The 113,584-nt window shown below is 58.3% G+C and carries 108 protein-coding genes, 3 tRNA genes and 1 pseudogene (1 of these 112 cut by a window edge); 67 read left to right on the top strand and 45 right to left on the bottom strand.

Annotated elements, in window-relative coordinates; genetic code table 11:
* A protein-coding gene (locus BR48_RS0116935) for an outer membrane protein assembly factor BamE (RefSeq protein WP_027232396.1) crosses the window boundary here: on the bottom strand, positions 1-110 show its beginning. 418 nt of this gene lie to the left of the window's left edge; the window shows 110 of its 528 coding nt (coding positions 1-110); it begins with the start codon at positions 108-110; the stop codon falls past the left edge of the window.
* Positions 111-235: 125 nt separating this feature from the next.
* Here BR48_RS0116935 and BR48_RS0116940 point away from each other — a divergent pair, with 125 nt between their 5' ends.
* The 6 genes from BR48_RS0116940 (at position 236) to BR48_RS0116965 (ending at position 4,767) form a co-directional block, all read left to right on the top strand.
* Positions 236-793: a ubiquinol-cytochrome C chaperone family protein gene (locus BR48_RS0116940; RefSeq protein WP_027232397.1), complete on the top strand. Its 558-nt coding sequence runs from the start codon at positions 236-238 to the stop codon at positions 791-793.
* Between the two features lie 11 nt (positions 794-804).
* A complete protein-coding gene (locus BR48_RS0116945; RefSeq protein WP_027232398.1) occupies positions 805-1,374 on the top strand; it encodes a DUF177 domain-containing protein in 570 nt (189 codons plus the stop codon).
* Between the two features lie 200 nt (positions 1,375-1,574).
* Positions 1,575-2,660, top strand: coding sequence for a phosphate acyltransferase PlsX (gene plsX, locus BR48_RS0116950; RefSeq protein ID WP_027232399.1), 1,086 nt, complete (start codon positions 1,575-1,577; stop codon positions 2,658-2,660).
* Complete coding sequence (locus BR48_RS0116955; RefSeq protein WP_027232400.1) at positions 2,657-3,628, top strand: beta-ketoacyl-ACP synthase III; 972 nt, start codon at positions 2,657-2,659, stop codon at positions 3,626-3,628. The genes plsX and BR48_RS0116955 overlap by 4 nt, the downstream gene beginning before the upstream one ends.
* A gap of 123 nt (positions 3,629-3,751) precedes the next feature.
* The gene (locus tag BR48_RS0116960) at positions 3,752-4,072 is read left to right on the top strand and encodes an integration host factor subunit alpha (RefSeq protein WP_008128366.1); all 321 of its coding nucleotides are present in this window, start codon (positions 3,752-3,754) and stop codon (positions 4,070-4,072) included.
* A 137-nt stretch (positions 4,073-4,209) separates the two neighbouring features.
* Positions 4,210-4,767, top strand: a complete 558-nt coding sequence (locus tag BR48_RS0116965; RefSeq protein WP_027232401.1) for a MerR family transcriptional regulator — start codon at positions 4,210-4,212, stop codon at positions 4,765-4,767.
* A gap of 142 nt (positions 4,768-4,909) precedes the next feature.
* Here the strand turns inward: BR48_RS0116965 and BR48_RS0116970 are convergent, their stop codons facing one another.
* From BR48_RS0116970 to BR48_RS0116990, 5 genes are all read right to left on the bottom strand, one after another.
* The gene (locus tag BR48_RS0116970) at positions 4,910-5,224 is read right to left on the bottom strand and encodes a hypothetical protein (protein WP_027232402.1); all 315 of its coding nucleotides are present in this window, start codon (positions 5,222-5,224) and stop codon (positions 4,910-4,912) included.
* 15 nt (positions 5,225-5,239) lie between these two features.
* Positions 5,240-5,491 (bottom strand): hypothetical protein, encoded by a 252-nt coding sequence (locus BR48_RS0116975; protein ID WP_027232403.1) that lies wholly within the window; start codon positions 5,489-5,491, stop codon positions 5,240-5,242.
* Positions 5,492-5,630: 139 nt separating this feature from the next.
* Positions 5,631-7,703: an ATP-dependent helicase gene (locus tag BR48_RS0116980; RefSeq protein WP_027232404.1), complete on the bottom strand. Its 2,073-nt coding sequence runs from the start codon at positions 7,701-7,703 to the stop codon at positions 5,631-5,633.
* Positions 7,704-7,908: 205 nt separating this feature from the next.
* Positions 7,909-9,591: an arylsulfatase gene (locus BR48_RS0116985; RefSeq protein ID WP_027232405.1), complete on the bottom strand. Its 1,683-nt coding sequence runs from the start codon at positions 9,589-9,591 to the stop codon at positions 7,909-7,911.
* 495 nt (positions 9,592-10,086) lie between these two features.
* Positions 10,087-10,752 (bottom strand): nitroreductase, encoded by a 666-nt coding sequence (locus BR48_RS0116990; RefSeq protein WP_027232406.1) that lies wholly within the window; start codon positions 10,750-10,752, stop codon positions 10,087-10,089.
* Positions 10,753-11,409: 657 nt separating this feature from the next.
* On the opposite strand from BR48_RS0116990, the gene BR48_RS0116995 reads away from it, so the two are divergent.
* A tRNA-Pro gene (locus tag BR48_RS0116995) sits at positions 11,410-11,486 on the top strand.
* A gap of 83 nt (positions 11,487-11,569) precedes the next feature.
* On the opposite strand, the gene BR48_RS24855 is transcribed toward BR48_RS0116995, so the two are convergent.
* Both BR48_RS24855 and BR48_RS0117010 read right to left on the bottom strand, forming a co-directional pair.
* A complete protein-coding gene (locus BR48_RS24855; RefSeq protein ID WP_036814835.1) occupies positions 11,570-12,247 on the bottom strand; it encodes a DUF1194 domain-containing protein in 678 nt (225 codons plus the stop codon).
* 351 nt (positions 12,248-12,598) lie between these two features.
* Positions 12,599-12,880: a hypothetical protein gene (locus tag BR48_RS0117010; RefSeq protein WP_027232407.1), complete on the bottom strand. Its 282-nt coding sequence runs from the start codon at positions 12,878-12,880 to the stop codon at positions 12,599-12,601.
* Between the two features lie 348 nt (positions 12,881-13,228).
* Between BR48_RS0117010 and BR48_RS0117015 the strand changes: the two genes are divergently transcribed.
* A complete protein-coding gene (locus tag BR48_RS0117015) occupies positions 13,229-15,385 on the top strand; it encodes a mechanosensitive ion channel family protein (RefSeq protein WP_027232408.1) in 2,157 nt (718 codons plus the stop codon).
* A 13-nt stretch (positions 15,386-15,398) separates the two neighbouring features.
* Here the strand turns inward: BR48_RS0117015 and BR48_RS0117020 are convergent, their stop codons facing one another.
* From BR48_RS0117020 to BR48_RS0117040, 5 genes are all read right to left on the bottom strand, one after another.
* Positions 15,399-15,650, bottom strand: a complete 252-nt coding sequence (locus BR48_RS0117020; protein ID WP_027232409.1) for a hypothetical protein — start codon at positions 15,648-15,650, stop codon at positions 15,399-15,401.
* 87 nt (positions 15,651-15,737) lie between these two features.
* Positions 15,738-16,991, bottom strand: a complete 1,254-nt coding sequence (locus BR48_RS0117025) for an O-antigen ligase family protein (RefSeq protein ID WP_027232410.1) — start codon at positions 16,989-16,991, stop codon at positions 15,738-15,740.
* Entirely contained in the window at positions 16,988-18,529 is a 1,542-nt protein-coding gene (locus BR48_RS0117030) for an undecaprenyl-phosphate glucose phosphotransferase (protein WP_027232411.1), read from the bottom strand. The genes BR48_RS0117025 and BR48_RS0117030 overlap by 4 nt, the downstream gene beginning before the upstream one ends.
* Before the next feature lie 69 nt (positions 18,530-18,598).
* Positions 18,599-19,738: a glycosyltransferase family 4 protein gene (locus BR48_RS0117035; RefSeq protein WP_027232412.1), complete on the bottom strand. Its 1,140-nt coding sequence runs from the start codon at positions 19,736-19,738 to the stop codon at positions 18,599-18,601.
* Between the two features lie 7 nt (positions 19,739-19,745).
* Positions 19,746-20,291 (bottom strand): polysaccharide biosynthesis/export family protein, encoded by a 546-nt coding sequence (locus BR48_RS0117040; RefSeq protein ID WP_051615126.1) that lies wholly within the window; start codon positions 20,289-20,291, stop codon positions 19,746-19,748.
* Positions 20,292-20,531: 240 nt separating this feature from the next.
* On the opposite strand from BR48_RS0117040, the gene BR48_RS0117045 reads away from it, so the two are divergent.
* Positions 20,532-22,679, top strand: a complete 2,148-nt coding sequence (locus BR48_RS0117045) for a Wzz/FepE/Etk N-terminal domain-containing protein (protein ID WP_027232414.1) — start codon at positions 20,532-20,534, stop codon at positions 22,677-22,679.
* A gap of 12 nt (positions 22,680-22,691) precedes the next feature.
* Here BR48_RS0117045 and BR48_RS24860 read toward each other — a convergent pair whose 3' ends face one another.
* A complete protein-coding gene (locus tag BR48_RS24860) occupies positions 22,692-23,822 on the bottom strand; it encodes a GNAT family N-acetyltransferase (RefSeq protein WP_036814791.1) in 1,131 nt (376 codons plus the stop codon).
* Between the two features lie 161 nt (positions 23,823-23,983).
* On the opposite strand from BR48_RS24860, the gene BR48_RS0117055 reads away from it, so the two are divergent.
* On the top strand, positions 23,984-25,003 hold the full coding sequence (locus BR48_RS0117055; RefSeq protein ID WP_051615128.1) for a polysaccharide deacetylase family protein: 1,020 nt from the start codon (positions 23,984-23,986) through the stop codon (positions 25,001-25,003).
* A gap of 13 nt (positions 25,004-25,016) precedes the next feature.
* Here the strand turns inward: BR48_RS0117055 and BR48_RS0117060 are convergent, their stop codons facing one another.
* Complete coding sequence (locus BR48_RS0117060; protein WP_027232416.1) at positions 25,017-25,232, bottom strand: DUF2842 domain-containing protein; 216 nt, start codon at positions 25,230-25,232, stop codon at positions 25,017-25,019.
* A 158-nt stretch (positions 25,233-25,390) separates the two neighbouring features.
* Here BR48_RS0117060 and BR48_RS0117065 point away from each other — a divergent pair, with 158 nt between their 5' ends.
* A complete protein-coding gene (locus BR48_RS0117065) occupies positions 25,391-26,488 on the top strand; it encodes a COX15/CtaA family protein (protein WP_051615130.1) in 1,098 nt (365 codons plus the stop codon).
* Between the two features lie 4 nt (positions 26,489-26,492).
* Here the strand turns inward: BR48_RS0117065 and BR48_RS0117070 are convergent, their stop codons facing one another.
* A complete protein-coding gene (locus tag BR48_RS0117070) occupies positions 26,493-26,876 on the bottom strand; it encodes a type II toxin-antitoxin system VapC family toxin (protein WP_027232418.1) in 384 nt (127 codons plus the stop codon).
* On the bottom strand, positions 26,873-27,112 hold the full coding sequence (locus tag BR48_RS0117075; protein WP_027232419.1) for a type II toxin-antitoxin system Phd/YefM family antitoxin: 240 nt from the start codon (positions 27,110-27,112) through the stop codon (positions 26,873-26,875). Before BR48_RS0117075 ends, BR48_RS0117070 begins: the two co-directional genes overlap by 4 nt.
* 165 nt (positions 27,113-27,277) lie before the next feature.
* On the opposite strand from BR48_RS0117075, the gene arsK reads away from it, so the two are divergent.
* Positions 27,278-28,492, top strand: a complete 1,215-nt coding sequence (arsK, locus tag BR48_RS0117080) for an arsenite efflux MFS transporter ArsK (protein ID WP_027232420.1) — start codon at positions 27,278-27,280, stop codon at positions 28,490-28,492.
* Here arsK and BR48_RS0117085 read toward each other — a convergent pair.
* The 8 genes from BR48_RS0117085 to BR48_RS24865 all read right to left on the bottom strand — a co-directional run bounded on the left by BR48_RS0117085 (position 28,481) and on the right by BR48_RS24865 (position 37,112).
* Complete coding sequence (locus tag BR48_RS0117085; protein ID WP_027232421.1) at positions 28,481-29,335, bottom strand: aminoglycoside phosphotransferase family protein; 855 nt, start codon at positions 29,333-29,335, stop codon at positions 28,481-28,483. The genes arsK and BR48_RS0117085 overlap by 12 nt on opposite strands.
* Entirely contained in the window at positions 29,328-30,263 is a 936-nt protein-coding gene (gene argC, locus BR48_RS0117090) for an N-acetyl-gamma-glutamyl-phosphate reductase (RefSeq protein ID WP_027232422.1), read from the bottom strand. Before argC ends, BR48_RS0117085 begins: the two co-directional genes overlap by 8 nt.
* 73 nt (positions 30,264-30,336) lie before the next feature.
* Positions 30,337-31,290: an agmatinase gene (speB, locus tag BR48_RS0117095; RefSeq protein WP_027232423.1), complete on the bottom strand. Its 954-nt coding sequence runs from the start codon at positions 31,288-31,290 to the stop codon at positions 30,337-30,339.
* 129 nt (positions 31,291-31,419) lie between these two features.
* Positions 31,420-31,896: a 30S ribosomal protein S9 gene (gene rpsI / locus BR48_RS0117100; RefSeq protein ID WP_027232424.1), complete on the bottom strand. Its 477-nt coding sequence runs from the start codon at positions 31,894-31,896 to the stop codon at positions 31,420-31,422.
* Positions 31,897-31,898: 2 nt separating this feature from the next.
* A complete protein-coding gene (gene rplM / locus BR48_RS0117105) occupies positions 31,899-32,363 on the bottom strand; it encodes a 50S ribosomal protein L13 (protein WP_027232425.1) in 465 nt (154 codons plus the stop codon).
* A 320-nt stretch (positions 32,364-32,683) separates the two neighbouring features.
* Positions 32,684-34,645, bottom strand: coding sequence for an elongation factor G (locus tag BR48_RS0117110; protein ID WP_027232426.1), 1,962 nt, complete (start codon positions 34,643-34,645; stop codon positions 32,684-32,686).
* A gap of 182 nt (positions 34,646-34,827) precedes the next feature.
* Entirely contained in the window at positions 34,828-35,748 is a 921-nt protein-coding gene (gene ppk2 / locus BR48_RS0117115; RefSeq protein ID WP_027232427.1) for a polyphosphate kinase 2, read from the bottom strand.
* 125 nt (positions 35,749-35,873) lie between these two features.
* Positions 35,874-37,112 (bottom strand): adenylate/guanylate cyclase domain-containing protein, encoded by a 1,239-nt coding sequence (locus tag BR48_RS24865; protein ID WP_051615132.1) that lies wholly within the window; start codon positions 37,110-37,112, stop codon positions 35,874-35,876.
* A 209-nt stretch (positions 37,113-37,321) separates the two neighbouring features.
* Here BR48_RS24865 and BR48_RS0117125 point away from each other — a divergent pair, with 209 nt between their 5' ends.
* Positions 37,322-39,538 (top strand): adenylate/guanylate cyclase domain-containing protein, encoded by a 2,217-nt coding sequence (locus tag BR48_RS0117125; protein WP_027232428.1) that lies wholly within the window; start codon positions 37,322-37,324, stop codon positions 39,536-39,538.
* Positions 39,539-39,545: 7 nt separating this feature from the next.
* Here BR48_RS0117125 and BR48_RS0117130 read toward each other — a convergent pair whose 3' ends face one another.
* Complete coding sequence (locus BR48_RS0117130) at positions 39,546-40,055, bottom strand: YHS domain-containing (seleno)protein (RefSeq protein ID WP_027232429.1); 510 nt, start codon at positions 40,053-40,055, stop codon at positions 39,546-39,548.
* 44 nt (positions 40,056-40,099) lie between these two features.
* A complete protein-coding gene (locus tag BR48_RS0117135) occupies positions 40,100-40,690 on the bottom strand; it encodes an ankyrin repeat domain-containing protein (protein ID WP_027232430.1) in 591 nt (196 codons plus the stop codon).
* 255 nt (positions 40,691-40,945) lie between these two features.
* On the opposite strand from BR48_RS0117135, the gene BR48_RS0117140 reads away from it, so the two are divergent.
* Positions 40,946-41,917 carry an HAD family hydrolase gene (locus tag BR48_RS0117140; RefSeq protein ID WP_027232431.1) on the top strand — a complete coding sequence of 324 codons (972 nt, stop codon included), beginning with the start codon at positions 40,946-40,948 and terminating at the stop codon, positions 41,915-41,917.
* On the opposite strand, the gene BR48_RS0117145 is transcribed toward BR48_RS0117140, so the two are convergent.
* Positions 41,909-42,334 carry a hypothetical protein gene (locus tag BR48_RS0117145; RefSeq protein ID WP_027232432.1) on the bottom strand — a complete coding sequence of 142 codons (426 nt, stop codon included), beginning with the start codon at positions 42,332-42,334 and terminating at the stop codon, positions 41,909-41,911. The genes BR48_RS0117140 and BR48_RS0117145 overlap by 9 nt on opposite strands.
* Positions 42,335-42,552: 218 nt before the next feature.
* On the opposite strand from BR48_RS0117145, the gene BR48_RS0117150 reads away from it, so the two are divergent.
* Both BR48_RS0117150 and BR48_RS0117155 read left to right on the top strand, forming a co-directional pair.
* Complete coding sequence (locus BR48_RS0117150) at positions 42,553-42,963, top strand: cupin domain-containing protein (RefSeq protein WP_027232433.1); 411 nt, start codon at positions 42,553-42,555, stop codon at positions 42,961-42,963.
* 185 nt (positions 42,964-43,148) lie between these two features.
* Positions 43,149-43,826, top strand: coding sequence for a pentapeptide repeat-containing protein (locus BR48_RS0117155; RefSeq protein WP_036814840.1), 678 nt, complete (start codon positions 43,149-43,151; stop codon positions 43,824-43,826).
* A gap of 9 nt (positions 43,827-43,835) precedes the next feature.
* Here BR48_RS0117155 and BR48_RS0117160 read toward each other — a convergent pair whose 3' ends face one another.
* Entirely contained in the window at positions 43,836-44,408 is a 573-nt protein-coding gene (locus BR48_RS0117160) for an HdeD family acid-resistance protein (protein WP_036814795.1), read from the bottom strand.
* A 113-nt stretch (positions 44,409-44,521) separates the two neighbouring features.
* Positions 44,522-45,457, bottom strand: coding sequence for a DUF930 domain-containing protein (locus BR48_RS0117165; RefSeq protein ID WP_036814797.1), 936 nt, complete (start codon positions 45,455-45,457; stop codon positions 44,522-44,524).
* 266 nt (positions 45,458-45,723) lie between these two features.
* Here BR48_RS0117165 and BR48_RS0117170 point away from each other — a divergent pair, with 266 nt between their 5' ends.
* The 3 genes from BR48_RS0117170 to BR48_RS0117180 are packed head-to-tail and all read left to right on the top strand — an operon-like array spanning position 45,724 to position 48,989.
* Positions 45,724-46,182 carry a (2Fe-2S)-binding protein gene (locus BR48_RS0117170; RefSeq protein WP_027232437.1) on the top strand — a complete coding sequence of 153 codons (459 nt, stop codon included), beginning with the start codon at positions 45,724-45,726 and terminating at the stop codon, positions 46,180-46,182.
* A 3-nt stretch (positions 46,183-46,185) separates the two neighbouring features.
* The gene (locus BR48_RS0117175) at positions 46,186-48,342 is read left to right on the top strand and encodes a xanthine dehydrogenase family protein molybdopterin-binding subunit (protein WP_027232438.1); all 2,157 of its coding nucleotides are present in this window, start codon (positions 46,186-46,188) and stop codon (positions 48,340-48,342) included.
* An 11-nt stretch (positions 48,343-48,353) separates the two neighbouring features.
* Entirely contained in the window at positions 48,354-48,989 is a 636-nt protein-coding gene (locus BR48_RS0117180; RefSeq protein ID WP_027232439.1) for a hypothetical protein, read from the top strand.
* A 15-nt stretch (positions 48,990-49,004) separates the two neighbouring features.
* Here BR48_RS0117180 and BR48_RS0117185 read toward each other — a convergent pair whose 3' ends face one another.
* Positions 49,005-49,460, bottom strand: a complete 456-nt coding sequence (locus BR48_RS0117185; protein ID WP_027232440.1) for a PaaI family thioesterase — start codon at positions 49,458-49,460, stop codon at positions 49,005-49,007.
* Between the two features lie 53 nt (positions 49,461-49,513).
* Here BR48_RS0117185 and BR48_RS0117190 point away from each other — a divergent pair, with 53 nt between their 5' ends.
* The 5 genes from BR48_RS0117190 (at position 49,514) to BR48_RS0117210 (ending at position 53,125) form a co-directional block, all read left to right on the top strand.
* Positions 49,514-50,062, top strand: coding sequence for a hypothetical protein (locus BR48_RS0117190; RefSeq protein WP_036814799.1), 549 nt, complete (start codon positions 49,514-49,516; stop codon positions 50,060-50,062).
* 15 nt (positions 50,063-50,077) lie between these two features.
* A complete protein-coding gene (locus BR48_RS0117195) occupies positions 50,078-50,893 on the top strand; it encodes an enoyl-CoA hydratase (RefSeq protein WP_027232442.1) in 816 nt (271 codons plus the stop codon).
* Between the two features lie 6 nt (positions 50,894-50,899).
* The gene (locus BR48_RS0117200) at positions 50,900-51,337 is read left to right on the top strand and encodes a CoA-binding protein (RefSeq protein ID WP_027232443.1); all 438 of its coding nucleotides are present in this window, start codon (positions 50,900-50,902) and stop codon (positions 51,335-51,337) included.
* Between the two features lie 152 nt (positions 51,338-51,489).
* Positions 51,490-52,776, top strand: coding sequence for an O-acetylhomoserine aminocarboxypropyltransferase (locus BR48_RS0117205; RefSeq protein WP_027232444.1), 1,287 nt, complete (start codon positions 51,490-51,492; stop codon positions 52,774-52,776).
* 4 nt (positions 52,777-52,780) lie between these two features.
* On the top strand, positions 52,781-53,125 hold the full coding sequence (locus tag BR48_RS0117210) for a cupin domain-containing protein (RefSeq protein WP_027232445.1): 345 nt from the start codon (positions 52,781-52,783) through the stop codon (positions 53,123-53,125).
* Here BR48_RS0117210 and BR48_RS0117215 read toward each other — a convergent pair whose 3' ends face one another.
* Complete coding sequence (locus BR48_RS0117215; RefSeq protein WP_245273552.1) at positions 53,126-54,370, bottom strand: cytochrome P450; 1,245 nt, start codon at positions 54,368-54,370, stop codon at positions 53,126-53,128.
* A gap of 88 nt (positions 54,371-54,458) precedes the next feature.
* On the opposite strand from BR48_RS0117215, the gene BR48_RS0117220 reads away from it, so the two are divergent.
* The 4 genes from BR48_RS0117220 to lon all read left to right on the top strand — a co-directional run bounded on the left by BR48_RS0117220 (position 54,459) and on the right by lon (position 60,665).
* Entirely contained in the window at positions 54,459-55,562 is a 1,104-nt protein-coding gene (locus BR48_RS0117220; RefSeq protein WP_027232447.1) for an FAD-dependent oxidoreductase, read from the top strand.
* A gap of 130 nt (positions 55,563-55,692) precedes the next feature.
* Positions 55,693-56,322 carry an ATP-dependent Clp endopeptidase proteolytic subunit ClpP gene (clpP, locus tag BR48_RS0117225; protein WP_027232448.1) on the top strand — a complete coding sequence of 210 codons (630 nt, stop codon included), beginning with the start codon at positions 55,693-55,695 and terminating at the stop codon, positions 56,320-56,322.
* A 208-nt stretch (positions 56,323-56,530) separates the two neighbouring features.
* Complete coding sequence (gene clpX, locus BR48_RS0117230; RefSeq protein ID WP_027232449.1) at positions 56,531-57,805, top strand: ATP-dependent Clp protease ATP-binding subunit ClpX; 1,275 nt, start codon at positions 56,531-56,533, stop codon at positions 57,803-57,805.
* 439 nt (positions 57,806-58,244) lie between these two features.
* Positions 58,245-60,665 (top strand): endopeptidase La, encoded by a 2,421-nt coding sequence (gene lon, locus BR48_RS0117235; protein WP_027232450.1) that lies wholly within the window; start codon positions 58,245-58,247, stop codon positions 60,663-60,665.
* Positions 60,666-60,728: 63 nt separating this feature from the next.
* Here the strand turns inward: lon and BR48_RS0117240 are convergent, their stop codons facing one another.
* Entirely contained in the window at positions 60,729-61,331 is a 603-nt protein-coding gene (locus BR48_RS0117240) for a HupE/UreJ family protein (RefSeq protein WP_027232451.1), read from the bottom strand.
* Between the two features lie 157 nt (positions 61,332-61,488).
* Positions 61,489-61,564, bottom strand: a tRNA-Val gene (locus tag BR48_RS0117245).
* Between the two features lie 188 nt (positions 61,565-61,752).
* Between BR48_RS0117245 and BR48_RS0117250 the strand changes: the two genes are divergently transcribed.
* Positions 61,753-61,829: transfer RNA gene (locus tag BR48_RS0117250), tRNA-Asp, on the top strand.
* A gap of 69 nt (positions 61,830-61,898) precedes the next feature.
* On the opposite strand, the gene BR48_RS26320 is transcribed toward BR48_RS0117250, so the two are convergent.
* Positions 61,899-62,270: a hypothetical protein gene (locus tag BR48_RS26320; protein WP_155810912.1), complete on the bottom strand. Its 372-nt coding sequence runs from the start codon at positions 62,268-62,270 to the stop codon at positions 61,899-61,901.
* Positions 62,271-62,417: 147 nt separating this feature from the next.
* On the opposite strand from BR48_RS26320, the gene BR48_RS0117260 reads away from it, so the two are divergent.
* Entirely contained in the window at positions 62,418-64,376 is a 1,959-nt protein-coding gene (locus BR48_RS0117260) for a hypothetical protein (protein WP_155810913.1), read from the top strand.
* A gap of 306 nt (positions 64,377-64,682) precedes the next feature.
* Here BR48_RS0117260 and BR48_RS0117265 read toward each other — a convergent pair whose 3' ends face one another.
* Together BR48_RS0117265 and BR48_RS0117270 are read right to left on the bottom strand one after the other, a co-directional pair.
* Positions 64,683-65,354, bottom strand: a complete 672-nt coding sequence (locus BR48_RS0117265; RefSeq protein ID WP_027232453.1) for a class I SAM-dependent methyltransferase — start codon at positions 65,352-65,354, stop codon at positions 64,683-64,685.
* Between the two features lie 246 nt (positions 65,355-65,600).
* Positions 65,601-65,873: a hypothetical protein gene (locus BR48_RS0117270; RefSeq protein ID WP_155810914.1), complete on the bottom strand. Its 273-nt coding sequence runs from the start codon at positions 65,871-65,873 to the stop codon at positions 65,601-65,603.
* A gap of 492 nt (positions 65,874-66,365) precedes the next feature.
* Between BR48_RS0117270 and BR48_RS0117275 the strand changes: the two genes are divergently transcribed.
* The 5 genes and pseudogenes from BR48_RS0117275 to BR48_RS0117295 form a co-directional block, all read left to right on the top strand.
* A complete protein-coding gene (locus BR48_RS0117275; protein ID WP_245273564.1) occupies positions 66,366-67,400 on the top strand; it encodes a hypothetical protein in 1,035 nt (344 codons plus the stop codon).
* Between the two features lie 290 nt (positions 67,401-67,690).
* A complete protein-coding gene (locus tag BR48_RS0117280) occupies positions 67,691-68,272 on the top strand; it encodes a hypothetical protein (RefSeq protein WP_027232456.1) in 582 nt (193 codons plus the stop codon).
* A gap of 103 nt (positions 68,273-68,375) precedes the next feature.
* Positions 68,376-70,097 (top strand): type I secretion system permease/ATPase, encoded by a 1,722-nt coding sequence (locus tag BR48_RS0117285; protein WP_027232457.1) that lies wholly within the window; start codon positions 68,376-68,378, stop codon positions 70,095-70,097.
* A gap of 4 nt (positions 70,098-70,101) precedes the next feature.
* Positions 70,102-71,541: an HlyD family type I secretion periplasmic adaptor subunit gene (locus BR48_RS0117290; RefSeq protein WP_027232458.1), complete on the top strand. Its 1,440-nt coding sequence runs from the start codon at positions 70,102-70,104 to the stop codon at positions 71,539-71,541.
* 95 nt (positions 71,542-71,636) lie between these two features.
* Positions 71,637-71,894: pseudogene (locus BR48_RS0117295) on the top strand (transposase); the annotation flags it as partial.
* A 41-nt stretch (positions 71,895-71,935) separates the two neighbouring features.
* Here BR48_RS0117295 and BR48_RS0117300 read toward each other — a convergent pair.
* Complete coding sequence (locus BR48_RS0117300; RefSeq protein WP_027232460.1) at positions 71,936-72,682, bottom strand: response regulator transcription factor; 747 nt, start codon at positions 72,680-72,682, stop codon at positions 71,936-71,938.
* Between the two features lie 173 nt (positions 72,683-72,855).
* Positions 72,856-73,059, bottom strand: coding sequence for a hypothetical protein (locus tag BR48_RS26325; protein WP_091922528.1), 204 nt, complete (start codon positions 73,057-73,059; stop codon positions 72,856-72,858).
* Between the two features lie 380 nt (positions 73,060-73,439).
* Here BR48_RS26325 and BR48_RS0117305 point away from each other — a divergent pair, with 380 nt between their 5' ends.
* From BR48_RS0117305 to BR48_RS0117325, 5 genes are read left to right on the top strand one after another with little or no spacing between them, the layout of a single operon-like run.
* On the top strand, positions 73,440-74,372 hold the full coding sequence (locus BR48_RS0117305; RefSeq protein ID WP_027232461.1) for an SMP-30/gluconolactonase/LRE family protein: 933 nt from the start codon (positions 73,440-73,442) through the stop codon (positions 74,370-74,372).
* Between the two features lie 41 nt (positions 74,373-74,413).
* Positions 74,414-75,544 carry a sugar ABC transporter substrate-binding protein gene (locus BR48_RS0117310; protein ID WP_091922531.1) on the top strand — a complete coding sequence of 377 codons (1,131 nt, stop codon included), beginning with the start codon at positions 74,414-74,416 and terminating at the stop codon, positions 75,542-75,544.
* A gap of 59 nt (positions 75,545-75,603) precedes the next feature.
* Positions 75,604-77,130 (top strand): sugar ABC transporter ATP-binding protein, encoded by a 1,527-nt coding sequence (locus BR48_RS0117315; RefSeq protein WP_197030367.1) that lies wholly within the window; start codon positions 75,604-75,606, stop codon positions 77,128-77,130.
* On the top strand, positions 77,127-78,107 hold the full coding sequence (locus BR48_RS0117320) for an ABC transporter permease (RefSeq protein WP_027232464.1): 981 nt from the start codon (positions 77,127-77,129) through the stop codon (positions 78,105-78,107). Before BR48_RS0117315 ends, BR48_RS0117320 begins: the two co-directional genes overlap by 4 nt.
* A complete protein-coding gene (locus BR48_RS0117325) occupies positions 78,104-79,090 on the top strand; it encodes an ABC transporter permease (protein ID WP_027232465.1) in 987 nt (328 codons plus the stop codon). Before BR48_RS0117320 ends, BR48_RS0117325 begins: the two co-directional genes overlap by 4 nt.
* Before the next feature lie 17 nt (positions 79,091-79,107).
* Here BR48_RS0117325 and BR48_RS0117330 read toward each other — a convergent pair whose 3' ends face one another.
* Positions 79,108-79,437: a hypothetical protein gene (locus tag BR48_RS0117330; protein WP_027232466.1), complete on the bottom strand. Its 330-nt coding sequence runs from the start codon at positions 79,435-79,437 to the stop codon at positions 79,108-79,110.
* 778 nt (positions 79,438-80,215) lie between these two features.
* Between BR48_RS0117330 and BR48_RS25565 the strand changes: the two genes are divergently transcribed.
* The 21 genes from BR48_RS25565 (at position 80,216) to BR48_RS0117435 (ending at position 101,324) form a co-directional block, all read left to right on the top strand.
* Entirely contained in the window at positions 80,216-80,545 is a 330-nt protein-coding gene (locus BR48_RS25565) for a DUF982 domain-containing protein (RefSeq protein WP_051615137.1), read from the top strand.
* Positions 80,546-80,702: 157 nt separating this feature from the next.
* A complete protein-coding gene (locus BR48_RS0117340) occupies positions 80,703-81,914 on the top strand; it encodes an MFS transporter (protein WP_027232467.1) in 1,212 nt (403 codons plus the stop codon).
* Positions 81,915-82,355: 441 nt separating this feature from the next.
* On the top strand, positions 82,356-82,721 hold the full coding sequence (locus tag BR48_RS0117345) for an NADH-quinone oxidoreductase subunit A (RefSeq protein ID WP_027232468.1): 366 nt from the start codon (positions 82,356-82,358) through the stop codon (positions 82,719-82,721).
* Positions 82,712-83,293, top strand: a complete 582-nt coding sequence (locus BR48_RS0117350; protein WP_027232469.1) for an NADH-quinone oxidoreductase subunit B — start codon at positions 82,712-82,714, stop codon at positions 83,291-83,293. The genes BR48_RS0117345 and BR48_RS0117350 overlap by 10 nt, the downstream gene beginning before the upstream one ends.
* Positions 83,294-83,302: 9 nt before the next feature.
* The gene (locus tag BR48_RS0117355; RefSeq protein ID WP_027232470.1) at positions 83,303-83,911 is read left to right on the top strand and encodes an NADH-quinone oxidoreductase subunit C; all 609 of its coding nucleotides are present in this window, start codon (positions 83,303-83,305) and stop codon (positions 83,909-83,911) included.
* Positions 83,912-83,953: 42 nt separating this feature from the next.
* Positions 83,954-85,144 carry an NADH-quinone oxidoreductase subunit D gene (locus BR48_RS0117360; protein ID WP_027232471.1) on the top strand — a complete coding sequence of 397 codons (1,191 nt, stop codon included), beginning with the start codon at positions 83,954-83,956 and terminating at the stop codon, positions 85,142-85,144.
* Positions 85,144-86,319 carry an NADH-quinone oxidoreductase subunit E gene (locus tag BR48_RS0117365; protein ID WP_027232472.1) on the top strand — a complete coding sequence of 392 codons (1,176 nt, stop codon included), beginning with the start codon at positions 85,144-85,146 and terminating at the stop codon, positions 86,317-86,319. The genes BR48_RS0117360 and BR48_RS0117365 overlap by 1 nt, the downstream gene beginning before the upstream one ends.
* Before the next feature lie 63 nt (positions 86,320-86,382).
* Complete coding sequence (nuoF, locus tag BR48_RS0117370; protein ID WP_027232473.1) at positions 86,383-87,684, top strand: NADH-quinone oxidoreductase subunit NuoF; 1,302 nt, start codon at positions 86,383-86,385, stop codon at positions 87,682-87,684.
* Positions 87,685-87,696: 12 nt separating this feature from the next.
* Positions 87,697-88,266: a hypothetical protein gene (locus BR48_RS24875; protein ID WP_051615139.1), complete on the top strand. Its 570-nt coding sequence runs from the start codon at positions 87,697-87,699 to the stop codon at positions 88,264-88,266.
* Between the two features lie 108 nt (positions 88,267-88,374).
* Positions 88,375-90,456: an NADH-quinone oxidoreductase subunit NuoG gene (gene nuoG, locus BR48_RS0117380; protein ID WP_027232474.1), complete on the top strand. Its 2,082-nt coding sequence runs from the start codon at positions 88,375-88,377 to the stop codon at positions 90,454-90,456.
* 17 nt (positions 90,457-90,473) lie between these two features.
* Positions 90,474-91,520 (top strand): NADH-quinone oxidoreductase subunit NuoH, encoded by a 1,047-nt coding sequence (nuoH, locus tag BR48_RS0117385; RefSeq protein ID WP_027232475.1) that lies wholly within the window; start codon positions 90,474-90,476, stop codon positions 91,518-91,520.
* Between the two features lie 11 nt (positions 91,521-91,531).
* Positions 91,532-92,023, top strand: coding sequence for an NADH-quinone oxidoreductase subunit NuoI (gene nuoI / locus BR48_RS0117390; protein WP_027232476.1), 492 nt, complete (start codon positions 91,532-91,534; stop codon positions 92,021-92,023).
* Positions 92,024-92,204: 181 nt separating this feature from the next.
* Complete coding sequence (locus tag BR48_RS0117395; RefSeq protein ID WP_027232477.1) at positions 92,205-92,825, top strand: NADH-quinone oxidoreductase subunit J; 621 nt, start codon at positions 92,205-92,207, stop codon at positions 92,823-92,825.
* A 13-nt stretch (positions 92,826-92,838) separates the two neighbouring features.
* Positions 92,839-93,147, top strand: a complete 309-nt coding sequence (nuoK, locus tag BR48_RS0117400; RefSeq protein ID WP_027232478.1) for an NADH-quinone oxidoreductase subunit NuoK — start codon at positions 92,839-92,841, stop codon at positions 93,145-93,147.
* A gap of 7 nt (positions 93,148-93,154) precedes the next feature.
* Entirely contained in the window at positions 93,155-95,149 is a 1,995-nt protein-coding gene (gene nuoL / locus BR48_RS0117405; protein ID WP_027232479.1) for an NADH-quinone oxidoreductase subunit L, read from the top strand.
* Positions 95,149-96,654, top strand: coding sequence for an NADH-quinone oxidoreductase subunit M (locus tag BR48_RS0117410; protein WP_027232480.1), 1,506 nt, complete (start codon positions 95,149-95,151; stop codon positions 96,652-96,654). Before nuoL ends, BR48_RS0117410 begins: the two co-directional genes overlap by 1 nt.
* A gap of 20 nt (positions 96,655-96,674) precedes the next feature.
* The gene (nuoN, locus tag BR48_RS0117415; protein ID WP_036814804.1) at positions 96,675-98,099 is read left to right on the top strand and encodes an NADH-quinone oxidoreductase subunit NuoN; all 1,425 of its coding nucleotides are present in this window, start codon (positions 96,675-96,677) and stop codon (positions 98,097-98,099) included.
* Positions 98,100-98,104: 5 nt separating this feature from the next.
* Positions 98,105-98,944, top strand: a complete 840-nt coding sequence (locus BR48_RS0117420; protein WP_027232482.1) for a biotin--[acetyl-CoA-carboxylase] ligase — start codon at positions 98,105-98,107, stop codon at positions 98,942-98,944.
* A gap of 22 nt (positions 98,945-98,966) precedes the next feature.
* On the top strand, positions 98,967-100,640 hold the full coding sequence (locus tag BR48_RS0117425; protein ID WP_027232483.1) for a ribonuclease J: 1,674 nt from the start codon (positions 98,967-98,969) through the stop codon (positions 100,638-100,640).
* 10 nt (positions 100,641-100,650) lie between these two features.
* The gene (mce, locus tag BR48_RS0117430; RefSeq protein ID WP_027232484.1) at positions 100,651-101,055 is read left to right on the top strand and encodes a methylmalonyl-CoA epimerase; all 405 of its coding nucleotides are present in this window, start codon (positions 100,651-100,653) and stop codon (positions 101,053-101,055) included.
* Positions 101,055-101,324 (top strand): DUF1467 family protein, encoded by a 270-nt coding sequence (locus tag BR48_RS0117435; RefSeq protein ID WP_027232485.1) that lies wholly within the window; start codon positions 101,055-101,057, stop codon positions 101,322-101,324. The genes mce and BR48_RS0117435 overlap by 1 nt, the downstream gene beginning before the upstream one ends.
* Before the next feature lie 18 nt (positions 101,325-101,342).
* Here BR48_RS0117435 and BR48_RS26490 read toward each other — a convergent pair whose 3' ends face one another.
* From BR48_RS26490 to BR48_RS26330, 3 genes are read right to left on the bottom strand one after another with little or no spacing between them, the layout of a single operon-like run.
* Positions 101,343-101,489: a hypothetical protein gene (locus tag BR48_RS26490; RefSeq protein WP_027232486.1), complete on the bottom strand. Its 147-nt coding sequence runs from the start codon at positions 101,487-101,489 to the stop codon at positions 101,343-101,345.
* Between the two features lie 60 nt (positions 101,490-101,549).
* Positions 101,550-101,687, bottom strand: coding sequence for a hypothetical protein (locus tag BR48_RS26495; RefSeq protein WP_197030368.1), 138 nt, complete (start codon positions 101,685-101,687; stop codon positions 101,550-101,552).
* A 21-nt stretch (positions 101,688-101,708) separates the two neighbouring features.
* Positions 101,709-102,017: a hypothetical protein gene (locus BR48_RS26330; protein WP_155810915.1), complete on the bottom strand. Its 309-nt coding sequence runs from the start codon at positions 102,015-102,017 to the stop codon at positions 101,709-101,711.
* Positions 102,018-102,522: 505 nt separating this feature from the next.
* On the opposite strand from BR48_RS26330, the gene proS reads away from it, so the two are divergent.
* The 4 genes from proS (at position 102,523) to dnaE (ending at position 109,763) form a co-directional block, all read left to right on the top strand.
* Complete coding sequence (gene proS, locus BR48_RS0117460) at positions 102,523-103,854, top strand: proline--tRNA ligase (RefSeq protein WP_027232488.1); 1,332 nt, start codon at positions 102,523-102,525, stop codon at positions 103,852-103,854.
* Positions 103,847-105,127: a lipoprotein-releasing ABC transporter permease subunit gene (locus BR48_RS0117465; protein ID WP_027232489.1), complete on the top strand. Its 1,281-nt coding sequence runs from the start codon at positions 103,847-103,849 to the stop codon at positions 105,125-105,127. Before proS ends, BR48_RS0117465 begins: the two co-directional genes overlap by 8 nt.
* Complete coding sequence (locus BR48_RS0117470) at positions 105,128-105,811, top strand: ABC transporter ATP-binding protein (protein WP_027232490.1); 684 nt, start codon at positions 105,128-105,130, stop codon at positions 105,809-105,811. It abuts the gene before it with no gap.
* 457 nt (positions 105,812-106,268) lie between these two features.
* A complete protein-coding gene (gene dnaE / locus BR48_RS0117480; RefSeq protein WP_027232491.1) occupies positions 106,269-109,763 on the top strand; it encodes a DNA polymerase III subunit alpha in 3,495 nt (1,164 codons plus the stop codon).
* A gap of 6 nt (positions 109,764-109,769) precedes the next feature.
* Here dnaE and BR48_RS0117485 read toward each other — a convergent pair whose 3' ends face one another.
* On the bottom strand, positions 109,770-111,086 hold the full coding sequence (locus tag BR48_RS0117485) for a DNA polymerase IV (protein WP_027232492.1): 1,317 nt from the start codon (positions 111,084-111,086) through the stop codon (positions 109,770-109,772).
* Positions 111,087-111,169: 83 nt separating this feature from the next.
* Entirely contained in the window at positions 111,170-111,457 is a 288-nt protein-coding gene (locus tag BR48_RS0117490) for a DUF3572 domain-containing protein (RefSeq protein WP_027232493.1), read from the bottom strand.
* A gap of 270 nt (positions 111,458-111,727) precedes the next feature.
* Here BR48_RS0117490 and BR48_RS0117500 point away from each other — a divergent pair, with 270 nt between their 5' ends.
* Positions 111,728-112,099: a response regulator gene (locus BR48_RS0117500; RefSeq protein ID WP_008122893.1), complete on the top strand. Its 372-nt coding sequence runs from the start codon at positions 111,728-111,730 to the stop codon at positions 112,097-112,099.
* A 23-nt stretch (positions 112,100-112,122) separates the two neighbouring features.
* A complete protein-coding gene (locus BR48_RS0117505) occupies positions 112,123-113,499 on the top strand; it encodes a PleD family two-component system response regulator (protein WP_027232494.1) in 1,377 nt (458 codons plus the stop codon).
* The last annotated feature ends 85 nt before the right edge of the window (positions 113,500-113,584 follow it).

Here is a 113,584-nt window from a genome sequence, read left to right on the forward strand (position 1 = left end):
GCGAGCTTGAGGGCGGCAGTGTTGCAGCCGGACACCCCGGCAGCCAAAATAAGTGTTCCAACGAGAACGCACTCACGCGTACGCTCGGTCTTGAAAATCCGCTGCAGCAACGACATCTCCATTTGAATCTGGGCGCAAGTCTTTCGCTGCCCGCAGAAACTCGGTAAACCACCTTGAACTCCGATGCAACACGGCAAAAGTGCTGCGAGGAAGACTCAAGTCAAGGCACAACTCTATGATTCTCAGTCTATTTAGCCGCAAGGCCAAAGCAAATGAGGCGATTACAATTGCCCTCTACGATGCGATCGTGGCAGCGGCGCGGCAGCCCTATTTTTATTCTGACCTTGAAGTGCCGGATACTCCGCTCGGACGCTATGAGATGTTGTCGCTGCATGTTTTCCTGTTCATGCGCCGCATCAAGGACAGGGTCCCCGCGCTGAAGCCCGTTGGCCAGGAGGTTACCGACGAATTCTTCCGCGATGTCGACCATTCGCTGCGCGAACTGGGCATCGGTGATTCCGGTGTGCCCAAGCGCATGAAGAAACTTGCGCGCATGTTCTATGGGCGCATCGAGTCGTATGATCGCGCATTGGAAACGAATGACCATCCGGCGCTCATCGCGGCGCTCGCCCGCAATGTGCGTCCGGACAGTGAGGGTTGGACAGGCGCGCCCGCGCTAGCCGCTTATGTCGAACGCACGGTACGCCACCTCGATGGGCAATCGGATGATGATATCGTGGCCGGCAGGGTTACGTTTCCTGATGCCAGCACCGACGATACGCCGCTTCGATAGGAGGAAATGCGATGTCGAGAAACTTGGATGGAACCCTCAGTTATCAAGTCTCAGTGCAGCGGCTTCCGCAGAAAGGCCTCAACGTCAAAATCGAGGCGGATAAGAAAGAGCGTGACGCCATGCGCGATTTTCACGAGTTGGAAGATGTTAAATCCTTCAAGGCGGACCTGCAGGTCGTACCGTGGAAGAAGGATGGGATCCGCGTTCGCGGGAAGGTACAGGCGGAAATCGTCCAGGCTTGCGTCGTGACGCTTGAGCCGATCGAAACCAGGATCGATACCGACATCGACACGCTCTTCGTACCGGAGAATTCGCGACTCGCACGTCTTCCGCTCGATGAGAATGGCGAACTGATCATCAGTGCGGATGGCCCTGACATACCTGAGACATTTTCCGGCGATAAGCTCGACGTTGGGGCAATCGCAGAAGAATTCTTCGAATTGGCTGTCGATCCTTATCCGCGCAAGGAGGGCGTGGAGGCTGCGCCGCCCCTCGTTGTTGACGTCGGATCGGACGATGAGGAAGACGTAAAGCCAGCCAACCCGTTTGCGGCTCTCAAGGATTGGAAACAGAAGACTTGATCGCTATCTCATCCTGCGGGTAGATGGTGTCGGGGAGTTGAGACAAGACCAAGGATTGGGACGAGTATTCAAGCTTATTGGGTCGAGCGCGCCTGTGATTGGGCAGAAATCAGTTGTGCGCCTACGCAAAATGTCTATTTTCCCCGAGTCTTTTCAAAGAACGCCATGCACAGGCACTGAACCAGACAGGACAATCGAGAGTGATCAGAATTTCCATTGACGCCATGGGCGGTGATTTCGGTCCAGAGGTCGTCATCCCCGGCATGGCAACGGCGCTGGAGCGCCATCCTGACATCAGGTTCGTGGTCTTTGGGCGTGAGGCAGAGGTGGCTCCGATCCTTGCCCGCCACCAGGCATTGTCCAATGCATCGACCCTGCATCATTGCGACGTTGCTGTACGCATGGATGAAAAGCCGAGCCAGGCCTTGCGCAACGGGCGTTGGAAATCGTCTATGTGGCGGTCGATCGAGGCGGTGAAGACCGGCGAGGCGGATGTCTGCGTTTCGGCCGGCAATACCGGCGCCCTGATGGCCATGTCGAAATTCTGCCTGCGTACAATGGCGAATGTCGAGCGGCCGGCGATTGCCGGTATCTGGCCGACCCTGAAAGGTGAGAGCATTGTTCTCGACATTGGTGCAACGATTGGTGCCGACGCCCAGCAGCTTGTCGATTATGCGGTCATGGGCGCGGCGATGGCCCGGTCGCTTTTTGAAATCAAGCGTCCGACGATCGGCCTGCTCAACGTAGGCGTTGAGGAGATCAAGGGACAGGACGACGTCAAGGATGCTGCGCGCATCTTGCGCGAGATACCTTTGCCCACGCTCGAATATTACGGTTTTGTCGAAGGCAACGACATCGGCAAGGGTACGGTCGATGTCGTCGTGACCGAAGGGTTCGCCGGTAACATAGCCCTGAAAGCGGCTGAAGGCACGGCCAAGCAGTACACCCAGTATTTGCGTGATGCGATGAACCGCACGCTGATGGCGAAAATCGGCTACCTCTTTGCCAAAAGCGCTTTTGATCGCATGCGGGAGAAGATGGACCCGCGCAAGACCAATGGCGGCGTCTTTCTCGGTCTCAACGGGGTCGTCATCAAGAGCCATGGCGGTACCGACGCTCTTGGCTTTGCTTCGGCGATCGACGTCGGCTATGACATGGCCCACAACAGGCTTCTGGACAAGATCGCGGCGGATCTTACCCATTTCCATAAGAGCCCGGTCGGTGTTGCTTTCAAGGATGAAACCGAAAGCGACGCCGAGGTTGAAATAGAACAGGGAAGTAAATGATCCGTTCCGTTGTTAAAGGTATAGGGGCGGCCACACCGGCGCGCCTGGTAAAGAATTCTGATCTCGAAGGCATTGTCGAAACTTCGGACGAATGGATCGTCCAGCGCACCGGCATCAGGCAGCGCTACATTGCGGGTGAGGGTGAAACCACCGCATCGCTGGGCGAGGCAGCAGCGCGCGCCGCTCTCGATAATGCGGGCATGACGCCGGCAGATATCGATCTCATCATTCTCGCAACATCGACTCCCGACAACACGTTTCCGGCTACGGCGGTCAATATCCAGGCCCGGCTGGGCATGACGCACGGTTTTGCATTCGACATGCAGGCGGTCTGCTCCGGATTCGTCTACGCGGTTGCAACAGCCGACCTCTATATTCGCGGCGGCATGGCAAAGCGCGTTTTGGTGATCGGCTCCGAGACATTCTCGCGCATCCTCGACTGGAATGACCGCACGACCTGTGTGCTGTTCGGTGACGGCGCCGGTGCCATCATCCTTGAGGCCAATGAAGGCCGTGGGCTTACCTCCGATCGCGGCGTGCTGACGGCCAATTTGCGCTCCGACGGCTCGCACAAGGATAAGCTTTACGTCGATGGCGGACCGTCGACGACCCAGACTGTCGGCCACCTGCGGATGGAGGGCAGGGAGGTCTTCAAGCATGCGGTCGGCATGATCACGGACGTGATCGAAGCCTCGTTTTCCGAGGCAGGAATTACTGCCGAGGACATCGACTGGTTCGTGCCGCACCAGGCCAACAAGCGCATCATCGACGCCTCCGCAAAGAAGCTGCATCTGGCCGAAGAAAAGGTTGTCATCACCGTTGACCGGCACGGAAATACATCAGCCGCTTCAGTACCCTTAGCACTCGCGACGGCTGTTGCGGACGGGCGTATCAAGCAAGGCGATCTCGTGCTGCTCGAGGCCATGGGCGGGGGCTTTACGTGGGGTGCAGTTCTGCTACGCTGGTAGCAGGACGACCGGGTCCGTGGATTGGCCGACGAACTCTTCCAAGCTGCTTGCCCGATCGGTTTTCATCCTATAACTTCCGCTATCACCTGGTAGATTTGCAACAAACGAGAGCTTTGAGATCGTATGGGGGGTAAGACCATTACGCGTGCTGATCTGGCCGAGGCGGTCTACCGCAAGGTAGGACTTTCGCGAACGGAGTCAGCTTCACTCGTCGAAACAATCCTCGATGAGGTATGTGACGCAATTGTTCGTGGCGAGACAGTTAAATTGTCGTCGTTCGCCACGTTCCAGGTAAGGGACAAGAATGAACGCATCGGGCGCAATCCGAAGACCGGGGAAGAAGTCCCGATCCTGCCGCGCAGGGTAATGACGTTCAAGGCATCCAACGTGCTCAAGCAGCGGATTCTCCGCTCCCACCAGACACGCAAAAAGAAATCAGCCTGAATTCGGGCGATTCCGCAACTTTAAGCGTCCTTTTACGCGAGATTGCTGTGAGGTAGTCTCGCGTTCCGCTTGAATTATGCATTGCAAATCGCTGAAAATGGAGGTCGAATCAGATTTTCTCCTGAAAGGGTGAAAACATGGACAAAAGCCCCGACGCATTCAGAACCATCAGCGAAGTCGCGGAAGACCTCGATCTGCCCCAGCATGTCCTGCGCTTCTGGGAAACGCGGTTCACGCACATAAAGCCGATGAAGCGCGGTGGGGGCAGGCGCTATTACCGTCCGCTCGATGTCGACCTTCTCAAGGGTATCCGCCATCTCCTTTACGATCAGGGCTATACGATCAAGGGCGTTCAGCGTCTTCTGCGTGAAAACGGAACTCAGTTCATCATTGCGCTTGGCAGCGGCGATACGGCGGCAGCGGAAGCAATAAGCCAGCAAAAGCAGGCCAATGCCCGCCAGGAGGAAGCGCTAGCAGCCGAACAGGATCGGGTCGATGCTGCGGAGGAAGCCGCGGTCATGGGAACGCCGAAACCTGCGGCCCACGGGCGCCGGCTCTTCGGCCTGATCAAGGGCGAGGAGGAAGGGCCTGTTGCGGCCGATGGCAAGCGCCTCTCCAAGGACAACCGCACGCTTCTGCAGGAGACCTTGTTCGACCTCTTGGAGTGCAAACGTCTGCTCGATCAGGTTCGATAAGCCCACAAAAAAAGCCCAGCTTTCATCGGAATGAAAGCTGGGACTTGGGGGTTGGGCCGTGGGGTGCGGCCTTGCTGGTTGGGAACCAGCACCTATTAAATGCCTATCTGGCGGATTGGTTCCGAAGAACCCTCATAATTTTTTAACGCGCCAGCATGCCGATGATGACGCCAAGTCCGGCGATGATCATCAGCGTTGAAACCGAGTTCTGAGTTGGCGTATCGGCGATCTGCCGCGCCTTATGCCCGAGGCCGATAGCAGCACGACGACCGCGCTCCCGCAGATCGTCGAGCGTCGATGTCTCGTCATCATCGTCGTCGTCACTGAAATCGTCGAGCAGCTGCACGCCCTTGTCAGCCAAAGTTTGGGTTATGGCGGCAAGATCGCGCTTCAACTCGGCAATTTCGGCCTTGAGGCGAACCTTGTCCGCCTCATTCTCAATAGTTGTGTCATCCATGGCGCTTCGGTCCTTCTATCGCCGAGCGAGCAGGCCGACCAACACCGCTGCGCCAGCCAGGATTGCGATGGTAGCCACGGGATTTTCGCGCGCTGTGGCGGCTGCATGTTTCGCCTGCTTCGTCGCAATGCGCTTTACTTCATCAAATCGTTCGCTGGTCAAATCAGGAAGGCTTGCGGAGATCTTGGAAATTTCTTTGCGCAGGGCAGCGATCTGCGCCTCGACATCACCTTGAATATCGTCCGCATTCTTTGAAAACATTGCCATTTTTGGGAGCTCCTATTACTGACAGAGCTATAACGACCGCGCCTCGCGAATGTTCCGCGCTAATTGCCTGCGCGCCCGTCGTTTTGCTCTTTCATCCCTGGGTTTTACCGCGCTTCAACCCAGGGTCGAGAACGAAAACCTACCGCCACATTGCCCGCATTTTTGCGGCGACATCGACGCGTTGGCTGCGAACATCCTTGGCGCGCGCCTCCTGATCCCGGTTGTGCACCGGCCACGGCCGGTTCTCAAAATATTGCAGCAACGTTGCCGGGATGAAGCGCGTGCGTGATGCGTAGACATGACGATCGCCGCGTGAATTCTGGCCGTGCGTGAAGAAACGCTGCGGCAGGATGAGGTGGAGGCTATCCTTGGCGCGCGTCATCGCCACATAGAGCAGGCGGCGCTCTTCCTCGAGTTCGGCCGTCGTTCCAGCGCCAAGGTCGGACGGAATGCAGCCATCGACAGCATTGAGGATAAATACGGATTTCCATTCCTGTCCCTTCGCGGAATGGATCGTCGACAGGATAAGGTAGTCCTCGTCAAGCAGCGGAACGCCCGATTGGTCACTCGTCGCATCCGGCGGATCGAGGGTGAGTTCGGTGAGGAAACGCTCGCGAGACGCATAGCCCGCGGCGATCTGTTCGAGTTGCAGCAGATCCGTCTTGCGTATTTCGGCATCCTCGTGAATGCGGTCGAGATGCGGTTCGTACCAGGCGCGCGCACGCTCGAGTTCGGCAGGCCAGCCGGTCGTTCCGCGCTTCAAGTCGTTCAGCGCATTGACGAAAGCTGACCAGTCATTGCCCGCACGGGGAGGAGGGGCGATCTGCGCGAGCGCGCCGAGCGGATCGGGCTGCTCGGCCATTTCATCAAGAACGCGGCGCGCCGAGGTCGGACCGACGCCTGGGATGATCTGCATAAGCCGGAAGCCCGCAACGCGGTCGCGTGGGTTTTGCGCAAAACGCAGCAAGGCAAGCATATCCTTGACATGGGCGCTGTCGAGGAACTTGAGGCCGCCGAACTTGACGAAAGGAATGTTGCGGCGCGTCAGTTCGACTTCCAATGGGCCGCTGTGGTGCGACGTCCTGAAAAGCACGGCCTGCTGTTTCAGCAAGGTTCCCGTTTCGCGATTTTCGAGTACCTGTTCGACGATGTAGCGGGCCTGGTCCGCCTCGTCCTTGACGGTCACCATGCGCGGCCGTTCCGCCGACTCGCGCTCGCTCCAGAGGTTCTTGGTAAAGCGTTCTCGCGCCAGATCGATCACGCCGTTGGCTGCGGCAAGGATCGGCTGGGTCGAGCGATAGTTACGGTCAAGGGTGACGATACTCGCCTGCGGGGTGAAGGTGGCAGGGAAATCCAGGATGTTGCGTACGGTCGCTGCGCGAAATGAATAGATCGATTGCGCGTCATCGCCAACGACGGTCAAGCCGACGCCCGCCGGCCGCAAAGCCAAAAGAATCGAGGCCTGCAGCCGGTTGGTGTCCTGGTATTCATCGACGAGAACGTGATCCCAACGGCAGCCCATATCTTCCGCGAGCATCGGATCGCCGACGGTTTGCGCCCAGTAGAGCAGCAGGTCGTCATAATCGAGTACGTTCTGCAGCTGCTTGGCTTCGACATAGGCGGCAAAGAGCTCGCGCAGCTGTTTCTCCCACCCGGCCACCCAGGGAAAGAATGCCTGCAGCACCTCAGCGAGCGGTACCTCCGAGTTGACGACGCGCGAATAGATGGCAAGGCATGTTCCCTTGGTCGGAAAACGGCTTTCCGTCTTAGAGAAACCGAGTTCGTGGCGAACAAGGTTCATGAGATCGGCGCTGTCTTCACGGTCGTGGATCGTGAAATCGGGATTGAGGCCGATCTGTTCGGCATAATCGCGTAGCAGGCGCGCGCCAATGCCATGAAACGTGCCCGCCCAGGCCAGCGCGTCGGTCAAGACTCCGGCATTTGCGCCCAGCACCTGCGTACAGATACGCTCTACCCGTCGCGCCATTTCCGAGGCAGCCCGGCGTGAGAAGGTCATCAGAAGAATGCGCCGTGGATCGGTACCTTTGACGATGAGATGCGCCACGCGGTGGGCAAGCGTGTTGGTTTTACCGGATCCGGCGCCGGCAATGACAAGCAACGGCCCGCCAATGGTCGATGGAAGCAAGTCTGTTCCATATTCGACGGCAAGCCGCTGTTCGGGGTTAAGTTTCTCCAGATAGGCAGCGCCCATAATCCCTCATTGCGGCAGGCCGGTCGGCTGCGTTGCGGCAGCGGTGAGTCGTTGCGCAAGACTACTCCAGCTTGGCCTGCGAACAAATGAAGAACTTTCGCGTTTGGCGTGCAGTCGCGAGAATATCGACGGCAAAGGTGAATTGAGCCGAAGTGGCTAATCGTCGAATGCGGACGGCCCCTAGGGGACGTCCGCATTATTCGTGTCATTCACTTGGATGATGCGCTTGCTTCATCGCCTGAACCTGTTGGATCACCTGTTGGAGGTTATAGCTCGCCGGGTCCTGCATTGGCGGGAAGTCGATATAGCTCTGGAGTTCCTTGAGCCACAATGCCTGGCCGATCGGGAGCATGTTCCAGTCGTAGACGTAGGCAGTCGCCGGAGCCGAGATTGCCCCGCCCATACCGAAAAGCGTCTTTATCTGATCGCCGACAGAGGTTTCGAACGGGTCGCGCTTGATATTGACGACCTGTGTCCAGCTATACGGAATGACACCGGTCAGGAATCCCTGCGGAGCATCGGATACCATCGCGAAGTACATCTTCCAGTTCTTGTAGCGGACGGCTGACGGGTCTTTGCCGGAATAGTAGAAAAATGTATCGCGGGCCGACTTGTCCGACGTTCCTTCAAGATAGTCGCGCTGATTGACGCCATCGAGTGTGGTCTTGGTAATCCCGGGATATGTTCCCTTCTCGATTTCGCTCTTCAATTCATTGCCTTTTGGACCGCCAGCAATGTCAACGAGGGTCGGCAACCAGTCGAGGGAAGCGAACATGTCGTTTTTCACCGTGCCGGGCTTGATGTGGCCGGGCCAGCGCACAACGAGCGGCGCCCGCATCCCGCCTTCCCAGGTCGACAGCTTGCCACCCTTGAAGGGTGTAGTACCGCCGTCAGGATAGGTGATCGTTTCGGCACCATTGTCGGTGGTGAATGCAACAATCGTATTATCGAGTTGTCCCATTTCCTCGAGCTTCTTGAGCACGTAGCCGATGTTGTCGTCCATCTGCTTCATGCCTGCCTCGTTTACACCCCAGTCCTTGCCGCCGGGTTCGCCGACCATCCCGAGATACTTGTCGGAAAGCACGGTGGTTATGTGCATTCTCGCGGGGTTGTACCAGACGAAGAACGGCTTGTTGGTTTTCTTCGGATCGTTGCGATCAAGGAAATCGATGACGTGGCTCGATATTTCCTCGTCGACCGTCTTCGAGCGCTCCAGTGTCAGCGGGCCCTCGTCGGTGCAGGTCTGGTTGGCGCCGGTGCCATCCGAGGATTTGCAAGCCAGCACGGGTCGTGGCGGCATCAAGCACGTCGACGTTTTCGGATCGACCGCAGCTGGGTCTTCCTTGAGACCAGGGATTGGCGTGTTCCGGCACGGCGGGGCTATCGTCTGCTCGGTCGGGGTCTTGTTGATATCAGGGAAACTTACCCCCTGCATGGCATCGAGGTGATAGAGATAGCCCCAAAATTCATGGAAACCGTGCGCTGTCGGCAAGGCGTCCGTATGATCGCCAAGGTGGTTTTTGCCGAACTCACCCGTGTTGTAGCCGAGGTCGCGTAGAAACCATGCGAGCGATGGAGTGCCTGGCTTGAGGTAAGACGGGCTGCCGGGCAGTTGTGGCGGTATCATGCCCGTTCGCAACGGGTGCATTCCGGTGAAGAAGGCGTTGCGTCCTGCCGTGCAACTCTGCTCGGCGTAATAGGTCGTGAACATTGCGCCTTCATTGCCGATGCGATCGATGTTGGGCGTTTCTCCAACCATCAGACCGCGGTGGTAGATGCTCGGCTGCATCCAGCCAATATCGTCCCCCATGATGAAAAGGATATTGGGTTTGGCGTCCTGCGCGTGTACTGCCGCCGTGCCAGCCAAAAGGCCACCGGCAACAGCTATCGCTGCCGTCATGCTCTTCAGTGTCGTTCTCATTCTTCTACTCCCTCGAAGGGCCATTGCAGGATGGCCAAGGCGCTGAAAGGACAAGTTCGACGCAAAACGCGGTGATAGAGCTGACAATGGCGATGTGAGCCACGTGCCGCGCGCGCGTCTCTGTTCCCGGTGGCGTTTTATGCGAGCCGGGCCTGGGAAAAGAATAAAGCTGTCTTCGATCATTCACGCGACGGTGGCAAAGCCCGATACTGCCTTGCGGGGCATTTGTTCGCGCGTAATCAGCACCATGACGCCGGTGTGGCTGGTTTGGAAGTAATTTACAGTAGTATACGTCTGGCGGACCGCGAGCCGCTCAAGATGCGACACCAGCCTGGATTGAGACCGAACGCACGTTCTTGAGCTTAGAGCGGTCCAGGCGCCCTAGATAATCCGCAAACGCGTCGAAACGCCAGCCTCCCGTCGGGCTCGAGCACGAAGGGGTCGCGTACGTGATGTAAGCAACTAACCGCCGACGAACGTGACCGTCTCGGCGAGTGGCGCGCGGCCTGTACGGGGGTAATTCACCGTGGGGTCTTCGTAACCTATCGACATGCCGCAGAAGAGGATGAGACCTTCTGGAGGTGACAGGGCCTCCGCGACCGACTCGCGAACCTGCGACCACGCCATCTGCGTGCAACTGTGCAGTCCTTCGGCGCGGAGCAGTAACATCACGGTCTGCAGATACATGCCGACGTCAGCCCATTGGGGCAGGCCCAGATCGCGGTCGATATAGCAGAACAGCGCGGCCGGCGCACCGAAGCAGTTCCAGTTGGCAATGGCTGCCCGCTGGCGCGCCTCCCAGTCCTCGCGCGCAATACCGAGCGCGCTGTAGCGCTCCTTGCCGAAGGCGGATCGCCGCTCGGCGTAGGGGGACTTCAACACGGACGGGTACATCTCGTACTGTCGCTCGTCCCACGGGTCGCCGTGGGCCACGCGCTCGACGGCGTCGGTCTTGAGTTCAGCCAACGGCGCGCCGGTCATCACATAAGTATTCCACGGCTGGATATTCGATCCGGACGGAGCCCACGCCGCGGCGGACAGCACGCGCTCGAGCAATTCCCTCGACACAGGCTCGTCTTTGAATCCGCGCACCGCCCGTCGGCTCGCAACTGCCTCATACACATCCATGATCGCCTCCATAACGCGATGCGTTTTTTACTTTTTTTGCAATGGAGGTTGTAATCACACCGTGGTCTGGGAGGCGTAGATCAAACGTTTAGCGGCCTCATGCGAGTGAGGGCATCGCCACCCACCCTTGGTCCTATCGAGCATCGCCAACATTAGGGGTTTCTATGTTCTTACGCGCTGCGTTGTCAGCCTGGCCCAGTTCAAGCTGCCGAATTATTTTCATCACCGCGGTTGAAGACCAATTGTCCGCGGATGGAGGATGAAAGGGCGAAATATCCAGAAGGGATGCTATGTCCCGTGAAGTCAGCTTCGGATTGGCTGATCTAAGGCTGGAAACAAAATCGGAGATCCTGGTCGCTTGATCGCGCTTGTCGGGCTTGGGGCGATACCGCTTTCGAGGTGGCTGCATGGCTGTTGGGGTCTTGGGGCAAAGTGATTCGGAGATGGGATTCTGTCGGCTCACGACGATCCACACAACCTGATGCCGAGGGATTCTTGGTGGAGAAGGTAGCGATCATGCACGGCGTCCCATTGGAGCGTCGTGGGACATTTGGTGCCGGTCTAATTCCACGGCGTGCATTAGTGTGCAGTTTGTTCTTTTTCTTACGTTTGGGGTATTGCTAAAAAAAGTCCAGTAATCTAGGGCTTTCAGCGGTTCGGAGTGTAGCGCAGCCCGGTAGCGCACTTGACTGGGGGTCAAGGGGTCGTGGGTTCGAATCCCGCCACTCCGACCATTATCTCCACAATAGGTGTTGAGCAGCTCGTCCCCACGGGCGATTTCGCCGCATGAATTTCGTGGGCAATTCCGCGCGGCAGGTCAGGACAATTCCCTGATGAGTTTCAATCTGATCGCCAGTGCAAAATCCTCGAACTTTCGTATGTTCATTACAAACCGTTCGGAACCGAGGATGACCCGGTCGTTGTAATAATCCGCGAGATCGGTCTCTTCATCGGAGATCGCCAGAGCATTGATGGTAACACCCATCTCCTGCGCACGTTGGCGTGCCTGAAGCAGGGAAACCGAGCGCCTCCGTCGTGGTCTCGTCGTTTCCATGCCGTCGCCGGAAATATCTACGATCCGCCGTCTCGCGCACGCATGCGATCCCGACAGGAGTTCGAGTGCCACCCAAAGTCCGTCACCTATATCGGTGTTGCCGAAGACCACCCGCTCGCTTTTTTCGATCTCGTCGGCAAACTTTTGCGAAGGCTTGATGCCGTCCATGACGGCCCAGTCGATGATCTGCGCTGGAAACTCGCCGTCTCCCCAAAAGACCGCTGCAACCGCCACGGTGCCGGATGCCCTTATGGCAGACAGGACCTGCCTGTCCCGGAACGCAGCGACGATCGCGGATTTTTGGAATTCGTATTCCTCGTCGCTAATGCTGCCTGAGCCATCGACCGCCAGCACCAGCGCAGTATCGACGCATGCGTGCGACCGCGAAGAAGTGACGATGGCAGCCAAGGTCACCACCGCAAAGAGCAACGCCTTATGCATGGACCACCCCCGTGGTGCGCTCTGACGGAAGCCGGCATCGTAACATGCACGATGGACGAACACTCTCCCCCCAAATGGGTTAAAGGGGCGGGCGACGCATTTGGACAAGTCGGCAAAAAATTATGAGTGGTTCAAATTGTAGTGGTGCGATTTAGCAATTTAAAAACCTCGGCATTGTACAAGCGCTCTCATGGAACACTCACCAAACTACTACGTCATCGGTCTCACCAGCATGCTGGTCCTGTGGGTATCGATCCTGATGCTGCTGCGCACCGCGGGCATGTAGCCTCTGCGGGCACGTCGGAGGCTTGATCCGCCTGCATTAGCGTCGGCCGTCGCTTCGACGTGGCGTTACTTCCAGACTTCGATCTTCGCGATCTTGTTGTCCTTGGTCATCGTCAACTTATATTGCTCGAACCGGGTCTTGTCGTCGCAGGTGACGCGCACGACCGTCGGGCCCGTCGAAGACAATACCTTGTCGACATAGGCGTTCGATACCTGATCGCACCAGAATCCCGCGTTGCGGATCGCGCGGGCGGTCCGGCGCTCCAGCATGTTCTTTTCCATCGTTTGCGCCTCAGCCAGGTTTGCGATGCAGAAGAAAGCAACGAGAGCCGCAAAGATGAATTTCATGCTCTAACCCCAAGCAAAAGTGGATCTATTCAGGTGGAGATCCGACCGAACAGGCTATTGCCGTCGCCAAGAAGATGCTCGGCACTATACCCAATTGCAACGATGTTACTGTAACAACTTTGACGCGGCACTTTATTTGACCGAACATCGGACGGGCAACCAGGGTGCCTCCCTCCGATTGCCCCACCCGAGCGGGCCCGGCAATTGATGGCTGATCTCCCTTGCCAGCATGCCCGCTTCGGCGGGCGATTCCGGGTTCGCTCGGGTGCATTGATACAGCAATTTATTCGTAAGGCAGTTCGGCATATTGTGGGGCATAGTGAGAGAAATTTTGTTGGGGGCGGATTGATGGGTAGTGTCGTGTTTCGGGTATGGGCTGCGAGAGCGCTCGCGCTCCTTGCACTGGGCCTGATCGCCTTCATAGGCTGTGCCGCAACTGCCCGCGCGCAGACAGCGCCTGCGCCGCCTCCAGCGAAAGTCGAACAGATTTTGAAGCTCCTCGATGATCCCGAGGTCAAGGCGTGGCTCGAGAAAAAGAATGCCGCGCCGGCAACGGAAGGGTCGATGGGCGCGTCGGCGAATGATTTCATGAAGTGGTCCAACGCGATCCGCGCGCATTTACGTGGGATCGGCGAGGCTATTCCGGAAGTGCCGGGTGAGTTCGAGGAAGCCAGCGACACGATCATGACCGAAGTGCATGGTCGCGGACCGGGGGCCATCCTCGTTCTGTTCGCGGGCTTTGCCGCGCTTGGATTCGGCGCCGAGTTTATTTTCCGACGCCTGGTTGGCCGTGCCCATGAACGCAGCCTTGCCAACGTCACCGAGGCCCGTACCACCGCGCGCCATCACGTAATCGGCAAGGCGATATTCATCGCCATTGCGCCGCTCGTTGTCTTTGCAATCGCCAGCGTCGGCGCTTTTCTTGCTTTCACCTGGCCGCCACTGCTTTCCCAGTTGGTTCTACCATTGCTGATTGCGCTCATCGCCTGGCGCGCCATCATGCAGATAACGGCGGTCCTTCTCGGCACGCACCGCGCCTATGCGAGCGACGGCGTGCACCCGCAACTGCGCTTGATCCCCATGGACGACGTCAAGGCGAAATTCTGGTATCCGCGCGTCGGTGCATTTGCCTTCATTTTCTTCGCCGGTTGGGCTTTGGCCGGCCTGATGGACGTTCTGAATTTCACGCCGAACGTTCGAAGTCTTCTGGTCTACATTCTCGGCCTTGGTCTGCTTGCAATTGGGATCGAAGCAGTATGGCGCCGCCCGGAAGCGCAAACGGAATCAAAGGTCTATCGTTTAAAGGAATGGTTGCTCACCTTCTACTTGTGCGTCCTTTGGCTGCTTTGGATCGCGGGCCTCGGCCTTTTGCTCTGGGTCGGTATCTACGCGCTCGTGCTTCCCCCGATCTTGCGGGCGACGAGCGCCATCGTTCGCTCCTTCTTCGGGAGCGATGAAGAGGCGGCCAAGTCACGCAGTGCGATTTTCGAAGTGCTCATGGAGCGCGGCGCGCGAGCCATAGTCATTATCATCGCGGTCGCCTGGCTCGCATCGGTTGCAAGGTTCCGCGCAAGCGGCCTGATGGGCGACGAAAGCGCTACGCGCCTCATTCGTGGGGTCTTGAGCGGCGTCGTCATTCTGCTTGCCGCCGATCTTCTTTGGCAATTGGCGAAGGGCCTGATCAATCGGCGTATCGAACGTGCACGCATCGAAGGCGGCGACGAGGCCGAGCTTGCCCGCAGTGGCCGTCTGCTGACACTCCTGCCGATCCTGCGCAATTTCCTCGCCGTGCTGATCGTGACTATCGCGGTCATGATGGTGCTTTCCGGCCTCGGCGTCGAGATCGGGCCATTGATCGCCGGTGCCGGCATCTTTGGCGTTGCCATCGGATTTGGCTCGCAATCGCTGGTGAAGGATGTCATCAGCGGCGTCTTCTATATGACCGACGATGCGTTTCGTGTTGGCGAATATATCCAGAGCGGCAGCTACAAGGGCACTGTCGAGTCGTTCAGCATTCGATCGGTAAAGCTGCGACACCACAGGGGTCCGATCTTCACGGTTCCTTTCGGCACGCTCGGCGCGGTGCAGAACATGAGCCGCGACTGGGTGATCGACAAGTTCCTGATATCCGTGAACTACGACACGGACATTGCCAAAGTCAAAAAGGTGGTGAAGGGGGTAGGGGCTGCCTTGCTCGACGATCCGGAAATGGGTCCACAGATCATCGAAACCGTAAAGATGAAGGGCGTCGAAGCCTTTGGCGACTACGGCATCAACTTAAGCTTTGCCATGATGACCAAGCCGGGGCATCAATCCACCATTCGCCGCCGCGCTTATGCGATGATCCGCGAAGCCTTTGCCGAAAATGGCATTGGTTTCGCTTCTCCGACCGTCCAGGTTGCCGGAAACGAGGATCACTCCGCGACCTCCGCCGCGGCCGCCCGCGACACGTTGAACCGCAAGAAGGCTGCAGAGGCAGCGAAGGCAGCTGAAGGGGAAGGCTGAAGCTTAGTTCGGTTCAGGGCGCAATAGTGTCTGCACCGATACGCTTGCGCCGCATGATGACGGCATCGACCGCAAATTCAGCCATTGCCGTTGCGTCGCGGTTGCCGATGATGAATGCCGCCCGGACGAAACGTGCGAGCGTATTGAACTCGGGATCATTCTTGTCTGAAAGTCCGAGCCTCTTGGCGGCATTGTCGAGGGCGAACTGCATGAGTTCGCCGTCCACTTTCGAATAGTTTGGATTGTCATCGTCGAAAAAGGTCAACGGCGGTCCACCCTCGATATTGGCGTCTCGTATCCCCCGAACGCCTGGAGAAGATTTATAAATCAAAATGTTTAAATTGCCACAGCCTTATGCCGGAAAACTCGACCTTCGGTTCTGGTAGCGCGTTTCCAGCGCGACGCAGCCCCAGATAATGCCGACAAGCAGCCAGAAATGGCGCCAGTGGTCGGTGTCGATGATATTGCCGATTGCCACATGGGCGACATAGGCGAGGTAGGCGCACAGCAAATAGGGCTGCCACGGCCGCTCGCGAAAGAGAATTCGAAGGCCAAATCCGAGCGTCAGCATGGTCAGGGTCAGATAGCTGATGAAGCCGATCCAGCCATAGTCGAGCGAAGCCTTCAGCCAGATATTGTGCGTGTCTTCGCCGAAGATTGGGCCGAACTCAAGTGGACCGATCCCGAGTGGGCGATCGATCGACATCAACAGCCCATACCAATGGCGGGCAAAGCGTCCGAACTGGGCTTCATCATAATCCTGGACCAGCTGCGCGCGCGCCGTGAAGAGCTCGGAGACACTTGGTATCTGCAGGGCGATGAGGACGGCAAGCAGAACGGACACGACCGCAAGGCCGGCAAGCACGATGATCCGCAGGCGAAATTTCGGGCTGGGGTTGCGAATGAAGAGGACGAAGGCAACGCCCGCGATCATGAACACCGCCATGCCCCAGGCCGCGCGCGAGAAGGAAAGAAATACACCGAGCGTAATGATCAGGATCGGAACGAGCCGGACGGGCAGGGCGCGCAGATCGCCGACCAGAACGCCGTGAACCAGCCAGGCAAGCGGCAGCATCAGGAACGGCCCGAAGACGTTGGGGTCCTGGAATGCGCCCATGGCGCGGCCGTAGCGGGTGAATATGTCCGCACCGGGAAACGCGTCGAAATAGCCGAGAATGCCAAGCAGCGACGTGCATACCGCTGAAAGAATGTAGGCCTTGAACATCATCGACAGGATTCGTTCGTTGGCATTGATGATGGCAGCGTAGAAAACGGCGGTGAAGCAAAGAAACAGCGACACGGCAATATACATAGGCGCCGTCTTCAGTTCGGGCATCTGGCCCATGGAAATCACGCCGCCGACATTGAATACGACAAGGATCGCCAGCAGCACGGCAACGGTGCGCGACAGCCGAAGGCCGAAAAGCGCCCAGATGCCGATAAGCCCGGCCATATAGAGTTCATAGGGCGCTGGCTCGTCGATGACGAAGCCGCTCAGAAACACCCCAAGCCCCACAGCAAACGTCGAAATAAGCCCGATCAGGGCGCGGTTCTTTAGCGCGTGCTTCGCCTTGTCAGCTTCACTCGTGGTTGTGAGTGCGCTCAATAGGCGTTGTCCGTGTTAAGGAGGCGGATCGGCGTCAGGAACAGGATCTTGAGGTCGAACCAGAGCGACCAGTTTTCAATGTAGTAAAGGTCGAACTCGGTGCGCATCTTGATCTTTTCATCGGAATCGACCTCGCCGCGCCAGCCATTGATCTGGGCCCAGCCGGTGACGCCGGGCTTCACCCGGTGGCGGGCGAAGTAACCGTCGACGACTTCATGATAAAGAAGATTGCGGGTGTGGGCGTAGACAGCATGCGGCCGCGGGCCGACGAGAGAGAGCGTGCCCATCAGCGAATTAAAGAACTGCGGCAGTTCATCGATCGAACTCTTGCGGATGAAACGGCCAACGCGGGTCACGCGCGGATCGTCCTTCACCACGGCGTTGCGGGCGGTCGGATCGCACATGTCGGTGAACATCGAACGGAATTTCCACACCTCTATCAACTCGTTGTTGAAGCCGTGCCGCTGCTGCTTGAAAATCACCGGACCCTTGCTCTCGAGTTTGATGGCGATTGCCGTGCCAATGATGACCGGGCTGAAGATGATAAGTCCCAATAGGCTGAAGAAGATGTCGAAGGCGCGTTTTGCCACCGAATCCCAATCATTGATCGGCTTGTCGAAAAGGTCGATCATCGCGACCGAGCCGATATAGGAATAGGCGCGGGGCCGGAACTGCAGGTGATTATTGTGCGCGGAAAGCCGGATATCGACCGGGAGCACCCATAATTGCTTCAACAGGGAAAGGACGCGCGCCTCGGCCGTGATCGGCAGCGAAACAATGAGCATGTCGATATGCGCGATACGGGCGAACTCGATGAGTTCGGCAATATTGCCGAGCTTGGGATAGCCGGCGACGACGGCAGGCGAGCGCTTGGCGTCGCGATCGTCGAAGACCCCGCAGATGCGAATATCATTGTATGGCTGCTGTTCGATCGACCGGATCAGTTCCTCGGCCGGCTTGCCGCCGCCGACGATCACCGCGCGGCGTTCCATCTTGCCGTTGCGGGCCCAGCGGCGGATCAACCTCGACATGACGAGGCGAAAACCGACAAAGGCGACGAGCGCGGTCACATACCAGGCCCCGAACCAGAGGCGCGAGAAATCCTCGGAGACCTTGAGGAAGAAACCAGCCAGCGAGATCAGGGCAAAAGCACCGGAAATGCTCAAGACAAGGCGGCCGATCGTATGAAACGGATCGCGCATGACCGCAAGCTGGTAGCTGTCCGCAAACTCGAGAAAGAGGATGCTTAGCGTTGCCGTTGCGAATATCGCGGCTGTGTAGTGCATCAAAGAATTCGCAGGCGAGCCGACATAGATGATGAAGACGGCAAAACCGACAAACGCAATGATTGCGAATTCGATGATGCGCATGACACCGCTGATCATGACGGGAGAATTGGTATTGCGCGCATATTGGGAGGCAATGGCGTGAGCGATGGGGCTCAGTTTAGCCTTCTCCTCGACCGGCTTGGCGGGCCGCGAAGCAACGTTGCGCACAGCATCGCGCGAAAACCCGTGGTCGGCTTTTCTGTCTTTCATGATTGACCCTGAAGTTGTAGCGGCCCTAATTAGCACGGATCGCCCTGAAATACAGAAAAGAAACTAATCTTATGTTGCAAGTGCCGAGAAGTACTCGGCCTCCAGGCGTGCGGCCATGTTAGCTACGCCGAACTTCTCGCGAAGGGCGTGTCTATCGGGAAGCAGCGACTTGAAAGCAGGAAGATCGCCGATGGCGCGCGTCATGGTTTTCGCCAGCGCCTCGGCGTTCGGCTCGACGAGCGCGAGCGACGTTTCGCCAAGAATTTCAGGAATTCCGCCAACCCGGCTGGCGATGACCGGACGTCCGGCGGCAAGTGCTTCAAGCACAATATAGGGCAGGGCCTCGGCACGCGAGGGAATGACAACCACCTTGGCGAGCCTAAAAGCTTCGCGCGCCTTCATGGGCATCAGAAAGCGAATGTGCGAGCCCAAACCGTCCCTTTGCGCCTGCTCGACTACGGCGGCGCGATCTTTGCCATCCCCGATCGTGACGGCTCTCAACGTGTGTCCGGATGCGGCGCTTGCCTGCGCCAGCGCGCTTATAAAAATATCCGGTCCTTTCAGTTCGCGAATCTCGCCAATGAAGAGGAAGTCCGCCGCATCGCCGTCCAAAGGGACTGGTTCGAACTCGCTGTCCTTGAGGCCATTATAGATCAGTGCATGTCCGCAGCGCGGGACACCGATCTTCTTGGAATAGACGCCTTGCTCATAGGCCGAAACGAATATGATCCGGTCGGTCATCCGCTCCAGCAGCCGCTCAACGCTAAAAATGACGCGCCCCTGCATGCTTGCGGGATCGAAGTGGAGGCTCCCGCCGTGAGGCGAATAGAAGCGCGCGACCTTCGTGCCGGTAAACCGCCGCAGCATCGATCCGAAAAGGCGCGCATAGGTGCCGCCTTTTGCGCCGTGGCCATGGAGGACATCGGGAGCCATCCTGGCGATGATCTTGTAGGTGCGGAACGCGGCAATGGCATCGCCGGGACCGATCTGGCGTTGCATGGCGATCCGCTCGAGGCCAAGTTCAAGCTTGCCGCGCATCTCGTCGAGCAGCGCTTCCTCGAAGGCGCCGCCAGTGGACGCGTCACAGATGACGCCAACCTTGTGCCCCGCGGCCACCTGCGCATCGATGAGGTCGCGAACATGACGGAATATCCCGCCGACGGGAGCGCGAAAGCAGTGGACAATCCGCAGCGATTTCTCGTTCGTCATGACAGGATCAGAAGAACCGTTCGCGCACGTAGAGCGTGTCGCCGGGCAGCACCTGTTCGGAAATGATGACGCGGCCGGTCAGGCTCTCGCCATTGATCTGACGAGTAATGTCGACATCCGCCTGGTTAGCGCGCGGCGTGAACCCGCCGGCAGCGGCAATCGCCTTTTGAGCGGTCATGCCGGGAACGTAGGAATATTGGCCAGCTGCGCCGACTTCGCCCATGATGAAGACAGGACGATATCGGTCGATCTCCACTGCCACGTCAGGATCGCGCAAGAAGCCTTTGCGAAGTTTGGCGGCAACCGCCGCCTCGATCTGTTGTATCGTCTTGCCGCGGGCAGGAACGCTTCCGACAAGCGGAACCGATATATAGCCGGCCTGGTCCACGCTATAGGTATTGGTGATACCCTCCTGATCGAAGACGGTCAGACGTATGCGGTCGCCGGCATCCAAGAGGTACGGCTTGTTGATCGCTGCGTTGAAAGCAGGGGGAGCCGGCCGGTAACTGGCGCATCCACCGAGCGTCATCGATAGCACGCCAATGGCGACCATTAAGATCTGTTTGCTGGACACGGCCTGAACCCTAACGACAGTTGCAACGAGAATTCTCGATTCTTGCTGGGATTATCAATTCATTAGGGTTAATGGCTGGTAAAATATCGGCAAAGGCCGGCGCTTCATGTGCTTAAGAATAGTATGCCTCAATTTGATCATGCATTCGCAGCAGATATTCTTAACGCGCTGGTTACCATAGGCATTTACCATGTCGCCGATCGAAGTGGAGTTGCATGAATGGCCGGGGCGAGCACTGTCGGTAACGATGTAGACATTGATATAGGTGCCTTGTTCGCCAGCCTTTGGCGAAGCAAGTGGCGCATCCTCCTCGGCTCAATTCTGCTGACGGGGTTGGCATTTGCTGCCTTGTCGTCCGTTTCGCCAAAATATCGGGCGGAAACACGGATACTCATCGAGACGCGGGAGTCGATATTCACCCGTCCGACGACGCAGCAGGCGGACGATCGGGCGGTCATCGATCAGGAGGGCATCAAGAGCCAGGTCGAGGTGATCAATTCTTCCGATCTCCTGAAGCGCGTCATCGTCAAGCTCGACCTCGGCAAGAATCCCGAACTTTCCGCTGGAGCCGAGCCATCGGCAATCGGACGCTTCTTCGGCGAGGTGGGTATTGGCAAGAACCCGGACGTAGAGACCCGCGACGACTATATTCTTCAGGGCGTGCGCGATCGGCTTGTCGTCTATGCAGTACAGAACTCACGCGTCATCGTCGTCCAGTTTTCGTCAAAGGACCCGGCGCTCGCTGCCGCGGTCGCCAACGCCATTGCCGACGAATATATTGCCACTCAGCAGGCATCGAAGTCGCAATCGAACGAAGACGCCACGGGCTGGCTGCAACCTGAAATCGACGATCTCAGCAAGCGCGTTAAGGAAGCCGAGGCCAAAGTCGCAGCTTTCCGCAGTTCGTCCGATCTCCTTATCGGCCAGAACAATGCCGTGCTTGCAACGCAGCAATTATCCGAGCTTTCCTCGGAATTGTCGCGTGTTCGTGCCAATCGCGCTGCGACCGAAGCAAAGGCCGAAAGCGTGCGTACGGCGCTTGCCAATGGTGCAGCTGTCGAAACGCTGCCAGACGTGATGGCATCGCCCCTGATCCAGCGGCTGCGCGAGCGGCAGGTGCAGCTCAACAATGACATTGCCGACCAGTCATCCACGCTTTTGAGCGGACATCCGCGCATCAAGGCATTGCGCTCGCAGCTTGCCGATCTCAACCAGCAGATCCGGCTCGAAGCCCGCAAGGTTCAGGGCTCGCTCGAAAGCGAGGCTGAGACGTCGCGCCTGCGCGAAGCCCAACTGATGCGCTCGCTCGATGAATTGAAGGCGCAATCGTCGAGGGCCGGCGAAGAAGAGGTGGAGTTGCGCGCGCTTGAGCGCGAGGCCACAGCCCAGCGACAATTGCTCGAATCCTATTTGACCCGCTACCGCGAGGCCTCGTCGCGGATCGACCGCAGCTCGATGCCCGCGGATGCCCGCATTTTTTCGCGGGCCGACCGGCCAATCGAGCCCTATTTTCCGAAGATTTTGCCGATGACCATTGCGGCATTCGTCGCGTCACTGCTGTTGCTGAGCATTTTCACCCTGCTGCGTGCGCTGTTTACCGGAGCGGCCCTGCGCCCTGCTTACAATGCGCAGGAGGCCCTCCCGGAACCCGTGCCTCCCGCACTCCCGCTCAGTCCGGCGACGCTCGCGATTTCAGGGCCGGAAGAAACCCCGCTTCGAGCAATCGAAACTGCGGCGGAGGAGGCACTCACTGTTCCGGTGCAACCGGACTATTCGGGCGTTGCCAATGTGGCCGCCCGGCTGATGGCAAGTGGGGCGGCGCGAGCGGTCGTTGTTTCCCCGGAGGGCGATGAAGCTTCGGCCCTGACCATATTGCTGGTCCGCGAGCTTGCCGACCGCGGCGTGCGGGTCATCCTCATCGACATGACCGGCTCCGGCGAGATTGGCCGTTCCATGCTCGACGAGAAGAACCTTCCGGGCATTACCAATCTGCTCGTATCCGACAAGCATTTCAGCGATGTGATCCACCCTGATCACTATTCGCAGGCCGAGGTCATTCCGCTCGGCAATCACGACCCGGCCAAGGCAATGCAATCGGTTGGTCGTCTGCCCATGATCCTCAATGCCTTGCAATCGGCTTATGATCTTGTCGTGATCGATGGTGGTGCGGCCACCGTCAAGGAGTTGAAACATATCATAGCCGACGGCACCGAGCTTATCCTCTGCGTCGTCGACCCCGATGATCCTGATGTGGTGGCGACAGCAAAGGCGGTGTTTGACGCCAAGCTCCTGCAGCCGGAACTTCTGACCGCATTCAACAAGGAACAGTTGCGGCTCGATGGCGGAAGGATTGTTCGCTCTGCCTAGAGCTCGGCCCTGCTAGGATTGGCCGCGGAGCTTCGCGCGGGCCGTCTTGACCATCGCCCAGACTTTTTCGTTCTGCTTGATCCGGCGCACCACTGAGCCGCGTGCACCGAGATAGAGCGAGAACAAGCGTCCCTTGGCAGTCAAGCTGATGTCATTGTCGTAGGTTGGCGTCTCGATTTCGCTCCAGCTGCGCTTGTACGGCTCGTCCCCGATGCCGAAACTATAGATGGCGAGATCAGAGCCGCAGCTTTCCTCGATATCCTTATAGAACAGGAATTCACCCGGGCTCGTACTGACGAGTTCGTCGTCGGCGATCCCGACGAAGTCGATGAAGGTCATTCCCTTGGCGTGGGATTTGCCGAGAACCGCCCGATATTTGCCTTTGACTTCCAGAGCCCGCAACTGAAAACGCGGCGAGGCGGCATTTGTTTCGTCGGCAAACAAGCGGTGAAAAAACTCCTTAACGCCCTTCGGCTCATAGGTGTTCGTGATGCCTGCCCGCGCCAGGCGATCAGACTTCCAGGCAAAATAATCGTCGAGCATGTTCCTGCTTTCGGCGGCGCTGGCAGCCGTGACGATCTTGAAGCCCCCTGCGTCGTCATAGCGCCGGACCACGTGCCGATGCTTCTTCATCTTTCGCTTTGAATTGTGGCGGTTGAGGACGGTCTCGAAACTGCCATCAAGCCGGATGGCGAGGCTGATATTGGGGTTTGTGCGATGTTGCAACTGCATAAGTGGATTGGCAGCCCCGGCAAGCTCGGGGAGCTGGCGTGACAGCGTAACGATGTCGATGTCGGGCCTCGCCCTGTGCAACGCCTGAAAGAGACCGTTGAGATCGTCTTGAGTGATCGAGAGCGTGGGTAAAAGTGCGGGAAAATTGCAGTTTGCGTGGGGTCCGCCGACATAGCACGCAATGCGCAAGCTTCCTCGTCGCTCGACCTCCAGCGGCAGGAGGAGTACAGGGGCGCCGTCCATTAAAAGTGCCGCAACGAGACAATCGGAATTGGCGGATGATTGCCAGCAGGAGAACCACTGTGCAGTCTGCGCAGCGCCCGCGAGAAACTCACCTGCAAAGGCATTCCATAAAGTCGTTGCTTCGCTGGCATCGACAACGATTCGAGGCACAAGCCGGGAAGGAGCCATATTGTTTTCCGTCGGGGAGAAAGTTAAAGAGGACTCATTGATCAGTATTTTTTAAACATTTAGGTTGCATGAATTCCTGAAAACAACCCTCCGATTATTCTTGATTAGCGTAAATTGGTGAAAGAATGGTCCACACGGCTGATTTATTACGCAAAGCCGTGATGCGACTGGCTTGGCATAGTGGTTTCGCGCAAGGCGCGCGCAATCGCTTTGGCGGGCTTGGTTCGATCATCATGCTGCACCGCGTCCGTCCCGATTGCATAAGTCCGCTCGGTGTAACACGCTCGCTGTCCATCACCCCCAAATTTCTCGACGAGATTCTTGTCTCGCTAAAAGCGGAGGGCACCGAGTTCGTGTCGATGGACCAGATGGCCGATCGCGTTCAGAACGGCGTTCGCAGCGATCGGCGTTTTGTCGCGGTAACGCTTGACGATGGCTACAACGACAATCTTAACCATGCATATCCCGTGTTCCAGAAGCATCACGTCCCATTTACGGTCTATGTGGCGCCGGGCTTTATCGAAGGCGCAGCGGTGCTCTGGTGGGAAGTCGTCGAAAAGCTGGTCGCGCAGACGACACACATCAAGGTGCCGGGAGGGCCGGAGTGGCGCTGCTCCACGGTCCTTCAGAAACGCGCTGCTTTTCATGGCCTTATGCGATATTTCTCATATACATTGACGGAACTGGAGCAATTGCCGGTCCTGCGCGAAATGTGCACCGAGGCCGGTATATTGTGCGGCGTTGCGGCAGATCAGGACGTCATGACCTGGAAGGAATTGCAGCAAATTTCGGCCGATCCCTTGTGCACGATCGGCGGCCACACGGTGCACCACTACAACCTCAAACGTCTGACCGCCGGCATGGTCGCCCAGGAAATGCGCCAATCGGCTGATATGATCGGCGATCATCTCGGCAAACGCCCTGTCCACTTTGCATTTCCCTACGGGTCCGCCAAGGCGGCCGGCAGGCGTGAAGCGGAGATAGCGAAGGACGAGGGCTTCGTTTCGGCGGTGACGACGCGCCATGGCACGATCCATGTCGAACACCGAACCAATCTGCATGCACTGCCACGCATATCGATCAACGGTCGCTTCCAGAAACTCGTATATGCCCAGACGATGATGAGCGGGGTGACGACACCCATTGCCAATGCCGGGCGCAGGGTTGTGCAGGGCGATTAATGCCGCGCCAGGCTCAGGCCTTCTTCTTCGGCGCCTTTTCCATCCAGCTGATGATGAACATTGCCGGGACGACCCACAATATCCCCGTGCCGAAGAAATAGAGGAGATGGATCCAGGGGCTGGCATTGGCGAGGAGGGCAACCGCGAAGACCGTCGCGATGATGGCGTAGACACATACCAGCGCCACGAGCAGAAATGTACCAATAAGTTTCTTCAGCCGGACCGGCATCGCATTCTCCAAGTTCAGCGCTTCCTGTAGCGCCTAAAAACCCGATCGAAAAGTCAAAAAGCCCGCCATGCTGGAAAAACGCGACGGCGTGTCGCGCGAACCCAGCTTGTCTTCGCCACCTTTATGCGGCACCTATCCGCGACCGACAGGAGTATGCGATGACCGATCAGACAATCAGCGCCGGCGCGATCAGCCTCATTCAGGATCGCGAAGCTCGCAACCGCCAGTACGTGCGGATCTGGCTTTATCTGGTCCTTATTGTCCTCGCCACGATCGTCATCGTCGGCGGAGCCACGCGCATGACCGGCTCCGGTCTTTCGATCACAGAATGGAAGCCGATCCACGGCATCATTCCGCCCCTCGGTCACGACCAGTGGATCGAGGAATTCGACAAGTATCGCCAGATTCCCCAGTACGAACGGCTGAACAAGGGCATGAGCCTTTCCGAGTTCCGGCAGATTTTCTGGTGGGAATGGGCGCATCGCTTTCTCGCACGCAGCGTCGGCTTTCTCGTCGCCTTGCCGCTTGCCTTCTTCTGGCTCACCGGCCGTCTGGAGCGCCGCCTGAAGCCGCGCATGGTCGGCATCCTCGCCCTCGGCGCGCTGCAGGGTGCGGTTGGCTGGTGGATGGTGGCGTCCGGGCTCGTAGACCGCATCGACGTCAGCCAATATCGTTTGGCCACCCACCTGACGCTCGCCTGCATCATCTTTGCGGCGGTAATGTATGTGGCGCGGGGTCTTGCCGTATATTCCGAAGCCCCGGCGAAGCGCGCGATCCAGCGCTTTGCCGGCTGGTTTGTCGTATTGGTATTCATCCAGATCTATCTTGGTGCGCTCGTCGCGGGTCTCGACGCGGGACTATCCTATAACACCTGGCCGTTGATGGATGGCTCGATGGTTCCGGGCGATCTTTTCCCGATCCAGCCGATCTGGCACAACTTCTTCGAGAATCCGAAGACGGTGCAGTTCGTCCATCGCTGCTTTGCTTATTTCGTCTTCCTCGTGGCGATCTGGCAGGCCGTCTCAGTCAGCCGCAGTGCACCGGGCACGACCCATGCACGCCGCGCCGTGCTTCTCGCGGTGATTGTCGCGCTGCAGGCGGCGATCGGCATCACGACGCTCTTGATGATGGTGCCAATCGGCCTTGGCCTTCTTCATCAAGGCTTTGCAATCGTTCTGCTCGGGTTTTCGGTCGCGCACTGGCGCGCCACAAAGGGCAGCTATCCACATGAGACCGAGGTAATCGCGGGAAGATAGCTGATCATCGCGCCCAGAGTTGTGCGACTTCGCGGAATTCGTGGATGACGGCGTCGGCGTGCAGCAGGATCAGTCCGTCCGATTGGGCTTGTGCCACGAGCATGCGGTCAAACGGATCGGCATGGGCCCATTCGAGCCGGCCCGCCAATTCTGCGTGTGCGGTCGACATAGACAGCGGCAAAAAGCCGTTAGCTTCGATGGCGGCGTGGGCTGAGCCGTTGAAGCGCAATTTACCCTTGGCGCTCTTGATTGCGATTTCCCAAACGGATGCTACGCTTACATAGACTGTATTATCAGGGTTTGCGATGACCGCTCGCGCCGTAGCGCCCATCTCTGAGGCCCCGGCATCCCACCAGAGAAGCACGTGGGTATCGAGCAGAAGGTTCATGCGTTGCCGCCACTGAAGAGCTCGACAGTCTGATCATCCACAGCATCGAAATCCTCCGCGATATAGGATATTCCGAGTGCCTTTGCCGGGTGCCGTGACTGTTTCTGTTTCGGCAATGGTCCCAGTCTGGCCAATGGCACGCCGTTCTTGGCGATCACCACTTCTTCACCAGCCGCTGCACGGTCAACAAGGTTGGAAAGATTGGTTTTTGCGTCATACAGATTGACTTTGTTCATTGGCGGCTTCCTCTTGACTAACTTGACCAATGTAAGGCCCATAGGGCGCTTGGTCAAGTTGGTCAGGCACGAGATTTTGTACGGAACCGTTTTCCGCGAACGGGACTCAGTGTAGTTCTTGGCTGCCGCTCGCAAGAAGCGGGACAACATGTGGAAACGAATAGAATGACCCTAAGTGCGAGACGCTCACTGGCCGCTGTCAGCGCTCTCGGCGTTTCGCAAATCATCAGCTACGGCACGCTCTATTACAGTTTCAGCATTCTGGCGCCGGCGATGGGCGAGGAGTTTGCGCGCTCGCGCGAATGGCTGTTCGCTGCATTCTCCGGGACGCTGCTCATCGGTGGCATCATTTCACCCTGGTCGGGACGCTGGGCCGATCGTTTCGGCGCGGGGCGGGTCATGACGCTTGGTTCGCTTGCTGCCGCAGTGTCATTGCTGGTCTGCGCCTGGGCCCCAAACTGGAGCATCTTTGCTCCTGCGTTGGTGACGACGGGCATCGCCACGCCGTTCATTCTTTACAACACGGCCTTTGCGGTTCTCGTGCAGATCGATCCGCAAGCGGCTCCTCGCCGAATTACGCTACTGACGCTCATTGCCGGTTTTTCCTCGACGCTGTTCTGGCCCTTGGCGACAGGGCTCTTGAAATGGTTCACCTGGCGCGAAATCTTCCTGTATTACGCCGGCCTCCAGCTCTGCATCTGTTTTCCGATCCATTTCTGGCTATCCCAGATGACCAGACGATCGCCGATGCTGAGACCGGAGGCGTCATCTGATCCTGCAACCTTCGATGCCGGCTCCTTGCCTCTGGCAAGCCGCCGTTCTGCCCTCATTCTCATTGCCAGCGGCTTCTCATTCGGAAGTTTTGCCCTTTCCGCTATGCTTGTGCACCTCGTTCCTGTTCTGGCGGCGGTGGGGCTCGGCACGTCAGCGGTGCTGGTCGGCACGATCTTCGGGCCGTCTCAGTTTGCAAGCCGTCTCGTCAACATGGTGCTCGGTCATCGGTTCTCGGCGCTCGCCGTGGCTATCCTCTCCACGGCCTTGATCCCGCTTGCATTCCTCATGCTGCTCCTGCCGCCGCCGGTGCCGCTGATCGCCGGCGCAGTATTGTTCGCGATGCTTTTCGGCATGGGCTCGGGACTGAACAGCATTGTCCAGGGAACGCTCCCACTCGCCCTGTTCGGGCATCGAGGTTACGGTGAAATTCTCGGCAAGATCACCGCTGCGCGCCTGACTGTGTCGTCAACGGCGCCCTTTATTTTCGCGTTTATCCTTGAGCAGTTTGGTCCGCATGCGGCGCTCGCCATTGCCGCCTTTGTCGGCTGTTGCGGTGTCGTCACCTTCCTGATGGTCGCGCGCCTTGTACGCCGTTCATACCAGTGAAGTGAGTACGCTCCGTACCGCCCGCGCGACGGCCAGACTGCGCTCGGCCTCCTCGAAATTTTGATCTTCCGTGTGCCAGGAGGCGGAAAGTGCCGCGTGGACCATGGCATAACCGAGAATGGTGCGAATGTCGCGATCGAAGGCGCGCGAAAACGTCCGCGCCATGGTCGCGACGCGCGTCTCGCTTGCTCTCAGATCCTGACGATCCAGCGGGTTGTAGAACATGTTGGCCGCGTCATACATCGGATCGCCGAGAAGGCCCTTGGGATCGATGATCAGCCAACCCCTGTCGCCAAAGAGAATGTTTTCGTGGTGGACATCGCCGTGCAGCGGCTGCACGTTCATTGGTTTGTTCATCAACTCGTCTGCGATCCGTGCCGCCTCCACGAACAGGCTGTCGATTCCATTGCTGTGGTCGCTTTCCGCCTTGGCAAAGAGGCTCGCAAACTGCTGCCGGATCGGGTTGAGGTCTGGCGCGAACGCTCGGTCGTCGTGCGGCGTGTCCAGGAGTTTGCGCAACACCTCGACGGCGATCGCGGTTGCCGCTTCATCGCCAAATTCGTTGAGATGGTCGAGAAGGGTGCGTCGGCCGGCATATTCGAGCAGCAGCAGGTTGTCCTTGATCGCAAGGACGCGGATCGCGCCGCTGCCGTCGTGCCAGTCGAGGTAATGAACGCCGGGCAGTTCGTCCTTCATGCCGATCGGCGTCAAAGCCTTGACGATGGCCGGCGTTCCATCAGGGAGCCGCACCTTGGTAATGCGGCTTGTGGGCGTTTCGGCGAGAAGTTCAGGGGAGGAGACGTTCCACTCGGCGGGAAACGTCTCATTCACCGTATCACCCATGGCCGATCATGAGATCGAGGTTCTGCACGGCCGCGCCGGACGCGCCCTTGCCGAGATTGTCGAGGAGCGCAACCAGATTGACCTGTCCCTGATCCTCAGAGCCGAAGACGAACAATTTCATGATGTCCGTGTCCCGCAATTCTTCGGCGTCGAGCCGTGCAAGTTGCACGCTTTCGGCAAGCGGAACGACCTGGACGATATCCTGGCCTTCATAGTGTGCACTCAGGGCAGCCTGGATGTCGCCCAGCGAAGGATTGCCATCGAGGTCGGCTGTGAACAGTGGCACCTGCACGATCATGCCTTGTGGAAAGCGTCCGACGCTGGGCGAAAACAGAGGACGGCGCTCGAGGCGGCCATGCATCTGCAGTTCCGGCACGTGCTTGTGCTTGAGCGGCATGGCGTAAAGGAAATTGTTGGCCGTGATATGGTCCGGGTTGGCCGCGTCCTCCATCTGCGCAATCATCTGCTTGCCGCCACCGGTGTAGCCGGAAACAGCGTTGACGGTAACCGGATAGTCGGCGGGTAGAATGCCGGCATCACGCAGCGGCCGCACCAGCGAGATCGCTCCGGTCGGATAGCAGCCGGGATTGGCGACGAGCCGGGCGTCGACGATCTTCTGTCGCTGCGCGCGGTCGAGCTCGGCAAAACCGTAGGCCCAGTCGGGATGCACGCGATGTGCCGTCGAGGTATCGATGATCTTGGTCGAATTGTGCCCTTCGAGGATTGAAACGGCTTCCTTCGAGGCGTCGTCCGGCAGGCACAATATGGCGACGTCGGCCTCCTTCAGGTAGTCGGCCCGCATATCGCGGTTACGACGTTCGGCTTCCGGAATCGACAGGACCTCGAGATCGTCGCGGCCAGCAAGGCGCGTCCTGATCTGCAAACCTGTTGTGCCGTGTTCGCCGTCGATGAAGATCTTGGGTTTCATGTCATTGCCCTTGGAAGCTTTGAATTCAGATAGTTGGCGAGAAAAGCGGATTCAATGTCTAAGCTGATCGCGATCAACCTCGTCGCGCTTTCTTCTCCGCCAGCATACCAAGGTAATACATCGCGATTGTGGCACCTGCGATGGCGGTCACATCCGCATGATCATAGGCAGGCGCGACTTCGACCACGTCGGCGCCGACGATGTTGAGTTCCGTCAGATGCCGCAGCACCGAGAGGATCTTCGCCGAAGACGGTCCGCCGGCAACGGGGGTTCCTGTGCCCGGCGCAAAGGCCGGGTCAAGGCAATCGATGTCGAAGGTAAGGTAGACCGGCTTGCCGGCGGTGCGCGCGATGATCGATTTCGCGATCTCCGCAGCCGAAAGTTCCTCGACCTCGTAGCCATAGACGATCTTCAGGCCGCAATCGCCCGGCGCATGGGTGCGAATGCCGACCTGAATCGAATGGGCGGCGTCGATCACGCCGTCGCGCGCGGCGCGGCCGACGAAAGAACCGTGATCGATGCGCTTGCCATCATCGTACCAGGTGTCCTGATGCGCATCGAACTGCACGAGCGCGACCGGTCCGTACTTCGCTGCGTGGGCTTTCAGTATCGGCCAGGTGACGAAATGATCGCCGCCGAGCGAAACGAGAAAGGCGCCAGACTTGATGAGCTTGGCGGCTTCGCGTTCGATGGTAGCGGGCGTCTTCTGGTGGTTGCCGTAGTCAAGCAGGCAATCGCCATAGTCAATGACGGCAAGATCAGCGAAGAGATCGCGATGGAACGGATATTGCGGGTCATTGTCGAAAATCGCCGACGCGCGACGGATCGCCTGCGGACCGAAGCGTGCGCCCGGCCGGTTGGAGACCGCCGAATCGAAGGGGATGCCCCACACCACCGCTTCCGCGCCGTTGAGGTTTTTCGTATAGCGGCGGCGCATGAAGGAGAGTGCGCCAGCATGGGTCGGATCGCTCGCCGCGCCAGTCAATGCGCGCGCTGTGAAGGCGTGGTCGATGGATTTCGATGGCATTGAATTCTCCAGGCAGGGCAGAGGGGCTAAGCAAGGCTTTTATTCGATAACCGTCATATGCCTGCGACCGCAACAAAAAAGCGGACCCGAAGGCCCGCTTTCTGTTCTTGTCCAATTGAAGTGCCGAGATCAGCGCTTCGAGAACTGGAACGAACGACGGGCCTTGGCCTTGCCGTACTTCTTGCGTTCGACAACGCGGCTGTCGCGGGTCAGGAAGCCGCCCTTCTTCAGTACGCCGCGCAGAGCGGGTTCGAAGTAGGTGAGGGCCTTGGAAATGCCATGACGAACGGCACCGGCCTGACCGGAAAGACCCCCGCCGGCAACGGTGGCGATGATGTCGTACTGGCCGGCACGGTTGGCAGCAACGATTGGCTGCTGCAGGATCATCTGCAGAACCGGACGTGCGAAATACTTGCCGTATTCCTTGTCGTTGATGACGATCTTGCCGGAACCCGGCTTGATCCAGACGCGGGCAACCGCATCCTTACGCTTGCCGGTCGCATAGGCGCGACCCTTTGCGTCAAGCTTCTGGACATGGACCGGCGCTGCGGCAGGCGTGCTGGCGGCAATGGTGCCGAGAGCTTCGAGCGAATTGAGCTCAGCCATTCTTATGCGCTCCTTTTGTTCTTGCTGTTCAGCGCGCCGACGTCGAGGACTTCGGGAGACTGAGCTTCGTGCGGGTGGTTGGAACCAGCGTAAACGCGCAGGTTCTTCATCTGGCGACGGCCGAGCGGTCCGCGGGGAACCATGCGCTCAACAGCCTTTTCGACGACGCGTTCCGGGAAACGGCCTTCGAGGAGCTGACGGGCAGTGCGTTCCTTGATGCCGCCGGGATGGCCGGTGTGCCAGTAGTAAACCTTGTCGGTGAACTTCTTACCGGTGAAGACAACCTTGTCGGCATTGATGATGATGACATTGTCGCCATCGTCAACGTGCGGGGTGAAGGTTGCTTTATGCTTGCCGCGCAGGCGGTTGGCAACGAGAGTGGCGAGACGGCCGACGACGAGACCTTCGGCGTCAATCAGGATCCACTTTTTCGTCACTTCTGCCGGCTTCTGAGAGAAGGTAGCCATTGTGTTCGTCCTTGAGATCATCCTTCACGAAGGAAGGCTTTTCTTGTTGCTTGCGTTGCGCGAAATTCGAAAATTCCGGCAACAATGAAAAGCGGCGGGAAACGACCCACCGCAGTCGAGAGGTTCAATATAGGTCCCCGGCAAACACGTCAAGCACTAGATTTCGCCATATTTAGCAAAACAGTGTTAAAAAACAATATGTTAGAAAAAAGGTATTATATTACCGCATATTTTGGCTCTCGCGGTGCCCGCCCCAAGCTGAAATGCGCCAGGTTGGGGTCGTGCCCGCCAGCGCTTGCAGCAGGCACGCAACCCGCCAGTCAATGCTCGTTCGCGTGCGCGCCTTGCGCCTGGATTATCGCATCCGCTTCCTTGCCGTACATTTCCTCGAAATGGTCGAATGTCTTGGCGAACGTCCCGATGCCCTGCGTTGCCGAGCGCAATGTGCGCGCAAGTTCATCGAGTGCGCTGCCCGGAATGAGGGCCCGGAATATATCCCAACCCTTGGCCTTGTCGTCGCGGTCGAACCCGAGCACCTGTCCCTTGAAGGACGATATGATCGGCACCAGGCTTCCGGAATAGATCGAGGGGATCTTGATCTCGACCCGATAGATCGGCTGCATCAGTACGGACGAAGCCTGGGCAAGCGCATCGCGCACACCCATCTTTCCGGCCGCGCGGAAGGCGAATTCGGAACTATCGACCGAATGGTGCTGGCCGTCAGTGAGCGTTACACCGACATCGATGACCCTCAGCCCCAGGGGACCCTTGTCCATGGCTTCCCGCGCACCTGCCTCGACCGCCGGTATAAAGTTGCGTGGCACTGCGCCGCCCTTGACCGTTTCGGCGAAGCTGAAGCCTTCACCGCGCCCATTGGGCCTGACGCTCAACTTCACGTCGGCAAACTGTCCGGCTCCGCCCGTCTGCTTACGGTGCCGATAGTGGACATCCGATGATTTAGAGATCGTCTCGCGGTAAACCGGGCTCGGTGGTTTCTCGCTGACATCCACGTGGAAGACTTCGGCCAAGGTCCGGCAAATGTCACGCAGATGGACGGGCCCCTGGGAACTGATCAATTGCGCACCGGTTCCTTCTTCCTGGGCAACCTTGATGCCGCGATCGGTTTCGGCCAATTTTGCCAGTGTTTCGGAGAGCTTGGTTTCATCGCGTTCGCTGCTTGGAACCAGTATGCGCTCCATCATTGGTGTGGGTGCATTGGTCCAGTTCGGGGCGTCGACGGCTGCATCCGCGCCAAGCAGCGAGGGGACGGGCAGGTGATCCGACTTGACCGTCGCAAAGACATCGCCCGCCGAGGCGGCACCCGAGGCAATCGGCTTTCCGGTGCCCGGATCCTGCACCGGGCCGAGCCGTGCGCCCGCTAGCATTGTGCCTTGCTTCAAGCCATCCGTGAAAGCGCGGACGAGAACGGTCTTGCCGACATTCTGGCGGTGGTAGGCGTGAAACCCGACGGCGACCAGAGCGCTTTCGGAAATGCTACCCCCAGCCGATAGCCGCTTTCGCAGCACGTCAGCCTGCGGCGCTTCATGGCGGAGCGCCTTCATCAGGCGCATGATGCCGTTGCTATGGCTTGCGGCCCCGACGAGCACCGGTATGATCCGGTTTTCGCGCAAGACCCGTGACGAGATCGCATAGACGGCATTCGTTGCCGGTTCACGGTCTTCGATCAATTCCTCAAGCAGCCAGTCGTCAAATTCGGAGAGGTGTTCAAGCAGTTCGGCGCGCGCTTCATGTTCGCGCTCGATAAGGTCTGGAGGGATTTCGATCAACGAGGATGGCTGACCCTCGCGGTAGCGCCATGCGCGCTCGGAAATCAGGTCGCAACTGCCGACGATTTTGTCGCCCTCGCGAATGGGAATCTGGCGAAGAATGAGTGTGTGATTGGAGTAATCCTGCAGCGCGGCGACAACGTCGCGGAGCCTCCCGCGCGGCTCATCCATCTTGTTGACGAAAAGGATGCAGGGCGTACCCGACGCTTCGATCGCGCGCAGGTATGGCGCAGCAAGTACGGCTTCTTCCGGGTTCGTTGAGACGCACAGGATGCAGGCATCGCTGGCGAGAAGAGCGTGGTGGGCATGAGCAATCGCTTCGCCTGATCCGGGCGTGTCCAGCGCGCACCACGCCTCGCCACCGAACTCGAATTCCGTCAGGCCAAGTCCATAAGGAGAAACAGATTTTCGTGGGGAACCTTCAAGTGAGCCGAGTTTGTCCACGAGCGTGGATTTTCCGGTTTGCGAAGGTCCGAGTACCGTAAAGCAGCGCATGGCGATCCTCCCTCTGCCAGCATCACAAAATCTCCGCTGGGAGGATGATGCCCTACACGGGCCAAAATCGCTAGGTACACGCGCTGATTTAGATGGTTGCCTGACCCGGCTCGAGGCGTTCCTTGCTTAGTACAGTCTCCCGCCGTTCGAGAAACTGTTTCCATCTAAACAAGAGAAGCGCCCTAATATTTCGCCGGCACATAGAGTTCGGGCGGCAGGACCTTGCGCTCGTAATCCGGATTGAACACGCGCTCGGGAAGGGCGATGTCCTCGTGCGGCACCTCCTCGTAGGGGATGCGGCTGAGGAGGTGATCGATGCAGTTGAGCCGTGCGCGCTTCTTGTCATTGCCCTCGACGATGTACCACGGCGCTTCGGGAATGTTGGTGCGGGCGAAAGTTTCTTCCTTGGCCTTGGTGTAGGATTCCCAGCGAACGCGCGACTCTAGGTCCATCGGCGAAAGTTTCCACTGTTTCAGCGGGTCGTGAATGCGCATAAGGAAGCGCATCTGCTGTTCCTCGTCGGTGATCGAGAACCAGTATTTCACCAGCCTGATCCCGGAGCGAACCAGCATGCGCTCGAACTCGGGCACGTCGTGGAAGAATTCCTGCACCTGGTCTTCACCAGCAAAGCCCATGACACGCTCAACCCCGGAGCGATTGTACCAGGAACGGTCGAAGAGCACGATCTCGCCGCCTGCCGGCAGGTGCGGCACGTAGCGCTGGAAATACCACTGGGTCTTTTCGCGATCCGACGGAGCAGGCAGCGCAACGACGCGGACGATACGTGGGTTGAGGCGCTGCGTAATGCGCTTGATGACGCCGCCCTTGCCAGCAGAATCGCGACCCTCGAAGATCACGACGACCTTTTCCTTGTGATAAGCCACCCAGTCCTGAAGCTTGATCAGTTCCGACTGCAGGGAGAGCAGGGCACGGAAGTAGTCGATGCGCGGAATTGAGGGCGGATGCGACTTGCGATAAATCTTGCGGATTTCCTCCGAAAGCGCCGGCTCGGAGAGTTCCAGCTCGTAATCCTCGTCGAGCGTGTCGGCTAGCTCGGCCTCGAGCCAGTCCTGTGCATCGGAATGTTCCTTGGAATTGTTCATATCGCCTCTCCGGGATTGGCCAACTGACGGCGGAGCACATTTTGCTACTGTGCCGTCGGTTATGCCACGCCCTCATGAAGGATTTTTGAAACAATTGTGAACCGGCGCGAGGCCCTGTCGCTCCTCTATGCGGGCGACAGCACGGCGGCCTTGTCGTGTTCCTTCAATCCGAATACGTCGAATGGTCGCTCAAGCCCGCGCAGCCTGTGCGAGCCAAGACTTTCGAATTCGTTGCCGCAATCGGCCATCTCCACGAACGCCTTCGACAAAAGGACCGGACGCTTGATTTCCTTGGTCAGGCTCTCGAGGCGCGAGGCGATATTCACGGCCGGGCCGATCACAGTGAAGTCAAGCCGGCTGCGCGAGCCTATATTGCCGTACATCACATCGCCGACATGGACCCCGATGCCATAGCCGAGCGGGTTGCGGCCCTTGCCAACGAGATCCTCGTTAAGCGCCGCAAGCGCGGTCTGGGCTTCGTTGATCGCCTGCAGCAGATTGCGGCAGGCCAAGGGATCACTCAGCGGGAATATGGCAAGCAGCCCGTCGCCCATGAATTTCAATATTTCGCCGCCATGGCGGGCGATGGGCTCGGACATTGCGTCGAAGTAGCCGTTCAACAATTCGATAACGTCGTCGCGCGGCCAGAGATCGGATATTCCGGTAAAATCGCGCAGATCGCAGATCAATATGGCAGCGCCGACCGTTACGCCGCTGCCGCGCGTCGTGGCGCCGGCAAGAATCTGTTCGCTCGCGTGCGGGCCGACATAAGTTTCAAGCAGCGTGCGCGCGAGGCGATTTTTCAACCGAATTTCGCTGACGAGTGCGAGGGCGGGCAAAAGGTCGGTAAGATAGGCCACGTGTTCGTCGCTGAAACCGCCCGGCGCGTCGGCGGCAAAGGTGACGACATGTTCCTTGCCGAGGGTGTGGTAAAGCGGCCATGCGATATAGTCGGTGAGGCCTTCTGACCGCAACTCGTTATAGAGCGGGTAGGTTTCCCCGCTATCCTCTTCGAGTCGCCACCTGATTTCGCGCACGCCACTCCTGATCTGGTCGATCGGGCTGTTGCGATACCGTTCGGTTTCCTCGATGCCGTAGCCGAATGTCTGGATATCGGCCTTGTCCAAGCCGGTCTTCCAGAGAATCCGTGCGCCGAGCCACTGGGGATGATGGGTTCTGAGATGCAGCGTCGAGCGGGCGACCGGCACGCCGTCTTCCATAAGGCGATTGCACAGCTCGACGAAAATATTGTCGATGAAGCGTTCTTCACGGGTTGCATGCACGAGCCAGTCGAGCACCTTGCGCCGTTTGGCGGGCCAGGCCAGGTCACCAACGAGCGGAGGAACAGTGGATAGGGCTTGCATTGTGAATTTCTCCGTCATCGTTAGTCCAGGCTACACCCTTAAATAGAGCGCGGACCGATGGATTAAAGCAGAGCTGGTAAATAATAGCACTCGACCTTGTTCCTGCAGGCCGGCTTCGCGCTCACCCATTTGAGCGTAATGGCCTCTGCCTCCTACCTGCGATAAGATGCGAGAAGGAGTGACATTGTGCTCCGGGGAAAAACGGTGAAATGGAACGTCACCTAGCTGCCGTGCTCATCGCCGACGTTGCCGGCTATGGCCACTTGAGCCAGATCGATGAGGAAGGAACCCGCGCAAGGTTCCAGAGCGATCTGTACGAAGTCTTTGAACCCAAGATTGCCAAGCACCACGGCCGTCTGGTCAAGACCATGGGCGACGGGGTGCTGGTCGAATTCCATAGCGTCGTCGATGCCTTGCGCTGTGCGGTGGAGATCCAGCAGGAGAAAGCAAAGAGAAACGCAGGAGAACCCGCCGGTCATCGTCTGGATTTTCGCATCGGCGTCAATCTCGGCGATATCATCGTCGAGGGCGACGATATTCATGGCGATGGCGTCAACATCGCGGATCGCATCCAGGCACTTGCCGAGCCTGGCGGCATCGCCGTCTCCGGAACCACTTACGATCACGTGAAATCGCGACTCCCCGTCGGCTATGTGTCTCTTGGCGAACAGAAGGTAAAGAGCATTGCCGAACCGGTACGCGTCTATCGCGTCGTGCTCGACCCATCCGCTGCAGGCAAGACGCTTGGAGCGCCTAAAAAGAAGCTCAGCTGGCGGGTGCCTGCCGCAGCCGCGCTCCTTGTGCTCGTCCTTGCCGGGGGAGCGCTGTGGTTCAAGCCCTGGACCCTGATATGGCCAGCGATGCCGGTGCAGCGTTTTGCCTATCCCTTGCCCGACAAGCCGTCGGTGGCCGTGCTGCCGTTCATCAATGTCAGCGGAGACACTGAACATGATCATCTTGCCGAAGGCCTGACGGATGATCTCATCACCGAACTTTCGAAGGTATCCGGCCTCTTCGTCATCGCGCGCCATTCCGTGTTCGCCGTCAGCACCTCGGCAAACAAGATACAGGACGTCGCTTCGGAACTCGGCGTGCACTATATTCTTGAAGGCACCCTGCAACGGGCGGACACCCGCCTGCGCATCAACGTCAAGCTGATCGATGCGGTAACGGGCCTTTCCCTCTGGGCCGAGCGCTACGACCGGCAATATGCCGATCTCTTCGCCGTACAGGACGATGTGATCGGCAAGATCATATCCGCGCTCGAGGTGAAGCTTAGCGAGGGCGAACGGGACCAGCTCGCGCGCATCCCGACCGACAATCTCGAAGCTTACGACTATTACATGCGGGCTGAGCAGGAGGGGTTTTTCTATGCGGATGTCGAGACTTACCGGCGAACCCTGTCATATTATCAAAAGGCGATCGATCTCGATCCACGCTTTGCCAACGCCCATGCAGGCATAGCGCGCGTCGCCGTCGACGTATGGCGCAACGACTACAATTTCCTCTGGTCGGCGGCGGTCGCGCGCAAGATTGCCTATGATGCGGCTGGCGAGGCACTGAAGATCGATCCCAACAACGCCCGGGCCCATACCGTGCTTGCGCTGCTGCAACTCGTCGATGGCCGTGAAGTGGAGGCGCGGGAATCCGCCAACCGGGCGGTCGCAACCCAGCCCAATGACCCCGAAGCTGTGGCAAACCTTGCTCTCATTCTTGCGCAAACCGGCAGCCGCGGGCAGGCGGTGACGGAAATGGACCGCGCGTTGCGGCTCGACCCGTCGCCGGAACCCAGCTTCAAACTGCTTGCGGGGATTGTTTACTACACCTCGCGCGAGAACGAGCGTGCGATCCCCTTGCTCGAGGCGGCGCGCGATTCTCTTCCCCGGGCGGAGCCGGCGCGCGAATATCTCGCCGCCGCCTATGTCGATGAGGGGAAGCTGACGCCGGCGGCTGAAGAAAAGGCGAAGTTGATGACGCTCTTCCCGGACGCCAACCTGACCTATTACAGCTATCTCTACGATTACTGGCAGAAGGAGGATCTGGACTACCATCTTGCCGGCTTGAAGGCCGCGCGGGTGCCGCAATGGCCCTTCGATTTCCAGGGAAATCAGGCCGACCAATTGAGCGAATCCCAGTTGAACGACCTGGTCAACAACAAGAAATGGGCCGGCAAGCACCGGAACGGTACGCAGTTCGTCCAGTTTTTCGACAGTGCAGGCAATACCGCCTATCGGAGCGCCAATACCAGCATCACGGGCGCCGTTGAAATCCAGGGCAACCGGCTTTGTGAAAAATACCCGGGGTATTTTCGCGACCGCACCGTCTGCGGCTATGTTTACCGCAATACGACAACGGACGAGCGCGACTTGGATTATATCCAGGTCACGCCGCAATCCTTGAAGTATTTTTCCGTGGCGCCCTTATAGCAAAGATCTAGTTGGCTGGAGCTTCCCAATTCTTGTCCTGCTTTTCAGAGACAAGTGTCTGCTCGACCTCCGACCAGTGCTTTTGCGAGTCGGTAAGCTTGGTCGGGCTTTTCTCGAAGCCCTCTGCCGTACCGGGGTCGTAGCTGATGTAAAGCTTGCCCTCGATTATGCGCCATGCCTTGGGATCGATGTTGGTCGTTACCGTGCCGAAGGAAACGCCGTCAGCGCAATAGCCGCCATATTGCGGGGCGTATTTGCCGGGATCCGCCTTGAACAGGTCGCGGTTTTCGGCGTTGGCAAATTGCCAGGTCGCGCCCAGCCAATGATATGAATATTGCGGGTTGCCTTGCACGGCGTCATGCTGGGTGAAGTAGGCGACCGGATCGTACCCTTTTATCGCCACGTCTCCGAAATATCCGGTGTTGACGAATTCCTCGGCCACAACGGGCTGTGCGAACGAAAGCATGCCAATGGCCGCTGCCAACGCTATCGCGTGTCTCCGCCTGTGATCTGACATTCCAATCCTCCAATTCATGAATCTGGACGGCCCGCAACGTCGCGCTATTTGCGCTTGGTGCATTCGTCGTAAAGCCGCTCGCCGACAAGGTCGGCCTTCTGGCAGACAGCACCCGCCTTGATCAAAAGGTCGGCTGCATCCCAATGTTCACGCCAGCCCGCCTGGCTTAGAGGCGTGTAGCCATTCCGTTCCGTTGCCTCGACCTCGGCCTTGTTCGCCAGGAGAAATGCAACGATATCTGCATGGCCCTCCTCGGAGGCGGCATGCAGGGGCGACATGTGATAAAAGTTCTTCTGATCGTTGACTGCAGCGCCCTTCGAAACGAGCAATTCCACCACGTCGAGATGGCCGCCATAGGCAGCAGCGTGCAAAGCGGTCAGGCCGCCCTTGTTACGGATCTCGATATCGGAACCACGTTCCAATAATAGCACGACCACATCCTTGCGACCATTCAATGCAGCAATGACCAATGGCGGTTCGCCCGTTTCATCGGGTTCGCCCACCTTTGCGCCCTGGTCGATCAGTTGTTTCGCGCGAGCGACATCCCCGTCCCTGGCAGCATCGTGCAGCGGACCCGCCCATGCGGCTGTGATCCCAAGCAGGATACCTAGAACGGAACCATAAAGAATCTTCATCCCACATCCTCCGCCCTATCTCGGATTCTCTTGAGCGGAATGACGATAAATTATCACGGCGATACCCACCGGACAAGGATTAGGCTTTTGCTTCACCCGAAAGGCGCTGTTCGAATTGTAACAGTTACGTACTTCCAGTTGTGCCGGCCGCGAGCGTTTATAAGTGAAAGTTACCTGTTGCCGGGAGGGGTCGCCGTGGGAAATTTCACAAAATCGGGATGGGTTCGCGTTCATGGGCTCGCCAGGGTTTGGGCAATTCTTTTCGTCTTTCTGCTCCTAAACGCGGGTTCAGCCCTTGCACAGTCCGACCCGCTGCCGTCTTGGAACGATGGGCCAAACCGCACAGCCATCGTCGATTTCGTCAAGCGCGTCACGACCGATGGTTCGGCCGATTTCGTAGCGCCAGTAGACCGCATTGCCGTCTTCGACAATGACGGCACGCTATGGGCAGAAAAGCCTGTGCCTTTTGAACTTTTCTTTGCCTTGGACGAAGTCAAGCGTCTGGCGCCGGAGCATCCCGAGTGGAAGGACACGGAGCCCTTTAAGTCCGTTCTTGCCAACGATCTCGCCGGGGTCGAGGCCTCCGGCATGAAAGGCATGCTCGAAATCATGGCGGCGACCCACGCCGGTATGAGTACAGAGGCATTTTCAAAGACCGTCGCCGACTGGTTTGCCACGGCAAAACATCCGGTCCGTCAAAAGCCCTACGGTGAACTCGTCTACCAGCCGCAACTCGAATTGCTCGCCTACCTGCGCGACAATGGTTTCCGCACCTTCATCGTGTCGGGCGGAGGCGTTGAGTTCATGCGCGTCTTTGCCGACAAGATCTATGGCGTGCCGCCCGAGCAGGTGATTGGTTCCTCCGGTGTCGTTAAATATCAGCTTGGGGCTGACGGGAAGCCTGAGTTGATGAAGGAACCAAAGGTCGAATTCATCGATGACGGTCCCGGCAAGCCCGTGGGTATCAATCGCTTCATTGGACGCTGGCCAATCATGGCCATCGGCAACTCCGACGGCGACCGGGAGATGCTTGAATATACAACCGCAGGAAGCGGTGCGAGGCTGGCGGTCTATATCCATCATGACGACGCCGAGCGCGAATATGCCTACGACCGCACCGACAAGCTGGCGAAGTTCGACAAAGGCTGGGATGAAGCAGTCGCAAAGGGCTGGCAGGTCGTCAGCATGAAGAACGACTGGAAGGTTATTTTCCCGCCGTCAAAGTGAAGCGAGGCGGCGACGGCCTGCCTGGTACCAGCGAGGGACGAGCGACGTCAGGCCCGAACAGGCGCGAGCGATTTCAGGGTGTTGCAACGACCATTGCTTCAGCGCTCGTGAGGCCGGGCTGCGTTCAAATGAATAGTGCCGGGATCTGTCATCGATCGGTATGCCAAATTCCCTGGCAAGCAGTTCCACATCCTCATCGAGGAAGAGGGGAAGCGATATGAGCGGTTCGGAATTTCTGCAGATGGCGTAATAGCGCCTCCCTGGGACCTTCGACAGCACCAGATGCGAGCGCAGCGGGGCGCCATAACCGAAGGTGCGGCTCTCGAGCAGTTTGAGGTATGGACCGTCAGCGTGGACGGTACCGGTAAATGTGCGACCGCAAATCTCGATACGATAGAATTCGTGTCTGTCCGGCATGCAGTTCTCCTGACATTCAACCGAGGGTCTGACGCAGGGCACGCATAATGAGTAAGACGAATCATTGGCTTGCGGATGGATACTGATCGAACCGCCGGTTCGCCGCATCACCCGTGAGGGTGAACCACGGCAGTTTTCACAGCGGTTACCCAGCCATTGCATGCTATGCTGGCGGTTAAAACGTGCATGACTTTCCCTTACCTCTCATGGAGGCGATGATGGACGTAAAATCTAAACCGACGTGCCGGCTGGTCAAACCGCATCACACCTACGGCGGCAAACAGGGACTGAATTACTTTGAAGGAATAGCCGCCGAGACGGTCGGATCGACGGGAATTTGCATGCATATATTGACGATTCCTCCGGGCGCGAGGGCCAAGGCGCACATGCACGAGGCCCACGAGACGGCGATCTATATGCTGTCGGGCGAGGCACATACCTGGTACGGCGATGGGCTCAAGGAACACATTGTCGTCCATGCGGGCGAGCTTTTCTATATTCCTCCAGGCGTGCCGCATCTGCCGGCCAATCTCAGCAACACGCCTTGCACGGCAATTATTGCCCGCACGGATCCAAACGAGCAGGAAAGCGTTGTCCTTTTGCCGGAACTCGATGCGGTCGTGCCCTAGCAGCATACGCGTGAGCCGGAGGTAATGTATTTCTGCCTGTTGGATCAATTGGTTTCGGCAATGCGCTGCGCTATCTTGGCTGCCATGGCGTGACAGAATCGGAGTGCGGTATGAGCGTCTCAATGGAAGTGGTGATGGAAGTCTCAGCTCCGGTAAAGCGGCGGAGCGCGTTCCTCGCCGCCTGCATGTTGACAGGTTGCACTATATTGCCGCTGGGACCTGCGTTGGCGGCAGATTGCGGTTCCACCGCAGCGCCGGGTTTGGACTGGACCGATTGCACAAAGCGCAACATCATGATTCCCGGCAGCGAACTCGAAGGTGCCAAGCTCTTCAGCACCGATTTTGCCTCTACCGATCTCAGCAACTCCAACCTCAAATCGGCAAACCTGGAAAAGGCGACACTGGTGCGGGCTTCGCTGGCCGGTGCCGCAGCTGAGAAGGCCAACTTCTCCAAGGTCGAGGCCTACCGCAGCAATTTTACCGGCATTTCCGCTGAAGGCGCCAACTTCGCCAGTGCGGAGCTGCAACGATCCGGGTTTGCTAAGGCCAAGCTGACGGGAGCGAACTTCGAAAAGGCCGAGCTTGGACGCGCCGATTTCGATGACGCCGTCCTGACCGGCGTACGTTTCTCGCTGGCCAATCTGTCCCGGGCTGACCTTAGTCATGCAACATTTGAAGGACCGATCATCTTCGACCATGCCTTCATGTATCTGACGCGGATCGAGGGGCTCGATCTCTCGGCGGCGCAGGGGTTGGAACAGGGACAGATCGAACTCGCCTGCGGTGACGCCAAAACCAAATTGCCTCCCGGCCTCAACCCGCCGTCGGGATGGCCGTGCCCGCCCGACGATCGCGACAACTGAGAAATCGCCTCAACTATGGCGTACTTTCCAGGCGAGCTGCGCCAGCGCCCCTCCGACGCTGATCAATTGGATGCCGAGCAGCAAACCGATGAGCCAGAGCGCTGTAACCGGCAGGCTTATCAGCAGGAACAGCGACAGAAGAATGCCTATGATGCCGCTGACGAGAACCCAACCCCAATGCGGGAAGGGCCGGATCGTCAGGGAGAAGACAACCTTCGATATGCCTTCGATCATAAAGAAGACGATAAGCAGCAAGGTCACTGTAACGAGACCCTGCGCCGGATCGCGCAGGAACAGGAAACCGATCAGCACGGCAAGGAAGACGGAAATGAGCTGCAGCCAGAAATTCGGGACATGGCGGGCATAGAACAGCCCTATGCATTGCAGGATGCCGCTGAAAATAAGCAACCAGCCAAGCAACAGAATAACCGCGACGGATGAGAACACCGGATAGATGATCGCCAGAACGCCCGCAACGACGAGCAATATTCCTTCGATCAGATACCACAGGGAGTACCGCTTGACGGTCGCCCGCATGGCTTCCCGATAGACTTCAGCTGCTTGATCCAATGACATCGACATCGTTGCTCTCCAGATGGAAATTGATCGACTGAAATGTGGCGACTTTCGCGAGGTTACGCTGTCGGAACAAGTACGTAACAGTAACGGTGCGTGCGGAGAGCCATCATCAGGATCTAATCGAGAGGAAACTGCCGCCTGACCCATTCGCTCTTCGGCACGAGGCTACCCATCGCGTAGCTGAAAGCGACCACCTTGGTTCCCTCATTATCGACCTTGCAATGGAAGTCGAGGTCGTACCAGTTAGAACCGTTGCGGAACGCACCACCGATGGCATCGAGTGTCGTGGCGGTATAGCTGCTTCCGCTCGCACCAAATGGAACAAGTATGTCCGTTCCCGGCCTCTGGCGGCGGATTTGTTCCAGCGCCTCTATCATGCACACCTGCTTCATGCGCTGTCGCGGCGGCAACCGCCCGAGCGCCTGCATGACGCGCGGATCGAACAGCGCCCCGGCGGAGTAGAGTTCGCGCGCCACCACAAGTTTGCCGCGTCGCGATGCGGGCTTGGCCGCAGCCGGTTTCTTGCTTTCATCCGGTTTTGGCGCGGTAGACGCGGTTGGAGACGGAGCCGGATTCGGCGCGGCAGCAGCATTCGCCTCGGATGACTTGGCATCGGCCGCAGCAAGCCCGTCCGGGCTTGTCCGGTCCGGTGCGCTCGGCGCGGCTTCTGTCGGCTTTCCACCCGCAGCGGCCTTGTTTTCCGGTTCCGCAGGCTTGTCAGTCGGGTCTTCGACAGGATCGCTCGGCGCAGACGGAGCCGGTTGCGGCTCCTTCACGTTCTGGTCGGTCTTTGCGGCAGCAGATTCGAATACCTCGACCGGTTTGGCAGGTTCAGCCGTTTCAGGCGGCTTCTCCTGGGGCTTGGGGTGCGGCGGTGCCGGTGGCGGCGGAGGTGGCACAAGTGTCACGTCTACCTCCTGCGGGGGCGTTGTGACCGGCGAGGGCATAGGCAATCCCAGCACCAGCAACAGGATCACGCCTATATGCACGATCGCGGAAAGGGGCGCGCCCCATCCCAATCTTCTTGACGATTTTTCCGCGAACTCATGCATCGACTGTTTCCCGATCAATCGGATCCTAAAAGTTCAGCATGAGCGGCGCAACTTCCACGCGCTACGAACGTTTAGCCCCCGATCAGGCCGGACAAACGAGCAAGGCTGCAGGCAGGATGATCCCGCCCTGGATGCAGCGCTCTCACGATGGCGTGAGGTGATGACATCGCGTGGCGCAGGCGAAAAAAATCATGTTATGCCTTTAGCTCCACGAAGACACCAACTCAAGCAAGCACAAGCGTTGCAAGCCAGATGCGGAGTTCGCCATGATTACCTTCAAGCTAAATGGACAGGAACGGACTTTCGACGGGGATCCCGATACCCCACTGCTCTGGGTCCTGCGCGATTTCGAAAAACTGACAGGCACAAAGTACGGTTGTGGCATCGCCCAGTGCGGCGCTTGCACCGTCCATCTCGACGGATCGACCCGGCGCAGCTGCATTACGCCGATCTCGACGGTCGATGGATCGGAGGTCATCACCATCGAAGGCATCGAGGGCAAGGAAGCGGAGGCGGTTCGCAAGGCATGGATCGCGATAGACGTTCCCCAATGCGGCTATTGCCAGTCAGGCCAGATCATGTCCGCCGTGTCGCTCTTGCAATTGACGCCGAAGCCCACCGACGAGGATATCGACGGTGCGATGGCCGGTAACATCTGTCGCTGTGCCACCTATCACCGCATCAGGCAGGCCATCCACAACGCCGCCGACACGATGGAGGGTTGAGCCATGACCTTTAATGCTCTCACAACGACTCGGCGTTCCTTTCTCGCCGGCGCTGGCCTCGTCATCGGATTCACACTCGCGCCGAAAGTTTTCAGCGCGTCTGCGCTAGAGGGCGTCCAGGCGGGAGGCGACAAGAGCCTTTCCCAGATCAACGCCTTCATAAAGATCGGCACTGACGACACCGTTACCGTGCTCTCCAAGCACATCGAGTTCGGCCAGGGACCGTTTACGGGGCTTTCGACCATCGTCGCCGAGGAACTCGATGCGGACTGGAGCCAGATGCGCGCGGTTCATTCACCTGCCGACGACAAGATCTACGGCAATCTGGCATTTGGCCTGCAGGGGACGGGCGGCTCCACGTCGATCGCCAATTCCTATGACCAATTGCGCAAGGCGGGCGCAACGGCGCGCGCCATGCTGGTTGCCGCGGCGGCTGCCGAATGGGGTGTTCCCGCAGCCGAGATCACGGTTGAAAAGGGCCGCATCAAACATGCGGGGTCCGGCAAGGAAAGCGGCTTTGGCGCATTTGCCGACAAGGCTGCCACGCAGACCCCTCCCGCTGAGCCGAAACTGAAGGAGCCCAAGGACTTCGTACTTATCGGGCAGGAATTGCCGAAGCTCGACACGGTAAGCAAAACCAATGGCACGGCTGTGTTCACCCTCGATATTACCGCCGACAACATGCTCTATGCTGTCGTCGCCCATCCGGACCATTTCGGTGCGACCGTCAAGTCGGTGGATGACGCGGCAGCGCGCAAGATCCCCGGCGTCCTTGACGTCAAGACAATCCCGCAGGGCGTGGCGGTCTATGCCGAGAACACATTTTCCGCCTTGAAAGGCCGCGACGCGCTCACGGTCGAGTGGGACCTGTCGAAGGCCGAAACACGTTCAAGCGACCAACTCACTGCTGATTTTGCCAAGCTGTTCGGTACCGATGGGCATGAAGCCGCCAACACCGGTGACGTTGAAAAGTCGTTCAGCGGCAACGGCGTACAGACCCTCGAAGCCGACATCGTCTTTCCATTCCTCGCGCACGCGCCGATGGAACCGCTCGATGCGGTGTTTATCAAGGCGGCCGATGGATCGGTCGATGTCTTTAACGGCGCGCAGTTCCCCACGATGGACAAGAAGGTCACCGCGCAGGTGCTCGGCCTCGATCCTGAGAAGGTGCGGGTCAACACGCAGCTCGCCGGCGGAAGCTTCGGTCGCAAGGCGCAATTTGGCTCGCCCTATATCGCCGAAGCGGCGGCAGTTTTCGCCGCAACCGACGGAAAGCGGCCGATGAAACATATGTGGACGCGCGAAGACGACATTCGCGGCGGCTTCTATCGCCCGATGTACATGCACAGGATGCGCGGCGCGATCGACGCGAACGGCAATGTTGTCGGTTGGGATCAGACAATCGTCGGCCAATCCATAATGGCCAAGGCGGACCTCGACGAAACCTCCGTCGAAGGAGCGGCGAACCTGCCCTATGTCATACCGAACCTGCGCGTCATCTCGCACAATGTTTCCCTTGCCGTGCCGCCGCTTTGGTGGCGGTCGGTCGGTCATACGCACACGGGCTTTGCGGTCGAAACCTTCATGGACGAGCTACTGCAGAAGGTGGGCAAGGATCCGGTCGAGGGACGGCTTGCGCTCCTGAGCAAGGAGCCGCGCCATATGGAAACCTTGAAGAAGGTTGCCGAAATGGCCGACTGGGGTTCCGCCGTGCCTGAAGGGCGCCAGCGCGGTGTTGCGGTGGTCAAGAGCTTCGGCACCTATGTCGCGCAGATCGTCGAAGTATCGACCGGCGATGATGGCGCGCCGCGGGTTCACAAGGTCTGGTGCGCCGTCGATTGCGGTGTGGCGATCAACCCCAACGTCATCAAGGCGCAGATGGAGGGCGGCATCGGCTATGGCGTCGGCGCGGTTCTTTTCGACGCTGTCACATTAGGCCAAGGCGGCAAGATCGTGCAGTCCAACTTCCACGATTACCGTTCATTGCGCATCAACGAGATGCCTGCGGTGGAGGTCGCGATCATCCCTTCAAGCGAAAAGCCGACGGGCGTCGGCGAACCCGGGGTTCCGCCTGTCGGGCCGGCCATTGCTAACGCCTGGCGCCGCCTCGGCCATGGCGCCGTGCGGCGGCTGCCGATCGTCAGTATCGGCTCGGTTTGAGGGGGCGCGCAATGAACAGGAACCTCGCTTACGTCTCCGTGGCGGTTGCCATCAACGCCGCCCTTGCCGTCTCGAATATCTCGATGGCGCAGGACAACCCGGTGAACGCCCTGAAACCGGCATCTGCCTTTCAGGCTATTGCTGATGAAAATCAGCGCTCGGTGGCGCTTTTCGAAGAGGCCGGCAAGGTGATCCAGCATCCGCGCTGCGTGAACTGCCATCCGGCGACCGACAGGCCGCTGCAGTCGATGTCGATGCATGTGCACCAGCCGCCGGTCACGCGGGGCGAGGCCGGCATGGGCGTCCCCGGCATGATGTGCAGCACCTGCCATGGCCCGGAAAACGTCAAGGTTGTAGGGCAGGCCGAAACCATCAAGAGCATCCCCGGTAATGGCAACTGGCACCTGGCGCCCATCGAAATGGCCTGGGAGGGCAAGTCGCTCGGTCAAATTTGCAGCCAGATCAAGGATCCGCAGCGCAATGGCGGCAAGACGCTCGACCAGATTGTCGAGCATATGGCCCATGACGATCTTGTCGGATGGGGCTGGCAACCGGGCGAGGGACGTGAGCCCGTGCCGGGCACGCAAGCCGAATTCGGCGAGTTGATCCGCGCCTGGGTCGAGACGGGCGCTGCTTGCCCGTCGTAGGCATGCGCCAATCCGTTATTTAGGTGGAATAGAATAGGTCGATGTGGCGTGGGCGACGAGTTCGCCGCTCACGGCGCTCGTCATGGAGATATCGACGACAGCTAGACGTTTGCCAAGCTTTAGCACGCGTGCCGTGGCGTCGATTGCGCCAAGTTCGGGCTTGCGCAGGAAATTGATGTTGAGATTGATCGTGACAGCGAGCGCTACGGGACCGATCTGCGCGAGGATTGCTACATAGGCCGTAAGATCGGCGAGGGCGAAAAGTGTCGGCCCCGACACCGTTCCGCCGGGCCGCAGATGACGGTCCTTCGGATCGAGACGCATCGAGGCGAAGCCCTCACCTGCGTCGGTAACGATGAATGTCATACCGTCAGCATTTACCTGCGGAAATTCACGTTCCAGAAACGATGTCAGCGCTTCGACGTCCATCAACGGTGCCACAATAGCCCTCCCGATTGTTTTCTTTAGCATTTCGCTGCTATTTTCAAACTAAGCAACTGCATCGTCTTGACAAGGATGAGCGCATGAAACCGCCGGGATTAGTTGTTGCATCGTGCATCGCCGCACTCGTCTATGTCGGGGTGCTCGCTACTCAAAACCCGCCGCCGCCCATGCAGGCGATCGAGCCGTTCAGCCTGCCGGAACGTCCCGTTGCGCTGACGGAAGACATGATCACGCGCTTTCTTTATGGCTTCGCACCGGTTGCGGCCCGGGCGAGGGAGGTAAACGGGCAGGGTGAGGCGGCCCAGCGCCAGGCGGCGCTTGATGAGACAGCGGCCGAATTCGGCTTTGCCAACTTTACCGACTGGGTAAACACCACCAACACGATCATGGTGACCTATCATTGGGCGACCAATCCCGATCCGCGCCTTGAAGTAGAAAAGGCGATTGACGCCATTCCTGCCATGACCAATCTTAACGATCAGGAAAAGGCTGATATGATCAACGGCTTGAAGGCGGGTCTTGCGCGGGTGGAAAGCGCGAGGCCCACGCCAGAGAACCTCGCAATCGTCCAGCGCCATCTGCGAACGCTGAAGCCGTTCTATGATCTTTGGGCACCGCCAGGCCAATAATCCAAGAGGAGTTCGATGGGAGAAATTCACGCCATCCGCAAGGAAGAGCCCATGATCGCGTCGGAACTGTCGGACGGCATTCTGCTGCTGACTTTGCAAAATCCTCCGGCAAACGCGCTTTCACTTGCCATGATGCAGATGCTGCTCGACCTGTTGCGATCTGCGCGCGAGGACGAACGTGTGCGTGTGATCATCTTCCGGTCCGGCCTCAAGCTTTTTTCCGCCGGGCACGATCTGAAGGAAATGACCGCGCATCGGAGTGACGAAGATCGTGGCCGCGCCTTCTTTGACGCCACCATGCGCCTCTGTGCAGAACTGATGCAGGAAATCGTCCGGCATCCGCGCCCGGTGATCGCTGCTGTCGATGGGCTTGCGACCGCGGCGGGGTGCCAACTCGTCGCATCGTGCGATCTGGCGATCTGTTCCGACAAATCGACATTCTGCACTCCGGGCGTCAATATCGGGCTCTTCTGTTCAACGCCCATGGTCGCCCTTTCACGCAATGTATCACGCAAGCAGGCGATGGAAATGTTGCTCACGGGTGAAACCATCGATGCGTCGACGGCGCGCGAATTCGGCCTCGTCAATCGCGTCGTGCCGCAGGAGTATCTCAATCAGATTGTCAGGAAATATGCGCAAAGCATTGCAGCAAAATCGCCTTTGACCGTGAAGATCGGCAAGGAGGCATTTTACCGTCAGCTCGAAATGGGGCTGACCGCAGCCTATGACTATGCGGCAGGAATCATGGTCGAGAATATGCTGGCGCGAGACGCAGAAGAGGGTATCAATGCTTTTATCGAGAAGCGTTCGCCCGAGTGGAAAGGTGAGTAACCCCTCATGGACCACAACCACTATTCCGACAGTTTCATTCGCCGCATCCTGACTTCGGTCAAGACCATAGCCCTTGTCGGTGCGTCTCCAAATGAGTCGCGCCCCAGCAACACGGTGATGCAGTTCCTCCTCGCCAAGGGTTACAAGGTCTTTCCGGTCAATCCCGGGCACAAGGGCAAGCAGATTCATGGCCAAACGGTCTACGCCCGCCTTGCCGATATTCCCGAGCCGTTCGACATGGTCGATGTGTTCCGCAATTCGGCGGCGCTCCCCGCACTCGTCGATGAGGTCCTGGCGCTGGAGCAGCGCCCGAGAGTCTTCTGGGCGCAGGTTGGGGTGCGCGACGAGGGTGCGGCGCGCAAAGCCGAAACGGCTGGTCTGACTGTGGTAATGGATCGCTGCCCGGCCATCGAGTATGCATTGCTCGGTCTCGATCAGGGGTGAGCCGCCGGTTCGATTTCACCGAAACCATTGTCCAAGGCATTGGAATCTCAAGCTTGGGCTGAAATTGGTCGGTGTTGCTTTGCAAACATGCGCTGTAGGCTCCAGCGTCGTCATTCCATAGTTTGCCCGATTATCCCGACAGGAGGAACACCATGGCGCATCGCGCACCCGGAATAGAAACACTTGCCGTTCACGCTGGCGCCAAGCCCGATCCTGCGACAGGCGCACGCGCGACGCCGATCTATCAGACGACCGCGTTCGTCTTCGAGGATGCTGACCATGCAGCGTCGCTGTTCGGGCTGAAGGCTTTCGGCAATATTTATTCGCGCATCACCAACCCGACCAATGCGGTGCTGGAGGAACGGGTCGCAGCGCTGGAGGGGGGCACCGCCGCGCTGAGTGTAGCTTCCGGTCATGCGGCGCAGCTTCTGGTCTTCCACACCCTTCTGCAGCCGGGCGACAATTTCGTTGCGTCGAACAAGCTTTATGGCGGCTCGATCAACCAGTTCGGCCAATCTTTCAAATCGTTTGGCTGGCAGGTGCGCTGGGCGGAGGGCGACGATCCCGCCTCGTTCGAAGCGCAGATCGATGATCGTACACGGGCGGTGTTCATCGAAAGCATCGCCAATCCGGGCGGGATCATTACGGATATTGCGGCCATCGCCGAGATAGCCCATCGCCGCGGCATCCCGCTCATCGTCGACAACACGCTCGCGTCGCCCTATCTCATCCGGCCGATCGAGCATGGCGCCGATATCATTGTGCATTCCGCCACCAAGTTTCTCGGCGGCCATGGCAGTTCCATGGGTGGGATCATCGTCGATTGCGGCACCTTCGACTGGTCGAAATCCGGCAATTATCCCCTGCTGTCGGAGCCGCGACCGGAATATAACGGCGCCGTACTCCACGAAACCTTCGGCAATTTTGCCTTTGCCATCGCCTGCCGCGTTCTTGGCCTGCGCGATCTCGGTCCGGCGCTTTCGCCGTTCAATGCGTTCCAGATCCTCACGGGTATTGAGACCTTGCCGCTGCGCATGCAGCGCCATGCCGAAAATGCACTTACGGTCGCCACATGGTTGCAAAGGCAGGAGGGGGTTGCGTGGGTCAGCTATGCCGGCCTGCCCGAGGACGCCTATCACGCATTGCAGCAGAAATATGCGCCTAAGGGCGCTGGTTCCGTTTTCACCTTCGGCCTGCGCGGCGGTTACGACGCCGGCGTCAAATTCGTCGAGGCGCTGCAACTCTTCTCGCACCTTGCCAATATTGGCGATACGCGATCGCTGGTCATCCATCCAGCGTCCACCACCCACCGCCAGCTAAGCGACGAACAGAAAGTCGCGGCAGGGGCCGGGCCTGACGTGGTACGGCTTTCCATCGGCATTGAAAGTGTTGAAGATATCATCACCGATCTCGAACAGGCATTGAGCAAGGCAGGCTAATTCCATGGGGCACTTCGTTAAAATCGGCATTGACGGAATCGAGCCGGAACTCGGAGCGCCTGCGGCGGACCGGGTCGTTTCGGGTAACCCGCAATTCCGCACCTGGAACGCCGACGAGGCGGATGGCGGCCTCTATGCCGGCATCTGGGAGGCGACGCCGGGCAAATGGCAGATCGTCTATGACGAGTGGGAGTTTTGCCACATCCTTTCAGGCCGCTCCATTGTCACCGAGGAAGGTGGCGACCCGCATCACCTCGGTGCCGGCGACAGTTTCGTTTTGCGCCCGGGATTTCGCGGAACGTGGGAAGTCCTGGAGACGACGCGCAAGGAATATGTGATCAGGCTTTGATTACCAGGTGACGTCGAGCCTTTCGAGCCCGTGGAAATGGTAGGTGTTGCGATAGCGCGGCACGTCGCGAAACCCCAGATTGGGTAACCGGTCGAAGAGCACCTTGAGCGCCACCTGCAGCTCAAGCCGCGCCAGCGGCGCGCCGATGCAAAAGTGGATGCCTGCGCCAAATGAGAGATTTTTCTGGTCCGTGCGGTCGGGCCGGAAAGTCTCGGGCGATTGAAAGACCAGCGGGTCGCGGTTGGCAGCGCCGAGCATCAATCCGATTTGGTCGCCGGGCTTGAGCTTGATGCCATCCCCGAGATCGATCGACTCATAGGCATAGCGGGTAAACATGTGGAGCGGTGCGTCGTACCTGATGCATTCCTCCACGGTTTTGGCCGTGGTTTCCGCATCGGCCAGAAGGCTTGCGGGATGTGTACCGCTTTCAAGGATGGTCTTAACCGCATTACCGGTCTGGTGCACCGTTGCCTCATGGCCGGCGTTGAGAAGCAGGATGGCAGTTGTAATGAGTTCGTCTTCGGTCAGCTTTGCCCCGTCTGCCTCCGCCGCAAGTAAGAGGCTCAAGAGGTCATCGGCCGGTTCTGACCGGCGCTTGCCGGCATAGTCGCGCAGAAATTGCGAGAACTCTGCCGCGGCGGCGTTCGCGCTTTCTTCCGACTGATGGGTGCGGCCATGCATATACATAGCTACAATGCGGTGTGACCAATCCAGAAGTTGCGGCGCGGCTTGCGTCGGCACGCCAAGCATTTCCGCGATAACAGTCACGGGAATAGGCGTGGCAAATTCCGCGATCAGGTCGGCTTGGCCTCTTGGCTCGAACTTGTCGATCAGATCGTTTGCCAGCGCTTCGATGCGAGGGCGCAGCCGCTCCACCTGACGCGAAACGAAAGCGCGATTGACCAGCGTGCGCAACCGCGTGTGGACCGGCGGCTCGAGTTCAAGCATCGAGAACTTCTCGATGTGATCAAAATCAATCAGATGCGAACGGTCCCCGGCTCTGCCTTGCGAATCGGCATCGCTGTGCCGCTTTTCCCGACCGAAACGCCGATCACGCAAGAGCCGGTTGACGGCCTCGTACCCGATGAAGCACCAGAATCCGTAGTTCTCCCAGAAGAAACTGGAACCTGTCGCATGGAGGTGCGCATAGGCCGGGTAGGGGTCCTGAAAGAAGCTCGGGTCCAGCGGATCGAGCTGCAGATGGCGGTGTTTAGGATCGTGGCGAAACGATGCGGGGAGGGACATTGGCATTTTCCATGCGTGATCAGGGGTTGAGCATTCACTACATATCGTTTCATATTTCAGCCCCCAAGACTGATACAGGAATCCCACCATGAAAATCACCATTGTCGGCGCTGGCATCGCCGGATTGTCGACGGCTTGGTCCCTGACCAAGGCCGGCCATCTGGTCACGCTCCTTGAACAGGGCCCGATCCCCAATCCGCTCGCCGCCTCGGGCGATCACCACCGCATCATACGGCGGGCCTATGGCAAGGCCTGCGGATATGCCGACGCCATCTCCGAAGCCTACGAGGCCTGGGACGAGCTTTGGCACGATATTGGGACGAGCCACCTTGATCCACGCGGTTTCATTTGCGTATCGCGGGAGGCCGGCGATGACACGGATGAATATCGTGAAGGGCTTGAGCAGGGAGGCTATCCGCTCGAAATCTATGAGCCCCGGGATGCCGTTGAGCGCTACGCCTATCTTGAGGAAGGCACGTTCCGCTACGCGTTCTTCTCGCCGGAGGGCGGCGCGCTTCATTGCCGAAAAATCGCAACGGACTTGGCGCATTGGCTGCGCGAAAAGGGCGCGAGGGTCATGGAAAACGCCCGGGTCGTTTCGGTCGACACGGATTTGGCCACAGTTCGCCTCGCCGATGGCACAGTCATCGAAGCGGATCGCGTGATCGTCACCGCAGGCGCCTGGGTCACCAAACTCTTCCCGGAGCTTGCAACAAACCTGACAACCTATCGCACCGCCGTTGTCTATCTCGACCCGCCTGCGGACTTGCGGTCAGCATGGGAGAATTCGCCCGTGGTCCTCGACGTCGGTGGGGGTACTGACGGTTACATCATACCGGCAAGCGGCGGTGGTGGTCTCAAATTCGGAACCGGGCTTCACAAGCGCCGGAGCAGCGACGCTGATCTCGACCGCGTGGCGGCTGAGGGCGAGGGCGAGGCCATACGCGCTCATTTCGCACCGCCGATGAAGCGGCTTTCGGAGTACAGAGTGGTGGACGTGGTCACCTGCGCTTACACGTTTACCGCCGATGAGCGCTTCTTCGCTTCGGAAATCGGAAAATGCCTTGTCGTTTCAGCCTGTTCCGGCCATGGCTACAAGTTTGGTGCGGCTGTCGGCAGGCGTGTCGCCCGCTCCCTCGACGATGGCAGCCTGCCCTTGCTGCAACGCTGGCTGCGCGCGGAAGCGGCATGATCGCTGGCAACCCGCCCGGCATGGTCACGCGAGGATCTTGCGGAAACGGGTTGCGAAGCCCTATGTATCGAAAGTGTCATCCACGAATCTGGGGCATGCCCCATTATTCTCAAAACGCTGAGGCCCACCGATGAGAGATCCAATCGAAACAGCTATGAACCTCGTGCCTATGGTCGTCGAACAGACCAATCGGGGCGAGCGGGCCTATGATATTTTCTCGCGCCTGCTGAAAGAACGCATTATTTTCATTACCGGACCCATCGAGGACGGCATGGCGACGCTGATCTGCGCGCAGCTGCTTTTCCTTGAATCGGAAAATCCGAAAAAAGAAATCAACATGTATATCAACTCCCCGGGCGGCGTCGTCACCTCCGGCATGGCGATCTATGACACGATGCAGTTCATTCGCCCCGCCGTGGCAACGCTCTGCTTCGGTCAGGCCGCGTCGATGGGCTCGCTCCTGCTGACGGCCGGCGCAAAGGACATGCGCTTTGCCCTGCCGAATGCGCGCATCATGCTGCACCAGCCTTCGGGCGGTTTCCAGGGACAAGCCTCCGACATCGAGCGCCATGCCCAGGACATCATCAAGCTGAAGCGCCGCCTCAATGAAATCTACGTGAAGCACACGGGGCGTGATTATGAGACGATCGAGCGCACGCTCGACCGCGACCATTTCATGACGGCACAGGAATCACTTGAATTCGGCTTGATCGACAAGGTGCTTGAGTCCCGCGAACTTCTGGAAGGCGAGATAAAGTAACCGGCTAATTCCCGCATCGGGGTCTGAAATGAACATTTTTTGACACCGATGCGGACTTTCTGCCACACAACCGGCTTGCATAGAGGCCAACAGACGCTACGTTAAGCCATTGTGAGTTAGGAAGCCCGATCTGCATACGTCTATTCACTTCCGTCGGTTGGAAGTGACGGTCCTGAGAGAGCGGGGCCGATACTGAAAGGAAACTGCAATGAGCAAAGTCAGCAACGGCGGCGGCGATTCCAAGAATACGCTTTATTGCTCGTTTTGCGGAAAGAGCCAGCACGAAGTTCGCAAGCTGATTGCGGGCCCGACTGTATTCATCTGCGATGAATGCGTCGAATTGTGCATGGACATCATCCGCGAGGAAAACAAATCCTCGATGGTGAAATCCCGCGAAGGCGTCCCGACGCCGCAGGAAATCATGGCTGTTCTCGATGATTATGTCATCGGTCAGAGCCATGCCAAGCGTGTTCTCTCTGTCGCTGTGCACAACCACTACAAGCGGTTGGCGCACGCATCGAAAAACAATGAAGTCGAACTGGCGAAGTCCAACATCCTCCTGGTTGGCCCGACCGGTTGCGGCAAGACCTATCTGGCTCAATCGCTTGCACGCATCATCGACGTGCCATTCACCATGGCGGACGCGACGACGCTGACGGAAGCTGGTTATGTCGGCGAGGATGTCGAAAACATCATCCTCAAGCTGCTGCAATCTGCCGACTACAATGTCGAGCGGGCGCAGCGCGGCATCGTCTATATCGACGAGGTCGACAAGATCAGCCGCAAGTCCGACAATCCGTCGATCACCCGCGACGTGTCGGGCGAGGGCGTGCAGCAAGCCTTGCTGAAGATCATGGAAGGTACGGTTGCTTCCGTCCCGCCGCAGGGCGGCCGCAAGCATCCGCAGCAGGAATTCCTGCAGGTCGACACGACGAACATCCTGTTCATCTGCGGCGGCGCCTTTGCTGGTCTCGACAAGATCATCTCGGCTCGCGGCGAAAAGACCTCCATCGGCTTCAGTGCCTCGGTCAAGGCTCCGGACGATCGTCGCGTCGGCGCGATCTTCCGCGAACTCGAGCCGGAGGATCTGTTGAAGTTTGGCCTCATTCCTGAATTCGTGGGCCGCCTGCCGGTCATCGCTACCCTCGAGGACCTTGATGAAGTCGCTCTGGTGCAGATTTTGTCTGAACCGAAGAACGCCCTGGTCAAGCAGTATCAGCGCCTGTTCGACATGGAAAACGTCGAATTGACGTTCCACGAGGACGCGTTGAAGGCGATTGCCAAGAAGGCGATTGCCCGCAAGACCGGCGCACGCGGCCTGCGTTCGATCATGGAGAAGATCCTGCTCGACACGATGTACGAATTGCCGACGCTCGACGGTGTCCAGGAAGTCGTCATCTCCGGCGATGTGGTGGAGGGCAATTCACGCCCGCTCTACATCTATGCCGAACGCAAGGAAGAGAAAGGCAATGTTTCCGCCTGATCGCGGAGAGATTGGCCGCTAAATGCGAAAGGCTCCGCACACATGCGGAGCTTTTCTGTTTTATATGTCGGCTGAATTGCGCTAAAGGTTGCATGAGGTTGGTTGACACCATCGAGCGCTGTTCGAAAGGCAATGAAGAGCAGACGGCGTATGTGGATGATTTCCACGATAATCACACCATCGCACCCTAATTGTTGCCTTGCGGAAGATTGCGCTCCGAAATTTGCAGGAGCAGGATAGATTACGATTCTGTGATTGTGCTTGGGGCCGGGATGCTTGAAACAGGCGGGCCGCCACTCCAAGTAATGAGGTAAGCCGCACAACCGGTAGTACGCCGCTCATGCTGATCCCCGAAAGTGGACGCTTTTTGGAATGATCATGCAACCCATGGGTACCCGGGCGTGGCGATCTGGCCAGATGGCCTGAGAAAGGACATGAAATGACGGTTGCAAGCAAGAAGACACCAGCGGGTGGCCAGAGCGGGCTTTATGCCGTTCTGCCGTTGCGCGATATCGTTGTCTTCCCCCACATGATCGTTCCACTCTTCGTCGGCCGCGAAAAGTCCATTCGTGCGCTTGAGGAAGTCATGGGCGTCGACAAGCAAATCCTGCTTGCCACACAGAAGAACGCTGCGGATGATGATCCGCAGGCCGACGCGATCTACACGGTTGGCACGATTGCCAACGTGCTGCAGCTTCTGAAACTGCCGGATGGTACGGTCAAGGTGCTCGTCGAGGGCATCGCCCGCGCCGAAATCACCGGTTTCAGCGATCGCGAGGAATATCACGAAGCCACTGCCGTAACGCTCGCAGAACCCGAGGAAGATCCTGTCGAGATCGAAGCGCTTGCGCGTTCGGTCGTCTCGGATTTCGAGAATTACGTCAAGCTCAACAAGAAGATTTCGCCGGAAGTCGTCGGCGCCGCCGGACAGATCGAGGATTACTCGAAGCTTGCCGATACGGTCGCCTCGCATCTAGCGATCAAGATTCCCGAAAAGCAGGACATGCTTTCGATTCTTTCGGTGCGCGCACGGCTTGAGAAAGCCATGTCGTTCATGGAATCGGAAATCTCCGTCCTGCAGGTGGAAAAGCGCATCCGCTCGCGCGTCAAGCGCCAGATGGAGAAGACCCAGCGCGAGTACTACCTGAATGAACAGATGAAGGCGATTCAGAAGGAACTCGGCGATGGCGAAGACGGCCGCGACGAGGCAGCCGAGCTGGAAGACCGGATCAAGAAGACCAAGCTCTCGAAGGAAGCGCGCGAGAAGGCCAATGCCGAGCTTAAGAAGCTGCGGCAGATGAGCCCGATGTCCGCCGAGGCGACCGTCGTTCGCAACTATCTTGACTGGCTGCTGTCCATTCCGTGGGGCAAGAAGTCGAAGATCAAGAACGATCTCAACCTCGCCGACGAGATCCTCGATGCCGAGCATTACGGGCTCGACAAGGTCAAGGACCGTATCGTTGAGTACCTCGCCGTGCAGGCGCGCTCGACCAAGATCAAAGGTCCGATCCTCTGCCTCGTCGGTCCTCCCGGCGTCGGCAAGACCTCGCTTGCCCGCTCGATCGCCAAGGCGACGGGGCGTGAATATATCCGCATGTCGCTCGGCGGCGTGAGGGATGAGGCCGAGATCCGCGGTCACCGCCGTACCTATATCGGTTCGATGCCCGGCAAGGTCATCCAGTCGATGAAGAAGGCCAAGAAGTCCAATCCGCTCTTCCTGCTCGATGAGATCGACAAGATGGGCCAGGACTTCCGCGGCGATCCGTCCTCTGCGCTGCTCGAGGTGCTCGATCCGGAACAGAACTCCACGTTCATGGATCACTATCTCGAGGTCGAGTACGACCTGTCGAATGTGATGTTCGTGACGACGGCCAATACGCTGAATATTCCAGGCCCCTTGATGGACCGCATGGAGATCATCCGTATTGCCGGTTACACGGAAGATGAGAAGCTGGAAATCGCCAAGCGGCACCTGTTGCCCAAGGCTATTCGCGATCATGCATTGCAGCCGAAGGAGTTTTCGGTTTCAGAGGGTGCGATCCGCGCTATCATCCGCAACTATACGCGGGAAGCCGGTGTGCGCAGTCTCGAACGTGAACTGATGAAGCTCGCCCGCAAGGCCGTCACCGAAATTCTGAAGACCAAGAAGAAGGCGGTGAAGGTTACGGAAAGCAACATCGACGACTATCTCGGTGTCGAGAAGTTCCGTTTCGGCCAGATCGACGGCGAAGACCAGGTCGGTGTCGTAACAGGTCTTGCCTGGACCGAGGTGGGCGGCGAATTGCTGACCATCGAAGGTGTCATGATGCCCGGCAAGGGCCGCATGACAGTAACGGGCAACCTGCGCGATGTGATGAAGGAATCGATTTCCGCAGCGGCTTCCTATGTCCGCTCGCGCGCGATTGATTTCGGCGTCGAGCCGCCACTCTTCGATCGCCGCGATATCCACGTGCACGTGCCGGAAGGCGCAACGCCGAAGGATGGACCCTCGGCAGGTATCGCGATGGTTACGGCCATCGTATCGATACTGACGGGCATTCCGGTTCGCAAGGATATCGCCATGACCGGCGAGATCACGCTGCGTGGCAGGGTCCTTCCGATCGGCGGCCTCAAGGAGAAGCTGCTTGCCGCGCTGCGCGGTGGCATAAAGACTGTTCTAATCCCTCAGGATAACGCCAAGGACCTGGTGGAGATACCTGATAATGTGAAGAACGGCCTCGAGATCATTCCGGTCTCGCATGCCAACGAGGTGATCAAGCACGCGCTGATCCGTCAGCCGGAGCGGATCGAGTGGACCGAGCCAGCACATGTGCCGGCTGCGCCTGTCGAGGATGAAACGGCAGCGCAGGTCGCTCACTAAGCGAACGCATAAACAAAAGGCCGGGCAAGCAATTGCCCGGCCTTTTTGATTCGGCGCTTGAATTCAGATAGCGCCGCCGAGAATACCGAGGCCAGCGGCAGCGGCGATCGCTCCGACGATGCGCACCAGATTGGGACCGAAGCGCTCGCCAAATTTGGCGGCCCCGAGACCCAGGGTGATGCCTGCAAGGTGAAGAATTGCGGTGGCGGCGATGAATCCGGCGCCGTAGGCGTACCCGGCAACATTCATCGGCATCTCCGCGCCATGCGCATGACCGTGGAAGGTGGCAAACAGACCTGCGAGGGCAACGGCAACGGCGACTGGCGTCCTTACCTCAAACGCAACAGCGGCGCCGAGCACGATTACCGATGCTGCAATGCCGACCTCGACGAACGGCATGCCAAGGCCGGCAAAGCCCAGCGCAGCGCCGGCGCTCATCATGCCGATAAAGGCAAGGGGGAGGAGCCATAAGGCACGCCCGCCCATCTGTACGGCGAGGATCCCAACAAGCACCATGGCAAGGATATGGTCGAGCCCGGTTAAAGGATGGGCGAATCCGTGCGTAAATCCGCCTGTATCTCCGAGGCCCACATGGGCATGGGCAAGGGACGGTAATAGGCTGGCGGCAAGGGCAACGGCGATTTTGAAGGTGCGGAGGGCTGGCATGTTCTGTTCCCGTGTTTCAGCGTTCTTGGAAGGAGGCTGAAGCCATTGTTGCCGCAGATGGGCCGCGAGAGAAAGAGGAAATGCTGACAGCGGCATAAAATCAGCGGTCATCGCTGTCGTGATCGCCGGTCTCTCAGATACGGTTTGGGAGATGGAATGGTGGGCGATGAGAGACTCGAACTCCCGACATCTTCGGTGTAAACGAAGCGCTCTACCAACTGAGCTAATCGCCCTACTCAAAGGGTATGGACGGAGCGTTTATGCGTTTAGCGCGATATTGGCAAGAGGGTTGCGACACTTTTATGATTTCCGCGAAGAGTTTTTCACATTCGCATTTTTCCTGTTCGGTTGTGCTTGACACACCCCCGCGAACCCCTTAAACGACCGCTCACGCCGGACGAAATGTTCGGCACGAAAGTGCGCGGGTGTAGCTCAGTTGGTTAGAGTGCCGGCCTGTCACGCCGGAGGTCGCGGGTTCGAGCCCCGTCACTCGCGCCACTTTTCTCTCAAATAAATCAATTAAATAGCTTACCGCTGGAAGAGCGGAGCTCTGGCGAGTTTCAACTTTTATTTCCCCACGAGTTTCAACTTTTTGATCTCATTCTGTTCTAAAAGCCTTTTTGCGGCGTCCAGTCTTGCGTGACCCATCCGCTGCTTGCCGTCAGGTTGACCGGCATATAGGTCTTTTGCAGCGTCTTGTTCTAATCGATGCTGTTTCCCATTTTCACAGCAATACATGAGCATAAAAACAATCCTCCACTTGGATAAGACCTCGTATCGATGACCCGGCAATTGAGAAGTTGGGAGAAGGCAGGAACTCAGCATTCTCGTTTCATTGCTATTTTCGGATGATGGTGCGAATGAAGAACAGATCGCGGTAGCGGCCAGTCCACGCCATAGAATGGCATCAGGCGCAAGCTGGCGAATTTCTGTGGTCAAGCCGTTGCCCGCAGCGGGGGCTCGGAAAGTCGCTAGGCACCCAGTTTCATAAAATCATAAATTGCTCAGAATCACGATCTGGTATAGCTCGTTCTCAAGATTTGTTGTTTTGGGTGATGAATGGTAAGGGTCGGGTATTGGGTGAGGGTGGTTGCAACTGCCGTTTTTGGAGTGTTGCTTTCATACGTCATCCGACTGAAGTTCACACCTATCGCCGATGGTTTAGATCCCAGTTGGATAGCGGGGGTTTCCGAGGCACAATCAGGTGGGCTGCAGTTCGGCCCTGACATTCGCTTTACCGTCGGCCCATATCTGAACGTACTCTATAAATATTACCAAGGGGACTTTTCAATCGCGGTGTTCGCGGGTTCGGTGATCCTGATTGCATATGGTGTTCTCACTTCGTTCAAGTTGTTCACCAAGGATGCGGTTTACACGACGATTTTTATCCTCGCAGCTCTGATGAGCACCGTTTTCGTAGATTCCATACTCAATATTCTGCCGCTGTTCGCTGTGTACGTGGTAGGAAGAGACGACAAGCCTAACACTTGGTACATTGCAGCATCGGCCACTGCATTTTCGATTATTGCTCTGACAAAGTTTTCCGCCTTACCTGTCATAATATTAGCCTCACTGTTAATCGACTTCATTAGGCTTTCTCGCCGTCAGGCTCCGATCTGCTCAGTTTTATTTCTTGTGGCTTTGGTCCTGGCCATGTTCCTCGCGGGGATGCAAATTGGCAGTCTCCCGGATTACATGGTGTCCAGCCTGGATGTGTCAGCCTCTTACTCTGATTCAATGAGTACGCCGGGCTCTTTCAAAGAGATATCGATTTGGCTTGTCCTCGCCATGTCGGGAGCAACTATTTTCGCCCTGGATCAATTGTTTAGGTTAAAGCCCTTCACGATTGGGAAGTTCATCCAAGTGTCGAGCGCCCCGGTTTTGCTCTTCATTATTTTACTTCTCTCATTGAAGCACGGGTTTGTCAGGCACGATCTGCATTCGCTTATCGCATGGTCAGCCCTAATCTTGAGCATTGGCGGCGCCATTTTTGTGGCTAATTCCAACGTCAGCAAAATTGCCTTGGCAGGTATCGTTCTATGTTCAATCGTGTGGACGCACACCTATGCAAACTTTGACGCTATCGGCGACCGATGGTCGATCCCAAGCATCCCAACCCGCCTATCTGCAGGCTTGTCGGAAGTTGGCGAGATTGGAAGATTTCTGCGGAATCCGGCTCGATGGGCAGACGATCATGCGGAGGCACAGTCATCCGCAAAGGCGCGCATAAAGGCAGCGAAGCCGATGCCTTTGATTGAGGGCACGGTCGATGTCATACCCAATATTCAATCTCGCGTGATCGCATCGGGTATGCAGTACACCCCCAGGCCGACCATTCAGGAATATGCCACGTACTCGACGGCATTGATCGAGGCAAATCGCGAATTTTTCAAGTCGACGAGAGCACCTCGTACAGTTCTTTTTGGGATCGATCCGATAGATCAGCGGCTGCCAGCTTTTACTGAAGGAGCGCTTTGGCCTTTGTTTTTGGAAAAATATGAGCCGACAGACGAAAAAGACGGGCTCGTGGTTCTAAGGCAACGAGCGCAAGCATTGCCGGAACTTACCGGGGCATTTAGTACGGCAACGGGTCGCATTGGCGAAAAGATAGACCTTCCTAAGGATGACTCCGTTGTTTTCGCAAAAATTGAAATCAGGCATACCCTCATTGGACGAATAATAAGATTATTATTCAAGACACCTGAGTTGCACATAAAACTGTACTATGCCGATCGTGAACCAGAGGTTTTTCGGTTTATTCCGGGTATAGCGGAAAACGGCTTTATTCTATCGCCAGTTATTAAGTCGGTTGGAGAATTTGTTGACATAGCGACAGGGGTGGAAAACCCCGTTGGCTCTAACCGCCCAGTAAGCTTTGAGATTCTTCGTCCAAATTGGCTTGGCCGATCCTACGTACCTGAATTTAAGGTTCAGTACGCCAAACTCGACACCCATCCTTTGGCTGCCGCGTCAACCGCGAACGCTTTTTTGAAGGCCAGAATCAAGGAAACTGGACAGAAAGTTGTTCGCCCACAGCCCAACTGAAGTAAAAATAGACGTATCGGGTCACAAAGTGCTCAATGTTAAATTTGGCATGCGCGATGGGTCGTGGCAGGGAGGCACTACAGCCGGAGTATGTTTCGGGGCAGAAATTTCTGGTTCAACTCCCTTGTTCAAACGGTGTCTCACGCCTCTTACTGAAGAGCAGGATCGCGGCGAGCACGCCGCGAGCATCGAACTGTCCGAAGCCACACAATCAGTGAAGCTGCGTACCGAATGCGTCGCGGCGTGTGACTGGGGATGGTCTTACTGGTCGCTTATTGATGCCCAATAGAGCATCGATAAGATTGGTCACGGCTTCTCGGCAACTACAAGAAATTGTTTTCCAAAAAAAAGCCAGAAGAAAGGCATGCGCAGGTATGCTTTTATAAGCAGGTCGTGCGTAGGCTGTTTGTTTGCCATTGTGAAGGGTAGAAAGCGATCTGTCACCGAAACGATCTTGTAACCGTTCATCGCGAGGCCTTCCGCCAGGGACACATCGGAGAGAGGCAGATAGTGATCGTAAAAGTCCCAGTACTCTTTGTAAGCGTAGCGAATATTGGGGCCCATAATGATGAATCGCCCGCCGGGTTTTAGAACCCGCAGAATTTCTTTGAGGACAGCGTCACACACCTTTTTGTCCGGAAGGTGCTCAAGAAAATTTGACGTAAATGCGCGATCAAGCGAGTCACTTGGCAAGTGGCCAAGATCATCAGCCATTGATGGCGTGAAGGATACCGTGGGAAGAAGGTGCTCCGCCGCATCTGGGTTAAGATCAACCGCGTATTTTTCCCGAACGTTGATGTTGTTGATGAACTCGCCATATCCGCAAGCAAGATCGAGGATAGACCCATCCGCAAGCACGAGGTCGTTGAAATACGAGCTGCAAAGCGTTTTCCATACCCGGTCCCTTTTCGCGAGGCCCGTTTCTATGAAGCGCTTCTTGTAAATCTCTGTGACGTTGGCTGCAGACTCTAAGGCCATTCGATGTCCCCTATTTTCATTGACCATAGCCTAATTGATGAAGCACCAGATCACAACCTAAGGTGGCTGGCCAGTCGCATCGGCGCCTTGGGATCGAGCAGCGGGGCAGGATGAAGTCGAATGACGCCGGTGGGGAGGAGACAATCTTTTGCCGAGTCTGAAACTTGCGATTGGGTCTGGCCTCTACAGCGCTCGCTCCGGCAGACGTCCGCCTTTGCCAATAACGGTCATGGCGGTCTATCGGCATCATCGTCTTGCAAAACGCGCGTGCAAATTCGCACCAGCGCGCCTGAGCCATAACGGGACCACCGCTCGGTATATGGTTCGGAGATTCTCCAGAAAGTCCGCCGAGGCTGATACATCGCGTTGCATTTTACCGATCTGTTGGCTCATCAGCGCGGTGCGCGTATCCATCAGGGATGCACTGGCGTCTTGACGCTCCGATAGCGAGACCATGTGAGCAAGAAGCTCCACCTTCGTTTGGTGAAGCATGTCGCCGATGGACTTGTATTCGGGCATCCACTGCATTTCCGAGGCAATCCGATACCACAACCGCTTTTCAGCGGTAACAGCGAGTTCCTGTGCCCAGGTCCGTTGGCAAGCCCAAGTTCATTGGCGTCGGCCGGGGCTGCCTTGATGGCCTTTCGATAAATCTGTTCATACGCCCCAACATAGTGATCTGCCGGCGCCTCCCGCCGCAGATAGTCTGTTACAAGCGCGGCGTCGCTGGCATCATATTGATCGATCGCTTCGCTGGGGGCACCTGGGGCCGGTCGGGCCCGCGGAGTTGAAGGCCGGGGGATATAGCCAAACGGCTATTCCTACCCCCAAAAGGCTGTAGACGAATTGCAGGCTCTTCTTTTTCGCCGTTCGCCTTCACAATAGCGGACAATAAGAACCATGCGCCCGCGTGTTTTGTCGGGACCGTGCGTGTAAGCGGAGTGGAGAGACGTCATGGCGGATAATCGGCCCGTAGCGGAAGAAGCGCTCAATCCGAGCGTCAATCAAAGCATGATCCCGGGTTCCGCTTCGGGGCATCTGGCGCTCGTGCCAACATGGCTTCCGCTCGAAGTTCTTCCGAGCAGTTCCGCCGGCAGCGGTGGCGATGGGATCGCCATCGGGCTCATATCGGCCGATCCGCTCGCGATCTTTACGCCTTCTAATGCTGCCATCGCTGGCCCTCATTCCTCGGCCGACGCCAATCAGGGTAACAATGCGCTGATGAATCAGCACGTTACCGAAATGGCCGGCATGGGCGGAGACGGCGGAAGCGGCAATGTCGTTTTGAATGGCGGGGGCGGCGATACCGTGAACCACGCCGGCACCGGCGGCAACGGTATTTTCTACGGGGGCATGGTCAGCTCTGACGTCGGGGTCTTTGCTCCAGTCAATACGGCCGTATCCTGGGGTTCAGGCTCGCATGCGTCCGCCCATCAGGACAACAATGCCCTGTTCTTGCAGGGCGCGACCCAGATCGGTGGCATCGGCGGCGATGGCGGCGACCACAATGGTGCCATCACCAACTCGCCCGGCGGTGCTGGAACGGCGCTCACCTATAGCGGCGATCTTTATGCCGGGCACGGTGGCAACGGCTATTTCATCGGCAGCATGATCGATGTGAACGTCGCTATCTTTTCGCCAATCAACATCGCCGTTGGCGCAGCTGGCGGATCGGCCGAAGCTCACCAGACCAACAATGTTGTTTTTGATCAGGGTGCCGTGCAAATCGCCGGCATTGGCGGAGACGGTGGCGGCTTCAATTTAAGTTCAGATACGATCTTCACCGGTTCCGGCATGGGCTCGGGAGGCGGCGGAGGCTCCGGTTATTCGAACGGCAGCATCGTCGATGTCAATGTCGGCTATTTCCATCCTGTCAATATTGCCGTTCCGGCGGGCGGCACCGCGGACGCCCAACAGATCGACCACGTGCTCTATGACCAGCATGCGCTGCAGATGGCTGGCATCGGCGGGCATGGCGGCGAGGGTAACCTGACGGTCGATCACGCCTCACTCGTGGACGACATCATGTCGTTCATGCACGCTTAAAGTGCGTTAGCCCACAAAACAGACAGGGTTTTTTCTGAAGACGGCGGGCATTGCGCCCGCCGTCTGCAGGTCGTTTTGGCTGGACGGCAGGATACATCCTTTTGTCCGTTCCCGGACTACATACCACTCTTCGAAGCCACCCCGCCCAAAGGAACATCCCCGAATATCTAGCTAGTTCGCCGGCCCGAACGCGAGCACTCTTATGGGGCGGTTATCTTGCCTGGCGGAGACTGCTGGGTACCGGGCCGTGGGAGAAACACGGACAAAAACTAAAGTAGAGGAGTAAAATTATGCCTATTCCACAATTGTCTGACACCATCCAGCTCAATCATTCCGATGCAGGCGACGCCAATGCCGGCAATGGCGGCGATGGATACAATGAGGGCACGATCAACTTCAGCCCTACAGCCTATTTTGAAGCCTCACAGACTGTCGAAGGCGCACATACCAAATTGTACAACGGCGATGATGTCTGGCAGAAGGCCGATTGGGAAGCTGGTGGCGGCGGGCAGGGCGGTAACGCTTCGGCCCATGATGGCTTCCTGGCAGCGATCACCAATCTCGGTGCTGGCGGTGCAGGCGGCGACGCAACATCGAACGGCAGCCAGTCCAACACTAGCGGCGGCAACGTTGCAGCGGTTTCTGCTGCCACGACCGGCAACCAGCTGAACGAACTTGCTGCTGATCAGCACGGCACGATCCTTGCTGGCGTCGGCGGCAATGGCGGTAACGGCAACAATGCACTCGGCGGCGATATTTCCGCAGCCGTTGTTCACACGGATCCTGAAACCACAACGACGACGGTCAACAATGCGCTTGATCATTTCGTCAACGTGCTCGGCTCGATCGACCTGCACGATCTGGGATCATAAGCAGACCCCAGGAGGATCGCCGGTATATCCGGCGATCCTGCCTCTCCGAATGGTGTGACCACGCGTCTGCCTTGTCAGTACCCTGCGTATTGAGACCCCGATAATGACAACGAACATCACACAATCCCAGCGCCAACCGACGCATCTGGTCCTCGCGCTCCGCGCCTGTGCCGGAGCCTTCGGGCTCGTCTTCGTCTATAGTTGCGGCTACAACCTTTTCCTGCTGGCCCCCTCGGTCTACCTCCTGCAAATTTACGATCGCGTGCTGTCGAGCCGTAGTGCCGACACGCTGGTGATGCTGACGTTGATCATTGCGGCGGCCGTGGTCGTGGGTTCGGCGCTCGATATTGTGCGCCGCGCCGCGCTGTCGCGGATCGGCAGCTGGCTCGATCATCGGCTTCGTCCGATGGTACTGACCGCGTCATTCGAATACGCTGCGCGCGCCGATACCGGAACAGCCACAGATTGCTATCGCGATCTTGCCTCGCTGCGCCAGTTTCTCGATTCCCCCGCAAGCGCTCTGCTCTTCGATGTGCCCTGGGCGCCGGTCTTCCTGCTTCTGCTCTTCATGGTGCACCCTTTGCTTGGCGCTATCGGCCTCGTCAGCGCCGTATCGCTGCTGCTGCTTGCGCTGCTGACGGAATTTGCGACACGCGAACCTCTGGCGCATGCGAATTTCGCGCTGGCACGCAGCTATTCCAAATTCGCAACCGCCCTCAAATACATACAGGTCATCCGCTCGATGGGCATGCAAGACGGCGCAGCGCAAATCGTCTATCGCGACGCCGAACTTGCCCGCAAGGCGCAGGACAGCGCCATGCACCGGACCGAAATCATCCTGGCATTTTCGAAATCGATCCGCACGCTGACGCAGATCCTGGTCATGGGTGCTGCTACGTGGCTTGTTCTTGAAGCCAACAGCAGCCCCGGTATCATCTTTGTCGCAAGCCTTCTGCTTGGCCGCGGGCTCGCGCCGGTGGAGGGGGCAATCGGCGCATGGCGGTCATTTGCCTTTGCCCGCAATGCCTTCAACCGGTTGAACAGAATGCTCATCGCCGTCCAGTCTGGCACCGATGCCCGCATCGTGCCGGTACCGGAATCGAGCGGTCTCGTACTCGACAATGTTGGCTACAAGCTGCCGTTCAAGGAAAAAAATCTGCTGGAGGGCGTGAATCTTCGACTAGCGCCTGGCGATTGTGTCGCCTTGATCGGTGCGTCGGGTTCCGGCAAATCCACCCTTGGCCGTATCATGGCAGGCGTCCTGCAGCCGACAAACGGTTGCGCGCTTCTCGGAGGCGTCGATATATCGGCGCTGCGGCTTTGCGGTGGCGCCGGGCATATCGGCTATCTTCCGCAGGATATCGAACTCTTTGGCGGTGCCATCAGAGACGTGATCGGGCGCCTTGACGGTGGCGACGCCAGCAAGGCCATCGAAGCGGCAAAACTTGTCGGGTTGCATGACACCATCATGCGGCTGCCGCAGGGCTACGATACCGACATCGGCGACGGCGGTGCCTTGCTTTTGCGCGCGCAGCGCCAGCAACTTGGATTGGCGCGCGCTGCCTATGGCAATCCCTCATTGGTCGTGCTCGACGATCCGAACTCTAGCCTCGATTTTGACGGTGAGCGCGTATTGTTCAACGCCATCGAGCGGATGAAGGCGCGCCGGATGACTGTCGTCATCATCACCCACCGCATGGGGCTGCTGCCCGTGACCAACAAGATTGCGATCATGCGTAACGGTACGGTCGACGCCTTCGGCGACAGCGATCACATCTACGACACCTATCTCCAGCCGCTGTCACCGGCAGGGACACAAGGATAGAGCCATGGCCCTCGTTCAATCCGAGATTCCGTCACGTATGACCGGAGCACTGAGCGTGATGCGCCGGACCGCTCTAGCCGGCACGAGTCTCAAAAGGCTGCTCAGCTATTCGCCGCAAGGCACGCAGGTCAACACCCTGTTGGCAGCGCCGTCACCCATGTCACGGCTCCGCAGGGTCGCCCTGGTCGGCAACCTCCTGATCGGGGTCTTCATCATCGGCTTCGGCACATGGTCGATTTTCGCACCGCTCAAAAGCGCAGCGATCGCATCCGGGCTGGTCGAGCCGGAGTCGAGCCGCAAGACCATCCAGCATCTGGAGGGCGGCATCGTACGCCAGATCCTTGTCAAGAACGGCGATGCAGTAAAGGCGGGGCAGGTACTCTTCCAGCTTGACGACACGAAATCACGTTCAGAGCGCGACAGCCTCCAGGGCCAGCTCTGGGATGCCAAGGCGAGTCACGCTCGCCTACTCGCGGAGCAAAAGAACCTCGACCGTGTCGTGTACCCCATCGATCTTGAAGAAGTTCGCCACAACAACCCATCGGTTGACGGCATCCTCAGCGGTCAACAGCGGATATTCGAGACGCGCAAACAGGTCCTCCAATCCGAAATTGCGATCACGCAAAAGAAGATGGAGCAGGTGCAGGAGGAAATCACCGGGCTTACGGCGCAAAAGGCTGCGCTGACAGAACGGGTCGAGATCGCCCGACAGGAACTCGAGACCGTAACGCCGCTCGCGATAAAGGGCCTCGAGCGCAAGAGCCGGCTACTGGTTCTTGGCCGGGAAAAAGCCGATCTCGATGGTCAGTTCGGTGAGGTCACCGCGCAGATTTCCCGCGCCTACCAGGTCATCAGCGAAAGCCAGGCATATCTGGTCAAGCTCGAAAGCGATCGCCTCAACGAGGTTTCGCAAGGCATGCGCGACACCGAAACGCAGATCCTGCAGCTGAGCGAACGCCTGCGCGCCATCGACGATCAATTGACGCGGACCTCGATCCGCGCGCCGGAAGACGGCACGATAATGGATTTGCGTGTCCATACGACGGGCGGCGTCATCGGTGAGGGGCAACCCTTGGTCGATCTCGTGCCGCGTGAAGACAAGCTTGTCGTCTCGGCGCGGGTGCGGCCGGAAGACATCAACGTCGTTCATCCGGGCCTGCAGGCGCAAGTCCACCTGCTTCCCTACAATCAACGTCGCGTTCCGCTGCTCAAGGGTATCGTCGAATACGTTTCGGCCGACCGTCTTGTCGACAAGCAGACGAGCCAACCCTATTACGCCGCGACCATCAGGGTGACCGACGAACGGCTGGCTAAGATGCGCGATGTAGAGCTCGTTCCGGGCATGCCTGCCCAGGCTCTGATCGAGACCGGCGAAAACAGCGTTGCATTCTACGCGCTGCGTCCCCTCATCGACAGCTTCCACCGCGCGTTCCGCGAAGACTGATATGGGCGTGGGACGGATCAATTCGGGCGGAACACCATGCCGGGTTGTTCCGCCGCATCCGCTTCGCCGGCAGCGGCCATCGAAGGATCGTATCGATGGGTAAGAGAAAGTTCGACGACGATCAAATCACAGGCATTCTGAAAGAACACCAGGCCGGAACGACGGTGGCCGAGGTTTGCCACCGGCACGGTATCAGTGAGCCGACATTCTATCGCTGGCAATCACTGCAGTTCAAGAATGTCGGGTTCGACGCCAGAAGACTGAAAGCATTGGAAGAAGAAAATCAGAAGCTCAAGAAACTGCTCGCCGAGACCATGCTGGCCGCGGCGACGCTGAGTGAAATGCTTGAGAAGACCTCACGCGGAAATGCCTAGAAGCGATTCTACCCAAAGCCTCAGTTGGCCCTGACGTCCTGGTCTGCCATCGTCCTTTGGCCAAGGCGCGCAACGACTTCCGTACGGTTCTGGACCTGCAACTTGCGCATGATGTGCTGCAGATGCATTTTCACCGTGTGGCCCGACAGGTTGAGTTTGCCAGCGATCACCTTGTTGGGGTGTCCACACTGCAATTCTGCGAGAACATCCGCCTCGCGCGGCGTGAAATCGGCTATCGTCAGATAATCGGTATTGACGCTGATCACCTTGCGCGGCTCGTCCGCAGGCCCGCTGGGCGCGATGATTGCGCGACTGCGCGAAGGTGAGGCAACAAGCGGATGCGGGTAAAACACGCCGCCCGCCAATACAAGGCGCATGCCCGCGAGCGCAACATCGAGAGGAATGGATGTCGTGAAATAACCACGAATGCCCATTTCGAGCGCCTGCGAAGCCACGAACGTATCGTCAGTATTTGATAGAAGTGCGATCGAGGCTTCGGGGAAACGTTCCCTGATTGCGTCGAGATCGTCGTTGAGGCTGGTACTGTCCAGTGTCCGGCCGGCAAGGTCGAGTGCGATAAGCCGCACGTCCATTCCCAGAGCACTATCGAGAGTCTCTATTGAGACCATATCGATAAAGTCCCAGCCAGCGAGCTCATGTTCGAGAAGTCTGACTATTGTCGTCCTTGCCAGTGTATGTTGCTCTATGACGATTACAGTCGGCGCATTACGCGCCTTACGGCGTTTTGTGTCAGAGTTAATGGACACTTGCAGCCCCCCTTGGATTTTTTGCAATCCATTTGCAACACATATTATTCCCGTTCGTGCGTCATGTCATGATAAAAAGGGGATTAACTCCAATCTGGACATAGGTATGCCTCCATAGGGCTATATCCTTTGGCTGATATCCAATGGTGCGGGGCGCTTTCCCGGTCGTTGCGTCAGTGCCAGTTTCTGTTATTGCGCGCGCCGTGAAGGCTCGCCTGATTGCTGGTTCGCAGGCCGCAATCGTAATAGCCCGAAGCACATGAGCGTTCCGTCCGCCACATCGCGTTATAACGCGCGCGCCAGTCGCCTTTGGCACTGCTGCAGCCCATAAGCAGGCAAGCTGTAATGAGTGCGGCGATGGCTCTTGCGACTGTCATGCATTTCTCCTTGCCCTGGAATGAGCTTGTCTCGGGTGGCACGGAACGTGGTAACGCGCTGCATACAGCCTATGCAACTTATAATCGTAAAGACAGGCGTTCCGGCTAACAAAGTCTTGGGCTCTCGATGACGCATATGTTATCTTAGATATAAAATCTCTATTCAGGGGTGGGACGTGTCGCCGGCCGTTACCCGAAAACAATGCTGATAGAACCCGCTACCACTTGCAACTGCGAGGGGTGTTGCGCGCGACGGAGTTTCGCTGTCCGGGCGACACGCGGGCGAGCGCCATGTCGTGAGATGCCTCATGGCGGCATGAGAGGGAAACGTTAAGGCGTCTCGCGTCCAGCGAGACTAACCGGCACGGGAGGGCCGGCGCATGGGAGTGGAACAACATTTTCTTTCGGAAGATGAACGCGGCTTTGCGGGATTCTTTCCCGAGCATGCCAAGCTCGGGCAGATCGCAACCGGTCTTGTCTGGGCCGAGGGGCCTGTGTGGCTGAATGATATCCAGGAACTGCGCTTCTCAGATATCCCCAACAACCGGATGATGACATGGTCAGAAACAAAGGGCGCGCGGGTTTTCAGGCAACCTTCGCAACGTGCCAATGGCCACACGCTCGATGGCGACGGCGCAATGGTATCCTGCGAGCACGGCGGGCGTTGCGTCAGCCGAACCGGCACGGATGGCGCGTATGAGGTTCTTGCAACTCACTGGCAGGGCAAGCGGCTGAATTCGCCGAACGACGTTGTGGTCAAGTCCGACGGCTCGATATGGTTCACAGACCCGCCCTATGGGATCATTTCGGATTACGAGGGCATACGAGCCGACCGCGAGATCGACGGCAACAATGTCTATCGCATCGATCCTGATACCCGCGCCGTGGAATTGGTGGCCGATGATTTCGACAGGCCCAACGGACTTGCCTTTTCGCCCGACGAGAGCGTCCTTTACATCGCGGATTCAGGCCGGGCCGGCGGATTTGGTTTCGGCTTCGATGATACGCGCCCACATCATGTACGCGCATTGGATGTCGTCGACGGCCGCAAGCTTGGAAAAAGCCGGGTTGTCGCGGTTATCGACATAGTGCCGGATGGATTGCGTGTCGATACGGAGGGCCTTCTGTGGATATCCGCCGCGGACGGCGTCCATTGCTATACGCCGGCGGGCGGAAGGCTCGGCCGCGTTCTGGTCCCGGAGGTTGTCGCCAACCTGACGTTTGGCGGACCGTCCAAATCACGCCTTTTTATAACGGCGACGAGTTCGGTCTACGCGGTGGAGACCAGGAGACAGGGAGTACAGGCACCGTAATCGGCAGGCAACGACAATAAATCAACGGAGGAGGAGCAGAAATGAGCATGATCCTAAAGAGCATGATGATTTCGACAGCAGTCAGTCTGATGATGAGTGTATCCGCCTATGCTGCGGGCCCCGAGGTCGTAAAAGGCCCAAGCAAGGATGCCGAATGCTTCAAGCCGCAAACGTCCGAGACCAAGTTTTTCCAGTGGCCCAAGAAAGAAGGTCCCTATCGCATAGCCCTTGCCAATGGATTTATCGGCAATACCTGGCGCATCCAGATGATCCAGACCGCCAAAGCCTATGCCGCCTTGCCCGAAGTCAAAGCCAAGTTGAAGGAATTCAAGGTCGTCTCAACCGGGGATGATGTCGCCGCACAGATCGCTGCCGTCGATAATTTCATCAACTCCGGCTACGATGCGATTGTTGTCAACGCGCAGAATCCGACCGCCTTCAAACCGGTGATCAAGCGCGCCAATGCCGCTGGCGTAGTACTTGTTGCATTCGACAACACACTCGATACGGATGAAGCCGTCAATGTGAATGTCGATCAGAAGGGCCTCGGTGAACTGTGGGGCAATTGGCTGGTCAAGAACGTGCCAGGCAACAAGGGCAAGCTCCTCGAAGTGCGCGGGGTCACCGGTACATCGGTCGACCGTGATCGCCATGAGGGCATTCAGGAAGTCTTGAAGAAGTCCGGCGGTCAATGGGAAACGGTGGAGGTGGTCGGCCGCTGGGATGACGGCACCGCCCAGAAGGTCGTTGCTGATGCCATCGCCGTCCACAAGCATTTCGATGGTGTATCGGTACAGGGCGGCTCGACAGGTACGGTCCGCGCCATGATCGACGCGAAGCATCCGTTCGTGCCCGTCGGCGGCGAAACCGAGAATGGTTTCCGCAAACTATGCGCCGAACATTCGAAGGATGGGCTGAAATGCACCTCCGCCGGGACCGGGCCGGCCCAGGTCGCGGTTGCCATCAAGACGGCGATAGCCGCGCTTGAGGGCGAGGTCGTGCCGCAGTCGATCTCGCTGCCACTGTCGATTGTCGAGGATCCGAACTTCAAGGACGGCGACAGCTACTATGCGAAGGAGAGCGACAACTTCTTCGTCGGCAATTCCTTCCCGACCTGTGGGATCAACTTCTCGGCGCAGGAGATCATGGGCCAGACGAAGGCTGACCAGTAAGCGGCACCAACCGGGGCGCATTCGCGCCCCGGTAAACTCGCGTCTTGGAGGAGGATGACGTGTCGCAACCCGCGCCCATTCTGGAAATGAAGCATGTCTCGAAAAGCTATGGTGGCATAGCGGCCTTGAGCGAGGTGGATTTCGTTGCCTATCCCGGCGAGATTCACGCCATTCTCGGTGAGAACGGCGCAGGGAAATCGACGCTGATAAAGATTGCCGCCGGGGTGACAGACCCGAGTGAAGGCGAACTCTATGTAGAAGGAAAGCGAGTCGATTTCCGCAACCCGACCGAGGCAATGGCGGCGGGCGTGGTTTGCGTCTTTCAGGAATTGTCGCTGCTTCCCGATATGACTGTCGCCGACAATCTTTCAATCGTTTCACCGCCGATGCGGGCGGGTTTGATCGATGCGCGCGCACAGCGCGAACGGGCGCGTGAACTTTTGGCGATGATCGGCTGCGACGATATCCATCCGCTCGAACTCGTGCGCAACCTTCCCTTGTCGCGCCGCCAGATGGTCGAGATTGCCAAGGCTTTGGCAAAACGGCCAAAGCTTTTGATCCTTGACGAAGCGACCTCGGCGCTTACCGCCGCCGACGTGGAACGTGTCTATGCGATCATCCGTAAACTGCGTTCCGAAGGTGTTGGCATACTCTACGTGTCGCACCGGATGCATGAAATTACTGCGCTTGCCGATTGCGCGACGGTTTTCCGTAATGGACGCAAGATCGAGACGTTTGGCATCGGCGAGCGCTCGATGGACGCCATCGTCCAGATGATGATCGGCCGTGAACTCACCCACCACTATCCCGAAAAGCCCGCCGCCGATCTTTCGGCGCCCGTGGCTCTGTCGGTTCGTAACCTTTCCTGGGCGGAGCAATTGAAGGACATCTCTCTCGACGTTCGCAAGGGCGAAATCGTCGGGCTGGGCGGATTGGATGGCCAGGGCCAGCGCTCGCTGCTTTTTGCATTGTTTGGCGTTTTGAAGGGCGTATCGGGAACGGTTGAGGTTCTGGGCAAGCAGCAACGGCTGTCCGGCCCGCGCGCGGCCCTGCGGGCAGGGCTGCCGCTCGCCCTTATCCCTGAAGACAGGAAAACAGAAGGGCTGATGCTGCCGATGAACATTCGCGACAACATCAGCCTTGCTTCGCTGTCGCGGTTCCAAAAAGGGCTTCGCTTTGACCGCAGCGCAGAACATGCGGCCGTCGAGCAGATGATCAGAAGCCTGAAGATCAAGGTCAGCGATCTTGCGGCCGCCGTCAGCACGCTTTCCGGCGGCAACCAGCAAAAGGTCGTGCTGGCGAAATGGCTCATGACCGGGCCGGGGATCATTCTCTTGAACGATCCGACCCGTGGCATTGACGTTGGCACGAAGCAGGAAATCTACAAGCTGCTGCGCGATCTTGCCGATAGCGGCGTCGCAATCCTCTACTACTCCACAGATTATGCCGAGCTTATCGGCTGCTGCGACCGGGTGCTGGTGATGTATGGCGGCAGGATAGCGCGCGAACTTTTCGGTCGCGATCTCAACGAGCGAAATATCATCGAGACAGCGCTGAACGTGAATGGCAAGGAGCAGGCCGCATGAGCAATCTTCGCCATCATATCTCGCACAATGCCGGTCTCCTGGGCGCGATTGCACTCTTCATTTTGATGTTCACCATATACACCTCGAACCATCCGGTGGGTCTGAACGCCGCTGTTGCCGCAACGGCGGCGAACAAGGCGGTGCTACTCGCACTTGTTGCCATGGCCCAGACCCTGCCAGTGTTGACGCGCGGGCTCGATCTTTCTGTCGGGATGATATTCATCCTTGCCAATTGCCTCGCCTCGGCGATCGTGGTCGGCACATTGGGCGAGGGGCTGCTCGGTGCTGTGGCCGTCCTTGCCGTCGGGGCCGCGGCTGGCTTCCTCAATGGTGCCATCGTCGTCTGGGGCAGGCTTCAGCCTATCATCACCACACTCGCCACGGGGGCGATTTTCTACGGCATCGCGCTTTACATCAGGCCGGGCCCCGGCGGAGATGTGCAGTCCGACCTCGCGGATTTTGCGACCGGCCAGCTTTTCGGAGTGATTCCGACCGCATTGGTTATTCTCCTGGCCGTTGTCGTGCTGGTCTGGTTGCCCTATCGCAGCTCGGTTCTCGGCCGCGCGGCCTATGCCGTAGGTTCAAATGAGCAAGCGGCGTATATGTCGGGCGTGCCGGTCCAACGCGCCAAACTGCTCGCCTATACGCTCGCGGGTTTTCTCGCCGCACTTGGCGGCCTGATGCTGACCTTCAACACCTATTCGGGAGAGGCATCCGCGCCGATAGCCGGCTCCTATACGCTGAACTCGATCGCTTCTGTTGTGATCGGCGGAACGTCGCTCTTTGGCGGATGGGGATCCGCCATCGGCTCCATTTTCGGGGCATTCGTGCTTCGCACAATCGAGGATCTGCTTTTCGTCTTCAATCTCGATCCGCTCTGGCAGCCATTGTTTCAGGGCGTCGTGCTCCTTGCCGCCGTCAGCCTCGGCGCGATCCGCGTGCTGCGCATTCGCAACCGGCTGGAGCTTTTCGCATGAACGACCAGAAGCTTCAGGCCGGCACTGTCCCGATCCTCCGGTTTACACTCGACCGCTCCGTCATCATTGCGTTCGGCTGCATCATCTTGATGCTGCTTGGCGGCGCACTCTACTCGCGCGAGTTTCTTTCTCCGGAGTATCTCCTGCAGCAACTGCAGATCAGCGCGTTTCTTGGCATTATTGCCTCCGGCGCAATGATGGTCATTCTCATCGGTCACATCGATCTGTCGATACCCTGGACAGTTACGCTCGGAGCCATGATGGCGACGGCTGTCGCCGGCTGGTTCGGCGACATCGGCAATGTCGTCGCGATTCCGGTCGGCGTGCTTTGCGGCGCGCTTGTGGGCCTGCTCAACGGACTCGGCGTCGCCTATTTGCGATTGCCGTCGATGATCTTCACCTTGGGCATGAACGCGGTCGTCCAGGGTCTCATGGTGCTGCACACCGGCGGCTTCGCACCGCAGGATCATGCAACCGACGCGATGCACTTCATGGCAGTCGGGCGCTTGTTCTTCGGCTTTCCCAACGCGCTTTTCATCTGGATCATCGTCGGCGGGTTCACCACCTATCTTTTAACCCGAACCGCCTTCGGGCGCCGGGTCTATGCGGTCGGCAATCGCGAATCGGCGGCATATCTTTCAGGCGTGAACACCAATGGCGTCATCATCTGGTGTTTCGTGCTCTCCGGTGCCGCGGCGGCTTTTGCAGGTGTTTTATTGGCCGGCTATTCGACCAAGGCCTATCAGGCGATGGGAGACCCCTATCTCCTGCCGGCCATTGCGGCCGTTGTGCTTGGCGGAACAAATATCCTTGGCGGCAAGGGCAATTATCTCGGCACGATCGCCGGCGTTATCCTGATAACGCTGCTGCAATCGATCCTGGCTGTGATGCAAATGCCGGAGGCAGGGCGCCAGATCATCTACGGCGTCGTCATTCTTGTCATGTTGCTCGGTTACGGACGCGGCGAGATCGACCGGAAATAGTCAATGAAATAATATTACTAGCGGTTGTATTCCTCGACGAGGCTTTCGACCTTCGCCTCCCCATCGGCGAGAAGCTTGATGCAGTCACCGCGCTCTACCCGGGTCGCGGGTTTGATGGTGCCGTTCTTCAGACCGCTATCGAGATCTGCAACGTCCTGCATACTGTAGGTTGTGTTTGATTCCAGCCGTTCGATCCAGCGCCGGGTCGAGTCGCGCTTCGACCTGTATAGTGGATCGCCGCATGCATAGGACAATCTGAGCAGATCGAACTGGGCCTGCATGACGGCATCACCCTTGTCTACCTTGCCAGCAGTCAGGGCCAAGCCCAGCAGTATCGTTATCAGCATGCGCAAGTCCCCCGAGTCACGCGTTTCACAAAACGCTAACCTAGGGGTAAAAGCCGAACAACCTAATCGGATGGGTGATGCGCAACTACATCCAAAGGACTAGATGGGGATGTGTGGCTCATGAGTGAGGCCCAGATTGCCACACAGCGTTTGATGCCATGGACGATACTGGGCCTCGATCGGGATATCTGAAACGCGTTCAAATAACGCTCCCGACACTACAATAACGCGGAAACCAGACATTGGTTGCGCACTTAGAGCTATTTTGAGAAAAATGAGGCTCGACAATGCGCCACTCATGTCGATGGCAATCGTCGAGCCTCCATGGGCCGGGGGAGGGCTTAGATCCACCCTGATACTTTCGATTTAGGCTGTCAAATCACATTCCGGTACATATCACCGGAAATTGTCACTTCCGACCGTGACCGTGGCTCCACCGCTTGACCAGATAAACAAGTGTTCCAGTCCAGGCTACTGCCGTAAGCATCGCCAGGATGAGAGCAAAGTGACTGTTCATTGCTGCATAAGTCCTTCTTGAATGGAGCCGGCCGAATATCAGCAAACGTTCGTGGAGCCAACCCCTTTGTGACCGCGATCTGTCCGACTCACAAAATTGTCATGCCATGCAATCCACTAATCAAACGCATTTCAACTGCTTTGGTTCAATACGAACCGAATTCTACTGTAAGTAGATCTTAAATGGTCCCGGGGAGCCTCCGGAACCATTCCTATTGCCCCGCATTCTTGTGCTATGCGTGATCAATCCTTTGAACATGTAATGATCAAATCACCGCGCTCCGGCACGATTATGAACGTGTCTTCGGTTAAGCAGGCTGCGGACCTGTTGAAGCATCGCTGGACGAAACAATGCGGCCCTCTCTACGAAGAAGCAAAAGCCGTATGTGCCAAGGCTTTGGATGGTGAAGCAACCGCCAGAGCGGCTCGTTTCGCATTCGTTGAAGCAGCCAAGGAAGTCGATGCGTTCGTCGAGGAAAAGACCGAAGCGTCAGCCGCCCACCGTCCAGCCAACGACAAGGTGAACGCCGCAGCCTTTTCGGTTGAGGACGAGGCGGCCCAGCCTCACATCACGATCGGGCAAGGTGATTGATTCAACCGGACGGCGAGGCGGACACCCTCTTCGCCGGCTTTCGCACGCTTAACTCGCAGTTCCAGCGGAAATGCATCGCTGCATTGCACAATCGTCATTTGTTTAACGTGCTACGCTATGCAGGATCGGTACTTTCTCAAGACTCGCGGTCCTTCCCATGCCTTTGCCGATTCTCGCCTTAGCTATCGCCTCGTTCTGTATTGGAACGACCGAATTCGTGATCATGGGCCTGTTGCCTGAGGTTGCTGCTGATCTCGGCGTTTCCATTCCGCATGCAGGCCTGCTGGTGACAGGCTATGCGCTCGGCGTCGTCGTCGGTGCACCCATCATTGCCATCGCCACGGCATCGCTGCCGCGCAAGCCCGTACTCGTCGGACTTGCCATGCTGTTCGTCATTGGCAATTTCCTTTGTGCCATCGCACCGAACTACTGGATGCTGATGGTCGCGCGCGTCTTTACCGCCTTCGGTCATGGCGCATTTTTTGGTATCGGTTCGGTCGTTGCGGCAAATCTCGTTCCCCGGCACAAGCGCGCGAGCGCGATTGCGCTGCTCTTTGCCGGCCTGACGCTTGCCAACATTCTCGGTGTACCGTTGGGGACTGCACTTGGCGAAGCCTATGGCTGGCGTTCCACCTTCTTTGCAGTTGTCGCGATCGGCATCGCCGCCGTCATTGCCATCGCCTTCCTCGTTCCCGCAGCGAAGGATACGGACAAGGGCACGGGCATCCTCAGCGAAATCAGGGTGCTCGGCAAGTTGCAGGTATGGCTTGCCATGCTGATATCGGCGCTTGCCTCGGGCAGCCTGTTTGCGGTCTTCACCTATATCAAGCCAATTCTGACCGACGTCTCTGGCCTTCCGGCCTCGTCGGTCACCTGGGTGCTGCTACTCTTCGGTGCGGGAATTACGCTCGGCAATATCCTGGGCGGCAGGCTCGCCGACTGGAAGCTGATGCCGACGGTGATTGGCTCCCTGCTTGCACTTGTCTTTGTCTATATTGTCTTTGCCGGGATCAGCACATACCAGTTTGCCGCGATCGCCGGCGTCTTCCTCTGGGGCCTGATCTTTTTCATCGCCATTCCGCCCCTGCAGATGCGCGTGGTGGAAACGGCTGGGGACGCGCCTAATCTTGCGGCTACGCTCAACCAGAGCGCGTTCAATGTAGGCAATGCGGCGGGAGCGTGGATTGGCGGCGTCGCGCTGACATTCGGGGTCTCCTATCAGAATTTGCCTTATGTGGCTTCGCTATTGGCCGCGACCGGACTTGCGGTGGCAACCTGGTCGATGCTGCTCGACAGGAAGCAGTACCGCGAAAAGGCCCTCAGCGAAGAAGGGCAGGGCCTCGGTCTCGAGCCTTTGGCAGGTGTTTGAACCAACGCTGCTGTAGCCTGTTCGGTGCTGAGGCACGGGCGCTTGCGCCCTGTTGGCGTGCGCTTCAGGGATCGCGGCGTTTAAGGGGTTAAATCGTTTATAGGACCGAATGTCGCAGTCAGATATCTCTCGCCCCGCAGGCTCGAAAGCGCGGGCCACATTAACATCATTCTAAAGAGGCATTCGCAGCCTATTTGGCGCGAAAACAAGGCAAAACATGCAGAAATTGACGATTTTGGAGCAAGTGGACACTGCGGAAGCTGGAACTTGCGAACAGATTTGCGGCCATCGTCGCACTTGCGCCCATGGCGCTAACGCGCTAACCCTCGCCGCATCGCACCATCTTCCGGGATAGTGTGATCTGTCGCGTATAAGTGGCAGTCATGTGCATAACATGGCATTCTTGTCAGCCTGAGTTCACAAGGCGGAAAAAGACGGATCATGAACGAGCTATTAAGTTCCTACCTGCCCATCGTTATCTTTATCGGGGTAGCGCTGGTAATCGGTCTGGCACTGTTGGTTGCGCCTTTTCTGGTCGCATACAGTGCGCCGGATCCGGAAAAACTGTCGGCCTACGAGTGCGGTTTCAACGCGTTCGACGACGCCCGCATGAAGTTCGATGTGCGGTTCTATCTCGTTTCGATCCTGTTCATCATCTTCGATCTGGAAGTGGCCTTCCTGTTCCCGTGGGCGATATCCTTCGGCAAGATTGGCTGGTTCGGCTTCTGGTCCATGATCGTGTTTCTCGCCGTTCTGACGATCGGCTTTATCTATGAGTGGAAGAAGGGAGCGCTGGAATGGGATTGACCGACGGCACCACCACCCTCGTTGCACCAAAACCCAAGGGCATCCTCGATCCCAACACCGGCAAGCCGATAGGTTCGGATGATGCATTCTTCGGCGAAATCAACAATGAACTTGCCGACAAGGGCTTCCTCGTCACTTCGGCTGACGCGCTGGTAACCTGGGCGCGCACCGGATCGTTGATGTGGATGACGTTCGGCCTGGCGTGCTGCGCCGTCGAGATGATGCACACGTCGATGCCGCGGTACGACGGCGAGCGTTTCGGCTTTGCGCCGCGCGCTTCCCCGCGCCAGTCGGATGTCATGATCGTTGCGGGCACGCTTACCAACAAGATGGCGCCGGCGCTGCGCAAGGTCTACGACCAGATGCCTGAGCCGCGCTATGTCATCTCGATGGGCTCCTGCGCCAATGGCGGCGGTTATTATCACTACTCTTATTCCGTGGTGCGCGGCTGCGACCGTGTCGTTCCTGTCGATATCTATGTGCCCGGCTGTCCGCCCACCGCGGAAGCGCTTCTTTACGGTGTTTTGCTCCTGCAAAAGAAGATCCGCCGCACCGGCACGATCGAGCGATAGGAGAGGGCGATGTTCGAAGAAGCCTTGGGTGAACTCTCCCGCCATCTCGGCGAACAGCCGACACTGGAAATAAAGTCCGCCGAACTCGTCTATGGCGAGCTGACGATCGAGGTTGGCGGCGACAAGCTGATCGATACACTGACGTTCCTGCGTGACGACGTACAATGCCAGTTCATTTCGCTGATCGACATCAGCGGTGTGGATTATCCGTCACGCGAGTATCGCTTTGACGTCGTCTATCACCTCTTGTCCCCGCGCCAGAACCTGCGCATCCGCGTCAAGGTCGCAACCGACGAGGATACCCCGGTTCCCTCAGCGACAGCGGTCTATCCCGGTGCCGATTGGTACGAGCGCGAAACCTACGATCTTTACGGCGTGCTCTTTTCGGGTCATCCGGATCTTCGCCGCATCCTCACCGACTACGGCTTCGAGGGGCATCCGCTGCGGAAGGATTTCCCGCTAACCGGGTTTGTCGAAGTGCGCTACGACGACGAGATCAAGCGGGTCGTTTACGAGCCTGTCGAACTTCGCCAGGAATTTCGCAATTTCGACTTCCAGTCGCCATGGGAAGGCACGGATTACGTGCTGCCGGGTGATGAGAAGGCGAAGACAAATTGAGCGTGTTGATGAGACTGTGTCTCCCATCTCGCGGAGCAAGCGATGACTGAACATAGCGTCCGTAACTTTAACATCAACTTCGGTCCGCAACATCCTGCGGCGCATGGCGTTTTGCGCCTCGTGCTTGAGCTTGACGGCGAGGTAGTGGAGCGCGTCGATCCGCATATCGGCCTCCTGCACCGTGGCACCGAAAAGTTGATGGAAGCCAAGACCTACCTGCAGGCCGTGCCCTATCTCGATCGGCTCGACTACGTGGCTCCGATGAACCAGGAGCATGCCTATGCGCTTGCCGTCGAGCGCCTGCTCGAGATCGAGGTGCCGAGGCGTGGTCAGCTCATCCGCGTGCTTTTTTCCGAGATAGGCCGCATTCTATCCCACCTTTTGAACGTGACGACGCAGGCCATGGACGTCGGCGCGCTGACGCCGCCGCTCTGGGGTTTTGAAGAGCGCGAAAAGCTGATGGTGTTCTACGAGCGGGCCTGCGGCGCGCGCATGCACGCCGCCTATTTCCGGCCAGGTGGTGTTCATCAGGACATCCCGGATAAACTCGTCGAAGACATCGGCAAATGGTGCGATCCGTTCCTTCAGACAGTAAAGAACCTCGACGATCTGATCACGCCAAACCGCATTTTCAAGCAGCGCAATGTCGATATCGGCGTCGTTACGCTTGAGGATGCGTGGGCATGGGGTTTCTCCGGTGTCATGGTGCGCGGTTCGGGCGCCGCATGGGATCTGCGCAAGTCGCAGCCCTATGAATGTTACGCCGAGATGGAGTTCGATATTCCCATCGGCAAGAATGGCGATTGCTATGATCGTTATCTGATCCGCATGGAGGAGATGCGCCAGTCTGTGCGGATCATGCGCCAGTGCGTCGACCTTTTGCTTGGCAAGGAGCGTGTTGGTCCGGTATCGAACACCTCGGCTAAGATCGTACCGCCGAAGCGCGGCGAGATGAAGCGCTCGATGGAAGCGCTGATCCATCACTTCAAGCTCTACACGGAAGGCTATCACGTCCCCGCCGGGGAGGTTTATGCAGCCGTGGAAGCGCCCAAGGGCGAGTTCGGCGTTTTCCTCGTCTCGGACGGGTCCAACAAGCCGTACCGCGTGAAATTGCGCGCACCAGGCTTTGCCCATCTCCAGGCCATGGACTTCATGTGTCGTGGCCACATGCTCGCCGACGTATCGGCGGTGCTCGGCTCGCTCGATATCGTATTTGGTGAGGTTGATCGTTAATGTCCGTCCGTCGTCTTGCAGAAGATAATATCCAGCCAGCGGCATTCGCGTTCAATCGCGAAAACAGTGCCTGGGCCGAGAAAGCGATTGCCAAATATCCGAAGGGGCGTGAGCAGTCGGCTGTTATCCCCTTGCTGATGCGCGCGCAGGAGCAGGATGGCTGGGTCACGAAGGCAGCGATCGAACATGTCGCCGGCATGCTCGACATGCCGCTGATCCGCGTGCTCGAAGTCGCCACCTTCTATACGCAGTTCCAGTTGAAGCCGGTCGGAACGCGGGCGCACATTCAGGTATGCGGCACCACGCCATGCATGCTGCGGGGAGCGGACGAGCTCAAGCGCGTCTGCCAGCACAAGATTCACCACGAGCAGTTCCACACCAACGAAGCCGGCACGCTGTCGTGGGAAGAGGTCGAGTGCCTTGGCGCGTGCGTCAATGCTCCGATGGTCATGGTGTTCAAGGACACCTATGAGGATCTGACGCCGGAACGCCTCGAGGAAATCATCGATGCCTTCGAGGCTGGCAACGGAGTCTCGGTCCCGGTAGGACCGCAGATTGACCGCATCTTCTCGGCACCCGAGGGCGGCCTCACATCGCTGACCGATGGAAATGGTGCCGCCACGCCGAAGAGCGCAGGACAGGCTGCCCCGGATAGCGCATCCATACCGCCGTCGAACGCGGCAAAGCCCGTTACGCACGACGAAACGACCAATGCCGCGATCAGGTCGCCATCAAGGGTGAAGGCCACGAAGGCGGCCGAGGATGCGACGTCGAAGCCGGCAGCAAAGCCTGTTGCTGCACGTACCATCAAGAACCCTCCGATCGCGGAAGGTTCGCTCGGTGAGAAGCCTGACGTCCAGCGCGTAGATATCGCCGCAAAGCCTGTTTCGCTGGAAGACAAGAGCCGGCCGGCTGCAATCGAAAGACCGGCCGTCATTGACGATCTGAAGCTGATTGCAGGCGTTGGACCGAAGATTGAAGATATCTTGCATGAGCTTGGCATTTTCACCTTCGCCCAGGTTGCTGCCTGGAAGAAGGCCGAGCGGGAATGGGTCGACAACTACCTGAATTTCAATGGCCGCATCGAGCGCGACGAATGGGTCAAGCAAGCCAAGGCTTTGGCCAAGGGCGGCGAACCGGAATACATCAAGGTTTTCGGCAAGAAGCCGAGATGATCAATTTGGCGGCTGCCTTGAGCGCCCGCCTAAAATGGACGAAGAGAGTAGGACAGGTGCGAAATGCTCGCTGACAAAGACCGCATCTTCACCAATATTTACGGCCACAAGGACAAGTCCTTGAAGGGCGCGATGAGCCGTGGCAATTGGGACGGCACCAAGCAGATCCTCGAAAAGGGTCGCGACTGGATCATCAACGAGATGAAGGCATCGGGCCTTCGTGGCCGTGGTGGCGCGGGCTTTCCGACCGGGTTGAAATGGTCGTTCATGCCCAAGGAAAGCGACGGACGGCCGCATTACCTCGTCGTCAATGCCGACGAGTCCGAGCCCGGTACCTGCAAGGACCGCGATATCATGCGGCACGATCCGCATACGCTGATCGAAGGCTGCCTGATTGCCGGTTTCGCCATGGGAGCCAACACCTGCTACATCTATGTGCGCGGCGAATATATCCGCGAGCGCGAGGCGCTGCAGGCGGCGATCGACGAATGCTACGATGCCGGCCTTCTCGGCAAGAACAACAAGAATGGCTGGGACTACGATATCTTCGTCCATCATGGCGCCGGCGCCTATATTTGCGGCGAGGAAACAGCGCTTCTCGAGAGCCTCGAAGGCAAAAAGGGCCAGCCGCGCCTGAAACCGCCGTTCCCGGCGAATATGGGCCTTTATGGCTGCCCGACCACCGTCAACAATGTCGAATCGATCGCTGTTGCGCCGACGATCCTGCGTCGCGGCGCGGCGTGGTTCTCCGGTATCGGCCGCCCGAACAATGTCGGCACCAAGCTCTTTATGCTTTCCGGTCATGTGAACAAGCCATGCACCGTCGAAGAAGCCATGGGCATTACCTTCCGCGAGCTCGTCGACAAGCATGGCGGTGGTATCCGTGGCGGCTGGGACAATCTTCTGGCGGTCATTCCCGGCGGCGCTTCCTGCCCGGTGGTTCCGGCAGCGGACATTATCGATTGCCCGATGGATTTCGACGGGCTGCGTGCGGTCAAGTCGTCATTTGGCACCGCAGCCGCGATCGTAATGGACAAGTCCACCGACATTGTTCGCGCCATCGCCCGTATTTCCTACTTCTTCAAGCACGAAAGCTGCGGCCAGTGCACGCCTTGCCGCGAAGGCACAGGCTGGATGTGGCGGGTGATGGAGCGCATGGTTACCGGCAACGCGCAGAAGCGCGAGATCGAGATGCTGCTCGACGTCACCAAGCAGATCGAGGGTCATACGATCTGTGCGCTTGGCGATGCCGCGGCATGGCCGGTTCAGGGCCTCATCCGCAGTTTCCGCCCTGAAATTGAGCGCCGCATCGACGAGTTTTCCCGCACTGCCTCGCCGAGCCCTGTGCTCGAAGCGGCGGAATAGGTGGAAAGGCCGATGGCAGACAACGCAAAACATCGCATCGACACATGGACAGCCTTGATGCCGAACCACACGGTTGCGGCAGTCAACCTGTTGACGCCGTCGCTGGGCGCGGCCGCCGCCGCATCCGCAATCGGTCTTGGCATTGCCAGCCAGATGTGGGGTTTCTGGGCCGGTGCTTTTGCCGGGGCGTTTGATCTGAACCTGAAGACGGCGGAAGCCGGTGCTCCGCGCGTTGCAGCGGACGTCGATGATCTGAAGACGATCATTCGCGGCAAGACCGCCGCGGCACCCGCTAAGCGGCTTCAGGTACCCGTAGAGCCGCAGGTTGTTTCAGTTGAAACTGCAATTGCCGCGAAATTGGCTCCGGCCGTGACGACTGGGGCCGACGATCTGAAGCGGATCGCGGGCATAGGGCCGAAGCTTGAGCAGGTCTTGAACGGCATGGGAATAAGCACCTATGCGCAGATCGCCGGATGGACGGCGGACGAGATCGCGAAGGTCGATGACGAACTCAAATTCGGGGGGCGCATTGTGCGCGACGATTGGGTTGGCCAGGCAAATCGATTGAAGGGGAAACCCTGAACAAGGTGCGCGCCGGTTGTTACCCGGCACGTTGAGAATTAAGGGCATTTCGGCAACTGCGGAAATGCCGGACTGGAATGCGGTATGTTCCGCGAGGTTGGACGGACGATGGCAAAGATCAAAGTCGACGGTAAGGAAATAGAGGTACCGGATCACTATACGCTTCTGCAGGCTGCGGAAACGGCGGGTGCCGAGGTTCCGCGCTTCTGCTTCCACGAGCGTTTGTCGATTGCCGGCAATTGCCGCATGTGCCTGATCGAAGTGAAGGGCGGACCGCCGAAGCCGGCAGCCTCCTGCGCCATGGGCGTGCGCGATTTGCGCCCCGGTCCCAACGGCGAGACCCCGGAAATCTTCACCAATACCCCGATGGTCAAGAAGGCCCGCGAAGGCGTGATGGAATTCCTGCTCATCAACCATCCGCTCGATTGCCCGATCTGCGATCAGGGCGGCGAATGCGATCTGCAGGACCAGGCTATGGCCTTCGGCGTCGATTCCTCGCGTTATCGCGAGAATAAGCGCGCCGTCGAGGACAAATATATTGGTCCTCTCGTCAAGACGATCATGACGCGCTGCATCCATTGCACCCGCTGCGTCCGCTTTACGACGGAAGTTGCCGGCATTTCCGAACTCGGCCTGATCGGCCGCGGTGAAGATGCCGAGATCACCACCTATCTCGAACGGGCGATGACCTCCGAACTCCAGGGCAACGTCATCGATCTTTGCCCGGTCGGTGCGCTGACCTCGAAGCCCTATGCTTTCCAGGCTCGTCCCTGGGAGTTGAACAAAACGGAATCCATCGATGTGATGGATGCAGTCGGCTCGGCGATCCGCGTCGATACCCGTGGCCGCGAGGTGATGCGCATCCTGCCGCGCGTCAACGAGCAGGTGAACGAGGAATGGATTTCCGACAAGACGCGCTTCATCTGGGATGGCCTGCGCACGCAGCGCCTCGACCGTCCCTATATCCGTAAGGACGGCCGTCTCGTTGCCGCGACCTGGCCGGAGGCCTTCGACGCGATCAGGGTCGCCGTTGCCAAGACCGACGGCAGCAAGATCGGCGCCATTGCCGGCGATCTCGCCAGTGTCGAGGAGATGTATGCACTTAAGGCGCTGATGGCGTCGCTTGGCTCGGCCAATTTCGACGCACGTCAGGACGGCTCGGCGCTTGCTACGGCGGGCGGCCGCGCTTCATACATTTTCAATCCGACGATCGACGGGATCGAGCAGGCCGATGCGATCCTCATTATCGGATCAAATCCGCGTTTCGAGGCATCGCTGCTCAACGCCCGCATCCGCAAGCGCTGGCGTGCCGCTGGAACGCCGATCGGCCTGATCGGCGAACAGGCCGACCTGCGCTATAAGTACGAATACCTTGGCGCCGGCGCCGAGACGCTTGCCGATCTTGCGGCTGGATCGATGAATTTCCTGTCGGTTCTGAAGACGGCCAAGAACCCGATGATCATCGTCGGGCAGGGTGCTCTGTCGCGCGCGGACGGCCAGTCGGTATTGGGACTTGCGGCAAAGATCGCCGCTGAAGCCGGAGCCCTACGGGACGACTGGAACGGATTTGGCGTGGTGCATACCGCTGCGAGCCGTGTCGGCGCGCTCGACATCGGCTTCGTGCCGGGTGAGGGCGGCAAGACGGTAGCCGAGATGCAGGGCGCGATGGATGTTCTGTTCCTGCTCGGCGCCGACGAACTCGACTGGTCCGGCAAGGACAAGGCATTCACGGTGTACATCGGCACGCATGGTGATCAGGGCGCGCACAATGCCGATGTGATCCTGCCCGGCGCGACCTATACGGAAAAGTCGGGCACCTATGTGAACACCGAGGGCCGCGTGCAAATGACGAACCGCGCCGGCTTTGCGCCAGGCAACGCCAAGGAAGACTGGGCAATCCTGCGCGCTCTATCCGACACACTCGGCAAGAAATTGCCGTTCGACTCGCTCGCGGCCTTGCGCTCCGGCCTCTATGCGGAGTATCCGCATCTCGCTTCGGTCGACTCGATCGAAGCCGGCAATCCTGCCGATGTCGAGAAGCTGGCGAGTACAATCGGCGCAGTCGAGAAGACGGCCTTCATCTCGCCGGTCAAGGATTTCTACTTGACCAACCCGATCGCACGCGCCTCTGCCGTCATGGCCGAGTGCTCGGCGCTCGCCAAGGGCGGCTTCAAGCAGGCGGCCGAGTAGGCGGGAAAGAGACTGATATGGAAGAGATTTTCGCAACCTACATCCTGCCGCTGCTGATCATCCTCGGCAAATCACTGCTGTTGCTGGTGGTGATGCTGCTGATCATCGCCTATCTGCTTCTGGCGGATCGCAAGGTCTGGGCGGCCGTGCAGTTGCGGCGCGGCCCCAACGTCGTCGGACCGTTTGGTTTGCTGCAGTCCTTCGCCGACCTTTTGAAGTTCGTCGTCAAGGAACCGATCATCCCCTCCGGCGCCAACAAGGGCATTTTCCTGCTTGCGCCGCTCGTATCGTCGGTCCTTGCCATGGCGGCCTGGGCTGTCATTCCGGTCAATGAGGGCTGGGCGGTCGCCAACGTCAATGTCGGCATCCTTTACGTCCTCGCCATTTCGTCGCTCGAAGTCTACGGCGTCATCATGGCGGGCTGGGCATCCAACTCGAAATACCCGTTTCTCGGCGCACTGCGCTCGGCCGCGCAGATGGTGTCCTACGAAGTGTCGATCGGCTTCGTGATCGTCACCGTCCTCCTTTGCGTGGGTTCGCTCAACCTGACCGACATTGTCATGTCGCAGACGACCGGCCTCGGCACGATGATCGGTCTGCCGAATACGTTCCTCGACTGGCATTGGCTCGGCCTGTTCCCGATGTTCATCATCTTCTTCATTTCGGCACTGGCGGAGACCAACCGTCCGCCGTTCGATCTGGTCGAAGCTGAATCGGAACTCGTCGCCGGCCACATGATCGAATATTCGTCCACGGCGTTCCTGCTGTTCTTCCTCGGCGAATATGTCGCCATCACCCTGATGTGCGCGCTGACGACGATCCTCTTCCTCGGCGGCTGGCTGCCACCCGTCGATGTGTGGTTCCTGAACTGGGTGCCCGGCGTCATCTGGTTCCTGCTCAAGCTGTTCCTTTGCTTTTTCATGTTCGCCATGGTGAAGGCTTTCGTTCCGCGCTACCGCTATGACCAGTTGATGCGCCTTGGCTGGAAGGTATTCCTGCCGATCTCGATCTTCATGGTCGTCGCCACCGCGGCCTTCCTCAAAATTACCGGCCTGACGCCTTAAGGAGAACGAGCATGGCACAACTGGCACAAGCTGCTAAATCGCTCCTGCTTCTGGAATTCGTCGGGGCATTCTTCCTGTCGATGCGGCAGTTTTTTGCGCCCAAGGCGACGCTAAACTATCCGTACGAAAAGGGACCGGTTAGCCCGCGCTTTCGTGGTGAACATGCGCTGCGCCGTTATCCTAACGGCGAAGAACGCTGCATTGCCTGCAAGCTGTGCGAGGCGATCTGCCCGGCACAGGCAATCACGATCGAGGCTGGTCCGCGCCGCAACGACGGCACGCGTCGCACGGTTCGTTATGATATCGACATGGTGAAGTGCATCTATTGCGGCTTCTGCCAGGAAGCATGCCCTGTCGACGCGATCGTCGAGGGGCCGAATTTCGAGTTCGCCACGGAAACACGCGAAGAACTCTACTACGACAAGGAACGTCTGCTTGCCAACGGCGATCGTTGGGAGCGGGAACTGGCGCGCAACATCGCGATGGATGCGCCCTATCGCTGAATATGAACTGCGCGCATGTGTCTTGGCCGTTGATCTTCAACCGGCGGGGAACATGCGCTAAGAGGCTTGAAAAATTGAAAGATCATTTGGCCGGAACGGCAAACGATCCGTTTGAATTGGCAGTTTTATCTGCCGGGTTTAATGGCAGGACGACCTGCCGGAATGGAAATCGGGGGAACCCATGCTGACAGGTATCGCGGCGGCGTTTTTCTATCTCTTCGCCTTCATCACTGTAGCCAGTGGTTTCATGGTTATTGCTGCACGCAATCCCGTGCATTCCGTGCTGTTCCTGATCCTCGCCTTCTTCAATGCGGCCGGTCTATTCCTGCTGACCGGCGCCGAATTCCTGGCGATGATCCTTCTCGTCGTTTATGTCGGCGCTGTGGCGGTGCTCTTCCTTTTCGTCGTCATGATGCTGGATGTGGACTTTGCCGAACTGAAGAGCGGAGCGCTGCAATATGCGCCGATCGGCGCACTGGTCGGGCTCATCCTGGCCGCTGAGCTGATCATCGTTCTTGGCGGTTCGATTTTCGCGCCGACCCTGACCGCATCGCCGGTCCAGCCGACGCCCGATCTTGCGACCCGCACCAACACTGCAGCGCTCGGCGACATTCTTTATACGGACTACATCTATTTCTTCCAGATTGCCGGGCTGGTGCTTCTGGTTGCGATGATCGGCGCCATTGTTCTGACGCTGCGGCACAAGCCGAACATCAAGCGCCAGAACATCGCGCAGCAGGTGGCTCGCACGCCTGCAACGGCCATCGAGGTCAAGCAGGTCGAAACCGGCAAGGGTATCTGACAGGAGCGTCATGATGGAAATTGGTATCGCACATTATCTGACCGTCTCTGCCCTGCTGTTCACGCTCGGGATCTTCGGCATCTTCCTCAACAAGAAGAACATCATCGTCATCCTGATGTCGGTCGAATTGATCCTGCTTGCGGTCAATCTGAATTTCGTGGCGTTTTCCGCCGCTCTGCACGATCTGGTCGGCCAGGTCTTTGCGCTGTTTGTCCTGACCGTCGCCGCCGCCGAGGCAGCCATCGGTCTTGCTATTCTCGTCGTGTTCTACCGCAATCGTGGATCGATTGACGTAGAAGACGTCAACATGATGAAAGGTTGACGGGGGCATGCTGTATCTGGCGATTGTCTTCCTTCCGCTGCTCGGCTTCCTGATCGCCGGGCTTTTCGGCTCCGCTATCGGCGCGAAGGCGAGCGAATATGTCACGACCGGCTTTCTGATCGTCTGCGCCATCCTTTCGTGGATCGCATTCGGCTCGGTCGCCCTTGGTCATACCGAGGCGTTCAAGATTCCTGTGGCGCATTGGGTCGAGTCTGGTTCGCTGAGCTTCGACTGGTCGCTGCGCATCGACACGCTGACGGCGGTCATGCTCGTCGTCGTCAATACGGTCTCGGCGCTGGTTCATACCTATTCGATCGGCTACATGCACCATGACCCCGATCGCCCGCGCTTCTTCGCCTATCTCTCGCTCTTCACCTTTGCCATGCTGATGCTGGTGACGGGCGACAATCTCGTCCAGATGTTCTTCGGTTGGGAAGGCGTCGGTCTTGCCTCGTACCTGCTGATCGGTTTCTGGTACAAGAAGCCATCCGCCAATGCGGCCGCCATGAAGGCGTTCATCGTCAACCGCGTCGGCGACTTCGGTTTCCTTCTCGGTATCTTCTCCTTGTTCGTTCTGTTCGATACCGTCCAGTTCGATACGCTGTTCGCATCTGCCGCGCAATATCTGCCGGCAGAAGGCGCCGCAACTGACGGCAGCCAGATCGTTCTCAACTTCCTCGGCTATACGCTTGATAAGCAAGGCGCAATCACGATTGCCGCGCTCCTCCTTTTCATGGGTGCAATGGGCAAGTCGGCGCAGTTCCTGCTGCACACCTGGTTGCCGGACGCCATGGAGGGCCCGACCCCGGTTTCAGCGCTCATCCATGCCGCAACGATGGTCACCGCCGGCGTTTTCATGGTCGCGCGCCTGTCGCCCATCTTTGAACTGTCGCACACGGCGCTGATGTTCGTCACCTTCATCGGCGCAACGACCGCGTTCTTCGCGGCCACGGTTGGCCTCGTCCAAAACGACATCAAGCGCGTGATTGCCTATTCGACCTGTTCGCAGCTCGGCTACATGTTCGTGGCGCTCGGCGTCGGCGCCTACGGCGCAGGCATATTCCACCTCTTCACGCACGCCTTCTTCAAGGCGCTGCTGTTCCTCGGCGCGGGCTCGGTCATCCATGCCGTTTCGAACGAGCAGGACATGCGCCACATGGGCGGACTACGTAAGCTCATCCCGACAACCTACTGGATGATGATCATCGGCACCGTTGCCCTGACCGGTCTCGGCATTCCTGGCACGCTGATCGGCACCGCCGGTTTCTTCTCGAAGGACATGATCATCGAGTCGGCCTTCGCCTCGCACAATCCGGTGGCGAACTACGCCTACATTCTTCTTGTCATCGCCGCTGTCTTTACCAGCTTCTATTCGTGGCGCCTGATTTTCATGACGTTCCACGGCAAGCCGCGCGCCAGCCACGATGTCATGCATCACGTGCATGAATCGCCCTATGTGATGCTGGTGCCGCTCTTCATTCTTGCGGTAGGCGCACTCTTTGCCGGCGTGATGTTCCACGAGCACTTCTTCGGCCACGAATATGCCGAGTTCTGGAAAGGCGCGCTGTACACGGCTCCGGGCAACGAGATTCTCGAGGAACACCACCACGTGCCGTTCATCGTGCAGCTGTCGCCATTCATTGCGATGGTCGTTGGGTTCCTGGTCTCGTGGCAGTTCTATATCCGCTCGCCGGAAACACCCAAGCGCCTCGCTGCCCAGCATCCTGGCCTTTATCAGTTCCTGCTCAACAAGTGGTATTTCGACGAGCTCTACGACTTCCTCTTCGTGCGCCCGGCGAAAGCCCTCGGACGGTTCCTGTGGAAGCAGGGCGATGGCTGGCTGATCGACGGCCATGGACCCGATGGAATTTCGGCACGCGTCGTTGACGTGACCAATCGCGTCGTGCGGCTGCAGACGGGTTACCTTTATCACTATGCGTTCGCGATGCTCATTGGGGTCGCCGCACTCGTCACCTGGATGATGCTCGGGAGCAACTTCTAATGACCGACTGGCCAATTCTCTCGACCGTTACCTTTCTGCCGTTGGTCGGTGTTCTGCTCATCCTGTTCATCCGTGATGACAGCGACTCAGCGCGGACGAACATCCGCAATGTGACGCTGTGGACGACGATCATCACGTTCCTGCTGTCGCTGCCGATCTGGTACTATTTCGATAACAGCCAGTCGGGCTTCCAGTTCGTCGAAAAGACTGCGTGGCTCGACTCGGGTATCTCGTACCATATGGGCGTCGACGGCATTTCCATGCTGTTCGTCATCCTGACGACGTTCCTGATGCCGCTATGCATCCTTGCAAGCTGGGACGCCATCCAGAACCGCGTCAAGGAATACATGATCGCATTCCTCGTGCTGGAAACGCTGATGATCGGCGTCTTCTGTGCGCTTGATATCGTGCTTTTCTACGTGTTCTTCGAAGCCGTTCTCGTGCCAATGTTCATCATCATCGGCGTTTGGGGTGGCAAGCGTCGCGTTTATGCAAGCTTCAAGTTCTTCCTTTATACGCTGCTCGGCTCGGTGCTGATGCTGCTTGCCATCATGGCGATGTACTGGCAGGCCGGCACGACGGATATTCCGACCCTGCTCGCCTACAAGTTCCCGGCCTCCATGCAGACCTGGCTGTGGCTGGCATTCTTTGCCTCCTTCGCCGTCAAGATGCCGATGTGGCCGGTCCATACCTGGCTTCCCGATGCGCACGTCGAAGCGCCGACCGCGGCTTCCGCGATACTTGCCGGCATTCTGTTGAAGCTCGGCGGCTACGGTTTCATCCGCTTCTCGCTGCCGATGTTTCCGCTCGCCTCCGCCGATTTCGCGCCGCTGATCTATACGCTCTCGGTGGTCGCCATTATCTACACGTCGCTCGTCGCCCTGATGCAGGAAGACGTGAAGAAGCTCATTGCCTATTCCTCGGTCGCGCATATGGGCTATGTGACCATGGGCATTTTTGCCGCCAACGAGCAGGGCATCCAGGGAGCATTGTTCCAGATGCTGTCGCACGGCCTCGTGTCGAGCGCGCTGTTCCTTTGCGTCGGCATCATCTATGACCGCACCCATACCCGCGAGATTGCGGCCTATGGCGGCCTCGTCAACAACATGCCGAAATATGCCGTCGTCTTCATGATCTTCACCATGGCGAATGTCGGCCTGCCGGGTACGTCCGGGTTCGTTGGAGAGTTTCTGACGCTTCTCGGTGTCTTCCGCGTCAACACGTGGGTGGCGATGTTCGCGGCAAGCGGTGTTATTTTCTCTGCGGCCTATGCGCTCTGGCTTTATCGCCGCGTCATCTTCGGCGTGCTCGACAAGGACAGCCTGAAATCGCTGCTCGACATGACGACGCGTGAGAAAGCCGTGGTCTATCCGCTGGTCATTCTGACGATCTTCTATGGCGTCTACCCCATGCCGATCTTCGATGCGACGGCAAGCTCCGTGCACGCCATCATCAATCAATACAATAATGCGCTGTCCTCGGCCGCCACACTGGCGCTGAAATAGCAGGAAGAGGCCTAACCGACATGATTGCCAACTTGACGCTTATGGCTCCTGAACTGCTCATCGCGGGCGGCGCGCTCGTGCTGTTGATGATCGGCGCGTTTTCCGGCGAGCGGGCAAACGGGCTGGTTGGCGGCCTTGCCGTTGCACTGCTTCTCGCCGCACTCGCGCTTGTCGTCATATTCCCGCAGGACGGCCATGTTTTCGGACGCGCCTTTGTTAGCGATCCTTTCTCACGCTTCATGAAGGTGTTGACGCTTGTCGGTTCAGTGGTGACGCTGGTGATGTCGGCGGGCTTTGCCAAGGAGCAGAAGTTCGACAAGTTCGAGTTCCCGATCCTCGTCCTTTTGGCGACGCTCGGCATGCTGCTGATGATTTCGGCCAATGATACGCTCTCGCTCTATCTCGGCCTCGAACTGCAGTCGCTCGCGCTCTACGTCGTTGCTGCCATCAATCGCGACAACGTCCGTTCGACCGAAGCTGGTCTCAAATATTTCGTGCTTGGCGCTTTGTCGTCCGGCATGCTTCTCTACGGCATTTCCCTGGTCTATGGCTTTACCGGACACACCGGCTTTGGAGCGATCGCGCAGGCGCTCAGCGGCGGCGAACGTCAGCTCGGCGTCGTCTTTGGCCTCGTTTTCATCCTGGCTGGCCTTGCCTTCAAGATCTCGGCCGTCCCGTTCCATATGTGGACCCCTGACGTTTACGAGGGTGCACCGACACCGGTTACGGCTTTCTTCGCCTCGGCGCCAAAGATGGCGGCGATGGCACTTCTGACCCGCGTCGTCAGCGAGACCTTCCAGCCGATCACCCACGATTGGCAGCAGGTCGTCGTTTTCATTGCCATCGCTTCAATGGTGCTTGGTGCGTTTGCGGCCATCGGCCAACGTAACATCAAGCGGCTGATGGCCTATTCGTCGATCAGTCACATGGGTTACGCGCTCGTTGGTCTCGCCGCCGGGACGGTTGTCGGCGTACGCGGCGTTGCCATCTACATGCTCATCTATCTCGTCACCACGCTCGGCACCTTCGCCTTCATCCTCGCAATGCGACGCAAGGACGGCAATGTCGAGCAAATCAGCGATTTGTCCGGGCTCTCGCGCACCAATCCGATCATGGCGACGATCCTGACGATCCTGATGTTCTCGCTCGCAGGCATTCCGCCGCTCGCCGGCTTCTGGGGCAAGTGGTACACCTTCCTTGCCGCGATGCAGGCGAACCTCTACGCGCTGGCGATCATCGGCATCGTCGCCTCGGTCGTGGGCGCATACTATTATCTGCGCATCATCAAGATCATGTGGTTCGATGAACCGGCGGGTGCTTTCGTGCCCATGGCCGGCGAGTTGCGCCTCGTTCTTGGCGTTTCCGGCCTGCTGGTCCTGTTCTATGTCTTCGTTGGCGGACCGGTCAGCACCTATGCGGAAGCCGCAGCGAAAACCTTCTTCTGACGACTATGGGCTTTTCCCTATCGCCCCTGGCCCAGCAAAACTTCTATCGCCTTGAAGCCTTCGAGACGATAGGTTCAACCAATGCCGTGGCGTTGGAGCGGGCACTTGCGGGTGACCCCGGAAAGCTCTGGATTGTTTCCAAGCAGCAGGAAAGCGGGCGCGGACGGCGTGGGCGCGCCTGGGCGACATCGCACGGCAACCTCGCGGCCTCGCTGCTGCTCACCGGTGCATTCGACCTGAAGGCCGCGGCGACGCTCGGCTTTGTCGCGGGCCTTGCACTGGCCGACGCACTCGACGCGGTCTGCCCATCGACTGTCTTCTCGGTTGGCCTCGACGGTGCCGGCAATCACGGTCCGACCAGCGCACCGCTGCGTGTCGAGTTGAAATGGCCGAACGATCTGCTTGCAGGCGGGGCAAAACTCGCCGGTATCCTGCTCGAGTCCACCCAGCTTGAGGCCAATCGTTTCGCGATTGTCATTGGTATCGGTGTCAACGTCGTGGCATACCCTGACGACGTGCCTTATCCGGCAACGTCGCTTGCCCGCCTTGGGGCGGATTGTAATGCCGAAACACTGTTTCTGGCGCTGTCCGACGCCTGGCAGGAAAACAGCTGGGTTTGGAACGAGGGACGGGGACTTGCCGAAATTCGCAAGCGCTGGCTGGCACGTGCGGCCGGCCTCGGCAGCGAGGTCGCTGTGCGAGTCGACGGCGCGGTCCTGCGTGGTATATTCGAAACCATTGACGAAGATTGCCGTTTCGTCATTCGCGACAGCGAGGGCGAGCGCATAAAGATCGCCGCTGGTGATGTGCATTTTGGTGCGGTGGCGTCCGCAAGGGCTGAATAGAATTCGGCTATTAGGAGTATAGATGGCGAATTCCGATCAAGCTGAGCTTGTTTTCCTTCCACTCGGCGGTGTCGGTGAGATCGGAATGAACTTGGCCATGTACGGCTACGGTCCGGCGCATAAGCGCGAATGGGTGGTGGTGGATATGGGCGTCAGCTTTGCCGGCCCCGAACTTCCCGGCGCCGATCTCATTCTGCCAGACATCCGGTTCCTGCAGGCCGAACGCCAGAACCTCAAGGGCATCGTCATCACCCACGCCCATGAAGATCACTACGGGGCGTTGCTCGATCTGTGGCCGCTCCTCAATGTTCCGGTTTTCGGCACTCCCTTCACCGCCGGGCTGCTCGAGGCCAAGCGTCATGCGGAGCCCGGCGCGCCGGACATTCCGGTAACGATCTATCGCGCCGGCGAGACATTCAATGTCGGCCCATTCGAGTTCGAGGCGCTGTCGGTGACGCATTCGATCCCCGAGCCGGTATCGCTCGCGATCAGGACACCGCTTGGCACGATCATCCACACTGGCGACTGGAAGATGGATCCGGAGCCATCAATGGGGCCGCTGATCAATGAAGCGCGCTTCCGCGCCATCGGCGATGAAGGCGTCCTCGCCATGATGTGCGATTCGACGAATGCGCTGCGCGAAGGCGAATCGCCTTCCGAGCGCGAGGTGGGTGAGAGCCTGCGCAACATTATCGAGAACGCGCGCGGCCGCGTCGCCATCACGACCTTTTCGTCGAATGTCGGCCGTATCCGCTCGATCGCCTTGGCCGCACGCGATGCGGGAAGGCAGGTATTGGTGCTCGGCCGTTCAATGAAGCGCATGATCGATGTCGCCAGTGAGCTCGGATATCTCGACGATGTCCCCGAATTCCTGTCGGAAGACGATTACGGCTTCATTCCGCGCGAGAACATGGTGATTATCCTTACCGGCAGCCAGGGCGAACCGCGCGCCGCGCTGGCCAAGCTCGCCCGTGATGAAATGCGCAGCGTCGCGCTTTCTGCCGGCGATCTGGTGATCTATTCGTCCCGCACGATCCCCGGCAATGAAAAGCCCATCATCGAGACCAAGAACCTTTTGATAGAGCAGGGCATCCAGATCATTTCGGATGACGACCAGCTCGTGCATGTTTCCGGGCATCCCCGTCGCAACGAGTTGCGGCGGATGTATGAGTGGGTGCGTCCGCGCATCCTCGTGCCGGTGCATGGCGAGGCGGCGCATCTCGTCGCCCAAGGTTCACTCGCTGCCATGGCCGGCATCCCGGAAGTGCCCCAGGTGCGCAATGGCGACATCTTGAGGCTCGCGCCGGGCAGGGCCGAGATCATCGACAAGGCGCCGTTCGGCCGGTTGGTCAAAGATGGCAAGCTCATTGGCGACGAAGAAGAGGTGGGTATCGTCGAACGCCGCAAGCTCGCCTATGTCGGGCACGTTGCCGTATCGATGCTGCTCGACGACAACTACAACATCATTGAAGATCCGGAGATCGTGCCGGTGGGGCTGCCGGAAAGCGACGATGAGGGCGAACTGCTCAAGGACTTACTGTACGATGCGGCAGTAAGCGCCGTACAAAGCATTCCCCGTGAAAAGCGCAGGGATCTGGCGATGGTTCGCGAAGCAGTGCGCCGCGCTGTACGGGCGGCAACAAACGAGGTCTGGGGCAAGAAGCCGGTGGTTACCGTCTTCGTGACCCGCCCATAGGACAATCCTTATGCTGGGCCGTCTCAACCATATCGCCATTGCGGTGCCTGATCTGGCAGCAGCGTCGGCGACCTATCGCAACACGCTGGGCGCCAAGCCAACCGAGCCGCAGGTGCACCCGGAACACGGCGTGACGGTGGTCTTCATCGATGTCGGCAACACGAAGATCGAACTGCTGGAACCGCTCGGGGCCGATTCGCCGATCGCTGCCTTCCTCGCTAAAAATCCCTCCGGAGGCATGCATCACGTCTGCTACGAAGTGGCCGATATCATTGCCGCCCGCGATCATTTAAAAAGTGAGGGCGCCCGCATCCTTGGCGATGGAGAGCCCAAGGTCGGCGCGCATGGCAAACCCGTTCTCTTCCTCCACCCGAAGGATTTCAACGGGACACTGATCGAACTGGAGCAAGAATAATGCCTATCGCGACGGCCATGGCAGTCTATTTCATCTTGTGGTGGCTGACATTGTTCACCATGCTGCCGATCGGCCTGCGCACGCAAGGCGACGAGGATGACGTGACGCTGGGTACGCCAGCCAGCGCCCCGCACAAGCATCGCATGGGCAGGGTCTTTCTTCTGACGACGATCATTTCGGCGGTGCTTTTTGGAGCCTTCTACGTCGTGAACCAGGAATACGGCTTTGGCGTCGATAGTTTCCCGGTCTGGTTCCCGCAGGCAAAATAGAAATTCAGGTCATCAACTTCAGTTTTGCTGGATAGAAACGCCACTTTCGCCAATTTTGAGCTCGACGGCGGGCTTGGTCTCTTCGCGATAAATGTAGATTCCTAATCCGATGACGGCAACGAGAAGTGCTCCGACGATCAGGTAAAGGCCATTGCGATTATTCAAGATCATTTCCTTTTGGTTGTGATGGAGAGACTAACTAGAGAATTTAGAGGGCTTTGAATATTAGCCGTTGGTCTGATCCAGCGCGTGCGGCGCGGGTGTTCCGGGTTCATTGCTTCCTTTTAGGGGAAAGACTGCCAGCAGGCCGGCAATAATGAGTAATGTCAGAAGCGCTGCAATGAACAGGGTCTGCAAGTTCATAACGGTCTCCAGTTTGCCCTATCAACCAGCGCGGCGGCGAAAAGTTCCGCGATTAGAACGCCTTTTGCGCTTCTTCAGAATTGTTCCGGCGGAAAAGAATCTTGATTCGCCGGCCCTGTCGCCTGAAACGGCGTCTGAAAATCCTGCCTCGTACCGATCTCCGGGGATGTTCGATAAACGTAAACTGGCTAAGAACTTTGATTGGGTGTTGAGCGACATGGCAATCAGCGGCGGCTCGAAATTGAATCGGCCGAAGAGGTAGGTTAACAGAGCCGAAAATGCAGCAACAAAAAGCGACTGCTTAGAATTCGATTTCAGAATAGCAAGCAAGTATTTGAATCTGCGTTTAAGGACAAAAAAAATGCAAGGCTTTCACCTTGCATTTTAAGATCGCGTCCGACCTGATCCACTTGCGTGGCGGCTGCGTGTTATCGCGCCACAGGTCACATCCTCCCAAGACTTTGACCGCGTAGGAAAGCAGAATTTTTCTTACTTTCTCCTTATGCCGAAAAAAATAGCGGACTGCCTGCGAAATGTCACGAAAAATATTCGTTGCCATCACATTTTGCTTACATTTCCAGCAGGATCATGAATCTTCGATAAATCAGTAGCTTCTTCGCTCCTGCTTACGGGTTTCCAATCAGATGCGAAGCAGTTAAGTAAACTTTGCTGCTCGCTTGTCTTCTTTCGAACTACGAGAAACGCAGCGTGATTTTGACGGGTGTATGATTCCCTCCCAGAAATCGAACACGATTTATGGAGTTATGCGCTACCTTGCACTTGGTTTTGCCTGATTCTTAAAGCACTCAGGCTGTATTCAATTTGGTGATCTTCAATGCGGCTCTCCCGGTACTTTTTGCCCATCCTCAAAGAAAACCCCAAGGAGGCGGAAATCGTCTCCCACCGGCTCATGTTGCGCGCCGGGCTGATTCGACAGGAGTCGGCCGGTATCTACGCATGGCTGCCGGCGGGTTTGAGAATTCTCAACAAGGTGAGCAATATCATCCGCGAGGAGCAGAACAGGTCCGGAGCTATCGAGCTCCTGATGCCGACCCTTCAATCGGCCGATCTGTGGCGTGAAAGCGGTCGCTATGACGCCTATGGCGACGAGATGCTGCGGATCAAGGATCGCGGCGAACGCGATATGCTGTACGGGCCGACAAATGAGGAAATGATCACAGAGATCTTCCGCGCCTATGTGAAGTCTTACAAGGACTTGCCGCTCAATCTTTATCACATCCAGTGGAAATTCCGCGACGAGCGCCGTCCGCGTTTCGGCGTCATGCGCTCGCGCGAGTTTCTGATGAAAGACGCCTATTCGTTCGACCTTAACTTCGAGGCAGCGAAGGCCGCGTATAACCGCATGTTCGTCGCCTATTTGCGCACGTTCTCGCGCCTCGGTATCCAGGTCATACCCATGCGTGCCGATACGGGTCCCATCGGCGGTGAACTCAGCCACGAATTCATTATCCTTGCCGATACCGGCGAAAGTCAGGTCTTTTGTGACCGGGCTTATCTCGACCTTCCTGTACCGGGTTCCGATACGAATTTCGACAATGACGATGAAATCGCCGATATCGTAAAGCGCTGGACGACGCCCTATGCAGCGACCGACGAAATGCATGATGAGGCCGCCTGGGCCAAGGTCGGAGCCTCCGACCAGTTGGCCGCTCGCGGTATCGAGGTCGGTCACATCTTCCACTTCGGCACGAAATACTCCGAACCAATGGGCGCCAAGGTTAGCGGCCCCGATGGAAAGGATCATCTCGTATCGATGGGTTCCTATGGGATCGGCCCTTCGCGCGTCGTCGCTGCCATCATTGAAGCCTCGCACGACGAGAACGGCATCATCTGGCCGAAATCCGTAGCGCCGTTTGGCGCCGGCATCGTCAACATGAAGCCGGGCGACGCAGCTTGCGACGCGGTTTCTGCCAAGATTTACGAAGCTCTGACCAATGCCGGGCTCGATCCGCTGCTTGACGATACGGACGACCGTCCTGGCGCCAAGTTTGCGACCATGGACCTGATCGGTCTGCCGACGCAGATTATCGTCGGCCCGCGCGGCGTCGCTGCTGGCGAAGTCGAACTCAAGGATCGCGCAACGGGCGCCCGCGAGACGCTCAGCGTCGAATCGGCGATCAACAAGTTTGCAGGACCCCATGACTGAACAGACTGCGATGACCGGTTCCAAGCCGTTCTCCGCCTATGAGCGGATGATCGCCTGGCGCTATCTTCGGGCGCGGCGCAAGGAAACCTTCATTTCGGTGATTGCCGGGTTTTCATTCACGGGGATAATGCTGGGCGTTGCGACGCTCATCATTGTCATGGCCGTGATGAACGGTTTTCGCAGCGAACTGCTGACCCGAATCCTCGGTATCAACGGCCATCTGATCATGCAGCCGATCGACCGGCCGCTCGATGATTACGATGCGGTGATAAAGCGTGTTGACGGCGTCTCCGGCGTATCCTTCGCCATACCCGTTGTTGAGGGCCAGGTGCTTGCAAAGGGCACTGTCGGCGCAGGCACGGGCGCTCTGGTGCGCGGCTTGCGCGAGGAGGACATCGCCAAGCTCAAGCTCGTTGCGACGAATGTGCGGCAGGGGACCTTCGAGGGGTTCAATACGGCAGGCGGCGTCGCCATTGGCACGCGCATGGCCGAGAATCTCGGTCTCGGCCTCGGTGACCGCCTCACATTGATTTCTCCCGATGGCGATGTGACCCCGCTCGGCATGGCGCCGCGCGTCAAATCCTATCCGGTCACCGCCATCTTCGAGATCGGCATGTCGGAATATGATGCTTCGATCGTCATCATGCCGCTCGAGGAAGCGCAGCTCTATTTCAACCAGGAAGGCAAGGTTCAGTCGCTCGAAATCTTCGCCGACAATCCCGACAATATCGATGCGCTGAAGAAGCCGATCGAGGATGCTGCGCAGCGGGCGCTCATGCTAACCGACTGGCGTCAACGCAACCAGACCTTCTTCTCCGCGCTTCAAGTCGAGCGCAACGTAATGTTCATGATCCTGACGCTGATCGTGCTCGTCGCAGCACTCAACATCATCTCCGGCCTGATCATGCTGGTGAAGGACAAGGGGCATGACATCGCCATTCTCAGAACGATGGGAGCGACGCGTAATTCGATCCTGCGCATCTTCCTGATGACCGGCGCCGCCATCGGTGTGACCGGCACGCTCGCAGGCGTCGTGCTTGGCGTGGTCGTTTGCCTTAACGTGGAGCGGATTCGGGAATTCTTCTCCTGGCTGTCCGGAACAACCCTGTTCAATCCGGAACTCTATTTTCTCAGCACGCTTCCGGCCAAGATGGACTTCAACGAGACGTTTTCGGTCATCCTCATGGCGCTGGTTCTATCATTCCTTGCAACCCTTTTTCCCGCCTGGCGCGCAGCCAAGCTCGATCCAGTTGAAGCCCTGAGGTACGAATAGATGGCAGCCGGTCCCATTCTTCAACTGACGGGCGTCGGCCGTCGGTACAATGAGATCGACCGCGAATTGGTGATCCTCAACGACGCAAATTTCGCGCTGGGCAAGGGCGAGATGGTGGCCCTTGTCGCACCGTCGGGCGCCGGCAAGTCGACCCTGCTTCATACGGCCGGACTTCTGGAGCGGCCCGACAGCGGCGATGTGATTCTTTCCGGAAGGTCGTGCGGCACGCTTTCTGATGAAGAACGTACCGCAATCCGCCGCAACGACATTGGCTTCGTCTACCAGTTTCATCATCTCCTGCCGGAGTTTTCCGCACTTGAAAACGTGATGATGCCGCAGATGATTCGCGGTATGAAGCCAGGGATAGCGGCTGAGCGGGCGCAGCAGCTCCTCGATTACATGAAGGTCGGGGCGAGGGCTTCGCACCGGCCGAGCGAACTTTCGGGCGGCGAGCAGCAGCGTGTGGCGATCGCACGTGCGGTCGCTAACGCGCCGCTGGTGCTCCTGGCTGACGAGCCTACCGGCAATCTCGATCCTGTTACCTCGTCCTATGTGTTTGAAGCTCTGGAGGCGCTCGTTCGCCAATCCGGGCTTTCGGCGATGATCGCGACACACAATTTCGATCTCGCCCGCCGCATGGACCGGCGCGTGACCCTGAAGGACGGTAAGATCACCGATCTTTGATCCCCCGGGGATTTTCGGGGGCCTGACAGTCGCGTCCAAAATGAAGCGCGCGGTCAAATAATCCTGTTCAAATGCGCTTCGCTGCGGACATCGTTCATCTTCTCTTAAGATTTTGCAAACCATAGCGCCAACCCGCGCTCTGGTTCGCTTGACTTTAGAACAAAAATAGAACAAAACATATACATAGAGACAACGAAGAAGGGTTTTACCGATGAGCGAACTTTTCCAGGACGTCATGTCATTCGTTACTGTCAGCCTTTTCATTGCCACTTTCGCAATGTGGGTCAGCGTAATCTGAAAATCTGAGATCGCGCGGCAAAGCGTCAGCCCGCGCGATCTTGCTCTATCCACTGTTGCGGTCGGGCAAGAACCCCAATACGGGTGGACACCGTGTGGCGCTTGTTCGACTATGCCGCAGCGGTGAATCAGTTCTCCGTTCAATATCCGGAGACGACAATTGGCAGACGGGCAGGGCAATAGCGGCGGCAAGGCAAACGCGCAGGCGCTGCGATTCGTCCACCTGAGGGTTCACTCCGCCTATTCGCTGCTCGAAGGCGCATTGCAGGTTCCCAAGGTCATCGACCTTGCGGTTGCCAGCAAGTTTCCGGCGCTGGCAATCACCGATACGAACAACCTCTTCGGCGCACTCGAGTTTGCGCAGAAGGGTTCGAAAGCAGGATTGCAGCCTATCATCGGTTGCCAGCTCGACATTGCTTTCCACGACCAGGCCGAAGAAAGCCGCAGCGCCAATCGGCGCGAGGCGCTTGGTCTTGCCCCGTTCGTACTGATCGCCGCCACCGAGGCTGGCTATGCCAATCTCGTTCGCCTCGTGAGCCGTGCCTACCTTGAATCACCTGCTGGCGATCCAATTCACATAGCGGCGGACTGGCTTCCCGGCAGAACCGACGGCATCATTGCCTTGACGGGCGGACCGGAGGGGCCGATCGCCAAAGCGATCAAGGACGACCGCAGTGACCGGGCCCGCCAGCGCCTGAGCCTGTTGCGGTCGCAGTTCGGGGATAGGCTCTACGTCGAATTACAGCGACATGCGGGGTACGATCGTGCTCTGGAGGCAGCGCAGGTCGAACTGGCCTATGAGCTGGAATTGCCGATTGTAGCGACGAACGATGTGTTCTTTTCAAAAAGCGAAGACTACGAGGCGCACGATGCGCTGCTTGCCATTGCCTCGGGTTCGCTCCTTTCCATCGACGACCGGCGCCGCCTCACGTCGGACCACTATCTGAAAAGCGAAGCGGAGATGGTGGCGCTCTTCGCCGATCTGCCGGAGGCAATCGAAAACAGTGTCGAGATAGCGCTGCGTTGTTCCTATTATCCCAAGAATCGCGCTCCGATCCTGCCGCGCTTTACCGGCGAAAGCGATGATCCCGATGCGGCCCTCCAGGCGGAGGCCGATGAACTCGCCCGGCAGGCGCGGGAGGGTCTTGCCCAGCGTATCCAGCAACAGGGTCTGGCTGAGGGCCATACGCCCGAGCAATATGCAGAACGACTCGAATACGAGATCTCGATCATCACCCGGATGAAATATCCGGGATACTTTCTCATCGTTTCTGACTTCATCAAATGGGCAAAGGCCCATGACATTCCGGTTGGGCCGGGTCGCGGCTCGGGTGCGGGTTCGCTCGTCGCCTATGCGCTGACGATCACCGACGTCGATCCGTTGCGCTTCTCACTGCTGTTCGAGCGCTTTCTCAATCCCGATCGTGTATCGATGCCCGACTTTGACATCGATTTCTGCCAGGAGAGGCGCGATGAAGTCATCCGCTATGTGCAGGGCAAGTATGGCCGCGATCAGGTGGCGCAGATCATCACGTTCGGAACACTGCAGGCCCGCGCCGTGCTGCGCGATGTCGGGCGCGTTCTCGAAATGCCCTATGGCCAGGTCGACCGCCTGACCAAGATGGTTCCGGCCAACCCCGCCAACCCGGTTACGCTGTCGAAAGCCATCGAGGATGAGCCGCGTCTTCGCGAGGAGCGCGACAAGGAGCCGGTGGTCGAGCGGCTGCTCGATATTTCGCTCAAGCTCGAAGGCCTTTATCGCCACGCCTCTACTCACGCAGCCGGTATCGTCATCGGTGACCGGCCGCTGTCGGAACTCGTGCCGATGTACCGCGATCCGCGTTCGGACATGCCGGTCACCCAGTTCAACATGAAGATGGTGGAAGAAGCGGGGCTCGTAAAGTTCGACTTCCTCGGCCTTAAGACGCTGACCGTGCTGCAAACCGCGGTCAACCTCGTCAAGCGGCGCGGAATCGCGGTCGACCTTTCCAATCTGCCGCTTGAAGACAAACTGACCTACGAGATGCTCTCGCGCGGCGAGACGGTCGGCGTGTTCCAGGTGGAAAGTACCGGCATGCGCAAGGCGCTGATCGGTATGCGGCCGGACCGGATCGAAGATATCATCGCGCTTGTCGCGCTCTATCGCCCGGGTCCGATGGAGAACATTCCGACCTATAACGCCCGCAAGAACGGCGACGAAGAGATGGCGTCGATCCATCCGAAGATCGACCATCTCGTCAAGGAAACGCAAGGCGTCATCATCTACCAGGAACAGGTGATGCAGATCGCGCAGGAAATGTCCGGCTATACGCTGGGCGAAGCCGATCTTTTGCGCCGCGCCATGGGCAAGAAGATTCGCGCTGAAATGGATATGCAGCGCGTGCGCTTCGTCGATGGCGCGGTCGAGCGCGGCGTGACCAAGCCGCAGGCCAATTTCATCTTCGATCTTCTTGCGAAATTTGCCGATTACGGCTTCAACAAGTCGCATGCGGCGGCCTATGCGATCGTGTCGTTCCAGACCGCCTATATGAAGGCGCATTATCCGGTCGAATTCCTCGCCGCGTCGATGACCTACGATATGTCGAATACCGACAAGCTCAACGACTTCCGGCGAGAAGCTGTTCGGCTGGGTATCGAAGTGGTGACGCCCTCGGTCAACACATCCTATCGCCTGTTCGAAGTCGGCGAGAACCGGATCTATTATTCGCTCGCGGCCATCAAGGGCGTCGGCGAGGCGGCCGTCGATCATATCGTCGAAAAGCGTGGCGCCACACCCTATGCCAGCCTCGAGGATTTCTGCGAGCGCATCGACCCGCGCGTCGTCAACCGACGCGTTTTCGAAAGTCTGATCAATGCCGGCGCCTTCGATTGTTTCGGCCGCGAGCGCCCCGCGATGATCGCCGGCCTCGACCGCATCATCGGCCATGCGCAGCGCACCCAGGAAGACAGCCTGAGCGGGCAGGCGGATATTTTCGGCGGCATGGCCTCGGGCGCGCAAACGCTGCAACTGCCTGCGGCAGCGCCCTGGCTTTCGGCGGAAAAACTGCGGCGCGAATACGAGGCGGCAGGGTTCTACCTTTCTGCCCACCCCCTCGACGAATACAGGCCTATCCTCGAAAAGCTGCGCGTGCAGACCTGGCTCGAATTTCAGGCGGCGGTCAAGCGTGGCGCCAATGCGGGGCGGCTGGCGGGCACGATCACTGCCAAGCAGGAGCGCAAGACGAAGACCGGCAACAAGATGGGAATCATCCAGTTCTCGGATTCCTCCGGCCAGTTTGAAGCCGTACTCTTTTCCGAAGCGCTGTCGCAATATCGAGATTTGCTCGAGCCCGGCAAGTCGGTCGTGGTGACTGTCGGTGCGGAGGATCGTCCGGAAGGGATCAGCCTGCGCATCCAGACCGCGCAGTCGCTGGAAGATGAGGCAACGCGCATGCAGAAGGCCTTGCGGCTTTACATGCGCTCCAGCGCGCCGCTGACCTCCATCGCACCCTATCTTGCGCCGCAGAATGACGGCCAGGTCGTCAGTCTCGTACTGATCAAGGAAAACGGCGCGACTGAAGTCGAGATCGAGCTTCCCAATCGCTACCGGGTCGGACCGCAGGTTGCGAGCGCAATGAAGGCCATTCCGGGCATCGTCGAAGTCGAGATGGGGTAGGGTCGCTCACTCCAGTTCCTCGGGCGAAGCCTTGGGCGGTGTCCTGATCTTGCCGAACGTATAGCCGGTTTCGACGGCATTGTTGCCGAACTTGCCCCGTAGTTTGTCGATGGCGCCCTCGGCCACGGCGCGCTTCGTAGCTTGCACGTCGACCAGATCCTTCGGGTCGGCTCGTCCGTCATCGCTGAGATCGCTCACGCCTATGCCGATTAGGCGAAATCTCGTACCATCGATTTCTTTTTCAAGGAGCGAGCAGCCGGTGCGAAAGATGCGATCGGCAAGCTGCGTCGGATCAGCGAGCTGGCGATTGCGGGTGCGCAACTTGAAGTCGCGTGTCTTGAGCTTGAGCACGACCGTGCGACCCGCAATGTCGGCCGCTTTCAAACGGCGCGAGACTTTTTCAGATAGCGAGCGCAGGATCGCTACAAGTTCGTCCCTGGTTCCAATGTCTTCGTTGAAGGTCGTTTCCGCCGACACGCTTTTGCTCTCACCATTCGGCTCGACGCGCCGAGTGTCGAGGCCGCGCGAGAGCCGGAAGAGCCGTTGGCCCATCGTGCCGTATGCCGCCATGAGCGGGCCGAGCTCCATGGTCTGCAACTGGCCGATCATGCGGATGCCATCCTTCTCCAGTGTCGCGGCGAAGGCCTTGCCGACGCCCCAGATCATCGTCACCGGCTTGTCGGCAAGAAAGTCCTTCGCTTCGGCCTCGCCGATGATCGAGAACCCGCGCGGCTTGTCGAAGTCGGAAGCGATCTTTGCGAGGAACTTGCAGTAGGAGAGGCCGACGGAGACAGAGAGCCCGATTTCCCGCTCCACGCGGTTTGAAAACTTCGCCATCACCCGCGCCGGCGGATCGTGATGCAGCCGTTCTGTGCCCGCCAGATCGAGAAACGCTTCGTCGATCGACAGCGGCTCCACCATCGGTGTCAGATCGCGCATCATCTGGCGTATCTCTCGGCCGACGCGGACGTATTTCTCCATATCGGGTGGAATAACGACCGCGTTCGGGCAGGCCTCCAGTGCCTTGAACATTGGCATTGCCGACTTCACGCCATGGATGCGCGCAACATAGCAAGCTGTTGAAACGACGCCACGTTTGCCTCCGCCGATAATGACGGGCTTGTCGCGAAGCTCAGGATTGTCGCGCTTTTCAACCGCGGCATAAAAAGCATCGCAATCAACATGGGCGATGCTCAGCCTGTACAGCTCTGGATGACGCAGCAGGCGCGGACTGCCGCAAACGTGGCAGCGGCGGCCTTCCGCGCGCTGGGCGGCCATACAGTCACGGCAAAAGCCATATCGCGGATCGTTGAGGGAGGCCATGATGCTCGGAACATAAAAGGAACATCGCCAGCTTACCGAAGCGGCTGAGTCCGCGCAATATCGCGCTGGCGATTATGAGCCGGTTACATCTCCTGGGTGCGTCCACCGGGAAGCAGACGAAGCGCAGCCTGAAAGGTGGCGGGGTCGGTTCCGTTCGTCTCGCAGAATTTCATCAGGGTGGGCTCGTGACCAAGATAGAATTGCAAAACGCCGGCGAGAAAGCCTGGCTCGCCTGCCGCGGCGCGGATTTGGTCGGCGTTGATCCCGGTCAGCGCGAGGAAGCGGGAAAGCAGCTCGCTGTCTTGCGCCAGAAACACCAGGGCGTCGATCGCGAATTGCTGCGCGTCGTCAAGAGAGAGCTGATTTTTCATCCGGATATGTTCCTCAATGCCGCACATTGCGGTCGATCTTTCTGCTGCACCCGCAACCACATGCGGTTGAATATGAGCAAAAGAAGTTGTTGAATAAATCCTTGGTTAAACATGATCGACAGCATATCTGGATTGGTGTGCGGAGTTACCTTTTCATCAATCATCCGCCGATATCAAATGTATCCTTGGAGCGGAGTTGCTGCTGATCTTTGTCTCATGGAATTCGGCAGGTGGCATGCGCCTTCGAGCATGGTCAACAGGAATTTGCCAATGGTCAAGAAAGTCATGATCGTCGAGGATAATGAGCTGAACATGAAGCTCTTTCGCGATCTCATCGAAGCCAGCGGCTATGAAACCATCCGTACGCGCAACGGGCTGGAAGCGCTCGATCTTGCGCGCGAGCATCGGCCCGATCTCATCCTCATGGACATACAGCTGCCGGAAGTTTCCGGGTTAGAAGTCACCAAATGGCTCAAGGCCGACGACGATCTCCACGTCATCCCAATTATCGCTGTCACCGCCTTCGCCATGAAGGGGGATGAAGAGCGCATCCGGCAGGGCGGTTGCGAAGCATATATCTCAAAACCGATCTCGGTGCCGAAATTCATCGAAACCATAAAATCTTATCTTGGCGACGCGTAACCGTCAGTTCGGAGTAGTGAAATATGACGGCCCGCATTCTTGTCGTTGACGATGTACCCGCAAATGTGAAGCTGCTGGAAGCGCGGTTGACGGCGGAATACTACGAAGTCGTGACCGCTACCGACGGCTATGCGGCGATCGATATTTGCGAGACCAGCAACGTCGACGTCATCCTGCTCGATATCATGATGCCCGGCATGGACGGCTTCGAAGTCTGCCGCAGGCTGAAATCGAGTCCAGCGACTGCCCACATTCCGATCGTGCTGGTCACCGCGCTCGACGGCGAGAAGGATCGTATCACCGGCCTCGACCTCGGCGCGGATGATTTTCTGACGAAACCGGTGAACGACCTGCAACTCCTCGCGCGGGTGAAAAGCCTGGTAAGGCTGAAGAACCTGACTGACGAACTGCGGCTTCGGGTGGCGACGACGCGCGATGTCGGGCTCGAATCGATTCTGCGCTTCCCGGGCAAGGACGGTGGCAACAAGAAAGCGCGCGTACTGCTCATCGACGAGCGGCTGGAAAGCGCCGAGCGCATCCAGTCGATCCTTGGGGTAACTGCGGTCGTTGATGTCCAGATTGACCCGCAGACCGGCTTCTTCGATGCGATACAGGGCAACTATGATTGCTTGGTCATATCGTCCAATCTGTCCGATTTCGATCCGCTGCGCATTTGTGCCCAGCTGCGTTCGCTCGACAATACGCGCTCGCTGCCGATTATCCTTATCGCCAGACCGGGTGAGGAGACCTTGATCCGCCGCGCCCTGGAGCTTGGCGTCAATGACTATGTAATGCGTCCGCTGCATCCCAACGAACTTTTGGCGCGGCTGCGGACGCAGTTGCGGCGCAAGGCCTATCATGACGGTCTTCGCGCGAGCGTCGTCAAGACCTACGAAATGGCGGTGACCGATAGCCTGACTGGCTTGCACAACAGGCTTTATCTTGAAACGCATCTGGCAACGCTGTTCAAGCGCGCGGTGGAGCGGCGTCGGCCGCTGTCGGTGCTCATGACCGATATCGACCGCTTCAAGCTGATCAACGACACGCACGGCCATGATGGCGGCGATGAGGTGTTGCGCGAGTTCGCCAAGCGCCTGCGCCGCAATGTTCGCGGCAGCGACCTTGCCAGCCGTTATGGCGGCGAGGAGTTCTTTATCGTCATGCCCGACACTGATACGTCAATTGCCGCCGTCGTCGCCGAGCGTATCCGGCGCGAAGTCGCCTCCACACCGTTTCCAGTCAATAAGAATGCGATCAGCGTGCCCGTGACGATCAGTGTCGGCATCGCCAGCGTGCTGCCAACCGGTGACAGCGTCTCAGCGCTCCTCAAGCGCGCCGACGATGCGCTTTACGATGCCAAGGCCGCCGGCCGCAACCGTGTTGTCTCAGCCGCCGCCTAGTACGCCTCTATCCGAACAAGAACACCCGGTTGCAAACAAAAATGCCGCCCTGGAGGCGGCATTTTGATGATCTGGATAACCCAAG

Origin of the sequence: Phyllobacterium sp. UNC302MFCol5.2, from assembly GCF_000686005.1 — a bacterium.
GTDB lineage: Bacteria > Pseudomonadota > Alphaproteobacteria > Rhizobiales > Rhizobiaceae > Phyllobacterium > Phyllobacterium pellucidum.

Bases quoted from the DNA above. Each gene is read 5' to 3' on its own strand.
- BR48_RS0116940 (WP_027232397.1), top strand. From the start codon at position 236: ATGATTCTCAGTCTATTTAGCCGCAAGGCCAAAGCAAATGAGGCGATT.
- BR48_RS0116945 (WP_027232398.1), top strand. From the start codon at position 805: ATGTCGAGAAACTTGGATGGAACCCTCAGTTATCAAGTCTCAGTGCAG.
- BR48_RS0116955 (WP_027232400.1), top strand. From the start codon at position 2,657: ATGATCCGTTCCGTTGTTAAAGGTATAGGGGCGGCCACACCGGCGCGC.
- BR48_RS0116960 (WP_008128366.1), top strand. From the start codon at position 3,752: ATGGGGGGTAAGACCATTACGCGTGCTGATCTGGCCGAGGCGGTCTAC.
- BR48_RS0116965 (WP_027232401.1), top strand. From the start codon at position 4,210: ATGGACAAAAGCCCCGACGCATTCAGAACCATCAGCGAAGTCGCGGAA.
- BR48_RS0116970 (WP_027232402.1), bottom strand. From the start codon at position 5,224: ATGGATGACACAACTATTGAGAATGAGGCGGACAAGGTTCGCCTCAAG.
- BR48_RS0116975 (WP_027232403.1), bottom strand. From the start codon at position 5,491: ATGGCAATGTTTTCAAAGAATGCGGACGATATTCAAGGTGATGTCGAG.
- BR48_RS0116980 (WP_027232404.1), bottom strand. From the start codon at position 7,703: ATGGGCGCTGCCTATCTGGAGAAACTTAACCCCGAACAGCGGCTTGCC.
- BR48_RS0116990 (WP_027232406.1), bottom strand. From the start codon at position 10,752: ATGGATGTGTATGAGGCAGTTGCGAGCCGACGGGCGGTGCGCGGATTC.
- BR48_RS24855 (WP_036814835.1), bottom strand. From the start codon at position 12,247: ATGCATAAGGCGTTGCTCTTTGCGGTGGTGACCTTGGCTGCCATCGTC.
- BR48_RS0117010 (WP_027232407.1), bottom strand. From the start codon at position 12,880: ATGAAATTCATCTTTGCGGCTCTCGTTGCTTTCTTCTGCATCGCAAAC.
- BR48_RS0117015 (WP_027232408.1), top strand. From the start codon at position 13,229: ATGGGTAGTGTCGTGTTTCGGGTATGGGCTGCGAGAGCGCTCGCGCTC.
- BR48_RS0117030 (WP_027232411.1), bottom strand. From the start codon at position 18,529: ATGAAAGACAGAAAAGCCGACCACGGGTTTTCGCGCGATGCTGTGCGC.
- BR48_RS0117035 (WP_027232412.1), bottom strand. From the start codon at position 19,738: ATGACGAACGAGAAATCGCTGCGGATTGTCCACTGCTTTCGCGCTCCC.
- BR48_RS0117040 (WP_051615126.1), bottom strand. From the start codon at position 20,291: ATGGTCGCCATTGGCGTGCTATCGATGACGCTCGGTGGATGCGCCAGT.
- BR48_RS0117045 (WP_027232414.1), top strand. From the start codon at position 20,532: ATGGCCGGGGCGAGCACTGTCGGTAACGATGTAGACATTGATATAGGT.
- BR48_RS24860 (WP_036814791.1), bottom strand. From the start codon at position 23,822: ATGGCTCCTTCCCGGCTTGTGCCTCGAATCGTTGTCGATGCCAGCGAA.
- BR48_RS0117055 (WP_051615128.1), top strand. From the start codon at position 23,984: ATGCGACTGGCTTGGCATAGTGGTTTCGCGCAAGGCGCGCGCAATCGC.
- BR48_RS0117060 (WP_027232416.1), bottom strand. From the start codon at position 25,232: ATGCCGGTCCGGCTGAAGAAACTTATTGGTACATTTCTGCTCGTGGCG.
- BR48_RS0117065 (WP_051615130.1), top strand. From the start codon at position 25,391: ATGACCGATCAGACAATCAGCGCCGGCGCGATCAGCCTCATTCAGGAT.
- BR48_RS0117070 (WP_027232418.1), bottom strand. From the start codon at position 26,876: ATGAACCTTCTGCTCGATACCCACGTGCTTCTCTGGTGGGATGCCGGG.
- BR48_RS0117075 (WP_027232419.1), bottom strand. From the start codon at position 27,112: ATGAACAAAGTCAATCTGTATGACGCAAAAACCAATCTTTCCAACCTT.
- arsK (WP_027232420.1), top strand. From the start codon at position 27,278: ATGACCCTAAGTGCGAGACGCTCACTGGCCGCTGTCAGCGCTCTCGGC.
- BR48_RS0117085 (WP_027232421.1), bottom strand. From the start codon at position 29,335: ATGGGTGATACGGTGAATGAGACGTTTCCCGCCGAGTGGAACGTCTCC.
- argC (WP_027232422.1), bottom strand. From the start codon at position 30,263: ATGAAACCCAAGATCTTCATCGACGGCGAACACGGCACAACAGGTTTG.
- speB (WP_027232423.1), bottom strand. From the start codon at position 31,290: ATGCCATCGAAATCCATCGACCACGCCTTCACAGCGCGCGCATTGACT.
- rpsI (WP_027232424.1), bottom strand. From the start codon at position 31,896: ATGGCTGAGCTCAATTCGCTCGAAGCTCTCGGCACCATTGCCGCCAGC.
- rplM (WP_027232425.1), bottom strand. From the start codon at position 32,363: ATGGCTACCTTCTCTCAGAAGCCGGCAGAAGTGACGAAAAAGTGGATC.
- BR48_RS0117110 (WP_027232426.1), bottom strand. From the start codon at position 34,645: ATGCGCTGCTTTACGGTACTCGGACCTTCGCAAACCGGAAAATCCACG.
- ppk2 (WP_027232427.1), bottom strand. From the start codon at position 35,748: ATGAACAATTCCAAGGAACATTCCGATGCACAGGACTGGCTCGAGGCC.
- BR48_RS24865 (WP_051615132.1), bottom strand. From the start codon at position 37,112: ATGCAAGCCCTATCCACTGTTCCTCCGCTCGTTGGTGACCTGGCCTGG.
- BR48_RS0117125 (WP_027232428.1), top strand. From the start codon at position 37,322: ATGGAACGTCACCTAGCTGCCGTGCTCATCGCCGACGTTGCCGGCTAT.
- BR48_RS0117130 (WP_027232429.1), bottom strand. From the start codon at position 40,055: ATGTCAGATCACAGGCGGAGACACGCGATAGCGTTGGCAGCGGCCATT.
- BR48_RS0117135 (WP_027232430.1), bottom strand. From the start codon at position 40,690: ATGAAGATTCTTTATGGTTCCGTTCTAGGTATCCTGCTTGGGATCACA.
- BR48_RS0117145 (WP_027232432.1), bottom strand. From the start codon at position 42,334: ATGCCGGACAGACACGAATTCTATCGTATCGAGATTTGCGGTCGCACA.
- BR48_RS0117150 (WP_027232433.1), top strand. From the start codon at position 42,553: ATGGACGTAAAATCTAAACCGACGTGCCGGCTGGTCAAACCGCATCAC.
- BR48_RS0117155 (WP_036814840.1), top strand. From the start codon at position 43,149: ATGTTGACAGGTTGCACTATATTGCCGCTGGGACCTGCGTTGGCGGCA.
- BR48_RS0117160 (WP_036814795.1), bottom strand. From the start codon at position 44,408: ATGTCGATGTCATTGGATCAAGCAGCTGAAGTCTATCGGGAAGCCATG.
- BR48_RS0117165 (WP_036814797.1), bottom strand. From the start codon at position 45,457: ATGCATGAGTTCGCGGAAAAATCGTCAAGAAGATTGGGATGGGGCGCG.
- BR48_RS0117170 (WP_027232437.1), top strand. From the start codon at position 45,724: ATGATTACCTTCAAGCTAAATGGACAGGAACGGACTTTCGACGGGGAT.
- BR48_RS0117175 (WP_027232438.1), top strand. From the start codon at position 46,186: ATGACCTTTAATGCTCTCACAACGACTCGGCGTTCCTTTCTCGCCGGC.
- BR48_RS0117180 (WP_027232439.1), top strand. From the start codon at position 48,354: ATGAACAGGAACCTCGCTTACGTCTCCGTGGCGGTTGCCATCAACGCC.
- BR48_RS0117185 (WP_027232440.1), bottom strand. From the start codon at position 49,460: ATGCTAAAGAAAACAATCGGGAGGGCTATTGTGGCACCGTTGATGGAC.
- BR48_RS0117190 (WP_036814799.1), top strand. From the start codon at position 49,514: ATGAAACCGCCGGGATTAGTTGTTGCATCGTGCATCGCCGCACTCGTC.
- BR48_RS0117195 (WP_027232442.1), top strand. From the start codon at position 50,078: ATGGGAGAAATTCACGCCATCCGCAAGGAAGAGCCCATGATCGCGTCG.
- BR48_RS0117200 (WP_027232443.1), top strand. From the start codon at position 50,900: ATGGACCACAACCACTATTCCGACAGTTTCATTCGCCGCATCCTGACT.
- BR48_RS0117205 (WP_027232444.1), top strand. From the start codon at position 51,490: ATGGCGCATCGCGCACCCGGAATAGAAACACTTGCCGTTCACGCTGGC.
- BR48_RS0117210 (WP_027232445.1), top strand. From the start codon at position 52,781: ATGGGGCACTTCGTTAAAATCGGCATTGACGGAATCGAGCCGGAACTC.
- BR48_RS0117215 (WP_245273552.1), bottom strand. From the start codon at position 54,370: ATGTCCCTCCCCGCATCGTTTCGCCACGATCCTAAACACCGCCATCTG.
- BR48_RS0117220 (WP_027232447.1), top strand. From the start codon at position 54,459: ATGAAAATCACCATTGTCGGCGCTGGCATCGCCGGATTGTCGACGGCT.
- clpP (WP_027232448.1), top strand. From the start codon at position 55,693: ATGAGAGATCCAATCGAAACAGCTATGAACCTCGTGCCTATGGTCGTC.
- clpX (WP_027232449.1), top strand. From the start codon at position 56,531: ATGAGCAAAGTCAGCAACGGCGGCGGCGATTCCAAGAATACGCTTTAT.
- lon (WP_027232450.1), top strand. From the start codon at position 58,245: ATGACGGTTGCAAGCAAGAAGACACCAGCGGGTGGCCAGAGCGGGCTT.
- BR48_RS0117240 (WP_027232451.1), bottom strand. From the start codon at position 61,331: ATGCCAGCCCTCCGCACCTTCAAAATCGCCGTTGCCCTTGCCGCCAGC.
- BR48_RS0117265 (WP_027232453.1), bottom strand. From the start codon at position 65,354: ATGGCCTTAGAGTCTGCAGCCAACGTCACAGAGATTTACAAGAAGCGC.
- BR48_RS0117270 (WP_155810914.1), bottom strand. From the start codon at position 65,873: ATGCCCGAATACAAGTCCATCGGCGACATGCTTCACCAAACGAAGGTG.
- BR48_RS0117275 (WP_245273564.1), top strand. From the start codon at position 66,366: ATGATCCCGGGTTCCGCTTCGGGGCATCTGGCGCTCGTGCCAACATGG.
- BR48_RS0117280 (WP_027232456.1), top strand. From the start codon at position 67,691: ATGCCTATTCCACAATTGTCTGACACCATCCAGCTCAATCATTCCGAT.
- BR48_RS0117285 (WP_027232457.1), top strand. From the start codon at position 68,376: ATGACAACGAACATCACACAATCCCAGCGCCAACCGACGCATCTGGTC.
- BR48_RS0117290 (WP_027232458.1), top strand. From the start codon at position 70,102: ATGGCCCTCGTTCAATCCGAGATTCCGTCACGTATGACCGGAGCACTG.
- BR48_RS26325 (WP_091922528.1), bottom strand. From the start codon at position 73,059: ATGACAGTCGCAAGAGCCATCGCCGCACTCATTACAGCTTGCCTGCTT.
- BR48_RS0117305 (WP_027232461.1), top strand. From the start codon at position 73,440: ATGGGAGTGGAACAACATTTTCTTTCGGAAGATGAACGCGGCTTTGCG.
- BR48_RS0117310 (WP_091922531.1), top strand. From the start codon at position 74,414: ATGAGCATGATCCTAAAGAGCATGATGATTTCGACAGCAGTCAGTCTG.
- BR48_RS0117320 (WP_027232464.1), top strand. From the start codon at position 77,127: ATGAGCAATCTTCGCCATCATATCTCGCACAATGCCGGTCTCCTGGGC.
- BR48_RS0117325 (WP_027232465.1), top strand. From the start codon at position 78,104: ATGAACGACCAGAAGCTTCAGGCCGGCACTGTCCCGATCCTCCGGTTT.
- BR48_RS0117330 (WP_027232466.1), bottom strand. From the start codon at position 79,437: ATGCTGATAACGATACTGCTGGGCTTGGCCCTGACTGCTGGCAAGGTA.
- BR48_RS25565 (WP_051615137.1), top strand. From the start codon at position 80,216: ATGATCAAATCACCGCGCTCCGGCACGATTATGAACGTGTCTTCGGTT.
- BR48_RS0117340 (WP_027232467.1), top strand. From the start codon at position 80,703: ATGCCTTTGCCGATTCTCGCCTTAGCTATCGCCTCGTTCTGTATTGGA.
- BR48_RS0117345 (WP_027232468.1), top strand. From the start codon at position 82,356: ATGAACGAGCTATTAAGTTCCTACCTGCCCATCGTTATCTTTATCGGG.
- BR48_RS0117350 (WP_027232469.1), top strand. From the start codon at position 82,712: ATGGGATTGACCGACGGCACCACCACCCTCGTTGCACCAAAACCCAAG.
- BR48_RS0117355 (WP_027232470.1), top strand. From the start codon at position 83,303: ATGTTCGAAGAAGCCTTGGGTGAACTCTCCCGCCATCTCGGCGAACAG.
- BR48_RS0117360 (WP_027232471.1), top strand. From the start codon at position 83,954: ATGACTGAACATAGCGTCCGTAACTTTAACATCAACTTCGGTCCGCAA.
- BR48_RS0117365 (WP_027232472.1), top strand. From the start codon at position 85,144: ATGTCCGTCCGTCGTCTTGCAGAAGATAATATCCAGCCAGCGGCATTC.
- nuoF (WP_027232473.1), top strand. From the start codon at position 86,383: ATGCTCGCTGACAAAGACCGCATCTTCACCAATATTTACGGCCACAAG.
- BR48_RS24875 (WP_051615139.1), top strand. From the start codon at position 87,697: ATGGCAGACAACGCAAAACATCGCATCGACACATGGACAGCCTTGATG.
- nuoG (WP_027232474.1), top strand. From the start codon at position 88,375: ATGGCAAAGATCAAAGTCGACGGTAAGGAAATAGAGGTACCGGATCAC.
- nuoH (WP_027232475.1), top strand. From the start codon at position 90,474: ATGGAAGAGATTTTCGCAACCTACATCCTGCCGCTGCTGATCATCCTC.
- nuoI (WP_027232476.1), top strand. From the start codon at position 91,532: ATGGCACAACTGGCACAAGCTGCTAAATCGCTCCTGCTTCTGGAATTC.
- BR48_RS0117395 (WP_027232477.1), top strand. From the start codon at position 92,205: ATGCTGACAGGTATCGCGGCGGCGTTTTTCTATCTCTTCGCCTTCATC.
- nuoK (WP_027232478.1), top strand. From the start codon at position 92,839: ATGGAAATTGGTATCGCACATTATCTGACCGTCTCTGCCCTGCTGTTC.
- nuoL (WP_027232479.1), top strand. From the start codon at position 93,155: ATGCTGTATCTGGCGATTGTCTTCCTTCCGCTGCTCGGCTTCCTGATC.
- BR48_RS0117410 (WP_027232480.1), top strand. From the start codon at position 95,149: ATGACCGACTGGCCAATTCTCTCGACCGTTACCTTTCTGCCGTTGGTC.
- nuoN (WP_036814804.1), top strand. From the start codon at position 96,675: ATGATTGCCAACTTGACGCTTATGGCTCCTGAACTGCTCATCGCGGGC.
- BR48_RS0117420 (WP_027232482.1), top strand. From the start codon at position 98,105: ATGGGCTTTTCCCTATCGCCCCTGGCCCAGCAAAACTTCTATCGCCTT.
- BR48_RS0117425 (WP_027232483.1), top strand. From the start codon at position 98,967: ATGGCGAATTCCGATCAAGCTGAGCTTGTTTTCCTTCCACTCGGCGGT.
- mce (WP_027232484.1), top strand. From the start codon at position 100,651: ATGCTGGGCCGTCTCAACCATATCGCCATTGCGGTGCCTGATCTGGCA.
- BR48_RS0117435 (WP_027232485.1), top strand. From the start codon at position 101,055: ATGCCTATCGCGACGGCCATGGCAGTCTATTTCATCTTGTGGTGGCTG.
- BR48_RS26495 (WP_197030368.1), bottom strand. From the start codon at position 101,687: ATGAACTTGCAGACCCTGTTCATTGCAGCGCTTCTGACATTACTCATT.
- proS (WP_027232488.1), top strand. From the start codon at position 102,523: ATGCGGCTCTCCCGGTACTTTTTGCCCATCCTCAAAGAAAACCCCAAG.
- BR48_RS0117465 (WP_027232489.1), top strand. From the start codon at position 103,847: ATGACTGAACAGACTGCGATGACCGGTTCCAAGCCGTTCTCCGCCTAT.
- BR48_RS0117470 (WP_027232490.1), top strand. From the start codon at position 105,128: ATGGCAGCCGGTCCCATTCTTCAACTGACGGGCGTCGGCCGTCGGTAC.
- BR48_RS0117485 (WP_027232492.1), bottom strand. From the start codon at position 111,086: ATGGCCTCCCTCAACGATCCGCGATATGGCTTTTGCCGTGACTGTATG.
- BR48_RS0117490 (WP_027232493.1), bottom strand. From the start codon at position 111,457: ATGAAAAATCAGCTCTCTCTTGACGACGCGCAGCAATTCGCGATCGAC.
- BR48_RS0117500 (WP_008122893.1), top strand. From the start codon at position 111,728: ATGGTCAAGAAAGTCATGATCGTCGAGGATAATGAGCTGAACATGAAG.
- BR48_RS0117505 (WP_027232494.1), top strand. From the start codon at position 112,123: ATGACGGCCCGCATTCTTGTCGTTGACGATGTACCCGCAAATGTGAAG.